This window comes from Rubinisphaera margarita (assembly GCF_022267515.1).
GTDB lineage: Bacteria > Planctomycetota > Planctomycetia > Planctomycetales > Planctomycetaceae > Rubinisphaera > Rubinisphaera margarita.
Window position 1 is genome coordinate 230686 of record NZ_JAKFGB010000014.1, and the last position, 115343, is coordinate 346028.

General features: G+C 58.3%; 89 protein-coding genes (2 of these 89 only partly in view). 48 read left to right on the plus strand and 41 right to left on the minus strand.

What is annotated here, in order from left to right:
• Together frr and L1A08_RS13840 are read left to right on the plus strand one after the other, a co-directional pair.
• On the plus strand, window positions 1–264 hold the end of the coding sequence (frr, locus tag L1A08_RS13835) for a ribosome recycling factor (RefSeq protein ID WP_238757029.1). Its footprint begins 297 nt before the window's first position; only the last 264 of its 561 coding nucleotides appear in the window; its start codon lies beyond the left edge, outside the window; the stop codon is at window positions 262–264.
• A gap of 242 nt (window positions 265–506) precedes the next feature.
• Window positions 507–1514: a hypothetical protein gene (locus tag L1A08_RS13840; RefSeq protein ID WP_238757030.1), complete on the plus strand. Its 1008-nt coding sequence runs from the start codon at window positions 507–509 to the stop codon at window positions 1512–1514.
• Between the two features lie 7 nt (window positions 1515–1521).
• On the opposite strand, the gene L1A08_RS13845 is transcribed toward L1A08_RS13840, so the two are convergent.
• A complete protein-coding gene (locus tag L1A08_RS13845) occupies window positions 1522–2715 on the minus strand; it encodes a hypothetical protein (RefSeq protein ID WP_238757031.1) in 1194 nt (397 codons plus the stop codon).
• Window positions 2716–2891: 176 nt separating this feature from the next.
• Between L1A08_RS13845 and rfaE2 the strand changes: the two genes are divergently transcribed.
• Window positions 2892–4409 (plus strand): D-glycero-beta-D-manno-heptose 1-phosphate adenylyltransferase, encoded by a 1518-nt coding sequence (rfaE2, locus tag L1A08_RS13850; RefSeq protein ID WP_238757032.1) that lies wholly within the window; start codon window positions 2892–2894, stop codon window positions 4407–4409.
• A complete protein-coding gene (gene waaF, locus L1A08_RS13855) occupies window positions 4406–5473 on the plus strand; it encodes a lipopolysaccharide heptosyltransferase II (protein ID WP_238757033.1) in 1068 nt (355 codons plus the stop codon). The genes rfaE2 and waaF overlap by 4 nt, the downstream gene beginning before the upstream one ends.
• A 160-nt stretch (window positions 5474–5633) precedes the next feature.
• On the opposite strand, the gene L1A08_RS13860 is transcribed toward waaF, so the two are convergent.
• The 4 genes from L1A08_RS13860 to L1A08_RS13875 all read right to left on the minus strand — a co-directional run bounded on the left by L1A08_RS13860 (window position 5634) and on the right by L1A08_RS13875 (window position 13318).
• Window positions 5634–5828: a hypothetical protein gene (locus L1A08_RS13860; protein WP_238757034.1), complete on the minus strand. Its 195-nt coding sequence runs from the start codon at window positions 5826–5828 to the stop codon at window positions 5634–5636.
• Window positions 5829–5949: 121 nt separating this feature from the next.
• Entirely contained in the window at window positions 5950–9561 is a 3612-nt protein-coding gene (locus tag L1A08_RS13865) for a mechanosensitive ion channel domain-containing protein (protein ID WP_238757035.1), read from the minus strand.
• A 130-nt stretch (window positions 9562–9691) separates the two neighbouring features.
• Entirely contained in the window at window positions 9692–11344 is a 1653-nt protein-coding gene (locus tag L1A08_RS13870; RefSeq protein ID WP_238757036.1) for a hypothetical protein, read from the minus strand.
• Between the two features lie 282 nt (window positions 11345–11626).
• A complete protein-coding gene (locus L1A08_RS13875) occupies window positions 11627–13318 on the minus strand; it encodes a GntP family permease (protein WP_238757037.1) in 1692 nt (563 codons plus the stop codon).
• Window positions 13319–13572: 254 nt separating this feature from the next.
• Here L1A08_RS13875 and L1A08_RS13880 point away from each other — a divergent pair, with 254 nt between their 5' ends.
• The 3 genes from L1A08_RS13880 to L1A08_RS13890 all read left to right on the plus strand — a co-directional run bounded on the left by L1A08_RS13880 (window position 13573) and on the right by L1A08_RS13890 (window position 17841).
• Entirely contained in the window at window positions 13573–15402 is a 1830-nt protein-coding gene (locus tag L1A08_RS13880) for a DUF1549 domain-containing protein (RefSeq protein WP_238757038.1), read from the plus strand.
• 147 nt (window positions 15403–15549) lie between these two features.
• The gene (locus tag L1A08_RS13885; protein WP_238757039.1) at window positions 15550–16836 is read left to right on the plus strand and encodes a DUF1501 domain-containing protein; all 1287 of its coding nucleotides are present in this window, start codon (window positions 15550–15552) and stop codon (window positions 16834–16836) included.
• A gap of 339 nt (window positions 16837–17175) precedes the next feature.
• Window positions 17176–17841, plus strand: a complete 666-nt coding sequence (locus L1A08_RS13890) for a 3-keto-disaccharide hydrolase (RefSeq protein ID WP_238757040.1) — start codon at window positions 17176–17178, stop codon at window positions 17839–17841.
• A gap of 82 nt (window positions 17842–17923) precedes the next feature.
• Here the strand turns inward: L1A08_RS13890 and L1A08_RS13895 are convergent, their stop codons facing one another.
• A complete protein-coding gene (locus L1A08_RS13895) occupies window positions 17924–18223 on the minus strand; it encodes a hypothetical protein (protein WP_238757041.1) in 300 nt (99 codons plus the stop codon).
• A gap of 622 nt (window positions 18224–18845) precedes the next feature.
• Here L1A08_RS13895 and L1A08_RS13900 point away from each other — a divergent pair.
• The 3 genes from L1A08_RS13900 (at window position 18846) to mdoH (ending at window position 22790) form a co-directional block, all read left to right on the plus strand.
• Window positions 18846–20474 carry a glucan biosynthesis protein gene (locus L1A08_RS13900; RefSeq protein WP_238757042.1) on the plus strand — a complete coding sequence of 543 codons (1629 nt, stop codon included), beginning with the start codon at window positions 18846–18848 and terminating at the stop codon, window positions 20472–20474.
• A gap of 169 nt (window positions 20475–20643) precedes the next feature.
• Window positions 20644–20775: a hypothetical protein gene (locus tag L1A08_RS22745; protein ID WP_261362879.1), complete on the plus strand. Its 132-nt coding sequence runs from the start codon at window positions 20644–20646 to the stop codon at window positions 20773–20775.
• Complete coding sequence (gene mdoH, locus L1A08_RS13905; protein ID WP_238757043.1) at window positions 20772–22790, plus strand: glucans biosynthesis glucosyltransferase MdoH; 2019 nt, start codon at window positions 20772–20774, stop codon at window positions 22788–22790. Before L1A08_RS22745 ends, mdoH begins: the two co-directional genes overlap by 4 nt.
• A 152-nt stretch (window positions 22791–22942) precedes the next feature.
• On the opposite strand, the gene L1A08_RS13910 is transcribed toward mdoH, so the two are convergent.
• Window positions 22943–23761 carry a sugar phosphate isomerase/epimerase family protein gene (locus L1A08_RS13910; RefSeq protein ID WP_238757044.1) on the minus strand — a complete coding sequence of 273 codons (819 nt, stop codon included), beginning with the start codon at window positions 23759–23761 and terminating at the stop codon, window positions 22943–22945.
• A gap of 419 nt (window positions 23762–24180) precedes the next feature.
• Between L1A08_RS13910 and L1A08_RS13915 the strand changes: the two genes are divergently transcribed.
• The 4 genes from L1A08_RS13915 (at window position 24181) to L1A08_RS13930 (ending at window position 28150) form a co-directional block, all read left to right on the plus strand.
• Window positions 24181–25557: a hypothetical protein gene (locus tag L1A08_RS13915; protein ID WP_238757045.1), complete on the plus strand. Its 1377-nt coding sequence runs from the start codon at window positions 24181–24183 to the stop codon at window positions 25555–25557.
• A 325-nt stretch (window positions 25558–25882) separates the two neighbouring features.
• Window positions 25883–26359 carry a fasciclin domain-containing protein gene (locus L1A08_RS13920; protein ID WP_238757046.1) on the plus strand — a complete coding sequence of 159 codons (477 nt, stop codon included), beginning with the start codon at window positions 25883–25885 and terminating at the stop codon, window positions 26357–26359.
• A gap of 528 nt (window positions 26360–26887) precedes the next feature.
• On the plus strand, window positions 26888–27244 hold the full coding sequence (locus L1A08_RS13925; RefSeq protein WP_238757047.1) for a hypothetical protein: 357 nt from the start codon (window positions 26888–26890) through the stop codon (window positions 27242–27244).
• A 273-nt stretch (window positions 27245–27517) separates the two neighbouring features.
• Window positions 27518–28150 (plus strand): hypothetical protein, encoded by a 633-nt coding sequence (locus L1A08_RS13930; protein WP_238757048.1) that lies wholly within the window; start codon window positions 27518–27520, stop codon window positions 28148–28150.
• On the opposite strand, the gene L1A08_RS13935 is transcribed toward L1A08_RS13930, so the two are convergent.
• Together L1A08_RS13935 and L1A08_RS13940 are read right to left on the minus strand one after the other, a co-directional pair.
• Window positions 28151–29341 carry a serine hydrolase domain-containing protein gene (locus L1A08_RS13935; RefSeq protein ID WP_238757049.1) on the minus strand — a complete coding sequence of 397 codons (1191 nt, stop codon included), beginning with the start codon at window positions 29339–29341 and terminating at the stop codon, window positions 28151–28153.
• Window positions 29338–29814, minus strand: coding sequence for a DUF1569 domain-containing protein (locus L1A08_RS13940; protein ID WP_238757050.1), 477 nt, complete (start codon window positions 29812–29814; stop codon window positions 29338–29340). Before L1A08_RS13940 ends, L1A08_RS13935 begins: the two co-directional genes overlap by 4 nt.
• A gap of 291 nt (window positions 29815–30105) precedes the next feature.
• Here L1A08_RS13940 and L1A08_RS13945 point away from each other — a divergent pair, with 291 nt between their 5' ends.
• Window positions 30106–31551, plus strand: a complete 1446-nt coding sequence (locus L1A08_RS13945) for a DUF1501 domain-containing protein (RefSeq protein ID WP_238757051.1) — start codon at window positions 30106–30108, stop codon at window positions 31549–31551.
• 263 nt (window positions 31552–31814) lie between these two features.
• On the opposite strand, the gene L1A08_RS13950 is transcribed toward L1A08_RS13945, so the two are convergent.
• The 4 genes from L1A08_RS13950 to L1A08_RS13965 all read right to left on the minus strand — a co-directional run bounded on the left by L1A08_RS13950 (window position 31815) and on the right by L1A08_RS13965 (window position 35214).
• Complete coding sequence (locus tag L1A08_RS13950; protein ID WP_238757052.1) at window positions 31815–32585, minus strand: hypothetical protein; 771 nt, start codon at window positions 32583–32585, stop codon at window positions 31815–31817.
• A 150-nt stretch (window positions 32586–32735) separates the two neighbouring features.
• Window positions 32736–33146 carry a hypothetical protein gene (locus L1A08_RS13955; RefSeq protein WP_238757053.1) on the minus strand — a complete coding sequence of 137 codons (411 nt, stop codon included), beginning with the start codon at window positions 33144–33146 and terminating at the stop codon, window positions 32736–32738.
• A 192-nt stretch (window positions 33147–33338) separates the two neighbouring features.
• Window positions 33339–33689: a hypothetical protein gene (locus L1A08_RS13960; protein WP_238757054.1), complete on the minus strand. Its 351-nt coding sequence runs from the start codon at window positions 33687–33689 to the stop codon at window positions 33339–33341.
• A gap of 136 nt (window positions 33690–33825) precedes the next feature.
• On the minus strand, window positions 33826–35214 hold the full coding sequence (locus tag L1A08_RS13965) for an RtcB family protein (RefSeq protein WP_238757055.1): 1389 nt from the start codon (window positions 35212–35214) through the stop codon (window positions 33826–33828).
• Window positions 35215–35441: 227 nt separating this feature from the next.
• Between L1A08_RS13965 and L1A08_RS13970 the strand changes: the two genes are divergently transcribed.
• The 4 genes from L1A08_RS13970 to L1A08_RS13985 all read left to right on the plus strand — a co-directional run bounded on the left by L1A08_RS13970 (window position 35442) and on the right by L1A08_RS13985 (window position 39125).
• Window positions 35442–35921, plus strand: a complete 480-nt coding sequence (locus L1A08_RS13970) for a 6-pyruvoyl trahydropterin synthase family protein (protein WP_238757056.1) — start codon at window positions 35442–35444, stop codon at window positions 35919–35921.
• A 60-nt stretch (window positions 35922–35981) separates the two neighbouring features.
• Entirely contained in the window at window positions 35982–36830 is an 849-nt protein-coding gene (gene ccsA, locus L1A08_RS13975; protein WP_238757057.1) for a cytochrome c biogenesis protein CcsA, read from the plus strand.
• A 51-nt stretch (window positions 36831–36881) separates the two neighbouring features.
• Window positions 36882–38177, plus strand: a complete 1296-nt coding sequence (gene hemA, locus L1A08_RS13980; RefSeq protein ID WP_238757058.1) for a glutamyl-tRNA reductase — start codon at window positions 36882–36884, stop codon at window positions 38175–38177.
• A gap of 141 nt (window positions 38178–38318) precedes the next feature.
• A complete protein-coding gene (locus tag L1A08_RS13985) occupies window positions 38319–39125 on the plus strand; it encodes an RluA family pseudouridine synthase (RefSeq protein WP_238757059.1) in 807 nt (268 codons plus the stop codon).
• Between the two features lie 151 nt (window positions 39126–39276).
• Here the strand turns inward: L1A08_RS13985 and L1A08_RS13990 are convergent, their stop codons facing one another.
• Window positions 39277–39906, minus strand: coding sequence for a 3-keto-disaccharide hydrolase (locus L1A08_RS13990; RefSeq protein ID WP_238757060.1), 630 nt, complete (start codon window positions 39904–39906; stop codon window positions 39277–39279).
• A gap of 195 nt (window positions 39907–40101) precedes the next feature.
• On the opposite strand from L1A08_RS13990, the gene L1A08_RS13995 reads away from it, so the two are divergent.
• The gene (locus L1A08_RS13995) at window positions 40102–41715 is read left to right on the plus strand and encodes a HEAT repeat domain-containing protein (RefSeq protein WP_238757061.1); all 1614 of its coding nucleotides are present in this window, start codon (window positions 40102–40104) and stop codon (window positions 41713–41715) included.
• Between the two features lie 10 nt (window positions 41716–41725).
• Here the strand turns inward: L1A08_RS13995 and L1A08_RS14000 are convergent, their stop codons facing one another.
• Window positions 41726–46267, minus strand: coding sequence for a DEAD/DEAH box helicase (locus L1A08_RS14000; protein WP_238757062.1), 4542 nt, complete (start codon window positions 46265–46267; stop codon window positions 41726–41728).
• A 701-nt stretch (window positions 46268–46968) separates the two neighbouring features.
• Here L1A08_RS14000 and rsfS point away from each other — a divergent pair.
• From rsfS to L1A08_RS14015, 3 genes are all read left to right on the plus strand, one after another.
• Complete coding sequence (rsfS, locus tag L1A08_RS14005) at window positions 46969–47334, plus strand: ribosome silencing factor (RefSeq protein ID WP_238757063.1); 366 nt, start codon at window positions 46969–46971, stop codon at window positions 47332–47334.
• 597 nt (window positions 47335–47931) lie between these two features.
• Window positions 47932–49893: an arginine--tRNA ligase gene (argS, locus tag L1A08_RS14010; RefSeq protein ID WP_238757064.1), complete on the plus strand. Its 1962-nt coding sequence runs from the start codon at window positions 47932–47934 to the stop codon at window positions 49891–49893.
• A 159-nt stretch (window positions 49894–50052) separates the two neighbouring features.
• Window positions 50053–51267, plus strand: coding sequence for a ribonuclease D (locus tag L1A08_RS14015; protein ID WP_238757065.1), 1215 nt, complete (start codon window positions 50053–50055; stop codon window positions 51265–51267).
• On the opposite strand, the gene L1A08_RS14020 is transcribed toward L1A08_RS14015, so the two are convergent.
• The 11 genes from L1A08_RS14020 to L1A08_RS14070 all read right to left on the minus strand — a co-directional run bounded on the left by L1A08_RS14020 (window position 51216) and on the right by L1A08_RS14070 (window position 66992).
• Entirely contained in the window at window positions 51216–51992 is a 777-nt protein-coding gene (locus tag L1A08_RS14020; protein ID WP_238757066.1) for a HisA/HisF-related TIM barrel protein, read from the minus strand. The two genes, L1A08_RS14015 and L1A08_RS14020, sit on opposite strands and share 52 nt — an antisense overlap.
• Window positions 51993–52087: 95 nt before the next feature.
• Window positions 52088–53452 (minus strand): Na+/H+ antiporter NhaA, encoded by a 1365-nt coding sequence (gene nhaA / locus L1A08_RS14025; RefSeq protein WP_238757067.1) that lies wholly within the window; start codon window positions 53450–53452, stop codon window positions 52088–52090.
• Window positions 53453–53549: 97 nt separating this feature from the next.
• Window positions 53550–54494, minus strand: a complete 945-nt coding sequence (locus L1A08_RS14030) for a hypothetical protein (RefSeq protein WP_238757068.1) — start codon at window positions 54492–54494, stop codon at window positions 53550–53552.
• Window positions 54491–55615 (minus strand): ABC transporter ATP-binding protein, encoded by a 1125-nt coding sequence (locus L1A08_RS14035; RefSeq protein WP_238757069.1) that lies wholly within the window; start codon window positions 55613–55615, stop codon window positions 54491–54493. Before L1A08_RS14035 ends, L1A08_RS14030 begins: the two co-directional genes overlap by 4 nt.
• Before the next feature lie 73 nt (window positions 55616–55688).
• Window positions 55689–57755, minus strand: a complete 2067-nt coding sequence (locus L1A08_RS14040; RefSeq protein ID WP_238757070.1) for a hypothetical protein — start codon at window positions 57753–57755, stop codon at window positions 55689–55691.
• A 42-nt stretch (window positions 57756–57797) separates the two neighbouring features.
• Window positions 57798–58832 (minus strand): AAA family ATPase, encoded by a 1035-nt coding sequence (locus tag L1A08_RS14045; protein ID WP_238757071.1) that lies wholly within the window; start codon window positions 58830–58832, stop codon window positions 57798–57800.
• A gap of 64 nt (window positions 58833–58896) precedes the next feature.
• The gene (locus L1A08_RS14050; RefSeq protein WP_238757072.1) at window positions 58897–60294 is read right to left on the minus strand and encodes a hypothetical protein; all 1398 of its coding nucleotides are present in this window, start codon (window positions 60292–60294) and stop codon (window positions 58897–58899) included.
• Window positions 60295–60432: 138 nt separating this feature from the next.
• Window positions 60433–63450 carry a PVC-type heme-binding CxxCH protein gene (locus tag L1A08_RS14055; RefSeq protein WP_238757073.1) on the minus strand — a complete coding sequence of 1006 codons (3018 nt, stop codon included), beginning with the start codon at window positions 63448–63450 and terminating at the stop codon, window positions 60433–60435.
• Window positions 63451–63893: 443 nt separating this feature from the next.
• Window positions 63894–64346 (minus strand): GNAT family N-acetyltransferase, encoded by a 453-nt coding sequence (locus L1A08_RS14060; protein ID WP_238757074.1) that lies wholly within the window; start codon window positions 64344–64346, stop codon window positions 63894–63896.
• Window positions 64343–65584 carry a rhomboid family intramembrane serine protease gene (locus L1A08_RS14065; protein WP_238757075.1) on the minus strand — a complete coding sequence of 414 codons (1242 nt, stop codon included), beginning with the start codon at window positions 65582–65584 and terminating at the stop codon, window positions 64343–64345. The genes L1A08_RS14060 and L1A08_RS14065 overlap by 4 nt, the downstream gene beginning before the upstream one ends.
• Window positions 65585–65723: 139 nt before the next feature.
• Window positions 65724–66992, minus strand: a complete 1269-nt coding sequence (locus L1A08_RS14070) for an FG-GAP repeat domain-containing protein (RefSeq protein ID WP_238757076.1) — start codon at window positions 66990–66992, stop codon at window positions 65724–65726.
• Window positions 66993–67240: 248 nt separating this feature from the next.
• On the opposite strand from L1A08_RS14070, the gene L1A08_RS14075 reads away from it, so the two are divergent.
• The 3 genes from L1A08_RS14075 (at window position 67241) to L1A08_RS14085 (ending at window position 70730) form a co-directional block, all read left to right on the plus strand.
• Window positions 67241–68545, plus strand: a complete 1305-nt coding sequence (locus tag L1A08_RS14075; protein ID WP_238757077.1) for a hypothetical protein — start codon at window positions 67241–67243, stop codon at window positions 68543–68545.
• A gap of 127 nt (window positions 68546–68672) precedes the next feature.
• Window positions 68673–69821, plus strand: coding sequence for a cysteine desulfurase family protein (locus L1A08_RS14080; protein ID WP_238757078.1), 1149 nt, complete (start codon window positions 68673–68675; stop codon window positions 69819–69821).
• A 9-nt stretch (window positions 69822–69830) separates the two neighbouring features.
• On the plus strand, window positions 69831–70730 hold the full coding sequence (locus L1A08_RS14085; RefSeq protein ID WP_238757079.1) for a histone deacetylase family protein: 900 nt from the start codon (window positions 69831–69833) through the stop codon (window positions 70728–70730).
• A gap of 60 nt (window positions 70731–70790) precedes the next feature.
• Here L1A08_RS14085 and L1A08_RS14090 read toward each other — a convergent pair whose 3' ends face one another.
• A complete protein-coding gene (locus L1A08_RS14090; RefSeq protein ID WP_238757080.1) occupies window positions 70791–73415 on the minus strand; it encodes a peroxidase family protein in 2625 nt (874 codons plus the stop codon).
• A 349-nt stretch (window positions 73416–73764) separates the two neighbouring features.
• On the opposite strand from L1A08_RS14090, the gene L1A08_RS14095 reads away from it, so the two are divergent.
• Together L1A08_RS14095 and scpB are read left to right on the plus strand one after the other, a co-directional pair.
• Window positions 73765–74787 carry a helix-turn-helix domain-containing protein gene (locus L1A08_RS14095; protein WP_238757081.1) on the plus strand — a complete coding sequence of 341 codons (1023 nt, stop codon included), beginning with the start codon at window positions 73765–73767 and terminating at the stop codon, window positions 74785–74787.
• A 97-nt stretch (window positions 74788–74884) separates the two neighbouring features.
• Window positions 74885–75640: an SMC-Scp complex subunit ScpB gene (scpB, locus tag L1A08_RS14100; RefSeq protein WP_238757082.1), complete on the plus strand. Its 756-nt coding sequence runs from the start codon at window positions 74885–74887 to the stop codon at window positions 75638–75640.
• A gap of 23 nt (window positions 75641–75663) precedes the next feature.
• Here scpB and L1A08_RS14105 read toward each other — a convergent pair whose 3' ends face one another.
• The gene (locus L1A08_RS14105; RefSeq protein WP_238757083.1) at window positions 75664–76287 is read right to left on the minus strand and encodes a carboxymuconolactone decarboxylase family protein; all 624 of its coding nucleotides are present in this window, start codon (window positions 76285–76287) and stop codon (window positions 75664–75666) included.
• A gap of 329 nt (window positions 76288–76616) precedes the next feature.
• Here L1A08_RS14105 and L1A08_RS14110 point away from each other — a divergent pair, with 329 nt between their 5' ends.
• A complete protein-coding gene (locus L1A08_RS14110; RefSeq protein WP_238757084.1) occupies window positions 76617–78554 on the plus strand; it encodes a thioredoxin-like domain-containing protein in 1938 nt (645 codons plus the stop codon).
• Between the two features lie 231 nt (window positions 78555–78785).
• Here L1A08_RS14110 and L1A08_RS14115 read toward each other — a convergent pair whose 3' ends face one another.
• Window positions 78786–80117, minus strand: coding sequence for a HEAT repeat domain-containing protein (locus tag L1A08_RS14115; RefSeq protein WP_238757085.1), 1332 nt, complete (start codon window positions 80115–80117; stop codon window positions 78786–78788).
• 370 nt (window positions 80118–80487) lie between these two features.
• Between L1A08_RS14115 and L1A08_RS14120 the strand changes: the two genes are divergently transcribed.
• Entirely contained in the window at window positions 80488–81816 is a 1329-nt protein-coding gene (locus tag L1A08_RS14120; protein WP_238757086.1) for an outer membrane protein assembly factor BamB family protein, read from the plus strand.
• Window positions 81817–81845: 29 nt separating this feature from the next.
• Here the strand turns inward: L1A08_RS14120 and L1A08_RS14125 are convergent, their stop codons facing one another.
• Entirely contained in the window at window positions 81846–82070 is a 225-nt protein-coding gene (locus tag L1A08_RS14125; protein ID WP_238757087.1) for a hypothetical protein, read from the minus strand.
• Between the two features lie 78 nt (window positions 82071–82148).
• The gene (locus tag L1A08_RS14130; RefSeq protein WP_238757088.1) at window positions 82149–82775 is read right to left on the minus strand and encodes a tetratricopeptide repeat protein; all 627 of its coding nucleotides are present in this window, start codon (window positions 82773–82775) and stop codon (window positions 82149–82151) included.
• A gap of 199 nt (window positions 82776–82974) precedes the next feature.
• On the opposite strand from L1A08_RS14130, the gene L1A08_RS14135 reads away from it, so the two are divergent.
• Together L1A08_RS14135 and L1A08_RS14140 are read left to right on the plus strand one after the other, a co-directional pair.
• The gene (locus L1A08_RS14135; RefSeq protein WP_238757089.1) at window positions 82975–84750 is read left to right on the plus strand and encodes a DUF885 domain-containing protein; all 1776 of its coding nucleotides are present in this window, start codon (window positions 82975–82977) and stop codon (window positions 84748–84750) included.
• A gap of 214 nt (window positions 84751–84964) precedes the next feature.
• Window positions 84965–87061 carry a LamG-like jellyroll fold domain-containing protein gene (locus L1A08_RS14140; RefSeq protein WP_238757090.1) on the plus strand — a complete coding sequence of 699 codons (2097 nt, stop codon included), beginning with the start codon at window positions 84965–84967 and terminating at the stop codon, window positions 87059–87061.
• Between the two features lie 9 nt (window positions 87062–87070).
• Here L1A08_RS14140 and L1A08_RS14145 read toward each other — a convergent pair whose 3' ends face one another.
• Window positions 87071–87691: a DNA-3-methyladenine glycosylase I gene (locus L1A08_RS14145; protein ID WP_315860587.1), complete on the minus strand. Its 621-nt coding sequence runs from the start codon at window positions 87689–87691 to the stop codon at window positions 87071–87073.
• Window positions 87692–87792: 101 nt separating this feature from the next.
• Window positions 87793–88818: a dihydrodipicolinate synthase family protein gene (locus L1A08_RS14150; RefSeq protein ID WP_238757091.1), complete on the minus strand. Its 1026-nt coding sequence runs from the start codon at window positions 88816–88818 to the stop codon at window positions 87793–87795.
• Window positions 88819–89325: 507 nt separating this feature from the next.
• On the opposite strand from L1A08_RS14150, the gene aroF reads away from it, so the two are divergent.
• From aroF to L1A08_RS14185, 7 genes are all read left to right on the plus strand, one after another.
• Window positions 89326–90363, plus strand: a complete 1038-nt coding sequence (gene aroF, locus L1A08_RS14155; protein WP_238757092.1) for a 3-deoxy-7-phosphoheptulonate synthase — start codon at window positions 89326–89328, stop codon at window positions 90361–90363.
• Window positions 90364–90618: 255 nt separating this feature from the next.
• Complete coding sequence (gene tpiA / locus L1A08_RS14160; RefSeq protein ID WP_238757093.1) at window positions 90619–91392, plus strand: triose-phosphate isomerase; 774 nt, start codon at window positions 90619–90621, stop codon at window positions 91390–91392.
• A 134-nt stretch (window positions 91393–91526) separates the two neighbouring features.
• Entirely contained in the window at window positions 91527–92042 is a 516-nt protein-coding gene (secG, locus tag L1A08_RS14165; RefSeq protein ID WP_238757094.1) for a preprotein translocase subunit SecG, read from the plus strand.
• Between the two features lie 97 nt (window positions 92043–92139).
• Window positions 92140–93015: a YicC/YloC family endoribonuclease gene (locus tag L1A08_RS14170; protein ID WP_238757095.1), complete on the plus strand. Its 876-nt coding sequence runs from the start codon at window positions 92140–92142 to the stop codon at window positions 93013–93015.
• A gap of 159 nt (window positions 93016–93174) precedes the next feature.
• Entirely contained in the window at window positions 93175–93774 is a 600-nt protein-coding gene (gmk, locus tag L1A08_RS14175) for a guanylate kinase (protein WP_238757096.1), read from the plus strand.
• A gap of 1 nt (window position 93775) precedes the next feature.
• Window positions 93776–94051: a DNA-directed RNA polymerase subunit omega gene (locus L1A08_RS14180; protein WP_238757097.1), complete on the plus strand. Its 276-nt coding sequence runs from the start codon at window positions 93776–93778 to the stop codon at window positions 94049–94051.
• A complete protein-coding gene (locus L1A08_RS14185) occupies window positions 94048–94605 on the plus strand; it encodes a flavoprotein (RefSeq protein ID WP_238757098.1) in 558 nt (185 codons plus the stop codon). Before L1A08_RS14180 ends, L1A08_RS14185 begins: the two co-directional genes overlap by 4 nt.
• 393 nt (window positions 94606–94998) lie before the next feature.
• Here the strand turns inward: L1A08_RS14185 and L1A08_RS14190 are convergent, their stop codons facing one another.
• The gene (locus tag L1A08_RS14190; RefSeq protein ID WP_238757099.1) at window positions 94999–95244 is read right to left on the minus strand and encodes a hypothetical protein; all 246 of its coding nucleotides are present in this window, start codon (window positions 95242–95244) and stop codon (window positions 94999–95001) included.
• Window positions 95245–95737: 493 nt separating this feature from the next.
• On the opposite strand from L1A08_RS14190, the gene L1A08_RS14195 reads away from it, so the two are divergent.
• The 4 genes from L1A08_RS14195 to miaA all read left to right on the plus strand — a co-directional run bounded on the left by L1A08_RS14195 (window position 95738) and on the right by miaA (window position 99936).
• Entirely contained in the window at window positions 95738–96172 is a 435-nt protein-coding gene (locus L1A08_RS14195; RefSeq protein WP_238757100.1) for a hypothetical protein, read from the plus strand.
• Window positions 96173–96317: 145 nt separating this feature from the next.
• Window positions 96318–97988 carry a murein biosynthesis integral membrane protein MurJ gene (gene murJ / locus L1A08_RS14200; RefSeq protein WP_238757101.1) on the plus strand — a complete coding sequence of 557 codons (1671 nt, stop codon included), beginning with the start codon at window positions 96318–96320 and terminating at the stop codon, window positions 97986–97988.
• Window positions 97989–98190: 202 nt separating this feature from the next.
• Window positions 98191–98652, plus strand: a complete 462-nt coding sequence (locus tag L1A08_RS14205) for a thioredoxin family protein (RefSeq protein ID WP_238757102.1) — start codon at window positions 98191–98193, stop codon at window positions 98650–98652.
• Between the two features lie 339 nt (window positions 98653–98991).
• Complete coding sequence (miaA, locus tag L1A08_RS14210; RefSeq protein WP_238757103.1) at window positions 98992–99936, plus strand: tRNA (adenosine(37)-N6)-dimethylallyltransferase MiaA; 945 nt, start codon at window positions 98992–98994, stop codon at window positions 99934–99936.
• Window positions 99937–99959: 23 nt separating this feature from the next.
• Here miaA and rplU read toward each other — a convergent pair whose 3' ends face one another.
• The 3 genes from rplU to L1A08_RS14225 all read right to left on the minus strand — a co-directional run bounded on the left by rplU (window position 99960) and on the right by L1A08_RS14225 (window position 103392).
• Complete coding sequence (gene rplU / locus L1A08_RS14215; RefSeq protein WP_238757104.1) at window positions 99960–100331, minus strand: 50S ribosomal protein L21; 372 nt, start codon at window positions 100329–100331, stop codon at window positions 99960–99962.
• Between the two features lie 130 nt (window positions 100332–100461).
• A complete protein-coding gene (locus L1A08_RS14220) occupies window positions 100462–102057 on the minus strand; it encodes an Rne/Rng family ribonuclease (protein WP_238757105.1) in 1596 nt (531 codons plus the stop codon).
• Between the two features lie 954 nt (window positions 102058–103011).
• Window positions 103012–103392 (minus strand): hypothetical protein, encoded by a 381-nt coding sequence (locus tag L1A08_RS14225; protein WP_238757106.1) that lies wholly within the window; start codon window positions 103390–103392, stop codon window positions 103012–103014.
• Window positions 103393–103708: 316 nt separating this feature from the next.
• Here L1A08_RS14225 and surE point away from each other — a divergent pair, with 316 nt between their 5' ends.
• Both surE and L1A08_RS14235 read left to right on the plus strand, forming a co-directional pair.
• Window positions 103709–104464, plus strand: coding sequence for a 5'/3'-nucleotidase SurE (surE, locus tag L1A08_RS14230; protein WP_238757107.1), 756 nt, complete (start codon window positions 103709–103711; stop codon window positions 104462–104464).
• Window positions 104465–104613: 149 nt separating this feature from the next.
• Window positions 104614–105876 (plus strand): hypothetical protein, encoded by a 1263-nt coding sequence (locus L1A08_RS14235; protein WP_238757108.1) that lies wholly within the window; start codon window positions 104614–104616, stop codon window positions 105874–105876.
• Window positions 105877–106009: 133 nt separating this feature from the next.
• On the opposite strand, the gene L1A08_RS14240 is transcribed toward L1A08_RS14235, so the two are convergent.
• A complete protein-coding gene (locus L1A08_RS14240) occupies window positions 106010–106573 on the minus strand; it encodes a DNA-3-methyladenine glycosylase family protein (protein WP_238757109.1) in 564 nt (187 codons plus the stop codon).
• A gap of 474 nt (window positions 106574–107047) precedes the next feature.
• Here L1A08_RS14240 and L1A08_RS14245 point away from each other — a divergent pair, with 474 nt between their 5' ends.
• Window positions 107048–108301 carry a hypothetical protein gene (locus tag L1A08_RS14245; protein WP_238757110.1) on the plus strand — a complete coding sequence of 418 codons (1254 nt, stop codon included), beginning with the start codon at window positions 107048–107050 and terminating at the stop codon, window positions 108299–108301.
• Window positions 108302–108620: 319 nt separating this feature from the next.
• On the opposite strand, the gene L1A08_RS14250 is transcribed toward L1A08_RS14245, so the two are convergent.
• Window positions 108621–110018 carry a tetratricopeptide repeat protein gene (locus tag L1A08_RS14250; RefSeq protein WP_238757111.1) on the minus strand — a complete coding sequence of 466 codons (1398 nt, stop codon included), beginning with the start codon at window positions 110016–110018 and terminating at the stop codon, window positions 108621–108623.
• Between the two features lie 268 nt (window positions 110019–110286).
• Between L1A08_RS14250 and L1A08_RS14255 the strand changes: the two genes are divergently transcribed.
• Window positions 110287–111147, plus strand: coding sequence for a sugar phosphate isomerase/epimerase family protein (locus tag L1A08_RS14255; protein WP_238757112.1), 861 nt, complete (start codon window positions 110287–110289; stop codon window positions 111145–111147).
• Between the two features lies 1 nt (window position 111148).
• Here L1A08_RS14255 and L1A08_RS14260 read toward each other — a convergent pair whose 3' ends face one another.
• Both L1A08_RS14260 and L1A08_RS14265 read right to left on the minus strand, forming a co-directional pair.
• A complete protein-coding gene (locus tag L1A08_RS14260; protein ID WP_238757113.1) occupies window positions 111149–114046 on the minus strand; it encodes a protein kinase domain-containing protein in 2898 nt (965 codons plus the stop codon).
• On the minus strand, window positions 114033–114884 hold the full coding sequence (locus L1A08_RS14265) for a GGDEF domain-containing protein (RefSeq protein ID WP_238757114.1): 852 nt from the start codon (window positions 114882–114884) through the stop codon (window positions 114033–114035). The genes L1A08_RS14260 and L1A08_RS14265 overlap by 14 nt, the downstream gene beginning before the upstream one ends.
• Window positions 114885–115202: 318 nt before the next feature.
• On the opposite strand from L1A08_RS14265, the gene L1A08_RS14270 reads away from it, so the two are divergent.
• Window positions 115203–115343, plus strand: the beginning of a protein-coding gene (locus tag L1A08_RS14270; RefSeq protein ID WP_238757115.1) for a sialidase family protein. Its footprint extends 2085 nt past the window's final position; only the first 141 of its 2226 coding nucleotides appear in the window; its start codon is at window positions 115203–115205; its stop codon lies beyond the right edge, outside the window.

Sequence of the window (115343 nt, forward strand, 5' to 3'; positions counted from 1 at the left end):
CGACTGACGATTCCGCCGCTGTCGACCGAACGCCGCAAGCAGCTCGTCAGCCGCGTGAAGGAGTTCGCCGAAGAAGCCCGCGTTTCGATTCGGAACATCCGCCGCGATGCCAACAAGCATGCCGATCAGGCCGAGAAGGACAAGACGATTTCCGAAGATGAGCGGGACAGCATCAAGGAAGAGATTCAGAAGCATACCAAGAAGTACGAAGGCCAGGTCAATGAGCTGGCCGACGCCAAGGAAAAGGACGTGATGGACGAGTAAATCGTCCTGATCCACTGCGACCAGAAAACGCTCCGTCCACGACTGTTGGGCGGAGCGTTTCTGCTTTGGTGTCCGACGAATCGATGGCCTGTGCCCCTCGCGAACTTCTCGGGAAGTTGTTGAATCGCGATGGAAGAAATTGCTGATGTGCCCTGCTGAAGATACACTGATAAAAATCCGTGCATATCTTCAGCGTGGGATCGCAGTCACGTCACTCGCCATTTTTTCTCGCAGGGTCCGCCATGCCGATTCAGGTCACATGCGAAAGCTGCTTCTACGACCACACTGTCAAAAGCGAGTACGCTGGCAAGAAGTTCAAATGCAAAGGGTGCGGCGAACCACTTGTCGTTCCCAAAGCGGCTTCGAAAGCTCGATCCAAACCGGCCGATGACGATGACTTTCTGGGAGCGCTCGAAGCGGCCGCCAGCCATCAGGGGCAGGCCCTGCCGCCGGCCCCGGCGAAGAGAAAGAAGTCCACGGGCAAGTCCTCCGGAAGAAGCGATGCGACACCGTCCGCCGCGATGGATGATTCGAACATGAAGGCGATTGTCGGAGGCATCGGCACCATCCTGCTGCTCGTGGTGGCGGTCGGATTGAAGCTGGTCAATCGAACCGACATCGTCGAACGGATCGGCTCCACGGACGTGGAGTGGACGGAGTTCGAGGTGAATGATGGAGCACTGATCGTCGCAATGCCCGAGCTTCCCACTGTCGTGGAAAAGCCGCTTCCCGAGGACTTTCTCAAGTTCGAGAACTATGCTGCGGACTCGAAAAACTTCGGCTGTGCTGTCTCATTCGCAACTTTGAACATTCCTGAAGTTGAAGACTGGCAAAAGCCCCTTTTCAATATCGATTCCATTCGCAGTGAACTCGCCGCAGCCGTCACACAAAGTCCGCTCAGCAGGATATTGATCTCGAACGAGTTCGTCGATCTGCACGGAATCCGCACGCTGCATTTCGTGACGGAAGGAATCGATGAGTCACAGGGGAATCGCCCGGTACGCAGCTACGCCTATTTTCTGCTGGCTGGGACGTCGCTTTACTCACTGGCATTTGTCGAACCGACCGAAGATCCACAGGTCGAAGAACGAACGCACTTCCTAGAAACGTTGTACATCGCCGATGAAGTGATTGCCGACTACGATGAGTGGCAAGGCAGGCAGGAACGGGCATTGGCAGATGGTGCCCCCGCAGCGGTCGAGACGTCTCCCGGGGAGTCGCCGGCCGCTCTTTCTCCATCTGTCGAATGATGCCTGTTCAAGTCGGGCGTTGCAGCGAGCTGAGTAATTCTGTCAGCAATGGCTGAGCTGACGCGACGAGCGTTCGTGTCGGCAGGGGAAGGCCATCGGCTCGAACGAGGCTGTCGGCAACGGTGATGGTCGAGGGCGCATAGGTCAATTCAATGATGTTCCCGGCCGATGAGGTGCTCGCGTCTCCGTTGTGGAGATGAATCACTCTCAAGTCCGCGGCAGGCGAACGCAGGGCCTCAGGCAGTTCACCGATGCAGACCACGAGGTCGGCTTCGTTGCGTTCGAGCAGTCGTGAGGGGGTCCATCGCTGCGGATCGTAATCGACTCCGGTTTCATTGAAGCAGATATGATCCGGGAAGCCGCACATGGCGAGCAGGGTGTCGCTGAAGGAACCGGCCGCCGGACCGCTACTTACCGGCAGAGCATGCAGGCGAGCCGACCTGCTGGCATCGGCGATCAGGGCGGCGACCTGGATCTGGAGCCTCTCGTCGAGTGAGCCATGCAGGAGAACTGGATAGGCGGCTTCAGTTACGAGCTTTGCCAGAAACTGACCGACGTCCGCAAGGTCCTCGGTCTCGGAATCGGACTGGAGGGCCTCCCGCCAGGCAAGTAGCAATGTGAGCAGATCCGCGGAATCGACTTCGTAAATCTCGGCGTATCGGTCAGCGAGTGCGAGCCGCTCCGGATCACCGACATAAATGACGCGTCTGGGAGCCCCGTCCTTCAGGAAGCGGGACTCAGGGGCCAGCAGCTTCTCTTCGAAACGCGGCCAGACGTCGAAGACATCGACGTTCAGACAGAGCAGAACATCGCATCGCTGGCGGATCTCGCCGAAGGTGCAGGTTGCTCCACCGAAGTGCACATAGGCCCGCTGGGACTCCGAACTGCTGGTCGTGGCCACAATCATTCGAGTCGCCTCCGCCAGACGGACAGCGGTGGCCTGCTCGTTAAGCGTCATTCCCCGGCAACCGGTCAGCAGAGGTTGATGGGCTTCTGTGAGCCAGTCCCGAGCCTGCTGAATGCGATTCTGGAGATCGGTCGGCGGCAGCTGGCGTGCCCGCAACACGTTGTCTTCCATCCACTTACGGCCGCACTTGCTGCCTGAGGTGACATCGAGGGAGTCGGTGCTCAGCTCGACGGACAGGTCATCACAACCCAGGCCGCAGCCGAAACAGACGACATCTTCGAGAGGAGCATTCATGGGTTCAGTGTGCTGAAGCGAACGAGCGAATCCGGCATTGACCAAATTGGTCTTCCGCGACAACATACCAGCTTCCGCCGGACATTGCGACGGGACCGTCGCTTTCCGGCCTCTCGTTGCGTCGCAACTCTTCGCAACACCACTCATTACGTCTATTCATCAGAAGTGAGACACGGATGTCTTATCACCTGATCGACCTCGTTCAGTCCCTGGGAACGCCGCGAATTCTCGTTCTGGGCGATCTGATTCTCGATCGATACGTCTGGGGCAATGCGGAACGCATCAGCCAGGAAGCTCCTGTCATCCTTCTCCGCGAAGAGAAGCAGGAGATTCGTCTCGGCGGAGCGGCGAACGTCGCCAACATGCTTCGTGGCCTCGAAGCCGATGTGACCATGGCCGGCGTGGTCGGAGATGATCGGGACGGCGAAGATGTTCGAGCCGCCCTGCGAGCGGTCGGCGTCGACTGCGCAGCCGTGCTGACCGACCGGTCTCGTCCCACAACGATGAAACAGCGTCTCATCGGCCACGCTCAGCACCGTCATCCGCACCAGATGCTGCGGGTCGATCGCGAGTGTCGCGAGCCGCTGGAACTCATTTACGCCACCCAGTTGATGGACCGCATCATCGGGCTGATCGCTGATCACGATGCCGTGCTGATTTCGGACTACGCCAAGGGTGTCTGTACGCCGGAAGTTCTCCGCCGCGTCATCGATGTCTGCCGGGATGCCGGCGTGCCGGTCGTGGTTGACCCCGCTCCGACCGACGATTACAGCAACTACGCTGGCGCAACCGCGATGACACCGAACCGGACGGAAACCGGCAAAGCAGCCGGGATGACCATCCGAAACTATGAAGATGCATACACCGCTGGCCGGAAGCTCGTTGAACAACTGAATCTCGACCGGATCTTCGTGACACTCGACAAGGACGGCGTGGCTGTCGTACGGAACGATGGCGGCCGCGAAAGCTTTCCGACCCGCCAGCGCGAAGTTTACGACATCACCGGAGCCGGAGACATGGTTCTGGCAACCATCGGTCTGGGAGCAGCAGCCGGCTGGAAAGACTCTGACATGGCCCGGATGGCGAACATCTCCGGCGGTCTTGAAGTCGAGCAGGTCGGCGTGGTTTGTCTGTCTCGTGATGAACTGGTTCAGGATCTGCTCAATGATCGCAGTAGAGGCGAGTACAAAGCCTGCGACGTGACGACCGTGTCGCGTCATCTGGAAGCCCGTCGTCAGAACGGACAGAAGATTGTCTTTACGAATGGCTGCTTCGACGTTCTCCACATCGGACATGTGAAATACCTGCAGCAGGCCGCCGAGCTGGGCGATTGCCTGGTCGTGGCTATCAACAGTGATGAGAGTGTCCGAGAACTCGGCAAGGCCCCGGACCGTCCCATCTTCCAGCAGGAACAGCGGGCCAGCATGCTGGCGGCGCTGGAATGCGTGGATTATGTCGTCGTCTTCAGCGAATCGACGCCCTGTGCGGTGCTTGAACAACTGCGGCCGCATGTTCTGGTCAAAGGGGGCACGTATTCAGTGGAGAAGATTGTCGGTCGGGAAATCGTGCAAAGCTACGGCGGCGAAGTCTTCGCGCTGGGCGAGACGCCAGGCGTTTCGACGACTCAGATTCTGGCAAAGCTCCGCGGCGACTCCGACGAACCGGGTAGCTTTACCGTAAGGAAAGCGGCATGAGACGAGCCATCTGGTTACCGAACTGGATTGGCGATGCCGTTATGGCAACGCCTGCTCTGCGTGTTCTGCGAGAAGCCGATCCCGAAGGCGAACTGGTAGGCATCTACCGTCCGCCGATCGATGCGGTCTTCGAGGGAAGTAAACTCCTGACCGGCCTGATCGCCGATGAATCGGGCTCAAAAGCGCCCTGGAACGAACGCGTGCGTTTCGTACAGAAGCTGCGTCGCGAGCGTTTTGATGAAATCATTCTGTTGACGAATTCCCTGCGAACCGCCGCGGTCGCGCGTATGGCCGGGATTCCGCAGCGAGTGGGGTTCCGCCGCGATGGGCGGACCTGGCTGCTTTCCGATTCGTTGCCGCCACACTCGCGGACCGAACCGAATCCCGTGATGGATGAATACAATCGTCTCGCCAGTCGCGTGACCGGGCACCGCTTCGCCGACTTCGAACGGAATCGACTGGAACTGGCGACCGCTCGGGAAGATGAACTGCTGTGGGAGGACTACGCGGCCCGACTCAGTCTCGATCCCGGGCACTACGTTTGTTTCAACTCCGGTGGAGCGTTCGGAGCAGCCAAGCACTGGCCGATCGAACGCTACGCCGAACTGGCGCTGCGAATCGTTAAAGAACAGGAACTTCCTGTTGTCATGCTCTGCGGACCGGCGGAGCGGGATCTCGCCATGGAGTTCACCAGACTGGCCGATCATCCGCAGATTCACTCCCTGGCCGAAGAGTCGCTCAGCATTGGCCTGTCGAAGGTCATGGTGAAATACGCCGGCTGGATGGTAACCACCGATTCCGGCCCCAGGCACTTCGCTCACGCGTTCGATGTTCCCGTGCTCTCGCTGTATGGACCGACGCACATCGCCTGGAGCGATACGCGATTCGCGAAGTCGGTCAACTGCCAATTGGAACTCGACTGCGGGCCGTGCCAGCAGCGCGAGTGTCCGTTGAAACATCATCGCTGCATGCAGGACCTGAGCGTCCGACACGTCTACGGGGCATTTCTGGATCTGCAAAAGAAGGTCTGGGAACTCCCGGCATCCGACACGCGGGCCGCCTGAATCCCACTCGGACCGCGTTCAGCGAGAACGCGAGCATGGCCAGCTGACCGGCAGCCGATCGCGACACGACTCCCCTTCGGGCTTTATCGACTCCGATCGAGGAAAACGCGGCTACGTGGCGTTTACGTGCCGTGACTGGATCAGGCTGTGGCCTGTGGCGTCAGTCGGCCTGCAGATTCGCGGCTGAAGACTCTCCCTGATCCTCGTCCGAGTGATCCTGGAACATCTCCTCCAGATCGGCGAGCAGACTCGCCTGGAGGTTGATCGACGTTCGCAGCGCGTTGATGTCCTGATCGATCCGCTGCAGTTGAGCTGACGAGAGCTGTAGCGGTCGTCTGGTGAAATGTGGTTTCATGGCATGTTCCATTACTGAAGAAGAACGGTAACGAAACATGCGTCCGGCAAAGGGCCACGTCAAAATGAAACTTCTCCTGCTTTCCCTGAAAGCCGGGAATGCAGGAGAATCACTCAGGCACTTAATCATTCTTCTGGGAACTGGCCGCAGACGTCCCGTTATCGGAATTTGAGGAACTGCTTGAGCCTTTTCCCGCAGCCGTGTCCCAGCCGGGGGGCATCGAGCGGATATGCAGATCCCGCTGCGGGAATGCGATTTCGATTCCTTCGTTGAGGAAGGTGCGGTGAATGTTCGTGTGCAGTCGGTGGATCGTTTCCAGCCGGTTCTCCATCTTTCCGAGGTAGCAACGCAGAACGAAGTTCAGCGTGCTGTCGCCGAAGCCTTCAAAGGTCACCAGTGTCGCTGGCTCGCTCAGAATCTCGGGTTCTTTCTTCGCGATCTCGAACAGAACTTCCCGCACGCGATCGGTATCGGTTCCGTAAGCGACGCCGACCGGGATCACGATCCGGTTCAAGGTATCACTCAGGGTCCAGTTCAGCAGGCGGCCCGTCACCAGTTCCTTATTGGGAACCAGGTACTCCTTGCGATCCCAGTCGGTAATGGTCGAAGCACGGATACGGATCTTGCTGACGACACCGGTAACGCCTTCGATGGTGACGATATCGCCGATGCGAACCGGTCGCTCGAATAGAATGATGAGACCGGAGACGAAGTTGGCGAAGATTTCCTGCAGTCCGAAACTCAGCCCGAACGTCAACGCGGCGGCGAGCCATTGGATCTGTTCCCAACGGAACCCGAGCACGCCAAATGCGTAGGTCAGCCCCACAAATGTTACCACGTATCCGATCACCGTGGTTGCGGCGTATCGAAGTGAAGCATCGAACCCGACGCGCTGCAGAATTGCGAAGTCGACCATACCCGGCAGGTTGCGAGTCAGGCTGACGGTCAGCACGGCCGCGAAAATCGCCAGGAACAGGTTGAGTGGGGTAATGGCCTCTCGGACGGTCTGGAGCGCCGAATCGCCGTTCGAGTCTTCCACATACCTTTGGACGGTCGTGTGCCAGAGTTCGATCTCTTCCAGGTAGGAAACGGCCGGCAGGACATCAATCCAGATATAGAAAAGCCCCACGAACAGCGGCACGAGCGTAACGAAATTGATGAGCCGCAGGGTCTGCTTTTCACGGTCCTCTTCGGCTGCTCTCGATTCAGTTTCCAGCTTGAGCCGCTGACCTTCAAGAGTCTGCGTTTCTTCGGTGTTCTGGCGTCGGCGTTCCCGCATGATGTAGATGCGGAACCATCGTTGTGCCATCCGGTACCAGCGGAGAGCCAGTCCCCAGATTACAAGTACGGCACAGATGTGGAGGAGTGTCAGGGTTAATCGCCAGGCCAGCTGGCTGGCGGTGTAGTAGTAACCGGCCCAGGCCATCGCGGCCAGAACGACCGGGAAGATGGTTGCCACGGGATACCAGACCCACCGGGTCCGGGAGATGGCAGCCGTGTTCTTCTGCAGGAAGATTTCCCGCATCAGCGGTCCATTGGGATTCAGAAACCGGTGGGCGAACAGAGCCGCGATCAGCATCTCGGCAGAGAAGAAAATTCGTTCCAGCGCGAGTCGATCCAGGTCTGTAGACAAATGATTGAGCAGCGTGACCAGGAACGAAAGAGGAAGCAGCGTCATCGTCATGATGAGCAGTTCGCTGCGTGTTCGGGTCGCCAGAATGTGCGGACCGTTGAAGTGGGCATCGGCCAGACCGTGGCGACGACAGACTTGCCGGAAAAATTCGATCCCGGCGTAGCAGAGGCCGATCAGCTTCAGCGACTCCGCCATCGCTTCGCGGAAGGGATTCTCGATGTCGATCTCCCCGAGCCTCCAGCCGAGAAACCAGACCAGCATCGGTCCAGGGGCGGCAATCACGATGGTCAACAGTGTGGCCCGCAATGTCGGCAGAATCGCAGCCGCATTGGTTTTTCGAGCGTCGTCGGCAATAACACTCAGTTCGCGGGCGGCCTGGACCCGCAACAGGATCAGCAGAACCAGAATGCTGGCCGCCAGGGCGTGGAGCAGAAAGTGAGTCTGGACATCAGCCATATACTCCGAGGGAATCCGGAGGATGTCGTCCATGCTGAAGGGATAGGATTCGCCGCTCAGAATGTGACGGATGTCAGACAGGCTGAGCATCTTGTCGCTGCGAATCCAGAAGATGCGTTTCCGGATGAAGTCCCGATATTCCTGAACGTTCTCAACGAGAGACTGCTCAGTTGCGTTGACCGTGGTCAGAGAGTCGAGCAGATCGGAATAGGCGGTCAAGAGGCTGTCGAGCGTCTCTTTTTTCCGCTGAATCAGCTCCTTGATTTTGCTCTTGAGATTCTGCTCGAAGATTCCCAGGCTCTCCGAACCGGCGTCTTCTTTAATCTCGTTAAGCTTCTCTTCAACGGCCAGATCGACGTTGATCAGTTCCTTCGCATCCGAGCGCAGCTCGATCTGCTGAAACGTGGTCTCGCTCATCAGCCGGTTCCGCGCATGGACCGCAGCGATGTGTTCGTCGAGATTAGGCAGTTCGTAGAGCTGACGGAGCAGGGACAGGGCAAAGACTTCACTGCTTCCCGCCTCGGTGGCAGCCTGCTCCTGTTTGTCGGACATGTCACTGGTGACTTCGTCCAGTTGCGTCTGAACTTCCCGCTGCCGCGTCTGAGCTTTCTCCGTCAGATCGACCAGCGTATTCATGCGGGTCGTCAGCTCTTCCAGTTCGTTAATGAAAGACTGCAGCACGGGGAGCGAGGTGTCGCTCTCTTCCTTCAGCTCCTTCAGAGCCCGCATGTTCTCTTTGAGCTTCTTGTCGGCCAGCATCTGCTGCAGCGTTTCGACCTTCTTTCGCTGCAGTCCAACCCGGAGCGTTTCCAGCTCGACCCGCGACGTCAGGAGCTTGGCGTTCTTCTGGGCATCGAACAGATTCAGCTCTTCCTTAACGGCGATCGCTTCCGACTCCATCATCGTCAGCTGCAGCTGGTAGAGCTTGGCCAGTGCTTTTTCGAGACGCGGAGTATCAGGGACCGGAGGAGCCGTCACTTTCTGCTGAATCTTCTGAAGCCGCTCTGAGTAGGTCGCCTGCAGTTCAACGTCCTGCTTCCGCTTCAGTGTCCGTTGCGACACTTCCTGCTCGGCTTTAATGAGCGCCAGTTCGAACTCGCGAAGCTGCGCTTCGGCTGAGGAGAGGGCCTGTTCGATATCTTCGAGCGCAGAGGCCTTCGAGACGCTGAGCGGAAACTGTTCCGGCAGATTCTTGAGTTCTGACGTGACCTTCTCGGCGTCTTCGGGAACCTTCTCCAGTGCGGAGCGATTCCGGGTAATCAGGGCCTTGTAGGCTTCGGTTTTCTGCAGAGCATCGATCGCGTTTCTGTAGACCTGCAGCAGCTGTTCTTTATTGGCCTGATCAAGTCCCGGATCCTGCTCGATCGCCTTCACCTCGTTCTGGAACGCTTCCAGCGAGTCCTGCAACTGAGGCTGTTCGGTGGTTCCGGTGGGAGACTGCGCCGGCGGATTCGACGGGGTATTCGCCGGTGTACTGGTCGTCTCGGGCGTGTTGCCTGGAGCCGGCGAGTCGGGCAGGGGCAGAAAGAATCCATTCGGATTCCCCGTTTGTCCCAATGCGGGAAGTGCATAGCCGGCCAGCAGAGCCAGCCACAAGCAGCAGCGCGCAATGGTTTGATTGCGTCCAGCAGAAAAGCCGATCATGACATCCATGTCCATTTGAAGCAGCGGTAATCAGGGTGCGGAGCGTCGCACAACCACGTCTTGTGTCATCGAAGGTGACAGCCGCAGCTTATCCGAGTTCGCCCGCACTTGCGGTACCATATGCCGGAACTCAGTTTACGACAAGAGGGCCCGTCAGAATTGGCTTTTCTCGCAGGAAGATCGCTCCCAGTTCGTCTTCGTATTCAAGCCGCCAGCCCTCATCGCGACGCAACAGATTGATCAATCGTTCACGATAGAGTTTGTCGACGACGACGGCATTGACGCCGTATCGATCGAGTTTGTCGTCCCAGCCGTCGGTGCCTCGGGCGATGACGAAATAATCGAGCCAGACGTCTCGCGGCACCAGATGAGCGTGCGAATTCAGGAACAGCTGGCGGTCTTCCGGCCCCGTCCAGAGCAGATAATCGCCCCATTCATAGGAATTGAAGATCAGCCCCCGGGGTTCATGTTCGGTCAAATACTGGGCTAGTAACACCGGAGTGTCTCGGGAAAGATTCGATCGGTAGAACTCGAAGGCTTTGTCGGGATCGGTGGGATATCCGTGCAGCAGGGTGGCTGCAAACGGTGTGTAGGCAAAGAAGATCCAGGTCATCCCGACCGCGACGACCGTATTCAGCCCTGCCTTCTTCTGAAGTGAGGTCTCGACCGATACATCTCGACGATGACGCGCGAAATGATTCAGAACGGCACTGCCATGCAGAACGGCATACCAGGCGGCGAGAGGCGTCCACCAGACGAGGAACCGAACCGACCACATGGAGGCCAGTCCGAAGACGATCAACAGCAGCGGCTCGGCGAGGGAGATTCGCCGGGGCGTGAGGCGATAGAGCACGAGCAACAGAATGGCGGTTACGGCCATCGCTTTTCCATGGAAGATCCGCAGTGTCAGCGGGTCCCATTCCACGAGATAGGCAAAGTTCGGATTGCCGGCGATTTCCTGCACAGCCGGGAAGATGCCGATCCCGTAAGGATTGATCAGCACAGCCATCAACGAAAGTTCGAGCACGAGCAGATAACGTATGGAACCCGCGATCGAGAGCCGGCGCTTGCGCAGAAGCTCATCGGCGGTTTTTCCAAGCCAGTAGAGTCCGAGCAGTGCCAGTCCCATTGGGAAGGAGCCATGGAGATTCACCCAGGCCATAAACGTCAGCGGGATTCCGACCCATTGCAGAGCCGTCCATCGGCGACATGTCAGTAGCGTCCAGATCACAACGAAACACGCCAACCCCGCCAGTTGTGGCCGGACGATGCTTAGCGACTTCATGGCGACCACGCCAAAGATCGCCAGTCCGATCAGACTGATTCCGAACGAATCGGTCCGGCTGCGAAATCGAGCGATGAGTGCGATCACACAGACCGTTAACGAGAACGCGAACAGGAACCGCAACGCAGTCACGCCCAGTTCCTGGTAGCCGAAGTAAGCGATAACCTGCGATAGCCAGGCGGTGTCGACAAACGGCATGCCCTGGCAGAGTGGCAGCAGTGGTTCGGTGGTTGGGATCTCTCCCTGCTGGACGATGTATCGGCCGTAGGAGAGATGTCCCCACAAATCGGTATGCCACAACGGGTGATAACTGAGCACCGCGTAGATCAGCCCGACAATACAGACCCAGATCGTTGTCGACCGGCTGAGTCGAGCCCATTCCGGGAATCGATCTTCGAGCTGAGACGCATCGGGAATGTGCTGTTCCGACTCCGTGCCCGTTTCGGCCTCCGGCGAGGAGTTCTGGCGAATTTGGTCGTCCGTTTCCTGAGCGCTCATTGCTGTTCCGGAACTGTTCATGGGCAGGTGCGCAGTTGTTCGAGCCAATCGGGACCGGCTGCGCAGGGCGGCCGGACGGATGTTGCGTTTTCACAACGCTAGGTTGGATCGAAAGCAGTCGCAAACAGTCGTTCGCCCGGTTCGCCAAAGTTCCTCCGACCGGAACCGGTCGTACGACCTGGAGCGTGTCGAATCAGCAATCGCGGCTTGCGGCCGGTCCGATTGTAACACCTGTCGCGAACGCAACGAAGTGGCGGGAAACCGCCCATATGCCCGAGCGGCTTAAACGAAGGGCATTGTGTTCGCGGCAATGATGGTGATGATGAGCCCGACGATTCCCATCATCGAAGTCATCGGTGTCACGTACTTCAGCGTTTCCCACTCGGTCATACCGCTCATTTTGCCGATGACCCAGAAGCCGGAGTCATTCATCCACATGAACATCTTGCTGCCACAGCCGATCGCCAGAGCGAGATAGACCGGATGGAAACCGAGATCCGCGCCGGCCGCGAAGCTCGCCATCACGCCGACGCCGGTAATCATCGACACGGTCGCCGATCCTTGCGCCAATCGAACCAGAGCCGTAACGAGGAAGGCGATTCCCAGAATCGCGGTCGTTGAAGCTCCGTCGACATCGCCGAAGATCCCGGCGACGCCGGTCTGCTGCAGAGCTTTCCCAAACGCTCCCCCGGCTGCGGTAATGAGAATGATGACGCCCCCGCTGGCCAGAGCCGACTGCATTGAATTGGCCAGTTCTCCCAAGCTCGATTTCTTCTGCTGATAGAGCATGATAATCGCCAGCGTCGCCGAGATCGCCATGGCGATATTCTTGTTCCCGAACATCACGAAGAAGTCGTTCAGTGAAGCCAGCATCGGCGAGACCGATTCACTGGGGACATTCTTCAGATAGGTGCTCATCACTGTCTGCCCGGTGATCAGCAGGACGGGCAACAGAATCGGCAGCATCGACATGAAGACCGACGGCAGTTCGCTGTCGTCCCGGTCGGCGATCTGCTGCAGTTCATCCAGCGAGACATCCGCGCTCTCGCGAAGCGGGACATCGACGTAATGGCAGAGAATCATGGCGTAAATGAAACTGAAAATGCAGCAGCCGATCCCCACCAGTCCGCCGGCGAGAATCATCACTCCAACATCGACCGCGAGAGCCTCGGCGACGAACAGCGGGCCGGGAGTCGGAGGCACCAGACAGTGAGCCATCGAGCCCCCCATCACAATGGAGAGCACATACAGCAAATAGTTCTTCCCGGTCCGCAGACGCATGGCCTTGCCGACGGGAATCATTAAGTAGAAGACGGTGTCGAAGAAGACCGGTGTCGAGAGGACGAAACTGCTGCCGACAAAGGAGAGGGCGGCGTTCTTCTCTCCGACAAGCCGCAGCACCCAGCGAACGATCTTTTCGGCTGCTCCACTGTCTAGCAGACACTTGCCGATGATGGCCGCCATGGCAATCAGGATACCGATGCCGGTACAGGTCGCTCCGAAGCCGCTGGCGACGAGGTCGCCGACCGTCTGCCGGGAAAAGCTGACAGCATCGGCCCGCTGTTGAGGCGTGACAGCGATCGTTTGTTCCCAGTTAATCGGGGCAGCGGTGGCCGGTTGCAGACTGGCAACCGCATCGCCGTTCTCGTTGAACCGTTCGATGCTGGCCGTGGCGATAGTTTCAATGGACCCGGTCGCCTGGTCCTGTTGCAGCAGAAGATATTGGCCGCCGACCCGGGTGGTCGAAGATTCACTCTTGTTCAACGTGAGAGAATCGTCGCTGGTCTCGACAATCTCGGCTTTGCTCTTGCTCAGCTCATACCATTCCACCGTGGCATCCGGAGTCATCAGGGAGACGACGATGGCCGCCAGGATGAGTGCGAGAAAAGCGTGCAGCCGAAAACCAAGGATGCCACCGACAACGATGACCAGCCCGACTCCGATGATGAACAGTGTTGCACTCGTACTCAGCATAGCGTTTCCAGTCCCGGTTCGGACGATGGAGAAACACGTTCAACTCATCGGCCCATCGACACATCAATCATTGTGGATTCCTCGGAAGTGCTCGCATTCTGACGCAGCCCCTGAGGATTTGCAAGGAATCGATTTCCGCTGATTTCAACGCTCTTTCGCGAGGAGAACGAAACTTTCCCGTCGTCGTACGGGTTTAATTCTGCACTGCTTGCCTCTATCACAACCGCTTGTCCTTGTCGCCGGGGAGACGATCAATGTCTCAACAAGTCCGTCTGTCTCTGCTGTCACTCGCGTCACTGACGCTCGGTTTCAGTACGTTCTGTTCACCGGTTCTGGCCGCGAACCCGAGCGATCCGCTGGCGGTTGCCGCCAGCGTCGACCGAATCGTCACGGAGAACCTGGCCGAGGAAGGCGTCGCACCGGCCGATCGCACATCGGACGAGGATTTTCTCCGCCGCGTCTCCATCGATCTGACCGGTCGAATTCCAACGCCGGCCGAGATGACCCGCTTCGGTCTCGATCCCGATCCCCGGAAACGCGAGAAGAAAATCGATGAGCTGATGAGCTCACCGGATTTCGCTCACAACTGGTCGGCTTACTGGCGGGACGTCATCTTCATGCGGGCCACCGAACAGCGGGCCCAACCGCTTCAGGGTGTGTTCCAGTTGTGGCTCCGCGAGAAGCTGGAGAACAACGCGCCCTGGGACGAGATCGTCACCGAGATGCTCACTTCAACCGGCGATGTGCGGGAGAATGGGGCCACCGGTCTGTTCCTCGCCCATGCCGGCGATGCAACCGAACTGGCTTCGGAAACCTCCCGGCTGTTCCTGGGCATTCAGATTCAGTGTGCGAACTGTCACGACCATCCAACCGATACCTGGACCCGTCAGCAGTTCCACGAACTGGCCGCGTACTTCCCCCGGGTGCGAGTTCAGCAGCGCCCCCAGGAGACTCCCCCGACATTTATCGTGAGCTCGTTCGATGTCAACCAGTCGCGCGGACGCGAAGTTTTGAACAACCCGGAGCGACTCTTCCGTGGGCTCGATCAGAATCGCGACGGGAAACTGACAGACGAAGAAGCGAAGAGAGCACAGCGGTTTGCTGCCGTTTTCGAACGTCTGCTCGGAGTTGGCGATACTGATAAAGACGGCATGCTGTCTCTGGAAGAGTTCAAGAACCTTCCGACCCAGCCGCAGGGACGACGACAAACGACTGAGTACTTCATGCCGAACCTGGAGGATCCCGCCGCCGAAGGCACTCGACTCGATCCCGTCTTCTTTGTCGATGGCGATTCGGCCCCACGAGAATTGCGTGATGTGGAACGCCGAACCGAACTGGCTCGAAAGGTCACTGATCCCGGCAACGAATGGTTCGCCAAGTCGTATGTAAACCGCATCTGGACCGAACTGCTCGGCGTCGGGTTCTACCCTCTCGTCGATGATATGGGCCCGCTCCGCGAAGTGCGGTACGAGAAGGCTCTGGAAACGCTCAGCGAGGGTTTCATCGCCAGCGGATTTGACACTCGCTGGGTTTTTCGCACGATTCTGAATTCCGAGGCTTACCAGCGTTCGCTCGACACTCCCAGCGGACTGCCGAGCAATGAATCATGTGAACTGGCCTGTGCCACGCCGGTCCGCCTGCGAGCCGAGCAGATCCTCGCCTCGCTCATGATGTTGTCCGGTCAGACGGAAACCAATCGCGAAATTACCGTCGGACGCGGTCCCGGGAGTCGACGCAATTCCCCGGAAGCTCAGTTCGTCGCTCTGTTCGGTTTCGATCCATCGACGCCGCAGGAGGAAGTCTCTGGAGACATTCCGCAGTCGCTGTTCATGATGAATTCGCCGCTGATCAGCCAGCTGGTCTCGAGCCGGGGGAATGGGCCGCTGGCCCGTTTGCTGCGTCGATACGACAACGATGAAGACGCGTTGCGGGAACTGTATGTCCTCGTGCTGTCCCGCGAGCCCTCCGAATACGAACTCACTGAGTGCAAAGAATTCATCTACGAAGTTCAGAATCGAAACGAAGCCTTTGAGGATGTCATGTGGTGCCTGGTCAACTCCAGTGAGTTCATTACCAGACGCTGACAGTCCTCCGCTCAAGCCGAACCGTAGCGAGGGCCGGGCGCCATTTGTCCGCCTTCTGAACAGCATCCCCGTTTCCGGGGATCACGCACGCTCACGAACCATCGGGTGGAATCGCTCGATTCACAGCTTTCAGTCAGGAACATTCTCATGTCAACCAGCATTCACGAACTGATTCAATGGGGACGACGCGGCTTCTCCCGTCGTCGCTTTCTTCACACGGTGTCCGCCAGCGGTCTGGCAGCCGGTACGCTCGGGTTTCGCGATCTGATGAGCCTGCAGGCGGCCGAACTTCGCAAGCGACACAAAGCTGTCATCATGCTCTGGATGAACGGCGGCCCCAGTCAGCTCGAAACGTTCGATCCCAAACCAACGCACGAGAACGGCGGCGAGACTTCAGTGATCTCGACCGCGATCCCCGGTGTTCAGATTGCCGAGCCCTGGACCGGGATCGCCAGCGTGCTCGATCGCTGCGCGGTGATTCGCTCGTTCACGAACAAAGAGGGCAACCATCGTCGAGCAACCTATCAGCTGCACACCGGGTATGTACCATCGGGATCGGTGAAGCATCCTTCGCTCGGCTCGAATGTCGCTCAGCAGATTGGCGATGAGAACCTCGACATCCCATCCGTGGTTTCAATCGGTCGCGCTGATGGAGCCGGGGCGGGCTTTCTTGGTGTCGAGTTCGATCCGTTCTTTATCAACAACCCCGGCCAGCGGCCAGACAACACTCAGATGCCGGTGGCGGGAGACCGGTATCAACGACGGTTGAATCTGTTCGATTCCCTTCAGCAGGGATTCTCTCAACGCGGAGCCGAGCAGGTCGTCGAGAACCACAACGCTATTTACGGCAAGGCCGCTGATCTCATCCGCAGCCCACGACTGTCCGCCTTTGAACTGAGCGGAGAACCGGATTCCTTGAAGAAGAAATACGGCGAGACCCAGTTTGGTCGCGGGTGTCTGCTGGCCCGTCGGCTTGTGGAAGAAGGGGTCAGCTATGTCGAAGTGGTCTCCAACGGCTGGGATACGCACGACGACAACTTCGACCGCATTGCCAACCTGGCCGGCCAGGTTGATCCGGCGACGGCAGCGCTCATTCTGGACCTCGAAGAACGAGGCATGCTGGACGATACACTCGTCGTCTGGATGGGCGAGTTCGGACGCACGCCGCGAGTCAACGGTCGTGGAGGTCGGGACCACTTCCCGCGGGTCTTCAACGGATTGATGGCGGGCGGCGGTGTCCGCGGCGGGCAGGTGATCGGAGCTTCGACCGCCGACGGCAACGACGTGCTCGACCGACCGGTCAGCGTGCCCGATCTGTTCCACAGCATCTGCCATGCAATCGGAGTCGATCCGGAGTTCGAGAACATGAGCCCGCTGGGCCGCCCGATGAAAATCGTCGAAGGCGGAAGCGTGGTTCACGAACTGTTTTCCTGAAATCAATGAACGGTTCGGAAGCCTCTTGTGGAGGATGGTCCGGCCGGGATGCGGCAGAGCGGCCACGACGATGAAGCAGCGACATCAACGTGGCCTCGACGGGGAACGATCGGGCGACCTCCCGATCCGTTCCAATCGCAGACCCTCAATTTCTGCGTCCGACTGCCAACTCCCGGCCGGTCCATCGATTTTCTTCGCATTGAGAATCAGCGGAAGGAACGGGCGATCTGCGGACTTCACACAGGTCATCGCGGGGCTGGCGACTCTTGGTAGTCACCAGCCCTTCTTGCTGTATGATGGAGTTTCCATGAACCGCGCACCTGTTCCGGAGATTCCCCGATGAAACTTCATCTGCACCTGTCGACGCTGTTGCTTCTCACCCTGCCGTTTTCCCTCGCCGCTGCCGACGATCAACCCGCCGAAGGCAAGAAGAACGCGAAAGCCATTTCGCTGATCAAAGGAGACAAGCTGGACGGCTGGCAGAAAACCCAGTTTGGAGGGCCCGGCGAGGTCAGCGTGAAAGAAGGTGTGCTGACGATCGAAATGGGATCGCCGCTGAATGGGGTGACGATCACCGAAGAGGCGTTCAAGAAGCTGCCGAAGGTGAACTACGAGATGCGGCTCGAAGCGAAACGCGAACTCGGCGGCGACTTCTTCGTCGGGCTGACATTTCCGGTCAAGGATCAGCACTGCTCGCTGATCATGGGCGGCTGGGGCGGCGGCGTCATCGGCATCTCGAGCATCGATGGTTACGATGCTTCCGAGAATGAATCGACAACCTATGCGACCTTCGAGAACGGCAAGTGGTACAACATCCGGCTGCAGGTGACTGACAATCGCATCACGGTCTGGCTGGACGATGAAGAGATGGTCGATGTCGACATTGAAGAGCGGCGGCTCGATACACGGATCGAAGTTGATTTATCCAAGCCGCTTGGTCTGTCGAGCTTCGAAACGACGGCCAAAATTCGGGACTTCAAAATTCGCCCGTTGAGCGAGAAATAATTCTCAACTTACGGTAGAATACGCAAACAGGCGATCGCTCCCGGGCGATCGCCTGTTTCCATGGCTTCAGACATCAAGCGGCTTAGAACACGTCCAGGTGGAAGTGGTACCCTTTGTGGTACGGCCGTTCGGTCGGATAGAAGTTGTGCCAGTCCTTATTGTAGACCGGAATCTGCATTTCCGGGGCGTACCGGTAATACATGTGATCGTAGCTGCCGTACTGCTGGAAGTTTTGCGGATAGTACATGTACGGGTAGTAGTAGAACCGATTCCAGTCGGTTGGCTGTCCCTGTCCTGCAGCACCTGCTTCTGGGATCGCCGTGTTGACAACCATGATCAATGCGGTTGCCATCAAGCCAGCCTGGGCCAAACGTCGAAACATCCTTGTTTCTCCTCGGGGAAAGATGACATCGGCCTGGAGCCGTGCAATTTCGTAGAGTGATGTCGTTCCCGAAAAAGGACGACTTCCTTTAACTCATCGACCGGAGAACCCCCGTTACATCAGTGAAGTTTCGCACAATCGCCACATTGCGCGCAGGCCCGGCTCGGGGATCGAGGGTTTGTAAAATTTATTTGAAGCTGTTCACAGAGACCGTCGATTCTCCGTGATCGCGCGGAACCGCTTTCCGCATCCCCAGCTTCCGACGACGCAACGTGTTGTCATATTGACACATGAAGTTGTCTTCGCTTCGTAAGAATTTCACACCAATCCGAGAAGACCTTCTCGACCGCTGGTGAAAATTCCCGCGCTGACAAAGTCGCAGACGACGTCGCTGCTCGAAACTGGAGCAGAGTGCTGCGCTGGGAATGACCATCGTGATTCAAATTCGATCACAACAAGAGGTCAGTACCTCTCCATGTGATCGAATCCGGCTCGTTTTCCGTCCGCAGGGTCGAGCAAGTCCCCCTGAACCGACAGAACGATTCAACCCTTTTTTATGGTTCGACCTTTGCTGGTTCAGAACCATTGTTGCATTCCTTTTTCAGTGGGCTGGAGTGAGTTGATGAAAAGCTGGCGAACAATCTGTCCAACGCTGATCGCCATCGCGACGAGTCTCGCCTCTTCGGGCGTCTTTCTGCCCGAGGCCGCCTTGTCTCAGGAAAGGTCGACACCCGTGGTTGCGAATCCTCTGGGCGACTCCTCTTTTTCTCGCGCCTTCGCTGTCACTTCCTTCGAGGATCTGACGGCTTACGCCCGGCTCAAAGCCGCGCATCCGTACCAACCCGCACCCAAGGCCCATGAGATTCTCTCGACGCTGACCTACGACGAATATCAACAGATTCAATTCAATCACAAAAAGGCGATCTGGCGGGGCTCGGATCAGTTCTGGATCGAAATGTTTCATCCCGGCTTCGTCCAGCGCGATCAGATCGGTCTGAACGTGATTGAACAGGGCCGCGAGAAAACCGTCGCTTTCAATCGCGACTATTTTCAATATCCCGAGTCGATGTCGAGCTTTGATATCCCGGCCGAGACGACCTTTTCCGGGATCCGCATCGCCGGCCGATTTCCCGGCAACGATGATCCGCAGGAGATTCTGACGTTCCTGGGTTCCAGCTACTTCCGCTGTCGGAGTTCAGACTGCGTCTACGGTTCCTCCACTCGAGGGCTGGCGGTGAATATTGGAACGCCGGGTGAAGAAGAGTTTCCGGTCTTCCGCGAGTTCTGGATTGTCGAGCCGGAAGAGGGAGTCAACGAGCTGATCGTTCTGGCATTTATGGATAGTCCTTCGCTGACGGGAGCCTACGAATTTCGTTTGCATCCCCAGGAAAAGACCGCCGAGATCGATGTCCGTTCCATGATTTACTTCCGCAGTCGACCGGAGAAGCTCGGCATCGCCCCGGTCACAAGCATGTGGATGTGGGGTGATGGATTGATCCCTCCGCCGCTCGATCTGCGACCATCGGTGCACGACGCCGACGGTCTGCTCGTTGAAACAACCGAGGGATGGACGTGGCGGAGTCTGTGCCGCCAGAGCTATCCGTCAGTCAGCCGGCTGAACGCGAATGAAATTCGCGGATTCGGACTTCTGCAACGGGATACCCGTTTCGAACATTTCCAGGATTCATTCGCTCAATACGACCGTCGACCGAGTGTCTGGATTGAACCGCAAAATCAGTGGCCCAAAGGGCATATGGAACTGCTCGAGCTCCCGGGATCGCATGAGGGAATTGACAATATCGGCGCCTACTGGGTGCCCGAACTTCCTAAAAACCTCGAACAGGGTCTGCCGATTGCATATCGAATCCATTACTTCCACGGGGATCTGAAAACAAAGTGCAGGGATTACCTGGCAGCCATTCAAAACGTTCAGATTCACCGGGACCCCGATTCGAAAGTTCGACTTTCGATCGAATTCAAGGGCCAATCACTTGCCGATCTGGCAGCGGAAACTGCGGTTCATACCCAGCTACAGACCATCCGCGGCGAAGTACTCCATCAAGAAATCGTTCGGCGCCCCAATGGCCGCTGGACGCTCGAACTCGTGATCAGACCTGAGTCCGATGCTCCTTTTGAGATTCAAGTCTGTCTGAAAGACGCCAATCGGAAACTGACCGAAACGTGGGCTTACCTTTGTCCAATCAAGCCCCCGCCCTATCAGTATCCGCAGGTTTACACACGAGTTGAATAAGTTTCACACGCACACAACAGATAACAGTTCAGGATCACCCCCCATGAAGTCAACAATCAGCACACTCGCCCCTACCGTGAGGATGAACGGAATCCATCGTCCTCTAACGGTCGCCGTACCGCGGCGGTCACGGTCCGTACGCGTCGTTCCTCGTGAGAACTTCGAACCTATGCGACCTCCCATGACGCTGCGGCGGGTCTGGTGGCTGCGGTTCGACGGCTGGACCGAAGCCGCTCAGGTTCCCGTTCTGCGACTTCGTGGTCTCATTGACCGTGGTCGCCTCGCAGGAGAGAAGATGTGATCGGCAACTCGTATTATGCGGCGTATCAGGCACGTCAGACCCGTCTGGCGCTGTTGGCTGCATCGACCTATTCGACAGTCATTCTGTCAGCCGGCTTCCTGTTCGTGATCTCCGGCAACGGAATCTCGACGCTCGATGCTGTCTCGACTTCTCTGTTCGTGATCCTCTCCTTCTGGATCTCCATCGGCTTCTGGAACGCGGTTCTGGGATTCCGGTGTGCGGTGACGGAGAGCCGAACGGCTCGACACAAGCTGAAACCCAGCTCGGCTGCGGCTATTGCCGAAAAGAGCCGGACGGCCATCCTTATGCCGGTTTACAATGAAGACCCCGAAGCGGTCTTTTCCCGAATTCACGCGATGATTCAGTCCCTGCACGAGACGGGCGGGGAAGATGGGTTCGAATTCTTTGTCCTGAGCGACACCACGAATCCGGATATCGCGCTGCGTGAAGAACTGATCTGGACTCAATACGTCGAACACTATCATCCACCGATCAACGTCTATTATCGACGACGGGCAAAGAACCTGCGACGCAAGGCCGGCAACATTGCCGACTTCTGCGAACGCTGGGGGCGTAACTATGACTTCATGCTCATCCTCGATGCCGACAGCGTGATGTCTGGCCGGACAATCCTCGAACTGGTGCGACGGATGCTGCTGGATCCGCGACTGGGCATCCTTCAGGCTCCGCCGCGTCCCGTGAATCGCCAGTCTCTGTTCGCCCGGCTGCAGCAGTTCGCCGCCGCCGTCTACGGACCGCTCTGCGTTCGTGGCTTCTGTTCCTGGACGGCTACCGACGGCAACTACTGGGGCCACAATGCGATCCTCCGCGTTCGTCCCTTTGTGGATCATTGTGAACTGCCAGTACTGTCAGGATCGCGCCCGCTGGGCGGAGACATTCTCAGTCACGACTTCGTGGAAGCAGCTCTGATGCTGCGAGCCGGCTTCAAGGTCCAGATCGCCGATGACCTGGAAGGCAGTTACGAAGAATGCCCAACGACTCTGGCCGATTACGCACAGCGCGATCAGCGGTGGTGTCAGGGCAATATGCAACATGCCCGACTCGTCATGTGTGAAGGGTTCCGCCCGCTCAGCCGAATTCACTTCGCCATGGGGGTGATGTCCTACGTCGCATCGCCAATCTGGCTGGCCTTCATCGGATCGTTACTGGCGACCCGTTGGATCGAAGGTCCGGCGATGGACGGTGGTGCGATCGATGGCTATCTGATGTTGACCGTCTTCAGCATCTCGATGGTTATGCTCCTCGTGCCAAAGTTTCTCAGCCTGTATCTGATGTCGCGAAACCGCGAACAGTCTCGGCGGCATGGCGGTCGACTGGCGTTGTTCGGAAGCACGATTCTGGAGACGGCCATCTCTATTATCTTCGCCCCGGTAATGGCTTACTACCACAGCCGGTTCGTCCTTTCGACATTGATGGGAAAGACCGTGGCCTGGAACTGCCAGCAGCGGGATGAGACGAATGTCAGCCTTAAAGACGCGTGGTCGATGCACTGGGATGTAATGCTGTTCTACGCGATTCTGGGAGGTCTGGTTGCCTGGAGCGCTCCTGCTCTGCTGCCTTGGTTTGTGCCCATGCTGATCGGTCCGATGCTGATCGTCCCCCTGGCATCAGCATTCGGCAGCCGCGGTATTGGCCACTGGCTGCAGAAGCGAAATCTGCTGCTCATTCCCGAAGAAGAAACCCGGCCGCAGGTGCTGCGAACACTCGACGAAGCCGCTGCCTTCTTCCGGGAGAATCCGCTGGTCGAACCAGGTCGCGACATCCTGCAGACCGTGCTCGCCAACCGTGGACATTCGCTGATGCACATGAAGATCGCCCGCGATATGCTCCCGGCTCACGAACCCGCCGAGCCGTTCGTCACCAAGAACTTTGAAGAGGTCGAATCGTATGTCCGAAGCGGCGAATTCAGTCGTCTGCCGATCGATGTTCGTCGGTCTCTGATTCTCGACAACGAAGCCTTCAAGCGTCTGGCAATGATCTGTCAGAATGTGTAAGCGTTGGCTGTGATTCCACGAAAAAGCCTCTTCGTCAAACCGACGGAGAGGCTTTTTTTATGGGCGAATTCAACTACCGACGTTTGCAGAAGCAAACTCAGCATGGCAGGGGATAGGCGCCCATGCGACTGCTGGTGAAGCATGAAAATGCTCTAACAGTTCGCCCAGACTCCCTTCATGTACTCAAGCGAATCGACGGCGATCTTCTCGGCTCCCGGCGAATAATCGAAGACTTCAACCGACACCCAGCCGTCGTAGCCAGTCTCCTTCAGCGCGGCAAAGATCGGCTGGAAATCGACTTCACCCATTCCGGGTCCACGCAGGTTGACATCGTTGGCATGGAAGTGAGCGGTCACGTCGCGGAATTCACGGATCAGATCCGGGATCGACGTCGACTCATCCGACATCGCCTTTACGTCCTGATGCAGCTGGATAGCCGGGCTGCGGAAGTGATCAATCAACTCGCGGGCCTGCTGGCAGGTGATCATGTAATCGGTTTCCTGTCGCGAAAGCGGTTCCAGGCAGAGCGTCACGCCGGCTGCTTCCAGGTGAGGAACGACCTCGGCCAGAACCTGAATCGCGTGATCGTTCGCTTCAGCCATTGAAACGCCTGGCAACAGACTTCGTTGTTTCGGGGACCCAAGGACCATCAGTTCCCCGCCGAGGTCCTGACAGAGCCGCGTCAGCTCGATGAGGTACTCCGAGGTGCGTTTACGGACATCGGCGTCCGCAGTCGTCAGGTAGAACCCTTCGGTCTTCGCGAGCAACCAGTGGAGCCCGATGATCTCCAGTCCGGCCTGTTCGGCTGTCTTACGGTAATGCTCACGCTCGGCCTGAGTCACCTTGTCCGCGGACGCCGCCAGAGTGAAGGGGGCCACCTCGACGCCGGTGTATCCCGTCTCGGCAATGAACTCGCACTGCCGCTCCCAGGACCACCCTTCGAACAGTTCCTGACAAATCGCAAATCGCATCAACGCTCTCCCGCCTGTATGTCGCTGCAAGTCTCTATTTCATAGCCACTTGCGAATACCAAAAACTGGCCGCGGCCAGATTCCCACTTCATCCTAGCGGATCGCCCCGAGCGGCGAAACCGGCTCGGTTCCGTTCTTCGTTCTTCGCTCTGGATACCGGATTTACCGGTTGAGGTGATTGCGCGACAGAGGCCCTCACGAGAGGCTCGGCAATCTGTCCAAAGTGGTGAATGCGGGAAAGTTGAGTCGATCTTGTTGACGAAACAAGAAGTGGCGCCCGTCTCCCGGGCGTGCCGTGAGTCAGTTGGAGCATGCCGGATCGGTGCGTGCGCTCCGGTTTCATTACGAACACAAGCCTCGGTACTCCATCAACGAGGCGAAAAAGAGGGACAAGAACCATGAAGTCAGCAGCCAGGATTATGCTTGCTGCATTCGCGCTGATGATTGGCGCGATGGGCGGCACAGCACAGGCCGCGTATTGCGGCGCAGACAGCTTCGATTGCTGTCCGACAGACACATGTGGACGCTGGGGCCACTTTGGCATCGCCAAGCAGCAGTGCTGCGGTCCCAAGTATCAGACGGTGAAGAAGGTTGTCTGGGATACACAGGAATACTGCTGTCCGGTCACGGTTTACGATACATGTTGCGAACGGGTTCCCGTCCCCTGCACTCGCACTGTGTTCAAGACTTGCTACCGCAAGGAAAAGTACGAAGTCTGTCGCCCGGTCTACAAAACCTGCTACCGCACGGTTTGCGAAACCGTTCGTCGGCCGGTTTACAAGACCTGCTATCGCAAGGTGACAGAGACCGTTCGCAAGCCTGTGTACAAGACCTGCTACCGTGAGCACTGCTACACGGTCAGCCGCCCGGTCACCCGAACGTGCTACCGCAACGTCTGCTACACAACCTGCCGCCCGGTCTACAAGACCTGCTACAAAGAAGTCTGCTCCACTCAGTACCGCACGAAAACCCGCACCTGCTATCGCGACGTCTGCTACACCGTCTGCAAGCCGGTTCGGGAAACGCACTGGGTCGACGTCTGCTGTGGCGAATGGAAAACGGTTCGTGAACGGGTCCCTTGCCCGTGTCCCACGACTTGCCATTCCGAATCGTGCTGCATCAATCACTACGGCGGCTGTGTTGACGGTTGCGTCGACGGCTGTGGCGACGGTTGCGGCAACGACTGCCCGGACTGCCGCGTGATGAACAAGTGCCACGGCGGCTACACCATCTGCCGTCAGGTCTGGTGCCCGAAAGTGGTCAAGAAGAAGGTCTGCTCGGTTCGCTACGAAACCTGCGTCAAAACTCGCCGAGTGCCCTACACGGTCTGCGAACAGGTTCCATACACCGTAACCCGCAAGGTTCCTTACACGACCTGTCACATGGTCAAGGAATGCCGCACCCGCAAGGTTCCCTACACGACCTGCCACATGGTCCAGGAAACGAAGCGTTGCCGCGTCCCTTATACGACCTGTCACTTCGTCGAACGCTGCATCACCCGCCGCGTGCCTTACACGACCTGCACCTGGAAGTGTGATACGGTCAAACGGAAGATTCCGTACACGACTTGTCACATGGTCAAGGAATGCCGCACCCGCTGCGTCCCTTACACGACCTGCCAGACGGTCCGCGACGTCCGCTACGTCACCCAGACGAAATGCGTGCCTCGCACGATCATGGTCAAGAAAACCCGCTGCGTGCCTCGCGTCGTCTGCGAACGGGTTCCAGTCTGCAACGACTGCTGCCCGCAGACCTGTGACGAATGCGTGGACGGATGCCAGCCTTGCATCCAGTAACGTGCCGGACACTCGCTGGGGAATGAAGCTCACTTCGTCCCCGGTTGAGCTGTCGACCGAACAACGCTGACTCGAAGTCCGACCCTTCCGTCAGCGCGACAGTCAGGATGGGAGCCAGATCCGGCTGTCGTTCTTGAGAATACGATGTCTCTCTCGTCTCCTTGAAGGGCCGCACTACACCACGTGCGGCCCTTTCCGTTTTTCTACACTCAAAGAACAGAAACCGCCAATATCCGGTGAATTCCTGGAATACATCCTTGTGATCGAGATCTCACTTCTAGAATCCTTTCAAACCTCCCCTACTCCTTTGAAAGGAACTGAAGTCATGATTAGAACTACTTGCTTTGCTGTCGCTACTGTTATTGGACTCGCATTCTCGGCTCAGGCTGCTGAGAAAACGATCGTCGAAACCGCCGTCGGAGCCGGTGATTTCAACACACTCGTCGCCGCCGTCAAAGCCGCCGGGCTGGTTGATACCCTGCAGGGTGAAGGCCCTTACACCGTGTTCGCTCCGACTGACGAAGCCTTCAATAAGCTGCCGAAGGGAACCGTGGAATCGCTTCTGAAGCCCGAAAACAAGGACAAGCTGACGTCTATCCTGCTCTACCACGTGGTCCCCGGCAAAGTCATGGCCGCCGACGTGGTGAAACTGCACGAAGCCGAAACGGCCCAGGGAACTAAAGTCTCGATTAAGACCAAGGGCAAGAAGGTCATGGTCGACAACGCCAAAGTGGTGAAGACCGACATCAAGTGCTCAAACGGTGTGATTCACGTGATCGACACCGTCATCATGCCAGAATAATCGCTGGGTGACTGCTTAAGTAAACTAGACGATCCTCAATAAATTTGTTGAGGATCGTTTTTGTGTATTTAGGGCTAAGAAGTGGCCGTGTTTCGCGAATAGAAACCGGTTCATCGATGGGCGTCGAGTTCGGGAAATGGCCGTTGGTCGGCCATGCTCAAAGAGATTGTAGACCCGAGACGCACCTTTCCAACTTGTGCGGTCGAATTTCAGCCCACAGAAGCAAAGCGCGGCAGTCACGACATCGGAGACGTGAGGGAGGAACATAGACGGCTGTGCGCAGTGGCGAATCTTCACATCCGGTCGATGCAAAATTTCCGATCGCCCCGAGTATGGTCCTGTTCGCAAGAGCGAGCCGCGATCCAGAGGCGGCTGCGACTGTACGAGAATGCTCAGCCATTCGTGGATCCTCCGCCGACGAGCTCCCAATAAAGTTCATCCGGGGCCCGGCCCGTGTCCCCTTCGCGGCGTTCTTTTCGTTTCCAAGTGTGAACACACAACGCTTCACACCGAACTTTGGAGATGATCATGAAAACGCTCATTCACGCCGCTCTGATCACCGTCGCCTTCTTCGCCACATTCGCTGTTCAGCCCGCCGACTGCCTGGCGAAATCGCCGGCCGACAAGATGATGACCTTCGACGAAGCCGCCATCCTCGTTCTCGAATGGCAGCTGAACGAAGACGAAATCTTCGACATGTACCTGGCCGGTCTGATCGACGAACCGACCGCCATGATCCTGATGGACCTCGATGACTTCGAGCAGACCTCGAAAGTCTCCGGCATGGACCTCGGCAGCGGACGCATCAAAGGTGTCTCCGGCCTCGACCTTGGCAGCGGACGTTTTCAGGAACTCTCGGGAACCGATCTTGGCAGCGGACGATAGATCGAACTGATATTGACGATCAGCTGCCCCACGGAGACGATTCACCAGAAGTTCTTGTCTCTGAAACTGGAAGGTTCGATGGGAATACTTTTCATAACAATCGGTGTCCTATCCGCCATCATTGGCCATTCCGTTCATCACGATTCTGAAAATGTCGGGAGCGTCATCGAACGATGGAAGAAGAGGACCGAGATCACCGACAGCGTCCTCGTACACTTCACGTTCTACCGGTATGATCATGTTTTCAATACATGGTCGACAGGGACAGGCGAAATGCACTGGCGATCCCCGACCGAGGCACGATTGCTCGAAGTCGGCGACGTGAGCAGAGTCGGTGACACGATTACTCGCGTCGGGCAAGAATACGGGATGGAGCTTTCCGCTAATAATGAGTGGATCTGGAAGAACGGGAAGTTGACCGTTCTCGACTGTGAAAGAAAAGAATTCCAGACGTGTATCGTAGCGGAACTCAATATCCTGGCTCAGTTCCTGCCATCGTCGCCTGCTGAGTGGATGCCATTCCTGCCCGGCATGCCCGAAAGAAGCAGTTTCGACGAATGGCGTTTTGAGCTTCAGGAAGAACGAAACGACTCCTATCTGGTGGAAGCGTGGCCACTTTCGGAAGAACTGAAGAAGAAATTTCAAAGCTGTGAATTACTTATTCGGCGAGCCGATTTTCAGCTGATGGCCGTGAAAAACAGAATACGGGGCGGACACAGAGAGATCGTTTACGTCTTCCATCAAGTCGACTTCACTCGCGAACCGCTCATAACTCCGCAATTAGACTGCTACCGGAATCAGGTTCAACGGAACCCGATTAAGCCTGAGGACGGAACCAGGCTCACCGAAAAGTTTCTCGTTTCTCTTGGTCTACGAGCACTCTTCACGCTGGTTTCGATGCCGTGATTACACCTCCGGCCAACGTTTCACGGCCCGCCGAATCTTCCACCCGAGTCGATCGAGATCAGAGGTAAACTCTGGTTCGTGGCTGCGGGTGTTGACGAGGATTGCCCAGCAGAAGCGATCAGACGTGCGGACGAGGATGCCTGCTCCGCCGTTGAAGCTGCCGATGTGCCACCAGTTGCCGGCTTCATTGACGTTCCAGCCTTTTGCATAGCTCGGCTCCACTTCGGAAGGAGTCGTCATTGTCGCGATGGAGTTCGCGGTGAGCAGGTCCTTCGGCTCGTCGAAACCGTCGACATGCAGCATGAGTCGCACCAGCTGACTCGGCGAAGCAATCCAGCCGCCATGGGCATCCATGCGAGTCACGTGCATCAGCCGGGCATATGGGCTTTCTTTCTGCCCTTTCTGCCCGTAGTAGCAAACTTCCTCCGGTTTGCGTTCTGCCTTTCTCCGGCCGCCGAGTGTCATCTGCTCCACGCCGGCCGGCTGCAGCAGATGCTTGCGGACGGCTTGTTCGTAAGAAATCGTCGTGACCGCCTCGATCACGCGGCCGAGTACGCAGTAGCCGAAGTTCGAATAGCGAAACGTGGTGCCCGGTTCATCGAGCAGCGGAAACGTCTCGAGCGTGTAGCGAATCAATTCGCGATGATCGAGATGCAGCGCCTCCCAGGTAAACATCGGATCGTGCACCTTGTTTCCCCAACCGCCCGAGGTGTGCTCCAGCAGATGCTGAATCTGTATCGCTTGAATCTGCGTCCGCTTCTCGTCCGGCAACTCCAGTTCGTCCAGCAGCGAGGCGAGCAGCCGCTCTTCGGCAAACGGACGGTCGGTCAACTGCAGTTGTCCGTCTTCGATTAGTCGAAAGATCATCATCGACGTGATCGGCTTCGAGACACTGGCAATCCGAAACTGATGCCGCGGCTCCACCGGAATCTCCGCATCACGATCCGCCCACCCAAACCCGGCCGCCAATTGAAGCCTGCCGTACCGAGCCATCGCCACCGACACCCCCGGCACTTCGTAAGCGTCCATGAACTCGGCGACGTGCTTCTCGATAGCGGCCCGTTCGGCTTCACGGAAACGTTCCAGAGACAGACGGTCTTCCGCGTTCGCGACCTGCACCAGTGTCGCTGCCTGCCCCAGCCCCATTCCAAGAAGCTGAAGAAATGACCGCCGCCCGATCCCATTACTCATGAAGCCTCCCTGGGAATCAGTAACCGCAGGTGATGAGCGAAGTGCACGAACTGCAATCGTTCCGCCGTCTCGTAGTCCATCTTGCCGAACAACGGCGACGGACAAATTTCTCCCGAGTAGTTCCGAAAGCGGGTGATGGTCCCGAGCAGTTGCTCAACCGCCGCGGCATCCTCCGCTTCGTCGGCGCGATGGACCGAACCGGGAAACGTCGGCGTGCCGGGGCGAAAGCCTTCCTTCAACGAACGGCGGAGCATCGACTTCCCCATCGTCGCCCGCACCATGCCCATCATCGCTCCGACAGGCCACGGATTTTTCGGGAATCCATCCATCGGATACGTGAGCCAGTCGTTCAGATGCAGAGCCACCTGCGACAGGTTCCATTTGCCGAGCTGTTCATAGCCAGCCGTCAACTCCCGTAAATCGGCTTCGATGCTGTCCCAGTCGTTGAAATTCAATGTCCGTGGCGCTGACATAACGATCTCCACTGCAGATGGTCCGGGTGTCGTTCGAGGAATGCTTGTCGAGGCGGCGATGCCTGTCGAATCTGCATGATAACGGCTGCAAATTGGGGTTGGGAATGTGGATGTCAATCCCTGCCTGCCGATACAAGACTTGGAGGAGAACTCTGGACGTGGCTCCTGGCATTTGGTTACACTCAAATCTGCCGGACGCCGACCGCGTTCTGCTCCCACCCTTTCAACATCTGTTGATCGCTGAGCCTCGCCGCGGTCTCCTCCGGAATCGAACCTCCTGGAGACCCTACCATGCCCGCCTCCAATCGTCGAAATGCAGCCGCATTTTCCGCTCAGGCCTCGCCCCGGCCGTCTACCATCAGCCAGCTGTTTACGCCGCAGCCCGCTCCCATTGAAGTCGGTTCCGGTCGCCGCTGGTTTCTGCAGATGGGGATGAGTGCCCTCGCCGGCCTCGGCTCCCTCTCGAACCCGCTGCTCGCTGCCCCGCCTGTCAGCCGCACGCCGAAAGCGAAGTCGGTCATTCTGATCTGGCTGTCCGGCGGCCCGAGTCAACTCGAAACCTGGGACCCGAAGCCGATGGCTCCGGCCGAAATTCGCGGTCCGCTCGGAACCATTTCGACCGCAGTGCCCGGCATCGAGATTTGCGATCAACTTCCATTGCAGGCGGCGATGATGAACGAGTTCGCGATCATCCGTTCGATGGATGCCACCGCGAGCAATCACACGCCGACCACCTTTCAGGCGGCGAATCCGAAGTCGCGGCGGGTCGGTGAGATCAGTGAGAAGAATGGGGGCGGCTATCCGTCGATGGGCTCCGTCGCGGCGAAATTCCGCGGTCCCAATCACCCCGGCGTCCCCGCCTTCGTCGCCCTGGCCGACAGTCTGAAGGCCGACGTCTACGGAGCCGGTCAGCTCGGTCACAACTACGAACCGCTGGATGGCATGTCGGCTGCCGGCAAGTTCGAGCCGCTCCCGGGATTCGCCGGAGCTCGCCTGAAAGATCGCAACGACCTGCGTACCGAACTCGACCGCTTCCGTCAGCACGTTGATGTGAATCCGTCGCTGGCCCTGCAGGATCGCTACACCCGCGAAGCCTACGAAATGGTCTCCTCCGGCCGCGTCGCTCAGGCTTTCGATCTCAACAATGAGCCGCAGGACGTTCGCGATCGCTACGGCAACCATTCGTTCGGCCGCAAAGCCCTGCTGGCCCGTCGGCTGGTCGAAGCCGGGGTGACGTTCATCACCCTCAGCGATGCCTGGGGCCACTGGGATCATCACGGCGACAACGTCCGCTGGGGCGGCATTGAGAAAGGCTTGAAGCCGATGCTCCCCGGCTTCGACTTCGGCGTGACCAATCTCGTGCAGGACCTGAAAGATCGTGGCCTGCTCGACTCGACGCTGGTGCTCGTCCTCGGCGAATTCGGCCGCGGCCCGGTCATCAACAAAGAAGCCGGCCGCGACCACTGGACCCCAGTCATGTCGATGCTCCTCGCTGGAGCCGGCATCCCGGGCGGACAGGTCATTGGCGCCACCGACAGCCGAGCCGGCGGCATCGTCTCCGGCAGACTCGGCCCCGGCGAATTCGGCCGCTACTGTGTTCCACAAACTCGGCATCGATCCCAACAGCCACTGGATCAACCCCAGTGGACGCCCCATCCCCCTGGTCGAAGGCGAAGCCAAACCAATCCCGGAACTCTGCTGACAAATGGGATGGCCCGGATGTTCACTTCCGGGTGACGAAGTCACAAGCAGCCGGGCGTTGGCAATGAAATGACAGTGATCGCAGCCGGTCTCACTCAGTATTGCCCGGGCCAGAGACTTGAACGGCCCATGGGCTGCTGCTTATTGCTGCGCAGCCGGGAGATCAACCTCCCGGCTCTCCTGCGAGTATGCAGAACAAGTGGGGCTACTTCAGTCGGATAACGCCTACCATCAGCCGGTTGTGGCCGTTGATGATCCATGTGATTGTGTGCCGAACACAACGCGGCTGCATGGTTTGGTTATACGAATGGTCGACCGGTTGCAATGTCAAGAAGATCATGGGCATATGCCAACGCTTGGGTCGCGTCTGGCATACGATTCGTTGCGTGTGCCGAATCGTTCCGTCTGCGGAGCAATTGACGCAATTCGTCTCGCAATCGCTCTCCGAAAATATTCGCGTGGTAGCAGGTATCGATCACAGTACGCTCTGAAGGCTTACCAGTCAGAAAATCATCGTAGTCCTGAATTGGGGCATAGACTGGGGTGCCGTTTCGGCGAACATATTCAGTAGTCAACGAACCGTTGAAGGCACTCAACTGGGTGTCGAAAACCCATTGACGAATGTAGTCGTATATTCCATTCCATGTCATGACCATGCAAGCACGAAATGCGGATGCGCGGAACGCGGACACGGCCTCTTCAATCAATGTAGATTGTGTTGCGTTGAGTGGTAATCGGCTGGCGAGGTCGGCAAACTCATCTGCAACTTGCACATTTGTGGTTCGGACAATGGAGAGGCCAGTGACCTCGTCGTACGCCGTGGCGCTGATTGCGCCTAAGTATGCTTGAATTTGTGCAACCGCTGTTCCGTTTGGGCGATTATTGAGCGTGGGAATCGAGGCGATTGCAGCGAGTGGGCCGGACGCAATATGGGTTCGTGAAAGTCCGAGAGACTCCGTCAATCTTCGCAGCTCGCGGATGTTTCGGAAGATCGTGTCAGGGGCGGTGACTTGCGGGTTACTAAGTACACACAAAGCCTGCCCGAGGTCAACTAAGTCTGTGGCGGGCACAACTCGCTCCTTTTCGCATAACGCCTAGAATCACCCGGCGACGACGAGAGATTGTCCATCTGAAAACGCCCGGCTTCGCCGCTCGGGTGCATTTTTTGTTCTATCGCTTTGTGATGCGTGCTGGCATTCGCATCCATTTGGCCGCGGTACTCAACCAGCGGCGTCACGCGCATTGTCCACGAAGGCCCGAAGTGCTTTTTCAGACGATTGCACATTCGTTGGGTTCGCATTCAGTGGTAGGTGCGCGCCATCGACCGCCTGCTGACCGAAAAGTAAGGCCGGGTCACTATGATCAACGTAAGCTGTTCCAGAAGCGTCAACGGTGAAGAATTTTAAAGTGATATTATTCTTTTGGATGTAAGAACGGAAGAACATCAATGCCGGAACGACATGGTTGAGCCAGTCTTCATGGAGTTCTGTTGTAGCCGGGTCCGGAACGCCATCATAATGGAACACGCTGCCGCCAAATCGACGCCAATGAAAACGTTCGAGCATGCTGCGGATGTAGGTGCGCTGGTTGTTTTCTATGTCGGTGACATCGTAGCTGATCGTTACTGGCATGTGTCTTCCTTAAGAAAACTTGGGATTTCACTTGAAGTCGCGTCGGATAGCACTTGAACGGCCCATCGCCGATACCCTATTGCTTGGCAACCGGCCATTCTGCGACCTGTCCCACATCTACGGATTCCCTATCGGAGCCTCCGATTGATCCACGGACGCGGAGCCAGTGGCACTCCTCGAAAACGGGTGAGTCTACTCGAGTTGCACCTGATCGCGGAGTTGTTGCCATTCGGTCCAGCAGCGGCGGGGGTTGATCTGGTGAAGATCATTGAACATGCCGAGGGCGGCTCCGAAGGCGCGGGCTTTTTCAGCCGGCATCACGAGGCAGTTTGCTGAATCGCGGACGGCGAAGACTTCCCGTTTCGTGAGGGGGCTCCCTTTCTGCTTCTCCGCTCCGGCAAGCAGCATGAGCAGTGGATTCAGAAAGACAATCTTGAGATTGTCGTCCTGAGCCGCCACGTCGACAGCCTTTGCATACGGCATCGCATTCATGCCGCCAGTGGACTTCCTGCGGGAGAATAATCGCTTGAGAAGTTGAATCATCGAGAGAGCCTTGAATGCATGTCCGCAAATCTTCTACGACCCGGCGTCGTGTGTACACAACGGCAGGCAATGGTTACCTGTAGTATGTACAGTAGGTCGTGCGGAATTGCAATCAATTCTCCCTCCACCTCGCGGCCTAGTCTTCGGCCCGGCTGCCGTCGCCGCACATTTTCACGATCTTCGGATCGAACCGTGCGACGATGTCGACCAGGTCCTGCTGTTCGGCCATCACGCTGTCGATGTTCTTGTAGACGCCGGGGACTTCATCGGAACCGGCGGAAAGGACGTGGATTCCCTTCTTCAGCAGGTCGTTGCGAACCGCTTTGAAGTTGTATTTGCTCTTGGCCTGAGTCCGCGACATCCGTCGGCCGGCGCCGTGGGACGCCGAATCGAGACTGGCTGCGTTTCCCTTGCCGCGAACAATGTAAGCCGGATCGGCCATTGACCCCGGAATCACGCCGAGCACACCCGTTCCGGCTGGCGTCGCCCCTTTGCGATGTACGATCACTTCCTTACCGCCGTGGGTTTCCTTCCACGCGAAGTTGTGGTGATTCTCCACCCCGGTAATGATCCGTCCGCCGAGCAGGTTCGAGACGTTGCGGTGAATCACGGCGTGATTGGCGGCCGCGTATTCGCCCATCAGATTCATCGCCTCCCAGTATTCCTGGCCTTCCTGCGAATTCATATCGAGCCACGCGAGCCGCCCGAATTCCTTCTGCGATTGCGGCAGCTGCCGCTGAGCAATACTCGAGTAGACGTTGCAGACGCTCGCGCCGGTCCCGCGGGAACCGCTGTGGCTCAGCAGGGCGACGTACGTTCCCGGATCAAGGTCGAGTTCGTCGTCCCGTTCGTTAAGAGTCACCACGCCGAATTCGACGAAGTGATTCCCCGACCCGGACGTTCCGAGCTGCTTGCGAGCTTTGTCCTTGTTCTCCCGGGTGACTCGCGAAACGGTCCAGTCGCGGTCGAGCACCTCGTGATCCTGCGACTTCTTCCATTCGCAGCCGACTCCGAAACGGGTCCCGTTTTCGAGGGCGTTTTTGTAATGCTCAAAGTTCTTCTTCATCGTCTCGACCGGCATATCGAGAATCGACAACTTCATACGGCAGGCGATATCGACCCCCACGGCGTACGGCACGACCTTGCCTTCCATCGCGAGCACGCCGCCAATCGGCAGACCGTACCCGACATGGGCATCCGGCATCAGCGCAGCCCCGTATGCTCCCGGCAGGCGGCAGGCGTCGCGCATCTGAACATGACTGGCCGGATCGATCTCGTTTCCCCACGTCTGGTACTCGATCGGTTCATGGACCGGCGGCACCGGCTCTTCGATCAGCAACTGAGCGAGCGGCTGAAAAACGGGATTGTCGACATAGTCTTCCGGCGACTGGGCCACAGCCTGAAGCGAGGACTTCAATTCCTTTCCGCGCATGCCTTCTTCGGCCACGGCTCGCTGAACCGTTTGGAGGGCGGCCGCGAGAGCGTATTCCGGAATTCCGATGGCGAGCAGCTGTCGTTTATTCATGATGACCTGAGTTTTCCGAGAAAAAGAGTCTGTCTCAGCGGATGCTCCAAGGGCCGGAAAGGTTCGGGAGAAAGTGTCCAGCACGTGAAAAGAGGTCCACAGCGGTCCAGGACCGCCTACGTTTGGTCATTGAAAATGCACCGTTATAATTCATAATGACTTTTTGAAGCGATTCCATACGAAGTCTGCTGCCAGCCGGTATCAGGCTGTAATTCGAGGATAAGCCCATGGGGCTCACCATCATGAAGCGCATTCCGTTCTGTGCCGGCCACCGACTGGTGGGGCACGAAGGGAAGTGCGCCTCCTTCCATGGTCACAATTATGTCGCCGAAATCTACGTCTCGGGGGAAGAAACCGATGACGTCGGGCGGCTGATTGATTTTTCGTACCTGAAAAAGACCTTCAAGGGCTGGATCGACGACAACTGGGACCACGCGTTCCTGCTTAACGAGATCGACGAGAACGGGATCGACGCGATCAAACGGGTGGAGCCGACCAAGTACTATATCCTCCCGTACAATCCGACAGCCGAGAACATGGCGAAGTACCTGCTCGATGTCGTCGCTCCGAAGATGATGCAGGATCTCCCGGTCGAGGTCAGTCGCGTCATCATCTGGGAAACGGAAGAGTCGTTTGCCGAAGCCAGCACGACATCCCACCGTCCGACGGAAGCGGAGTATTCCTCGTCTCACAGCGTCGGCTCCTGAATTTCATCGCCTCCCTGCCTCAGGTTTTCTGACTGACAAGCTGTCACAGATCGCGGATCCATGCATCAGGTTCATCTGTTCTGCTTTCTGGCCAGCTACGCCGCCGCTTTCTTCCTGGAACTCGGCCGCTACTGGAAACCGCTGCCTCCTCTCCGCTGGCTGTCGCTGATTGCGACGGTCGCCGGCCTGATCGCTCATACCTGGTATCTGATCTCCCGCTCGATTCAATCGCAGCTGCCGCCGCTCGTCGCTTCCAATCACGACTGGCTCCTTGTCGCCGCCTGGCTGCTTGTCGCCGGCTATCTGGGGTTCGTCGTCTGGAATCTGCAGAGGCGAGGAGCGGACGCCATGGGGCTGTTCGTGCTTCCGCTGGCTCTATTGATGGTCGGGGCGTCCAGTCTGGTCAGCAACGATCCGGATGTTCTGTTCGGCAGCCAGCGGGTCCTGAAGATGCTGCACGCCAGTTCGCTCGTCATCGGGATCACCGGCGTCCTGGCCGGATTTCTGATCAGCGTGATGTATCTTCTGCAGCATCGGCGCCTCAAGAAGAAGCAGAACCTCCGGGGCGGCTTTACGTTGCCGGCTCTGGCTTCGCTGGCTCGCTACAATCTCTGGTCGGTGTCGATTTCCATGCCGATGCTCACGCTGGGTCTGCTCACCGGCTTTCTGTTGATCGGCGGTTCCGAAAAAGCGCTCCGGCCGGTTTCCTGGCAGGATCCAATCGTCATCGGCTTCACCATCGTCTGGCTCGGAATGGTGCTCTCGTTTGGGGGTCTGTTCAAGAAGCGTTCGATGCAGGGCCGGCAGATTGCGCTGATGAATGCCTGGGCCTTTGGCTTTCTTATCGTTACGTTGCTCGGTCTGCAGATTCTGGTCAATCTGACGGGACTCCCCTCCCAGCATGGCTGATGCAGCCGGAAGACAGGCGGAACATTGATGACGCTGGAAACTTGAAACGCCGTGAATTTACGCGTTGTGTACTGCAATCACGAAACGGCTGGACTGGAGATTCGCGAGAGACTCGCATTCTCCAGTGAGGAGCGATTGCGCGCCGCATACGTACACCTCAACGCCCGGTTTCCGAAGACGGAAATCGTCATTGTTTCGACCTGCAACCGCGTCGAACTCTACTTTGGAGCCGAGGACCGGGGCGTGCTCCCCAGCCAGGAGCAGATCGCCGGGTTTCTGGCGGAGTTTCACCAGATTCCGCTCGATGATTTCATTAACGAACTGCGAACCGAAACCGAAATTGAAGCCGTGCGGCATCTGTTTCGTGTCGCCAGCAGTCTCGACAGCATGGTGCTCGGCGAAGCTCAGATTGTCGCTCAGATCAAGGATGCCTATCAGCGGGGAGCCGATTGTGATGCGGTCGGCCCGCTGACCCATCAGCTGTTTCAGGCCGCGATGAACTTCGCCGGCAAGGTTCGCACGGAAACCAAACTTTCTGAAGGGCGGATCTCGATTGCTTCGGTCGCTGTCGGCGAGTTTGGCAAGAGTATCTTCGAACGTTTCGACGACAAAACCGTGCTCATCCTCGGAGCCGGAGAGATGGCCGAGGAGACGCTGCGTTACCTTAAAGACGAAGGCGTCAGCCAAATTATCATCGCCAATCGCAACCAGGAACGTGGGCAGCAGCTGGCCGACAACTGGGGGGGAAGATGGATTCCCTTCAGCGAGTGGGAATCCCGACTGAGTGACGTTCAGGTCATCGTGAGTGCCACGGGTGCGACCGAACCGATCATCACCAAACAACGCTTTGCCGAGCTGCGCAGGGCGAAGTCTTCCCAGCAAACGCTGTTCATTCTCGACCTGGGAGCCCCTCGAGACTTTGCCCCCGAGATCGCCCGCTGCGACGACAACGTGTTCCTCTACGATATCGACGATCTCGAGCAGACCTGTCAGCAGAACCGAAAAGCCCGGGCACGCGAAATCGACAAAGCCGAGAAGATGCTCGAAGCGGCGACCAGCCAGTTCATGCACGACTTTTACCATCGGAAAACCGGTCCAGTCGTGCAGCAGCTGCGGGAAACATGGCACGAGATTGGACGTCAGGAACTCGATCGTCTGTTCCGCAAGATGGAGCACGTCGACGACAACGACCGCCAGCTGATCGAGCAGACGATCAACCGCATCGTCAACAAACTGCTGCATCCACCGCTCGAAAACATCAAGCAGCATTCCAAAGAAGGAACGCCCCATACGCTGCTTGAAACCATGAAGCAATTGTTCGGGTTGGGCGACGGACTCAACCATTAAACCGCACGGGCGGCCTGTCTCTGAGCTTCATGCGAGGTCTCCCAATGCTGGCTTGTCCAGCAGGACGACCGTTCGCGTGTGACGCGACACAGAAGACAGTTCCGCCCCCTCTTCATTGCTCGACCAGAAACTGAATTCAGAATGTCAAAGAAATCCCGTCGCCGGACCGAATCGGGCGAGACTGTCATCGAATCCCTGCCCACGCCGGACGAAGTTCGCGATCTTGAAATCCTCTGCGAAGACAATCCGGTCGTCGCCGTGAACAAACCGGTCGGCATGCTCAGTCAGGGTTCGCCCCAAGGCGTCTTCTGTCTGCCCGACTACGTGAAGGCTTATCTGAAGCAGAAGTACGAGAAGCCGGGCAACGTCTACCTCGGCGTCGTCCATCGCCTCGATCGTCCCGTGACTGGCGTGGTGCTCTTCTCAAAGAACTCCAAGGGAGCCGCCCGACTGGCCGAGCAGTTCCGCGAACGCGAAGTGAAGAAGACGTACCTCGCGTTGCTGGAGAACGCTCCGCCGGCTACCGAAGGCGAACTCCACGACTTCATTCGCAAAGTCCCCGATCAGGCCCGAGCCGTGATCGAACCGGGCGAAACAGCAGATGCGAAGAAGGCCGTTCTGAGTTACCGTGTGATCGGCTCCCATCCCCAGGGCACACTCGTAGAAGTGAATCCTCTCACGGGACGAATGCATCAGATCCGGCTTCAGTTCGCCTCGCGAGGCTGTTCCATCATGGGAGACCAGCTCTACGGCGCGAAAACACAGACGAACCTGCAGCCGCTGACCAGCGACTACACCACGCACATCGCCCTGCACGCCTGGAAGCTCACCTTCAAACACCCGGTCCGCTACGACGAGATGACCATCACCGCCCCGCTGCCAAACAGCTGGCCCGCGTTCGCGCGAACGTTACTGGAGAACGATCAGCCGTCTGTTGAAAACGAGTGACTTTCGTTGCCGGAGGGACTTTCTCAACGACCGAGATTGATCACAACGGATGGACAAAACCTCCTGCCGACTCCGTCGGCCCCGGTAGCGGAGCAACCGGGGCTACCCTTGCGGAGTCAATGCAGTACCGTCTCGTTCAACTCCACCACATTCAGTCAGCCAGCGGCATCACTTCGACTTTGCGGATCTGGACGATGCTGCCCGGATCGTGCTGCTGGAAGGCGAAGTGGCCTGCTCCGAAGGTTTTGTCGAAGTCGAGGTACTCGTAGAGTTCGTTGCCGTCGACGGTGATCTTGATGCGGGTCATCTCGCGGCCGCGCCAGACATCGTCTCGCACTTCGATTTCGTAATCGAACCACGTATCCGGCTTCACGTGCTGCTCGTAGACGTGACACATGCCGTAAATCGAACCGGTACGAATCGGATCTTTGTGCGTGCTGTCGATCTGAGCCTCATAGCCATCCGTGAACCCCGGCTCGGGCTTCGTGCGGAAATACATGCCCGAGTTGCCGCCATCGTTGATTTTGATCTCTGCCCGGTAGCGGAAGTTCTTGTACGTCTGGCCGGTCGTCACGAGCATCGACTGATCGCCCGATCCGACAATCACGCCATCCTTCACATTCCAGTGACTGGTTTCCTTGCCGACCTTCTTCCAGCCGTCGAGCGACTTGCCGTCGAAAAGAGAAATCCATTTGCCGTCTTCGGCATGGAGGGAACTCGCTCCGAAGATCGAACAGACCACAACTGCAGTAAGCAACGAACGAAGAGCACGGATCGTCATATTCATAATCTCCTCAGACTGGGAACTCTATGCGGTAACTGAAAACGGACACAGCATTTCACATCCTAGTCCGCTGATCGAAGTGTATCCTGAAATCCGATCTGAACTCAAATCACTGCCGGATGTTCGTCTCATTCACAAGAACCCGTGAACCTGGTACCGAAGATCCTGTCTTCGAAAACAGGAAATCAAATTATGTGGAAACCAACTAAAAACCTGTGGGCGAGACTTGTAAAGCTCTTCTACCCGATCCGGGATTCGGAGTCAGATCAGGAGACCGCTCAAAGGAAACGGTATATCCTGACAGCTCTTGAACGCGCACGCAATGTGGCGGATTTGCCTGGTGTTTCGCTTTATCTCGACGATGCTGATTCTGGCGTACGCTCGAAGGCCCGTAGTGCTGCCCATCGCGTTATTCGTGGGGCGACTTGGCAAGACCTGATTGCTCTGGAAAATTCCATATCCTCCATTGGAGGCTGGGGGAGCGAACGTGTTCAAGACGACTACGTCTTAACCAGGGTTGTTGGTCGGGAGAATTCCCCGAGCTACCTTTCACTCCTTGCCGTCTTCAGCTTTCATCGGAACGGCTACGTCCGCCACGGTGCGGTCCGTCGACTCGCGCTCTCGACGGATGGCTTCGTGCTGCCCTTCCTGATGCTGCGCAGCAACGACTGGGTTCAGCCGATTGCGGACGACGCTCGAGAATCCCTTGAGAAGCGATTTGACGCATTGACGCCGGAACAAAGGCAAGTCGTTCTTCCACTACTCGGTTACTTGAATCGCTGCGAACGCCGCCAGTTCGCAGCATTGATCGAATCCGTGCTTCGCAATTTCCTCGTGCCGTCCCGACATGACGACGCGGTGGCGACGCTCAATATGAATGCACGGGGTATCGGAAGAACTTTCGCTGACATTGTCTTCATCGTGTCGGGGGAGCATCAAGCGAGATTGCTTCCTGCAGGAATTTCTTCCCGTGTTGCGACGGTCCGAATTATCTTCACGAAGCGAATGCCGGGTCTTCTCGATCAGCAAGAGATCGCGTCGAACTGTCGCCGACTGCAGCGGGATCCCGTGATGGCTGTTCGACGAGAGGCGTATCGCGTGGAAGCACAAAGTCGCCCTGCAGATGCGGCTGAAATCTGGAAACGGGCGATGTTTGACGTGAGCTACGCCCTGCGTGACCTTGCTCGTTTCGAGCGGGCACGGTTAGGAATTAGCGAGCACGCAGCCTGTTACAGTGAGGCGATTCAAGAGCATCCTGATGATTACGAAGCGCTTCTCGGATTGGCTGATACTGCGCGGGAAGAAGATGCGGAACTGCTACGGCGTTACCTGACTCACGACTTCCCTTCTCGTCGCGTTCATGCAGTTCGGGGAATTGGTAGAGCGTTGGGGGAAGGTGCGGCAAGAGACCTTCTTCCTCGACTGAACGATGACAATCGCAAAGTGTTAAGACGAGTGACCGCCTTTCTCCTGCTCTATCCTTATTTGATTGACGGAGAGGCTCTTCTCGATCTTGCTCGCTCTGCAGTCTCCCTGAACGCGCGATTGAACACGATTTCGGTGGCAGCGACGTGCTTTGCCAAATGGGATTCAATTGTGTGGCTCATCAGATGCGCTGAAATCGACGATCCGATCGTGAGTCGAAGGGCTGATCAATCCATCGTCTCCAGGCTTACGTGTAACCGAAATTTTACCAAGCCGAGCCGAGAAAATATTGAGACGATCGAGCGTATTGTTCCAGATGCTCAGTTTCTTACTCCCGAAACGAAGTCCCTGCTCTTGTCGACGCTGCGGCTCGTGACGTGAGCCACCAAGACTATTTAATTGCGAGAAGCGCTTTCGCTTCCTCGAGTGCCGGCGATTGCTCAACTTCTACTTCCGTCTTGCCGACCAGTTCTCTACGGGCAGCCGACATTTCTCCGGGTGACATGTTGAGGAGTTTCGCGAGGATCAGGCAGTTCTCGGTGGTGAGGACTTTCAGCAGGCGGAACGACTTCTTCTGCCACGCCCCGACCGCGTCTCCACGCCAGTAGACGATGCTGTTGCCGGTCATCGCGGGGATGCGGGCTTCGGGGGTAATGACTCCGACGAGGTTGAGGGGATCGGTCGCTTTGAGGATGACGAGTTCTTCGCCGGCGGGGGCATCGTCGCGCAGTTTGCGGAGCTCGGCGACCGAGTCGGGCAGGGCGTACTGTTCGCCAGCGACGCCGCGAATGAAACGGCCGCCGCGGATTTCACCTCGGGCTTCAAGTCGTCGGTAGCACTGCAGCAGTTCGTACCAGCGGGGGGCTCCCTGTTCCCGGTCGAGCAAATCGCGGAAGACAACGCCCCAGCGATTCAGCAGCTGCCAGGCCCATTGTTCGACCCGTTCCCGCATCTGATCGGGATGTTCGAGAGCCTCTTCCCGCCGCCAGATCGACCAGCGTCCCGCTCGCCCCGCCAGAGTTCGCGGGCGTTTGACCCGAAGGCTGCCGCGATAGCTGACGTTGTTCGACTTCGCAGCCGGGCCGATCAACCCGCGTAGACCGGCATAGCCATCGGACGTAATCCAGCCGCGAGCGATCAGTTCGCCCAGAGCATCAGTCAACTGAGCCGGCAACAGTTGAGCGACGTATTCGATATCGTTCGCGAACATCGCCCCCTGATGCTGCAACACGGTGAGGACATCCTGAGCGGTGCCGCTGAGTTGATCGGTCAGCAGGCCAGCCCGTTCGGGCAACAGCCAGCGAGCCGAGTCCCGCAGGAACAGTGCGATCGGCGAGTTCCGCGACAGCGTCGTCATCGGCCGTGATTTGGCTTCTTTGGGACGCGGATTCGGATAGAGCCGCCCCCAGGCGACTTCGCCCGTCATGCAGAGTTCATCCAGCCAGGCCGAGGAGTAGTCCTTCACCCGATACGGCAGAATGTCCCGTTCCCAGTTTCCGGCCGGCAGATCGAAGCCCTGCAGCTGCGAGATCGTCTCGAACAACCCCTGCATCCCCTCGCGGCGGTGTCCGGGATGAAGCCCCTGATGCCGAAAGAGGAACCGCATGAAGGTTCGCACATCGACCGGTTCGATCTGTTTGCGGAGTCCTTCGAGCGTGAGGCGATGAATTCGGGCCAGCAGCCGGCGATGACACCATTCGGTCTGCTCGACGTCGAGCTTCTGGTCAGTCTGATTACGGAACTTGCCCCGCAGTACGAGCCCTTCGCCTTCGAGAGCTTCGAACGTGGCATCGACCTGCGAGACGGTCCACCCGAGTTGGCCGGCAATCTCGCCGGTCGTCATCGGACCGAGATACTCCATCCAGCCGCGGAGGATCTCGATGCGAACTTCGGTGGTCACTTCCGGACGCCGAATATTCTCGGGCGGCGTCAACTCGGGTTCAGTGATCGATTCCGGCCAGAGGCACTGCACGACCGGGAACTTCTCGGCTGAAACGTAGAACGCCCGGCCCTCATCCAGCACAACCCGTCCCCCCCGACGCTGTTCCTGCAGTTGACTCAACAGCTTTGGCCACCGCTCGGCTTCCGCAGCGGGGATGAGGACGCGAGTCAGCAGATAGTCGTGCAGTTCATCGGCATCCCGCACCAGCGGGGCGGCTTCTTCAATCACCCGATCAATCGCCAGCGGATCGAGTCGACTCAGATCGCTGACCGATTCCACCGTAACCGAACGCCGCGTGCTGACCGCTCTCGCACGACGATCGATTGCTTCTCCGCCATCGAGAAACGCGTATGGATTCGCGTTCAGCAGTTCATAACAGAAGGGGGACGGCTCGCGGGTTTCTTTCGCGACGAACGTGATCTCCCCTTTCTCGACCTGTTCGAGGACCTTCGTCAGCCCAGCGAAGTTGAGAGCTTCGTTGAAGCAGTCGTCCATCGTCTGTTTGACGAGGGGATGATCGGGGATCTCGTGGTCGCCCGTGTGCTCTTCCTGGCAACCGGTCAGCTTCGGAAAGACCGCCGTGAGCAGGTCATCAGAACGGAACCGCTGCAAAGCAGGGGGAACCCGCTTGCCGGCTCGACGGCGTTCGACCATCAGAGCCGTGGTCACGTTCCATCTCCACCGGAGTTGAAACGTCGGCACGTAGATCAGCGCCTGTTCGAGCAGTTTGTATGCATTGGCAGCGGTAAGCATCGGGAAGAGCGACTCAATCGGAAAGCTGTGTTGCGGGCCGAGCGTGAGGATGAAGCCATCGTCATCGGCGGTCGCCTGCAGCTCGAAGTCGAACGACCGGCAGAACCGCTTCCGCATGGCGAAGCCCCACGCCCGTGTAATTCGGCTGCCAAACGGCGCATGGACCACGAGCTGCATTCCGCCTGTTTCGTCGAAGAAGCGCTCGAAGACGACCCGTTTCTGTGTCGGCACCAGTCCGAGAGCCGCCTTCTGAGCAGCGACGTATTCGACAATCTGCTCGGCTGCCGATGCACAACAACAGGTCTCTTTCTGCAGCCACGTGATGATCTCGGGACGGGCGACACCATCGATCAGCTTCTGCTCCAGATCTTCCCGCAACCGGGAGACTTCTTCGGAAAGCTCCAATGTTCGCCCCGGCGATTCTCCCCGCCAGAACGGAACCGACGGCGGAGCCCCCTGGGCGTCGATCACAACAACATCGTTGCCACGCAGGTGCTTCAACCGCCACGACGTATTGCCGAGCAGAAAGATATCCCCGGCCTGGCTTTCAACCGCGAAGTCTTCATCAACCGAACCAACGACGACATTGTCCGGCTCGGCAACAACTCGGAAGGAGCCAATGTCGGGGATCGAACCGGCGTTGTTCACGGCGACAATGCGGGCACTGCGACGCGGCCGTAATCGCTTCTGAATCTGATCGTGATGCAGATACGTTCGGCCCCGACCCGCATCCGGCGTCACGCCCTGGCTCAGGTATTTAATGACCTCGTCGAAATCTTTCCGTTCGAGATTGCGGTACGGAAAAGCCCTGCGAATCAGGTCGAACAGCTTGTCGGTTTCCCATTCGCTGGCGGCGATCTCGGCGACAATCTGCTGAGCGAGGACATCGAGCGGAGCATCGCGGCAGGTGATCGCATCGAGCCGCCCGCCTTTCACGGCTCGGATTAATCCCATGCACTCAACTACTTCATCGCGGGTGAGTGCAAACAGCCGTCCCTTTGGCACCAGCTTGAGGGAGTGCCCCGAACGTCCGATCCGCTGCAGAAACTTGGCGATGCCGTCGGGGGAACCGAGCTGAATCACCAGATCGATGTAGCCAACGTCGATCCCGAGTTCGAGCGATGCGGTCGCGACGACCGCTTTCAGCGTTCCCTCTTTGAGTCGCTGTTCGGTCGAAAGGCGGATATCGGCGGACAGCGAACCGTGATGGCTGCTGATCTGGTCTTCACCCAGCAGTTCGGTCAACTGATGCGACACCCGTTCGGCCATGCGGCGGGTGTTTACGAAAATCAGCGTGCTGCGGTGCGAGTTGATCAACTCGACAACCCGGGCGTTGATCTCCGCCCATTGCTCGTGGGAACAGACCGCCTGCAGTGGACTCGGCGGAATCTCGATTCCAAGATCGAGATCTCGAGTGTGACCGACGTTCACGATCTCGACCTGCTGGCCGGAAACTGTGAGCTCAGCAGTCGATGCCTTCAGCGTGGCAGACTCCTCCTGAAAGAGCCGCCGCTGCGGATCGTGGCGGGAGACGCTTCCGGGGGGTTCCCAGTCGACGGGATGCAGGCGGGTTTCGCGATCGGTCGAGCCCGACAGAAAATCGGCCACGAGTTCGATCGGCTTCTGGGTCGCCGAAAGGCCAATTCGCTGCAACGGTTCACTGCAGAGGGCTTCGAGGCGTTCCAGAGTAATCGACATATGAGCCCCGCGCTTGTCGGGAGCGAGGGCGTGAATTTCGTCGATGATGACCGTCTTCGCCGTCGCCAGAATCTCCCGGCTCTTCTGGGCGGTGACCATCAGATACAGCGATTCCGGCGTCGTCACCAGAATTTGCGGCGGTTTCTTCAGCATCGCCGTGCGGTCTTTTGCCGGAGTGTCCCCCGTACGGAGTCCGACACGGAGTTCGGGAACGCGGTAGCCCCGCTCAGCGGCCAGCTCCTGGATTTCCCGCAGTGGCTCGGTCAGGTTTTTGTGCATGTCGTTCGAGAGAGCCCGCAGTGGCGAGACGTAGACACAATGGATCTCGTCGCGCAGTTCCCCCTCCACGGCCATCCGAAACAGGCGGTCGATAATGGCCAGAAAGGCGGTGAGCGTTTTCCCCGAGCCGGTCGGAGCCGCGATCAGCGCGTGCTTGCCCGCTGCAATAACGGGCCACCCCTGCGTTTGCGGCTCGGACGGCTGCGAAAAGCGGCTCGCGAACCACTCGGCAATCACCGGGTGAAAGTGATCAGACAGCATGAGCTCAGTCTCTCCCTCGTGCTTTTCAAAGCAAGGAATCAGGGTCGCTGCTTCCCTGACCCGCCCCCTTGTCGCCTGGCTCAACTTCCTGAAGCCGAAAATCGAGCTGCGACGCGGCCCTGTGTGAGCGATTTCGGCATGGTGTCAAACAGGACGCCATCCGTCAATCTGTACAGCTTTCGTTTTCGAGCCGGAAAACGCAGAACCTATTGCGGAAAGCCGCTGTCCTAATCCAGGCCCGGGCTGGCCGTGAGAGCTTGCCTGTCAGGGAGGCGAAGCCGTAGGAGAACGGGATTTGACGGTCGGAAGCACTTTGTGCCGCCACTTGCCCGATCTATTTTGATATTCCAGGTCTCCGACCTGATTCACCCAAGAGGACTTCGCCCACCGCCGCGCCGCCCCGAAAGGAGCGTTCGGGGCCACTCCTGCGGTCATTCCCCGGGCCAGATGCCCCTTTTGGGGAAGTTGATCAAGCAGGATTTGCCCTGAATTTTGGAAAGCTCGAATTCGGATGGGGGACCGGTTGATTCGGCCGTTCGCGAGGTTAGGATTATGACAGGACGGAACGCAGTGATTTTCAGCATGGTTCCGTCCAGACCTTCACACAGGAGATACGAACGATTTCTGATCTGACCCACAACGCCGATGTTGCGACCGAGACATCTGAGAAGACGCAGCTGTTCGAGCGCAATCCTGATCAGTTGGCCCGTTCCCTCGACCTGGCATGCCGATGTGCTCAACTCGCTGACGAACTCAAGGCGAAAGACATCATCGTGCTCGATCTGACACGGGTCACGCCCGAGTTCGACTACTTCATTATCGCGACCGGTAACAGCCGCCGGCAGCTTCACGCCATCGCGGAAGAGGCCGACACGCTGATGGAAAAATCCGGTTCGGCTCGAATCGGTATCGAAGGCTACGACAGCAACGCCTGGATCCTGCAGGATTACGGCGATGTCGTGCTGCATGCCTTCGATCCGGCCAGCCGTGAGATGTACGATCTGGAACGCCTCTGGGCCGACGCCACCCGCGTTGACTGGCAGGCTTACCTGGCCGAACACGCCTGATCGTCCTTTTGACAGCAATCTCCCGGGTTGCGACCGGAGGCAAGCCCTTCGACTCGTGACCGGGGAGACTTTTCATACGAATCACTCGTCGCTTCTCCCAGGGCGGCGAGTGAATTTCGTTTTACGACAACCGTGCTGCGAAGGGTGCCACTGGCGTCTCGTCAGTGCCCGTGCTTGAAAATCCCCCTGCTCACCACCAGACCCCGCGGATGATTCAGACGTGCACGTCTGAGTCGCGGTAGCGACAAGAGGCCGCTGACCGGGATGAACTGATTCAACAGAACTCCCGGCTTTATTCCGCGGCTCGTGACCTTGCCACGTAAATACACCCCTCGGAGTCACGCTTACACTGGCGAAGCCAGTGGCACACGGCGAGAGGAACGCATCCGGAAGTTTGCCCAGCCATTCCGACCTCTCTGAGTCTCGCCGAGCACAATCGGCGGCAGGATGCCGCCGTTACGACTGGGTGGCGCACGTCGAAAATCGCAGTTGGGCCGGGCAGAAGGTAGAACAAAGCCGGAAGCAGTCGCTACGATACGCCTTTCCCGTCGGACTTGTGCCGGCTTTTCTCGCTGACGAACCTGATTCAACCTCTCCATGAACATCCTGCAAGAACTCCGTGGCCGTCTGCATTCTGTCCTCGCTTCCAAAGTCGAGGATGCGGACCGCTTTGCCGCGATGCTGACTCCGTCCCAGAATCCTGAATTCGGGGATTATCAGGCCAACTGTGCCATGCCTCTGTCGAAGCAACTCGGGAAACCGCCGAAAGATGTGGCTGCCGAGCTAATTGCCGAGCTCAACATCAGCGACCTGTGTGAGCAGCCGGAGATTGCCGGGCCGGGGTTCATCAACTTCCGCGTCAAAACCGACTTCCTGCAGGAGCAGATCGATACCGTCAGCCAGAGCGAACGCCTCGGCGTCGAGCCGGTCTCGGAGAAGCAGCGGATCGTCATCGATTATTCCGCTCCCAACGTCGCCAAGCCGATGCACGTCGGGCATCTGCGCAGCACGGTCATCGGGAACGCCCTGTATCGCATCCTGAGTTTCCTCGGACACGACGTCACCAGCGACAACCACATTGGCGACTGGGGCACGCAGTTCGGGATGATCCTGTACGGCTACCGCAACTTCGTCGATCAGGCGGCTTATGAAAAAGACGCCGTGGCGGAGCTGTCGCGGCTGTACCGACTGGTCAACCGACTTGGCGAGTACCATCAGACCGTGGAAGAACTTCCAGGCCTCGAATGGAAGCTGAGTGAAGCCGAGCAGGCCGTGAACGATGCCGAAGCAACCGTCGAGCAGGACGACAAACGGGGCAAAAAGCAGCTGAAGAAACTCCGCGGCGAGCTCGAATCGATCCGGGCTTCCGTCAAGAAAGCCGAGGCACTGGTCGCCGACGTCGAGCAGGATGCCGAGCTGAAAAAGCTGGCCGATGCTCACCCGGAAATCCACACGGACGCCCGCAAGGAAACCGCCAAGCTGCACGCCGGCGATCCCGAGAATCGCCAGCTCTGGGACGAGTTTCTACCGGCCTGTCTGGAAGCGATGAATGTCGTCTACCGCCGGCTCGACATCAATTTCGATCTCACACTCGGCGAAAGCTATTACCAGCCTCAGCTGGCGTCGGTCGTCGAAGAACTCAAATCGAAGGGACTGGCCGAGGAAAGCCAGGGGGCCATCTGTGTCTTCCTGCCGGAAGAACGGGCTCCGTTTATCGTTCAGAAGCAGGATGGCGCGTTCACCTACGCCACGACCGATCTGGCGACGATTCGGTACCGCGTCGAGGAACTAAAAGCCGACACGATTCTGTACGTGGTCGACGCCCGTCAGGGGGATCACTTCCAGATGCTGTTCAAGACGGCTCGCAAGTGGGGGTACGACGATGTCGCCCTGCAGCATGTCTCGTTCGGCACCGTGATGGGCAAAGACGGCAAGCCGTTCAAGACCCGAGCCGGGGATATCGTCGGCCTCGGGGACCTGCTCGATGAAGCGATCTCGCGGGCTCTCGGGATCGTGGCCGCCAACGATGATTCCAAGCCAAACGGAGCGGAACTCGACGAGGCGGCTCGCGCCCGGATTGCCGAGATCGTAGGCCTCGGCGGCATCAAATACGCCGATTTGCACCATAATCGGGAGAGCGACTACATCTTCGACTGGGACAAGATGCTCGCCATGAACGGCGACACGGCGACGTACATGCAGTACGCCTATGCCCGAGTCTGTGGGATCTTCCGGAAGGCCGGGGTCGAGCGGAAAACGATCCGTAGCAGCGATCAGGCAATCGTGCTGAACCACGACGCCGAACGGGCACTGGCGTTTCAACTGCTGCGATTCGACGAAGCCCTGACAGCGACCGCGCAGGAGTATCGTCCGAACTTCCTGACGAATTATCTGTTCGAGACAGCGAATACCTTCAGCACATTCTACGACAAATGTCCGGTCGCTTCCGAAGAGAATGAGGCCACCCGACTGAGTCGGCTGAAGCTCTGCGAAACGACGGCTCGCATTTTAGAACAGGGCTTGAGCTTGTTGGGAATCAAAACTTCTGAAAGAATGTAGGAGGCACTTCGTTTTCGCCGTCGCGGATCATCTCACCTCTTCTGTGAGTTCGGCAGCCACGACGGACGGGTCTGGTCTTGCGTCCCGAAGAATCTGCTCACATCCGCTCGCTCGATTGATCAACATTCGAATTCACATCCGGATCTGCCTTCACCACTCATGTCACAACTTCTGATCACGCGTCAGCCCGAATTCGACGAACTCTGCGAGCACCTCAAGTCCAGTGGTGAAGTCGCATTCGATACCGAATTCGTTTCCGAACATACCTATCGGCCTCAGCTGTGCCTGCTGCAGTTCGCGACGAAAGAACGGCAGGTCGCCGTCGACCCGCTGGCCGGTCTCGATCTGACTCCCTGGTGGGAGATCATGACCGACAAGGAAACGCGGGTCATTGTCCACGGCGGCCGGGAAGAGATCCTCTTCTGCTGGTTCGCCGCGGAGAAGCCCCCGCAGAACCTGGTCGACGTGCAGATCGTGCAGGGCCTCCTGAGCCGGGGCTATCCACTGTCACATTCCGCTCTCGTGCAGAAGGTGATGCAGAAGCGGATTCACGGCAAGGAAACGCGAACAGACTGGGCCAAACGCCCGCTCACTGACAAGCAGATTGAATACGCCGTGGAGGATGTCCGGCATCTGATCGAGATCGCTGCCAAGCAGCGCCGCCGGCTCAAATCGCTGAAGCGGACGGCCTGGGCGAATCAGGAATGCGAGGCCTTCATCGACGGACTCGTCGAAGCACAGCGAACCCGCCCGGATGCCTGGGTTCGGCTCCCGAAGATCGGCCGGCTCTCGCGACAGGACCTTGGCGTGGCTCGCGAACTGTTCCGCTGGAGGGAGCAGACAGCTGAGAATCTGAATCGACCACTGCGAACGATTCTTCGCGATGACCTGCTTGTCGACCTGGCGCATCGGCAGCCGAAATCGGAGGCGGAAGTCCTCTCGACCCGCGACATGCAACGAGGCAATTATCGACGGTATGCCTCTGAGTTGCTCGAAGTGATTCAGAACGCCACCAAACTCTCTCCGTCCGAGTTGCCCGAAAAGCTCGCGCAGAACAGCGACGATCACTCCAAGCAGGAAGAGCATGTGCTCGGCAAGCTGCTCGCCATCGCGCTGGCCAACTGCTGTGCGGAAGCGGATGTCTCGCCGGCCATCGTGGCGACGGCGACCGATCTGCGGGAATTCGTTCGCTGGCATCTGGGGGGGCAGAAATCGGATGAGCCGAAGCTTGCCACCGGCTGGCGATACGACCTCTGCGGAGAAATGCTTGAGAATCTGCTCGACGGCCGCATCTCACTGCGAGTCGCCGATCCCAATTCCGATCACCCGCTCGTGTTCGAATCGCTTTCCGAATCGACCGGGCAGGAACAGTAACGTTCGATGACGGCTTCGGTCAGCAAGCCGTGATGCAGAGCCGTCCCGACGAGCACGGCATCCACTCCCGACCGCTCCACCGCATCCAGATGTTCCAGAGTGCGGACACCGCCCCCGGTCAGAATCTTCAACTGCGGATACTCTCGCCGAATGGCCGAGCAGAGTTCCAGCGTGCCCGGCCCGCGATCCCGTCCGACATAAGCCAGGTCAATCACGATCACTTCCTGCACGCCCCGGTCGGCGACATAGCCGACAATCTCCAGAGCATCCTGACTTCCCCACGCCTGATCGGGCGAGTTGAGCAGGCTGTCGACCAGATCGAGACTGAAGACGAGCGAAGCGGGATCACACATGCAGACCAGCGCATCGAATACCGATTGATCGGCCAGCGATTCGGTCGAAACGATGCACCGTGACTGACAGAGCAGGGGGCCGAGTTCGAAGCAGTCTTCGATCTGCTGAATGCCAGCGTCAATTCGGAATGTGCCCAGCGACGGTTCAAGCCGGGTGAGCAGCGGGACATTCCAGCGTCGATGGACGATGCCGTCCAGATCGGCGATGTACCAGTCCTGAAATCCGAAGTGACCGTTCAGAACGCGAGTCAACTCCAGAGGACACGAGGACTGGCAGTACTTCGTCTTCAGTGGCTGGTAGGTGCTCCGCAGTCCGCCCACGGCGTGAACGGTCTGACCATTGAGAACATCGAGAACGGGAATGATTTTCATTCAGCTGACAATCATCTCTCGGAAGGGCGTTGAATCAATTCATTTGATCCCAGGACTCTGCGGCAATCAAGCATGGCCACTCCGCCTTTTCGGCATCAGACGTTCGCCGACTCCATTCCGGTTGACAGTTTCTCCTCGTTGTTCACGGGAGCCGTGGCGAGAATGACCATGCCAACGACTGCGCTGATCAACGAACCGACGAGTACACCTACTTTGGTCGCCCGCAGCAGATCGGCGTCGGCGAAAGCCAGGCTCGTGATGAACAAAGCCATGGTGAAGCCGATTCCCGCCAGAAACCCGCCTCCGGCGAGATGCCGCCATGTGATATCGGCTGGAAGACGGGCAATTCCGAGCTTCACCGCCACCCAACTGCACAGCAGAATGCCGACCGGTTTGCCGATTACCAGACCGGCGATGACAGCGACCGAAACCGACGAGGCGATATCAGCCAGACTCAGAACGACACCGGCGTTCGCCAGCGCGAACAGCGGCATGATGACGAAGGCGACCCAGGGGTGCAGCACGTAAATGAGGTACTCCAGCGGCGAGATCGTTTCCCGCGACAGCCAGCGGTACTTCGAAACCGTTTTCGCCCGATGACTGTCCGCTTCCCAATCCTCACCGTGAACCACATCGCTTGCCATATGCATCAGCGTCCCGCCGATTCCCCGTTCCAGATACGCCCGGGCAGGAGTGAGCAGGCCGAGAGCGACGCCGGCGATCGTGGCGTGAATTCCCGACTCATGGAATCCGAGCCAGATCAGCACCCCGACCAGCGTATACATGCCGATGCTGCGGACCCCTAATCGTTGCAACAGAACGACGACGCCGATTCCGATCAGTCCGAGAATAAGCCACGACCAGTGAATCGTCTCGGTGTAGCCGAAAGCAATCACGAAAATCGCACCGATATCATCGACGATCGCCAGCGAAAGCAGAATGATCCGCAGCGCTGCCGGCACCCGCCGACCGAGCACCGCCATGCAACCGACGACAAACGCGATGTCGGTCGCCATCGGCACCCCCCAGCCCCGTTGACCGGGTGAACCGGCCTGCATCGCGATGAAAATCCCGGCCGGAACGACCATGCCGCCCAGCGCTGCGACCAGCGGGAGTGCCGCCCGTCGGAAGTCCTGGAGTTCCCCCATCACGATCTCGCGTTTCACCTCGAGACCAATCACAAAAAAGAAGATCGCCATCAGGCCATCGTTGATCCAGTGCTTGAGCGAATGATCGAGCGTAAAGTCCCCAATCGTCAGCCCGACGTGCATTTTCCAGAAGCCGAGATACTGATCGGCCACCCCGGAATTTGCCGCAACCAGAGCGATCACGGCACACAGCAGCAGGACGATCCCGCTGGAGGCTTCGACATGTAAAAATCGGCTGAGCGGTTTCAGAAACCTGTGAACTGGTTCCTTCGGCAGAGAGGGCTCGGCTTGAGGGTCCAGTGATCGCTCCATAATTGTCGGCTCGCTGAAGATGTCTGTTTCGGGTCAGTTCATTTCATTGTAACGGCTTGTGTCGGCATAAAACCGCAATCGTAAGCAAAGGCCGCAATCAGGACGGAGCTCGCGATCCCGCAGTGGGCGGAGGCGGATCGGGGAGATATTCCCGTCTCAACGACTGTTCCAGCTCAACCTGTATCCCTCCAAAACGGAAATCGAAACGTTTGACGTTCCCGTTCTCGTCGAGCCGCACGTTGTACGGGGAAACCAGCGGATCGAAAAGCCGAAACTGCTGGACACCGAAACCGGTAATGAACAGCAGGATGGTCACGAGGATCGAGCCGGTACACACCAGAGAGGGCAGGGCGAAGCCCAGCATATCCGGAAAGCTGGTCATTGAGATAAGTACCGTCACCATCGTGCTCGAAACGCTGAAGGCAATCGCTCCCATGCCGACGAGGAGCAACACGCAGAACGTTCTCCGGATCGGACCGGACGAACACGCTCCCAGCATCATGCCACAGGCCATCATGTAGGTGGTGAAGAGAAGCGACACGACCAACGCGACCAGGATATTCGGCAGGGCAACACCTCTCAGCAGATAGCTGAAGCAAATAAAGGGAACCACAGCGGCATAGTAAATGCCAGCATGAAGGGCTCCACACCAGAAGAAGCCAGAGAAGATCTGTCCGATCCGCAGCGTGGAAAGCGTCAGGACTTCCAGCGTTTGTTCGCTGTGTTCCTCGGCGGCCAGCGCGAATAGGGAGAGCGGAACGACGAAGCAGTTCGGAAGCAGGAGGATGACGAAAAAGTAGCTACAGAACTGACGCCCGGCTCCGACCAGATCGAGGGAGAGATCGGCGGTCATCACGAGAAAGAAACTCGTCGCCCAGCAACTCAGAAGCAGCAGGAGAAACGTGATCGCGAAGGCCCGGCCTTTGAGCATCCGGCGGATCTCGCGGATCAGCATCGGGTTCCAGGAATCGGGGAAATCAGTCCACGCTCGCGACCGCAAATTGAACCATTCCCCGGCTGACTCAGCCGGGAACGGGGTCATTGCACGATTCCCTCGGTGATTGACATAAAGGCATCTTCCAGCGTTTCCGATTTCCCGGCGTACTCGGTTACAGCAAAACCCTTCTCAATCATTCGCTTCAGCAGATTCGCCCGCTCAGTGTTGTCGCCTGCAAACTCAAAGACGATCCGATGAGCGGCCGGGGCGACATGCGACACGAACGGCTGTTCCAGGAGCCAGTTCCGCAAATCCGTGGACCGCGACGTCACCGCCACTGCGAGGGGAGTGCCGCCGCTTTCGCTGGACTTCCGGCTGCGGTGCCGTTTCAGATCTTCAATCGTGCCGTGCGTCAGAATCTGGCCGGCTTCGATAATCGCCGCCGAGTCGCAGATCTCTCCCAGCTCCGTCAGAATGTGCGAACTGATGAGCACGGTCTTGTGCATTTCGGTTGCGAGCAGATGAATCAGTTCCCGCAGTTCGACACGAGCCCGCGGATCGAGACCGGCCGCCGGCTCATCGAGAATGAGCACCTGAGGATCGTGAATCAGCGTCCGCCCCAACCCGAGCCGCTGCGACATCCCTTTGGAGAGCGTGCGAATTGGTTTGTCAGCCAGCTTACGAAGCTCCGTGAAGACGAGTACGCGATCGATCGCATCGCGGCGTTGATCTCCCCTGAAACCATAAGCCCGAGCGAAGAAGTCGAGATACTCGACGACATCCATGTTCGAATACTTCCCGAAACTGTCGGGCATGAAACCAAGACAGCGTCGGACCTTCTCAGGATCGTCGACCACAGAATGCCCGCAGACAAACGCGTCGCCGGCGGTCGGCAGATCGAGCGTGGCGATGATCCGCATCGTCGTTGTCTTGCCGGCTCCGTTCGGACCGATGAACCCCATCACCTGCCCGGCGTACGTGTGAAAACTGACGTTGTTGACTGCCTTCAGCTTTCCGAAGAATCGATGGAGATTGCGGATCTCCAGCGTCGGCTTCTCCCCGGCTCGATCACGAGCGATCTCTTCGGCGGCCAACTGCTCGCCTTCGCCCTGCAACTGTCCGTTGATTTCTTCGCTCACGACGACCGGATAATCCGCCGTACTGTCTGTGGCGGAAGACGGGACTTCGTCCGTGATCTTCTCCTGGTCCGGGGTTGCGTCGGTCATAATCCACTCGTCAGTTGTCTGCAGTTCATTGATTCATCCGCCATCACCGCGGCAGGACATCCACTCCCGTTGATTACATGTAGCCGACCATCGTGTACAGAGACATCCGCTCGCGGGTGTTCTGGAGTCCGATATCAAGATCGTCATGAGCGCGGAGGATCACGAAGTATGAATTCGGCCGGAGGACACTCCGGTAGGCTTCAGGCTGCCGAAACTTCGAAAGCGTCGACTCCTGAAAACTTCGGGAATAGACATCTCCGCCAAGATCATCGTACGGACTGTATCCGTGGCTGTAGCGGTAACGGTGCGGGTCCACCGCGGCGGGCATGTCCTGTAACGTCATGCCGTCCGGCAGAGCCAGATCCTTGTCCATCACCGTGGTTCGAAGTTGCGTCAGGTCGTCCGGACTGGCTGGCGTCAGATCGGCCACGCCTCCGGCGCGAACCGGCCCGCCAATCCAAGCCTTTCCCTGCTGGTCAACCAGGAGGATCATCTCGATCTCCCATTCCAGCCCGTTGGAAACTTCGAGAGCCTCCGCTCCTTTCGCTTTGTAATCGACGCGCCCGCGCTGCTCCTGATTGGAGACTGTCAAAAACTGCGTGCGTGTTCGCGGCCGCAGCCAGCCGCTCGTTAAGTGCTGCCGATCGCTCCAGTCGACTCGCCCGGACTCATATCCTTCGTAAGTCGCCCAGACCGGGTACACAGCGGTGGACTGCCCGAACTGCAGCCCCTGTGACGGAGCCACGCCGGCATAGTAGGCGACCCGATTGATGCTGATGGACGTCCCCTGTTTCTGGTCGAGAAAAGTCACGCTTCTCACTCGCGACTTGATCGAAAACCCATGAGCGACCGTCGAATAACCGACCAGCAAAAGGCTGCTTCCCAAGGAAAGCAATGGGACGGTAAGCAGCAGCATCGACAGCCGTTTCTTCCGCATGAAGTACGCGTAGTTCACCGGCCCGATGACAATCGTAAAGACGGTAATCAGCAGCAGGAACGCCGTGACCGGAACGCCACCGACGCCGGGAATCAGGAACTGCATGAAGCTGGGCGCGAGCTGCCGGGCGCTCAGCCCGTTGCGATTTCGCCAGGAGATTCGAGATTCTCCCAGTGTGTTCATGAGCCAGGCCCAATGCGAGATCGTTCCGGGAAAGGGATTCTCGCGAAACGCCACAACCATCCCGAGGCCGAGTGAACGAACCGAGAACGTGGAATCGCTGACCGGCCACCGTTCGCCGGTGGACAAGTCTTCGGGAATTGTTCGTGAATTGTCGGCCGGATCGATCAAAGAAACGTGCCGAAACGCGCCACGATTGGCCGGGCTCCAGACTTCGTCTCGAAAGGCACGGCGATTCCAGTCGAGCATCTGATTCAACTCGGTCGACGCCGCTGGATCTTCCCCGATCTCATAGATGAGCAGGTTCCCGCCTGTTTCCACCCAGTTGAGAATGGCGTTGCGGGCTTCCGGTGTGATTCGCTTCGTCAGCGTTTCGAGCCTCATCGCCACAATGTCGACACTCGTGTAGGCCAGCCAGTTCTCGGGCAGTCCTTCCGGGTTGACGGTTTGAAAGAACTCGCCGCTCGGCGAATAGTAGGCCGAACCGTGACTCGGATGTGCTGATCCCGCCCGCGAGAACTGATTCAAAGCCGCCTGATTGTACTTCTCACCGTCGACAACGCCGTTCTGCACGATCAGCAGCGAGCCGCCGTGATTGTAAACGTAATTCACATCGGGCAGCGAAATCGAACCGGTGAGGTTCTTGAGAATCCGACCGTTTTCCACGACACGCAGCTGGGCGGACGAACCGGAATCGACCATTGGCACCAGAAGGGTGGTGTTGAGCGTCTGATTCTGCTCAATCACAATCCGTTGCGACACCTCGGCAACCGGATTCGAAGGATGATCGCTGCGAAGGACGAACGTCAGCTGACGAGCCGGTCCGATGTTGCGAACGCGGATTCGAACCGGATAGTACCCGCCATTGTGGCCGCCGATCCATTTCGTATTCACATCGACGACGAGATCGGAACCACTGAGCGTGAACTCAGTCCCTATTGCCCACGCGGGCTTCCCAGGCAGCAAGCAGGCGAACCCGACGGCGAGAACGATCAGTCCCTGTTTCAGAAACGATTTCAACATCGGGAGCTTTCCGCAGGAAGCAGACATGACTTGAAGAAGGTTCTAAACGCGAACATCCGCGGGGATTTCGCGTCCCACCTGAGGAACGGTCTGCACGAGTTCCCGGATCAGGGAAATATTGTCCCAGCCATCCATTCGGGCGGCATAATCGAGAATCACGCGATGCGACAGCACGCTCGAGGCGACGAACTTAACCTCATCGAAACCGACATTCGGCTTGCCGGCAATTAAAGCGGCTGCCCGGGACGTATTGGCCAGAGCGATCGCCGCGCGAGGCGAAGCCCCGAAGCGGACAAACTGCTTAACGAACTCCGGCGAGTCCTCATACCGCGAATGGGTCGCGGAAACGAGCCGGGCGATGTAGTTGGCGACCGCTTCCGGCAGATGCACCCGGTCAACCTGTTCAAACAGATGCGCCAGATCATCACCCGAGACAACCGGCTCGAGCTGAGGCGGTTCGCCATGGCGGCGCTTCGTGATAATTTGCTGCAGCGTTTCCGCGCCGATTCCTTCGACGCTGATCTTGAACGTGAATCGATCCAGCTGCGCTTCCGGCAGTGGATAGGTTCCTTCCAGCTCGATCGGGTTCTGCGTCGCCAGAACGAAGAACGGCTGCGGCAACTGGTGCGTTTCGCCCATCACCGTGACGCGGCGTTCCTGCATCGCTTCGAGCAGAGCCGACTGGGTCTTCGGCGTGGCGCGGTTGATTTCATCGGCCAGCAGCAGATTTGCGAAAATCGGTCCCTTGTGAAAGACGAGCCGGCGGGTGCCGTCCCGTTCTTCGAGAATCGGGGAACCGACGATGTCACCAGGCAGTAGATCGGGAGTGAACTGCACACGGCGAAACGAGAGATGCATCAGCGTTGAGAGCGATTTGACGAGCTCAGTTTTTCCAAGTCCCGGCAAGCCTTCCAGCAGCAGATGCCCCCGGGCCAGAATGCAGGTGACGGCAAGTCGGAGCAGTTGTTCCTGTCCCAGAATGGCCCGTCCCAGACCGTCGAGCAGACGATCAATCACTTCACGGGCGGCCGTAACTTCTTCCGGCGTCAACAGTCCACCTGGGCGTGTCTCGTTCATACAGAGCAACTCCGTCTCAGTCAGTTAGTCACGTCAAACGTTGCAGGTCAATTCAGCAGATCCGTCAGAGCGCTCCGTCGTCGTGGACTTCAGAGGGGCGGTTCTCGGAATTGAAGAACTTCCGGACCACGTCGCGATGCCGAGGACTCAGCTTGCGATTCCAGGTCGCTTTCCCGGCGGAGGGATCGGCTTCACGAACCGGATTGCGAGCCGCGGAATCGGCCGGCTTGACCTCGGGCTCGTGATAGGTGATGCCCTGCACGTCGTCGCTGGGATCATCCAGTGTACCGGGCGGAAGCACCACTTCTTTGAACTTCGTGTTGGACAGATCCGACTCTTCTCCCCAGACCATGGAGGCATCGCCGCGACCGCGCGTGATTCCCCCCTTGCCCGGTTTGTTGCTTTCTCCCTGTCCATTGCCCGGGCCCTCGCAGTCGCCCTCACCCTGGCAAAGTCCCTGGCACTCGCTGCGCTGCTTGGCGAGTCGTTCTGATTCATTCTTCAGATGCTCTTTCAGTTCATTCAGCATCTTCTCGCGAGCAGCCGCGTCTTCCGGCAGACCGAGCTTGCCCGATTGGGCCGCGTTCTCCAGAGCCTTCTTCAACGACTCCGACATGCCGGGACATTGACCATTGCAGGCCTTCGCGGCCAGCGAAGAGAGATTCTCGCCCAATGCCGATTCGAGCTGTTCCAGTTGCTCGGCGGAAAGCTCCCCCTGATTCGCCATTGAAGAAAGCAACTGCTCGATCGCTGAAGACGCGGACTCAAGACTCCGTTCGTTCTTTTGCCAGCTGAGCTGCATCTGTTGCCGAAGTGAGTCAGCCGTTTCCCACTGCTCGTGAGTCAGCGGCTGGTCTTTGGTTTCCTGAATGAACTGCTCCAACTCCTGCTTCAGCTCTTCCTTTTCCTTCTCGTCAAGCACTTCGGCTTCGTCGAGCGTTTCGAGCATCGATTCGAGTTCTTCAGTCGTTTCGCGGGAAACTTCACGTGGCGTCGCCATGACTTCCGAAAACTCGCGGATCGGAACCAGACAGGTGAGCAGTGCGAAGATGCAAGGGACGGCTGTCATGGAGGCAAAGCGTTTAGGACGAATTCGAGGCAGGGAATTGCGCCACAGTTGTTCGACCTGAGGCAGCCGTCGAGACCATTCCTCGTCGGGAGCTTCCGAAAGGGTCATGAGGAGTCCGCCCGCTCCCAGTTTCTGGTCGAGCAGTGCGGTCGCCTCCTCGTGAGAGAACCGACGCTTCTGAATCGTGAACCACGACCAGACTGGCACCGCGGCCAGCAACAGCAACAGAGACGGGGCGTACGGCCAGACCGCGGGGAGGAACAACTTGATCAGCAGAATCGCGCAGCCGATTCCGATGAAAGTCGCGGCCAGACGATCGGCACAAATGCCCAGAAACTGGCCCCATTGCAGGCGTTGCCAGTGTCGGTGAATCCATTGCTGAGAGTTCGGCATCAGAACCTCCCGAAATATGCAGTCGCAGAATGCGCATGTGAACAGACTTACGGGAATTGTAACCAATTCGCCGTCTGATGTCTGAAAGAAACAGGCGAATTTGCCGTTTTCAGGCTCCGTCGCAAATTCGATTGCCGCCTATTGACCAGCCGGTTCGACCTGCCCGTCTCCCTGCAGATAGGCGATTAGATCGCGAATCTGGTCGCTCGACATCCGATCGAGCAGACCTTCCGGCATCAATGACAGATTCGACGGCTTCACCAGATCGATCTCATCCCGCGGGACCGCGATTTCGTCCTTCTCAGTCTGAACGACCACCGTCTGCCCGGTCTCACTCCTGATGACACCATTAATGACCCGACCGGAATTCAGCACGAACGTCGACATCCGATATTGATTCGGTACGATCGCAGAAGGTGTGACGATGTTCTCCAGCAGGTAATCGAGGTTCTTGCGGTTCCCTCCCGTCAGATCCGGAGCCAGTGGTTTGCCTTCTCCGAAGAACTTGTGACACGTTGAGCAGGTCTTGTCGAACAGTGCCCGACCGTGACTCAGATCGGCCTCGGCCAGAGACTCTTCGGTCAGAGCCTCACGAAACGACGCGATCTTCTCCTGCTTTTCGGCCGAAGACTGATTCAACGTGCCCCAGACTTCCGTCAGCAGCTCTGTCAGTTCCGGTACCTCGAACTGGGCGATCTGTCGGGCCTGCGAAGCACTCAGTTGCGCGTCTCCCAGTCGACCGTTCTTGAATCCCTTGAGAAGCGCTTCCGCATAAGCCGGGCGTGAACAGAGCGTCTCAATCGCCGCCGTCCGGGCCTCATGCCGGAACCGTCCATATCGACTCAGAATCAGTTCAGGAATCTCCGCGTCGTCGAAGCGAGCCAGTGCTGTCAGCGCGGCGGCATCGAGCACACGGTCGTTGACCCATTTCTTCAGGGCCGGGAGAAGTCCTTCAGGCTGCCGATCCGCCAGAACATTTAACGCACTGATCCGATCGATCGGAGTCGCCTCGTCGTTCGTCACAATCTTGAAGAGTTCTTCAATTGCCCGACCATCACCAAAGACCAGCGACAGCTCCCGCAATGAGGCCTGAATCTCCGCATCAGGCACATCTCCGTACTTCGCGGCGACAGTCGACCAGCCGGGCGGCGCAGGAAGTTGCCTTACGCCGCGCGTGGCAGCTGTCATCCCCTGCAGCAGATCGGAAAGCTGTTCCTGATGTTTCGTTTTCAGCAGCGTGGAGACCAGCAGCGGTCCGACTTCCGGCTGTGTCGCATACTCGTGAAGCAATCGGCGGGCGATAAATGTTCGGAGTTTTCGAGCGGTGTCGAACCGCGTCAGATCGAGCGCCTGCCCGGGATACTTCTCCACAGCCGGTTCGATGCCATACCAGAGAATCAACCGCAGATCATGATCGTCGGTATCTTCGTCGTGCTGCAACAGGGCCTCCGCCATCCGCAGGCGGAAATCGATCGGCATGGAATGCACTGTCGAGGACAGCGTCAGCCGCACATAGGGCGACTGTTCTGTCCTGGCGTGGTCAATCAGTTTCTTCCAGATCTCAATATCCGTCGTCTGATCCTCGGCGATCAGACGAATGGCCCACGAGCGAACGTATTCATCCTCTTCTTCAAGAAAATCAAGCGTTGCGTCGGAATACAACCAATCCATCGCCGCACATGTCCAGAGCAGACGCAGATCTTTGACCGTATCTCCAGTGAGCTTCTCCGGCAGAAGCTGGGTGAGGTCCAGTGAGTCGTTCAGATTAGGATATCGATCACTCAGAAGGCGGCGGGCGTGTCGGCAGAACCAGTCGTTGTCGTGCGTCTGCAGGTTGAACAGCTCTTCATCGCTCATCGCCGCGAGGTCCGGAACTTTCTTCAAGGCGGGGCGACCGTAAGTCACCTTGTAGATGCGGCCCGATGTCCGGTGCACGCCGTCGCTGTCGTGACATTCGCCGAGATCGGTCCAGTCACTCACGTAGACTCCGCCGTCCGGTCCATACATCACCCCCACACCTCGAAACCACGGCTGGTTGGCGAACAGAAAGTCGGGCCGATGCTCGATCCTGTAGCCGGCTCCATGCCTCACTATCGCATCGCAGTTCACGCGGCGCCCATGGGTATTGCACATGAAAAGCTGACCCCGATACTGCGGCGGCCAGTTGTCGCCGAGGTAGATCATCCCGCCGCAATGCGAATGCCCGCCTCCGAGTTCGCCGTGAACACCCGAGGCATCCCGACTGTCGGACCACTTCGACGAAGTCGCATCCCAGTGGTAATGGTCGGCGTGCTGGTCGATGAGCTCATAGAAGTGCGGATTCGAATCGGCTCCATACATCCGCTTGAAGTGAGCCCCGGGGATCGCATGCCACGCATGCCCGATGACGTTGTTGGTGAAGAAGAAATCGCCGTACTCGTTGTAATCGAGTCCCCACGGGTTGGTCGTTCCTTCGGTGACCAGTTCAAAGCGATGGTCTCGCGGATGAAATCGCCAGATCGAACAGTTGAGACTCGTCTTCTCTTCCAACGTCGCACCGGGACGCCCCACCACGGAGGTCGCCTGAATGCCGTGCCGGCCGTAGATCCAGCCGGTTGGACCATACATCAGCCCGTTGACGATGTTGTGTCCCACCTCGTTCTTATCGAAGCCTTCCAGAAACACCTGCGGCTCGCCGTCTGCGCGATCATCGCCATTTTTATCGGAAAGCCAGGACAACGTGCCGTCGTTGAGAATCCAGCAGCCGTTCGTGCCGGGAAGAACACTGGTGAGGCGGTTCCCCTGATCCCAGAAGACCTGCCGCTTGTCGTGCTCGCCGTCGCCATCGACATCTTCCAGAATAACAATGCGGTCCCGCAGGCTGTTGTCGTAAGAGCGTCCGCCATACGTGTAGCACTCAGCTACCCAGACGCGGCCGCGATCATCCATCTCCATCGAGATCGGCTGCGAAACATCCGGCTCGCCGGCAAACAGCGTCACGCGGAAACCGTCGGGAACAGAGATCGCAGCCGCCGCCTGTTGAGGCGTTGTCGGCTCTTCGCCATTCGGTTGCGTATTGATGACCTCAGGAAAGCTCGGCTCGGCTGCGGTGGCGGTCGCAGTCAGAAGACCAAGAACCAGTGCAGACGTCCGCCAGAAAATGCCTCGACAGTTCACAATATCCCTCGGTTCTGAATCACGACGGCAAAGCGGCCCGCAAGCACTCCGGCAGACCATAGATCAATCACTGCTGATGGTACCGTGCGACCACACGGGACATCAATTGATGCGAGGAAGCGGGCGAAGGATGTCCTTTAGACTTCAAGCGTCCGCGAGGAAGCACGACGCAATGCCCTCACTGACGTTTCGGGTTGAGATACGATTGCCGGCTTCAACCCACGTTGACCGCGCCATCGTCGGGTGGCCCCGAAATATTCTTTCGGGGCGGCGCAGCCGTGGGAGAACGGGATTTGACGCTGCGAATCATTGAACCGAGAAGACAGTGGAGCGCTACGGTACTCAGTCACGATTCCCCGCCAAACGGCATTCTCCCACGGCTTCGCCGCCCTGATAGCCGAGCGATCAGGGCCACCCCGTGTCTCAGGCGACCGTATCTAACATTATTGGCGTTCCATGATCCAGTTCTCGAGCTGGACGCCGTTTCGTTCGACCACGTTAGGGCGGACGACTTCGAAGCCGTGCTTCAGGTACAGTCCTTTGGCCAGATGACTCGCTTCGACATACAGGCGCGGCAGTGGACGCTCTCGGCTGATCGTGAGCACTCGTTCCAGCAATGCTCCGCCGATGCCTTGCCGGGCGTACTCGGTGCGGACGTAGTGGCAGTCGATGTGACCGTCGCTGTCGAGTTCGATGAAGCCAACGACCACCTCGTCGATGAGATACACGAACGGCCGCTTCAGTTCACAACGCCATTTCCAGCGTTCGTAGTCGATCGGCAACGGAGCCCAGGCGGCGATCTGTTCCGGCGAGTAACAGGCGGAAGCCGCGCCGTGAATCGCGTCGTAGAAGATCTCGGCGATCTGCCGGTGCTGGCCCCTGTAGTAATCGATCACCCGTTTGGTCTTTCGAATTCGAGGACGCCCTCTTCGATTAATTGATTGGCCTGCCGTTCCAGCGCTATTCGTTTCTTCTGCTTCTCGGGCGACAGAGCGTCGGGTTCAATGCCACTCAACATGCGGAGTCCCGCACGGGGGCGTTCCTGTTCGGTGATATAAATGAAAGCGAGCTTCAGCCGGACATCCTCCGAGATATCGGGAAACCGTTGCACGAACTGTTCGAAATAGGGAATCGCCTGCACCATCTGATTCTGCCGCGCCAGACCATTGGCCAGCTTCAGCAGATCGGGGGCGGCCAGCGTGAACTCACCATAGCGGCGCTGGGCACTTTCGTACTCGGTGGCCGCCGCACTCGGCTTGTCCTCGGCCAGAAGTTGACGAATCCGCTCGATCCGCTTCGACTTCCGGCTGACGACGCCCTGTCCATCGATCGGCTCCAGTTCTTCGAGGGGAGCTTTCTTCCGCGACTTCTTTTTCTTCTTCTTCGGACGCTGTTCCTTCAACTGATAGTCGACCGTTGGCAGCATACTGACGGGCTGTTCCCATCGGCTCTTGCCGTGCTCGTTCCTGATGTACGAGATCAGGTCCCAGCCTTCACAGTCGACCCACTTCAGTTTCAGGTAGAGGAGGCCGATCACCAGACCGACCCAGGCGCCGGCCAGATGGAGCATCTCGCTGCCGAGGCGAAAGCCCCAGAGCCAGGCCAGCGTGAACTGAAAGCCAATGTAGATGACACCGAACGTCAGGATGTAGCAGTCGAACACCCTGGCAATAATGCGGATCAGAAAGATAAACAGAAAAACGGTGAGCTCATTCTTCGGCGCCCAGACCAGAGCCATCGCGAGCAGTCCGTAAATCGCGTTCGAGGCTCCCAGCGAGGCATCGCCCGGTTCGGAGAGACCAAGGAGCGGCATCAAAAGTTGCAGCAGCGAATTCTGCAGAAAGCCAATCACGTTATACACGGTGAGAAACTGCAGCCAGCCGATCTTCCCTTCGACGATAATGCCGAAGCCCCAGAGGAAAATCATGTTCCCGACGAGGTGGAAGATATCGCCGTGCATGTAGCTGGCGGTCACCCATTCAATCGGGTTGACTCCACCTCCGTAGTGCATCGCGAAGATCGATGGATCGGGAACCAGAAAGAAAAGCAGCGTGTTGATGACGATCAGCGCCACCGTCCCGTAGGGCCAGTGGTAGATCGGGGCGTCGGTTCCAATCGGGATGAGGAAGAACATAGGGCGCGACTGTGAACTGGCTGGTTGCGATCAGCGTTCCGAGCCGCGCTGGTCCATGGCGCGACGTTGACAGTTTCAACGCAGGTTCAGCACGAACACTGAACCTGCGGCTCGTTCCGGACCAGCGATATTTTCACGGTTACCGATTCGCGGAAACCTGTGACTTCGCTGGCCCCTTGTTGATCAACACGTGAGTTCCCGACTTTCCAGCCACGGCGATATCGAGCTTTCCGTCGCCGTTGAGATCGGCGGTGCGAATCTGCAGGCCGATGCCGACGTTTCCGCTGACATCGATATCGTGACGGGTGAACTTCTTCGCGATGGGATCCCAGTTGTAGTAGTAGACGCCCGAAGGTTCCGTGCCGCCGGGATCGCGTCCGTTGTGAGCACGGACCCGCTTCCCGGTGATCAGTTCATCGGCTCCGTCGCCATCGATATCCGCGAAGTGCAGGGCATGGGCCTGGGAGAAACTGCGATCGATTTCGTGTTCCTTCCACTCCAGCGACCCATCCGCGTTCTGTCCGGTGATCTCCCACCAGAACAGCCCGTAATCGTGGCCTTTGGCCCAGATGATATCGTTCTTGCCGTCGCCGTTCAGGTCGCGAATCAGGCACGGCACCGCGGCATGCAGTCCGGCCCAGTCGGAGTGATAGGTCCACTGTTCAGTGTCCGCGTTCTGAGCAGGCTGCTCGTACCAGCCTTCCCCGACAATGATGTCGAGCTTGCCGTTGTTCGTCAGGTCGCCGACGGCCATGCCGTGTCCGTTGGCCCGGTCGCCGATCAGCCATTTTTCCATCGCCGGAACTTTGACGGTCTTCGCGTTCCCGGCCTGATCGTTCTTGCCTTTTCCTTTGCCCTCTGCAGGAGCGGGAACTTCTTTCTCGGTCAGCTTCCAGGCGACCATCGGGTTCTTGGCGTTCCAGCTGTTCACCAGAAACTCGGGAACGTCGTCACCGTTCAGGTCGACGAACATGTTGCCTTCGTTCTGGCTCAGCTGAGTATCGACGAGGACATGCTTCTTCCACATCTGCCCGAGCCGCAGTCCTTCTTCTTTAGGATTCTCGTACCAGCTGATTTCAGTATCGAGGAAACCGCCGGAGATGACATCGACCCAGCCGTCTTTGTTCACGTCGTACGCGAAATCGCCATTGCTGACGACGTAGCCGTTCCAGTCTTCAATCGTTCGCAGCGGATGCGGCACGTACTCGGGAGCACGGAACCAGTTACGGCCGGAAATGATGTCGAGCTTGCCGTCGTTGTCGACATCGGCGATATCGATCCCTTCGTTGGCGTCGACCGTCAGCCGGCGGGCTTCGAAGGTGACGGGGTCTTCGGCGAATGTGGCCGGTAACGAGGCGAAAACGGGGAGTCCCAGGGCGAGGCCCAGGAAAATTCGTGAGGAGACCATGGTCTATTCCTTAACGATGGAGATCGAGGGGAGGTCGGACAGGATTTCAGATTCCAGCTTCGGCCATGGTAAACATCAACGACTCTTGAAACAATCAAGCTTCCAGATCGCTCTTGCCGTTCTCCCCCGGTTTCGAGTATGACACGCTCCATTCTGGTCGACGGATCAGGACCAGTTACAGGGACGACAGGAGATCAGGCGGCGATTTCGCAGCCGATCTCGTGATTTCAGCTTCTCAGGGAGGGGATATGTGGTGCGATCAATGCCGCGCCGAGGTCAGCACGAGTCATAGTCCGGTTACCGGCCTGGAACAGTGCACCGAATGCGGCCAGGAACTCGGCTCCAGCGAGCCAGTCACGAATCAGACCATCGCACAGACGGCTCAGGCGCTGCTGAAACGCTGGGAAGAGTCGCGTCTCGATGAGCCGGCAGAGACGGTTGATGCAGCCGACGACGATCTGACCGATCAGTTCGAGCGTGCCTACGATTCCTCGGAAAGTCTGCTCAAAGAGCAGCCCGAAGAACCTGCTCGCCCCGAGCCAAAGCGGACCTCTCCGGTCATGAAAATGCCCTCGCGTCCGACACCCGCCCCGCCGACGCCGGCTCCGAAAGCAGAGAACGTCGAACGGCCATCCGTTCCGACTCCGCAGAGTCGACCGGCCCGGCTGGAGCTCCCAAACGTCGAACAACCTCGTGCGGAACGGCCCGCTCCGTCGATGCCACAGGCTGCTCCGAAGATGGAGCGTCGGCCTGAGCAACCCGCGCCGCGGCCTCAGCAACAGGAGCCGGCCCGTCCGGCTCGCAGCGAAGCCTCCGAACCGCCCCGACGCAGTTTCAGCAAGCCGGAGCCGCAGAAGAATCCCCCTGCGCCGACGGCTCCCGCTCCTCGGGCGGCCCGCAATGATGCCGCCGCTCTGATGAATCGGGAACCGATGAACCGCGAAACACAAAACCGTGAACCGCAGAAGCCGGTCGCTTCGATCCCGGTGGGCGATGCCCTTCGCGACGAAGCTCCCGCATCCCGAGCCACATCGCCGGTGTCGTCGACGCCGGAACGCCCCACAACCGAACCACGCCGCGAAGGACAGGTGAAGATGTCAGCCCCCGCTTACGAGGCGCCCAGCTTCGCCCTTCCGGAAAAATCAACGCGTCCCGGCCGCAACTGGTCGGCCATTTTCGGGCAGACACTTGTGCTGCTCGGTGGTCTCGGCATGACGGCTGGTGTCGGCATCGTCATCGCCTGCAAGTTCGGGAACGTGGCCCAGCTGACCGAATCGACTGGCTGGCTCACCTTCGCCGGCTGCCAGCTGATGTTCGTCTTCGGCATCTACACCAACCTGAGCAGCCGCATGGAGCAGGTGCTCGTTGAAATGCATCGTCGCTGCGACGATCTGAGCACCATCATCGCTCAACAGCAGACGGTGATCCGCGCAGCCAGCCCTCGCCCGGAAACGCCGCGACCGGAGAGCGAACACCGCTTCTCGGCTTCAAAGCGAGCCGGCAGCTTCGACCGCTCCTCGACCGATGAACTGGTGCAGTCGCTGCCCCGGTAATCCCCGGATCACCGCCACTGGTTGACAACACCGCGAGCCGTTCTATCGTGACATCGATGGAACGGCTCGTTTCCGTTGATGCTCCCGAACGGAGCGGCAGCCGTCCGATTTTCTGCAGCAATCTCCCATGGCCTCCCCGATCATTTATCTCGATGCCAACTCGACCACGCCGCCCGACCCCGCGGTCTGGGACCGTGTGCGAGATGTCTCGCTGAGCTGCTACGGCAACCCCGGCAGTACGCATCAGATCGGCCGTCTGGCTCGCAAGAGCCTGAAAGAATCGCGGGCGACCATCGCGAGAGTGCTCGGGGCAGATCATCGGGAACTCGTGCTGACCAGCGGGGGGACGGAATCGACCAATCTGGCTCTGCACGGGCTGGCCGCCGCGGTCGCGCCGGAGAAGCGGACAATTGCCCTGACCGGCGGCGAACATCCTGCCACGCGGGAAACCGCCGAGCGGCTCGTTCAACTCGGCTGGAAAGCGGTGCTCATTCCGCTCAACAACCACGGACAGATCTCGGCGGACGGGCTGCAATCCCTCCCCTGGGATCAGATCGGACTGGTCTCCGTCATCTACGCTCACAATGAAATCGGCGTGCTGCAGGATCTCGCTGCTCTTCGTAAGATTTGCGAGAGTCACCAGATTGCCTGGCATCTCGACATCGTTCAGGCAGTCGGACGCGTGCCGTTTTCCTTTCAGGAGACGGGGGCTTCGGCGGCCAGCTTTGGCGTTCATAAGTGCCACGGCCCGCGCGGAATTGGCGGGCTGCTGCTGAAGGAAGATGTGCCGTTCGTTCCGTTGACGGTCGGCGGCTTTCAGGAAGCGAGCCGGCGTCCGGGGACCGAATCGGTGGGACTGGCCGGCGGGATGGCGTGGCTGCTGCAGGATTACGAGCAGAACCGCGAAGAGTATCATACCGCATTGTTGAACCTGAGAGACCGCTTCGAACAGGGGCTCATGGCTCGGCTCGAAGGAATTACCATTCACGGCTACGAAGCTCCCCGTCTGCCGAATACGAGCAACGTGGCCTTCGCGGGCCTCGACGCCGAGGCTTTGCTCGTCGCTCTCGATCTGGCCGGGATTTGCTGTTCGCTCGGCAGTGCCTGCGCCAGCGGCTCCGCCGAACCTTCTCCCGTACTGCTGGCGATGGGAATCGATCGCGAACAGGCAAAGTCGGCTCTCCGATTCAGCGTGCACCGCTTCCTGACGCTCGACGACATTGATGACGCCGTGAACCGAATTGTCGACGTGGTTTCCCGGTTGCGGAGTCTATAATCCCGCACCATGCGAGCGTTCTACAGCGACCACCACAAACTGCCTCTGCCATCGAAGCATCGCTTCCCGGTCGACAAGTACCGGCTGCTTCGCGAGAGAATCATCAGCGAAGGCATTCTTCGCGAAGAGGATGTCGTCGCCTCACCAGCTGCGACGGATGAGCAGATCCTTCGGGTCCACTCCCGAGACTATCTGCAAAGCCTGATCGAGGGGACGATCGATTCCAAAGAGATGGGACGGATTGGCTTTCCATGGTCGCCGGAGCTTGTGGTTCGTTCGCGACATTCCACCGGCGCGACCATTGCCGCTGCTGAGGTGGCTCGCACGGAACGGCTCGGCATCAATCTGGCCGGCGGAACGCATCACTCGTTTGCCGATCGCGGAGAAGGGTACTGCGTCTTCAACGATGTCGCCTGTGCGATTCGCGATCAGCAGTCGCGTTTCGGCCACGGTTCCTATCTGATCATCGATTGCGATGTGCATCAGGGGAACGGGTCAGCGGTCATCTTCGCCGACGATCCGCATGTCTTCACCTTCTCCATTCATGGGGCCAAGAACTTCCCCCTTCGCAAAGAAGAAAGCGATCTCGATATCGCCCTGCCGGACGGAACAACCGACGGGGATTATCTGGAACATCTCAGCGAAGGACTGTTGCGGGCTTTCACGGCATCGCGGCCCGATTTCATTTTTTATCTCGCCGGAGCCGATCCGTTCATGAACGATCGCTTCGGCAAGATGAAACTGACAAAGCCCGGCCTGCGCCAGCGTGACGAACTCGTGCTGACCGAATGTGCCCGCCGCGAACTGCCGGTCGTCATCGCCATGTCGGGGGGCTATTCGCCCGATCTGAATGACATTGTCGATATTCAGTCGACGACGATTCAGACGGCGGTTGAGTTGCTGACATGAAAAAGACGGCTCCTTTCCAATTCTGAAAAGAAGCCGCCACTTGATCTCGGTTCCGGTTGTCTAAGCTCGATGATCGCGCCCGAACTCGAAGAGGGATTCGAGAGCCGCGACTCCAAGATCTTCGATCTCCGGAGAGGGTTCCGGGACTCGACTCGCGAAGTCAGACGGCTTGTCCGAATTCGACTGCTGAGATCCGCTCGAATCCTGATCATCCGGCGTGTTCAGCACCCGCCGTGCCAGATCCATCATCGTCGGTTCATCGCGTCGAGACCGCTGAGTCATCATATCGGGAGCCGCCTGAAGATCGGCATCGACGATCGTATCCTGACCGGGGCCGCCGATGAGGCTGTCTCGGCCCGGTCCACCCACGAGCATGTCATTGCCGTGTTCTCCACGCAGCGAATCGTTCCCCTCTTCGCCGAAGAGGAAGTCGTCGTCAGCGCCGCCGTAGATCTGATCGTGACCTTCGCCGCCACGAATGAAGTCGATGCCGCTGGCACCGAACAGACGATCGTTGCCTTCATTCCCTTCGATGACGTCGTTCCCGCGAGAGCCGTTGATCACATCGTTCCCGGCTCCTCCAATCAGCAGATCATTGCCGATGCAACCGACGATCAGGTCATCGCCCATGTTGCCGTAGACCACCATGGACGCTTCAAGATCCTGGCCGGTCGCACGAATATCGTCGTTCCCGCTGCCACCGGCGATCGAGATGATTTCGAATCCGCCATTCTCGACCCGGTGACCGTTGACGTAGACCATGCCGGGTTCGATGTCGATGTTGTCCGCCTTCGGCGTCCCGGCGACATGGACGACATCATCTCCATCATGACCGCCCCAGAGGACAATGCCTCCCTCAATCGCGTCGAGATGCATCCCGCCTTCGATCACCACCCGATCGTTGACGTTGTCACGCCCGATGATCCGAACCTGATCGACTTCGCCGACCGGGCGGGACATCATCACAACGCCGGTCAACTGATCGACAATCTGGACGTTGCCGTCACGAATCTGCACGCGGGTCACCTGATCGGGACGATCCCCGGGGACCCGGTACTCCATCACCGACTCGGCGAAGAAGATATTGTCCTGCGGAATGATTACGTTCGAGTTGCGTTCGATCACATCGGCCAGGGAAGTCTGTTTCACCTTGAACAGCGCCTCGCCTCCGAGCACATTTTCGTACCAGAAGCGATCGCCATCGCGGAGACGGGTGAACTGATCGACCAAAACGGCCCGCACGAGTTCGCCCACGCTCGATCCCTGCACATGATCTTCCGCCAGCATGCCGACCCACAGATCGATCTCATCGACGGAGTCGTAAACCGATTCGAGCCGAGCGACAACATCGGGATTCGATGAAATCTGGTCGAACGAAGTCACGCGGGCCAGCCCCATGTCTTCGCGAGTCTGGTTGTAATCGGCCAGACCATGATCGCGGCCGCGTTGAATATTCAGCGAGGCCAGGTCGAACCCGCCCGAACCTGGAGGGCCGAACAGGAAGTTGCGAACGTCATCGATAATCTGGTTGTCGAACTCCTGGGCCAGCTGAGAAGCCGCTCCCTGAAGCAGAGAATCGATCCCGGTCGTCGCGACTTCACTCGGGTTGAAGAAGGCATCCCGCAAAGAGATGTGACCTTCGTCTGCGACGGTGCCGTCAGAGTTCAACCGCTGCAGTTCCGACGAAAGGAACGTGTGCCCCAACCGATAGGCGGCTGTGGAGAACTCGTTCGCAATGTTCGGATTCACGCTCGAATCGTAGCCTTCGTAGGCGCCGATCGCTCCGTTGCCGAGCAGAGCGGGGAGGAACTCGTTGAACGTGATGTGCTGGAGTTCGGCTCGAACGATGCTGCGGGCCTGCTGGTAGATCTCCTCGTCAGTCAGACTCGGATTGCGATTGCAGATCTGCTCAGCCAGTCGATTGTGCTCCCGTACCCAGATAGTATGCATCGAAGTCAGCGCGAGGTTCTCGTTGGCCCGGATATCCCCGGCCAGGAACAGGGCGGCGCTCGTGCCGCCGGCGTTCGGCAATCCCGCCTCATTGTAAGGAAGAAGGTCTCCCTCACTGGTTTTGAGCCTGCCGTTGGAGAACGTCCGCAATGCCGCGGCTCGAACGTCATCCGATCCGTAGATTACAGAGCCATCGATGAACGCCGTGATGACGTTGACCTGCTGACGCGGATTATCAACATCGGTGCCGGTCTCATGATCGTATTCCGAGCGCGAGAGCGAAATCACCTGAGTGCCGGTGCCGTACGGATCGAACCAGGGATCACCGATTGGAACCCCGATGTCGGCTGCTTCCGTCTCGGGATTGGGATCGGTCAGATCGATATCGTGATCGAGGAACTGTCCCCACATCCAGAGGTAGTCGGTGAGATAGCGGTCGTTGGCCACCGAGTCAGACTGACTCGCAACGGCGTTACTGATCTCACGGGCACTGGCACGCAGCTCTCCGCCCATCGAAGAGATGCCGTCGCCATACTCAACGGCAGAGAGTCGTTCGAGCTGCTCGCCAACGCTGCCCCAGTCGACGTTGGTCAGGTTGTTTCCTGTCCCGTCGATGCTGGCGTACTCAACCGACGAGCCGCTGAGCAGCATTCGTTGTTCGCAAGTTTCGATCTGAATCGGCTGGGTGCCGCTGACTGCGCGCAGGGATTTCCGCAGGTTTTTTCGGGGTGTCATCGCAAACTCCGTGGGCCCGAAGTCGAGAAAGAGGCAGGAAGGATTCCCGCTTCTCAGAAAGGCAAAGCATCTAGGTGGTTAAACGAGCGGATTCTCAAGATTCCACACCGGGATCGAGAATTCAAAGTGCCCGCCGGCAGCGATGCGACGCCAGCTGCTCAACTTCGGATAAGACTTACTATTTGAATTTATCGAATTTTCGTCGACGGCTTATCCAAGCGTTTATTCTGGAACTTAGGGGACACCGTAAACAATGAAGTTTTCGGAAAACTTGCGGGATAGCCCCCTAATGGACTCTAATGCCCTCTCCCAAATGGAATGTCATGCTGCACATCCGGTCCAAGGTCCCATGTCCGCCGAATTCCAGCATTCACTGCTAAATCTGCCCGAGAACGAGTTCGCGCGAGCGGCCCTGGAGCGGTTGCTCTCCGCCGATCCCGATTTCGCTCCGCCTCTGGTTTTGATTCACGGCCCCTCCGGAACCGGCAAGTCGCATCTCATCATGCATGCTGCGAACCGGTTCCTGACGCAATTTCAGGACGTCAACTTCCGCATTCTGCCGATTTACGAGTTCGCCTCGCTGAATCTCGAAGCCGCCTCGACCGGCAAACCGATTCCCCAACTCGACGACCTCGGCGATCTCGATCTGCTCGTCTGCGAAGAACTTCACCACATCGAACGGCAAAGCTGGCTTCAGAAAAAACTGCTTGTTCTGATCGACGAGATTCTTTCCTTCGGCGGCCGCGTCATCCTCTCTTCACAAATTCCGATTGGAGAGTTCCAACAGTCGCTTCCCAAGTTGATCAGTCGCGGTCATGCCGGAATTACAGCTCATATCCCTTATCCGGAACGACATAGCCGCATCAGCCTGCTGCATCACTACTCCCAGCATCGGGAGCTCTATCTTCCGACACAGAGCTGTGAAATTCTGGCGGACCGGTTGCCAGTTTCCCCGCGCGAGTTGTACGGCGTGATTGCCCAGCTCGAAGCCGTCGCTCAGATCGAGAATCAGGAATTGACGCCGGACGTGATCCGCAACTTTCTCGAACTGCAGCACGATGGGCAGAAGCCCTCGCTGGCGGAGATTGCCAAAGCCGTTGCCCGCGAGTTCGGCGTCACCCTCAAAGCGATCCGCTCCGCCACTCGAGAGCGAAGCCTGTTGATCCCCCGACAAACGGCGATGTGGCTGTCACGCGACCTGATTCAGGCCAACTACGCCGAGATCGGCCGTTATTACGGCAACCGCAGTCACAGCACGGTGATGCATGCCTGCCAGGCCGTGCAGCGAAAGATCATCGAGAACCCCGAACTCGACTTTCGCCTCGCCCAGCTCCGCCGCCTTCTGCAGGGCCTCCCGGCCAAACCTCGCTAAGCACGAGTCAGGTGTCCGTAAAGATATTGACGCCTTCCCCGGTTTTCGGCACGATTCCCCGGTTTTCGTTCTGTAGTCCACCCGGAAAAGGAATCCGATGTCGGAATCTGAGCTCAGCCCCTCAGCCGAGGATCCTGACGTTTTCAGCGAATCCGCAATCGAAGAAGCGTACATACTGGCTCTTCGCGCCTCCGAAGAAGCGGGGATGGTTCCGCCTCAGGTCGAGCTGGAACCGGCCGACTGGGAACAGGTCGAGCACGCCACTCCGCAAGATTCCGAACCCCCCGCACCTGTCGCCGAGGTTCCAGACGAGGATGTTCTCACCTTCAAACGGCCCCGACATACGCCCGAGCAGATTATTGAAGCCCTGCTGTTCGTCGGTGGCGAAAAACTGACGGCTCGCAAGCTCGCCGGTTTCATTGGGCATCAATGCCAGGATGAAACGATCCGCGAGTACGTGGAGACCATCAATCAGAAGTATCGGGATCAGCTGCGGCCCTACGAGATCATTCTCGGCGAGGAGGGCTACCAGATGACGCTCAATGCCGAGTATCAGCGGCAACGGAACTCCGTCTTCGGACTTGGTCCCCGCGAAGTTCGATTGTCCCAGGACGTTCTGGAAGTCCTGTCGTTCGTCGCCTTTCAGCAGCCGGTGACCAAAAGCGACCTGGAACAGCTCGACCGCTCCGGAACGATGTCCTCGTTGAGGCAGCTCATCCGCCGGGAGCTCGTTGAAACGAGCCGCCGGGAGGATGGAGACGTGGAATACCGGACGACGGACCGATTTCTGACGCTGTTCGGCTTGAGCAGCCTGCAGGATCTGCCAAGGACCCGGGATCTGAAACTGAAGTAGCCTCGTCCGTCACCGGAAAGCTGCTACGCCACTGCGCTGGTGAACTGACAACCGGCGTAGACAGTCGAGGCACACTGAACGGCTTCGAGCATCATTTCGTGCGATACGCCAACCTCATTCGCTTTGGAGATGTGGCCCTGCACGCACGGTTCGCAGGCATTCAGATCACTGATCGCAATGTTAACCAGTTCAATCAGCGGGACTTCCAGACTCGTGGAAGAGAAAGTGTGGGCCCGCAGTCCGACCGGCATGCCATCGAAGCGATCGGTGCCGGAGATCTTACGGAACTTGAAAAACGTGTTGTACATGTAGTTTGTCGTCGAAATGGCGACCAGTTCCGCCAGTTGCTGCTCACCCCAGCCCAGGTCCCTGCAGCGTTGGGTGTAGAATTCGACCCAGTATTTGCTGTGGGCATGAACGGCGACGGCCAGGGCAATCGCGGCCTTGGAGTTCTCGTCGATTTTTCCCGGTGACCAGACGAACTTCTTGAAGTTCATGTAGAAGTCGCCGAGAAAGGGCTCGACATTCCCCATCAGCAGGAAACCTTCAGGCAGTGGCTCCGGGCCCAGCAAATCGTGCAGGCGACCGTACACTTGAGCCACTTTTCCTTCCGCATTCTCTTCCGCAACCGGCTTCAGCCCAAGCATTCTATCCTCACAGTCCACTCGTAGTTCACAATGCGGTCAATCCATGTCCCCGAACATGGCCACTCATCGAGCGTATCGAGGACGTGAAGCAATTCTAGTGCCGGGCGACGATCCGTCAAAACACCCGGTGTCCGAGGGCTATCGGCAGAGCGAATCCTCCCTCCGCAATGTCGCAGTTCCCATCGATTTCCTGAGATCGGCAGCCGGCCGGAAAATTGCTCGTGACCTGAATTGCCGGTTTTGTTTAGGATACGTCTCTACTGAGGACCGCGGTCGACGTGGTCGACACTGAAACTCGCGGGAGTCCCTGTACAAGAAGGATCTGAGGGATGAGTTCGATGACTGGCTGGAAATTTGCGTCTCTACTTCTCTTCGCTGGTTACCAGCTTTACTCACCAGCATTGCTCCCCGCTGCAGACACGCCGGGAGCTGACCTGGCCCTCTCCTTCCGCCCGATGCAGAAGGATGTGGTCTACGAGGAAATCGACAAGGCGGACTACGCCAGCTGCAAAGTCGAAATTGATCGGCAGGACAAGGTGTCCGGCTGGGTCGTTTTCGGACCCGACGGGCAGGTTCTCCGCCGGTTCTGGGATACCAACGGCGACAACGTGGTCGACCAGTGGCGATACTATGATCGCGGTTACGAGGTCTACCGCGACATGGACACCAACTTCAACAACAAAGTCGATCAGTCCCGCTGGTTGAACATCGCCGGCACCCGCTGGGGCATCGATACCAACGAAGACGGCCGACTCGACCAGTGGAAAGTCATTTCCGCCGAAGAAGCCTCTCGTGAAGCCATTCTGGCCATGGCCAAGGGGGACGCTCAGCGGCTCTCTCTGGTCCTCGTCAACGGCGACGATATCAAGAAGCTCGGGCTGGCTGCGGATCTGGCCGAAAAGATGAACAAGGACCTCGCGAACCCCGCCGAAACGATGCGGACTCGGGTCTCCTCCTCGAAAGTCGTCAACGCGGCCACGCAATGGATACGGTTCGACAGCTCCATGCTGATGCCTTACGTGGTTCCCGTCGACGAAGGCAAAGCCAATCAGGATCTCATTGTCTATGAGAACGTGATGGCCATCGTCGAAACGGCCGGCGAGACGGGCTTCGTGCAGATCGGCGAAATGATGCAAATCGGCAATGTCTGGAAGCTCACGCAGATTCCGGCTCCGATTGAAGGCGAGACGCTCGAAATGACCGACGGAGGCACGCTGATGCAGCCCTCCATGGCCGCCGCCACACCCGGCATGGCCGCTCAATCCGAGATCTCGCCCGAAATGCGAAAACTGCTGACCGACCTGCAGGAACTCGACAGCAATGCTCCGACGCCGCAGTCAACCGCAGCAGACCTGGCTCGCTACAACAGCCGCCGCGTCGAAATCCTGCGCGGTCTACTCGCGATCTCCTCGACCGAGGAAGAACGCGAACAGTGGCTGACGCAGCTGATCGACGGACTCGCCGCGGCTGTCCAGACCGGAAAATATTCGGAAGGGGTCCGCCAGCTGGCCGCCGTCGAAGCCGATCTGGTCAAGCAGCGACCAAATTCGCCACTCGTTTCCTACACGGCTTATCGCCGGTTGCTCGCGGAATACACAATGAAGCTGCAGGCTGCTCCGGCAGATAACGCCGAACGGGAAGCCCTGCAGACCTGGTGGCTGACTCAGCTCAAAACGTTCGTTGATACCTATCCGAAATCGGACGACGCCGCCGACGCCCTGCTGCAACTGGCCATCACCGAAGAGTTCAGTGGCAACATGGATGAGGCGAAGAAGTGGTATACCTCCCTCTCGACCAACCATGCGAAAACCGACGCGGGCGAACGGGCTATCGGAGCATTGCGACGAATCGGGCTGGAAGGCAAACCGCTGCAGCTCAAGGGATCGGGCATCGATGGCAAGCCGGTCGATCTGGCCTCCTATCGCGGCAAGGCCGTCCTGGTCATCTTCTGGGCGACCTGGTGTCAGCCCTGCACCGAAGACCTGCCCCAGCTGAAAGCTCTGTACGATCAGTATCGGGCGAAGGGCTTCGAGATCGTCGGGATCAATCTCGATACGCAGCGTGAAGCGGTCGTGCCCTACATCAATCAGCACGGCAACCGCTGGGCGCACATCGCCGAACCGCAGGGACTCGAAGGCCGTCTCGCCATCGACTTCGGCATCATCTCCGTGCCGACCATGTTCCTCCTCAACCAGCAGGGCGTCGTCGTCAGCAACTCCACTTCCGTGGAAGACCTCAAAGAGGAACTGCCGACTCTACTGCCGTAGTCACTCTTGAGACGAACGCACAAAGTGACATGCCCACGCTTGCGTGGGCATGTTTCGTTTGATGACAACCTTCCGACGCCGAATAGTCAGACGAAGGGGGCCTCTGCCGGCTTGCCCGGCAGGGCGATCACAACCCTGCGGGATCCTCAACTGACGCTCGAACGTCACTGTTGTCCCTCGCTGACGTTTCGGGTTGAGAGGCGTATTGCGACAGCCGGCGGCGGGAGACGCTTACGAGCTCTGGGACATCCACCAGAGTTTCCACGTGCGTTCGTCAAAGCCGAAGTCGGCGTCGGTCAGCGTCTGCAGAGCGTCGAGCACTTCCGGGTTCTGCTGCTGGACCCGAACGGTTTCCCAGCGGAAGGAGTTGGCTCCCGGGAAATGGATGTTGGCCGGATCGATCGCGCCGGTCAGCAGACCGGCTTCAATGTCCGGCGGTAGCGCGACCCGCGTGCCGGGAGCGACGGCTCCGCCCGGTCCCATGGAAACGCCCACGGTCGGATTGGGCACCTTGATTCGATAGGAGTGGGTCGTCACCAGTGCTTCAATCAGACGAGGCACGGCGACTTCGCTGCCCATCTGCTTGAGTCCTGAGGCCGCTCGGCGGACGACGACATTCTGCTCATCCTGCAGGTGCTGAATGAATTCCGCCACGGCGAGTTGTCGCTGTTCCGGGGCGATCTTCTCGACCGACCGCATCCGCAGCCCCTGATCGCCGTCAAAGACGGACATCCGCACCAGAGCTGATGTCGCCTGCGGACCGGGAATCTGCTCCAGAACTTCAATATACAGCAGACGCAGGTCCCGCGATTCCTGTTCGCCAAGATACCGCTGCAGACTGGGAATCGCCGATCCGTCGGTGATCTCACGGAAGTTCTGCAACGCCAGTTCCCGCTGAGTATCGCGGCGGCCGGTCAACCAGTCCGACCACATCGCGACCTTGCTGTACCATTCCTTCTGACGCTCCCGCTCTTCGCGACTGTGCTCAAGCAGAAGTTTCTCTTCCGGCGTAATATACCGCCCCCGGAACTTCACATAGCCCTGATCGATCATGTGCTCTTCGAGCGTGGTCCACTTCCCATTGCGTTCGACGTGGCCGAGTGCCCGATGAGCCACCTCGTTCTCGGGATCGAGCTCGATCACTTTTTCGAGATGCAGATCGCGCTGACGCGACAGATGCTGCTCCCGACACCATTCCGACATGTCCCAGTGGGCTTCGACCGTTTCGGGAAGCAGCCGCGACTTGAGCTCATACTCTTCGTAGGAGAGCGGGCGACGGGTTTCGAATTCGACGTCGCGAGCGAAGACCGTCACCACTGATCCAGTCACCGTTCTGACGGCAACATACAGTCCCAGGTCCTGAGGACCAGTGATGATCTTCCCCCGAATTTCTCCGCCCGACTTGAGGCGCACCAGATCCGCCCGCGCGCACAGCGGGCTCAGTATTAACACGGCCAGAGCAGCCGCGACCGGAATTCGGATTGGAAGCAGGGCGTAACGCATGATGTTGGACGGAGTAGAATGCTGTGTCTCGAGTGATTCGCGGCTTGGAAATCCGTTCACAACCAGCTGACGGTTTATTATGCCGGGAAACCCGGGAGTGACAAGGAAATTCTCTCGGCAGGCTCATGCTGGGCGAGGGGAGTCCTTCCGTGTCCGACGGTCCTCGAAGCAACAAAACCAGAAGCATTCGGCAGCGCCCGCTCCAGTCCATTCCGAATGCACTTATTATGTCGGCAAAATTATCGCTGGACTCGCATTTCAAGCAGACAGATACTGGATTCGCGGGATTTCTTAGCGTTAGACTCGAATTGCGACGATGTTGAGGGAGGAGCCGCTCCGACTGCGGAGTGCCTGCGCGTGGCCATTACGGGGCCTACTCAGCCGTCCGGCCCGGTTGCGTCTCATGATGTGGAACAGGTGGAGTTTGCCGATGATTCGGAATATTCAGGTTTTGAGTGCACTACTCGTCCTCGTGGCAGCGACGGAGGTGTCCGCTCAAGTCAATCGACTCAGTGCGAACCCCATTCCCACAGCGCGCAACCTGAACCGCTACGGGCTGGAAGTGACCTGGGCCAGTCAGGCGACGCTGGAAGTCGGGCTCGACAAAATCGCCCATGTCGCCATCGATGAACGCTCCGTCGTCGCGCTGAGTCAGGCCGGAATGGTCTCGATGTTCGACGCCGAGACCGGGCAGAAGATGTGGGTCGCCCGAGTCGGCCGCGGCGTGCAGGCAACGTTTATGCCGGTCATGAACGACACGCAGGTGCTCATCGTATCCGGAATGACGCTGTACGCTCTCGATCGGGCTCGTGGCGGAATCGAATGGCAGATCAAACTGCCGCAGATGCCGTCGACCGGCCCCTCCGCCGATGACGACCAGATTTATATCGGGGCTCTCGATGGCAGTGTGTACGCATTCGATCTGCGTCGGATTGCTGAGCTGTATCAGGAACGAATGCTGCCGGAGTACTCACTCTCGACGCGCGTCTGGCGTTATAAAGCGGGCAAGAAGATCACGTCTCCGCCGGTCCGTTACGGCCGGTCCGTCAGCTTTGCCAGCCTCGACAACTCGTTGTATACCGTCAGCGCGAATTCGCGGAATCTGCTGTTTCAGTTTGAAACCGATGCCCCGATTTCCGCTCCGCTGGTCATCTACAAAGATTACGTGTTCCTGGCTTCCGAAGATTTTAACTTCTACTGCCTGCAGGCCTCCAATGGGCAGGTCCGCTGGTCGTTCCTGTCCGGCCTTCCAATCCGCAAGGCCCCGCATGTCATTGAAGGAATGGTTCGCGGAGTTCGGTCAGAAGTCGTCTACGTGCTGCCAGAAACCGGGGGCATGTCGGCGATCGATGCTTTCAACGGGAATCTCATCTGGAGCCAGCCGCAGCGGCGGGCTGTCGACTTTCGCGGCGCCACGGACAACTATCTGTTCGTGACGGACGAGATTGGCAACATTCTCATTCTTGAACGGGACTTCGGCCGTGTCATCGGCAATATCGCCGCCAACACTTACACGATCAACACCGCCAACGATCTGTCGGACCGCCTCTTCATGGCCCGGCCCGATGGACTGATTGTGATGATCCGCGAACACGACAGTACATTCCCGAAGTACTACAAGTTCCCGGAACGCCGCCCGATCATGCCGGAACTCTTCGATCCGGAACTCCACACCGAAGAAGCTGAAAACGCGGAGAACATCGACAACGTTCTGCCGGGCAACGGAGATGACTCGACCACGCTGCCGGGGCAGGAGTAAGAGACGGAGAACTCACGCTCTCTGAGTGACTACAGCAGATTGTCGCGGTATCCGTCCGGCGATCGATACAGGGCTGCATCGACGCACGATGCGATGTGGATGATCCATCCCAACCAGACGCACCAGAGCAGGCTGGCAACAACGAAGTGCACCAGGGCCGAGAAAATCCGTCCCTGGACCAGCTGGCCCAGCCCGGGATAAAGGAAACTGGCCAGCGCGGCGATAACGTTTGCTGTGGATCCGGGTCCTGTCATATTCCTGACCTGTTCGGTGAAAACTCGATGGGGTTTTGAGGTGGGCGTTCGGGTCTAACCAGCAATATCGATGCCGATCTACTCCAGCGACAGCTCATTAAGCAGCCGACCGCGATGATCGATCGCATCCGGGTATTTTTCTTCCAGCTCGGTGAGTAACCGTTCGGCCTCGGCGTCCTGGCCCGCCTGCTTCAAATGATACGCGAGCAGGAACCGGCCGTATGCCCCGACCTGAACTCCGTTCCCATAATAGCAGTCGCTAAAGTCGTCGATCGCCTGCTTCAGGTACCGGATCTGCTGATCCCCCTTCGTCATCTGTCCCAGATACAAAATCGCACAACCAGTTCGGTTAGCCTTCTTGTACTTCTCAACAAGCGTTTTCAGACTCTCGACCGCTTCCGGCGACTGCCAGTTATCGTTCGCGACCTGATACAACCGCTCGATCGACTGCAGATCCTCCCGCGTATAGGTCTCGACATCCTGGCGCATCCGTTCGCGGGCCGCCGTGCGCTGTCGAACCACCAGATCTTCCCGGTTCTGCTCTTTCAGCATCGGCTCCAGCTTTTTCTCCAGCGATTCGAGCCGCTCTTCCAATTGCCTGACGCGAGCCGCAAGGTCAGCATCCTCGTCAGCCTGAGCCGGGACACCGGAAAACGAAAGAGCCGTCAGCAGAGTAGCCAGCACAAACAACTGAGTCCGCAACATGATTCACTCCCGGCGCATTGGATAACCGAATCGATCCTTCGGGGAAAACGCACGGCTGGGTGCGCAGGTTCATCATATCGTGTGAAATCCGTTTTTCGAGATGAACTCGCGAAACCTGCGTGAATGCCTGCGCTGGCAATTCCGGCTCGTCAGTCGATACGATGGCGTCGTTCGCATGTCACCCTGAAGGATCTTATCGATGCATCGACACTCGCTGCTCCCGCTCCAGTTCGTCGGCCTGTTTCTCCTCCTCATCGCCATGCATGTCTCGGCTGCTCCGGCCTTCGCCGATGACGCGGCGGAATTTCATGAGCTTCTCGATGAACACTGGGAGTGGAAGCTCGAGTCGAATCCGCTTGAGGCGACCTACCTGGGCGATAAACGCTTCAATGATCGGTGGCCCGACCTGCGTCCCGCGACATTTCAGGAAGAACAGAAACAGCTGCAGAACTTCCTGAAGCAGCTTCGCACCATCGATGCGAGCCAGCTGCAGGGCGAAGACGCGGTCAGTTATCAGCTCTTTGAACGTCAGCTCAGGATGCAGATCGAGGGATTTCGATACGGCTGGCATTTCGTGCCCTTCAATCAGCGGGGCGGGGTTCAGACTGCCAATGAGATCGCCGATCAGCTCTCGTTCAAAACCGTGAAAGACTACGAAGACTGGCTCACTCGCCTGGAGTCGTTCGGCACCTACATGGATCAGAACATCGGCTTGATGCAGCAGGGAGTCGATCGGGGTATCGTGCATGCTAAGGTTGTCATGCAGCGGATTCCGAATCAGATCCGCAGGCAGATCGTCGACGATCCCCGCGCCAGTCTCTTCTGGCAAGCCTTCCGCAGTTTTCCAAACGACTTTGACGAAGCAACCCGAAATCGTCTCGAACAGCGAGCCGAAGCGGCTATCAGCGAAGTGATTGTTCCCGCGTTCCGGAAGTTCGATACGTTTTTCACGGAAACCTACTTCCCGGCCTGCTTCGATGAAGTCGGCGTCCGCCAGATTCCCAACGGACAGGAGTTCTACGCCCATCGAGCCCGACTCTACACCACGACCGACCTGACGCCGCAGGAGATTCACGACATCGGACTGGCCGAAGTCGATCGCATCCGCAAGGAGATGGAGACCATCATTCGCGAGGTCGAATTCGAAGGCTCGTTCGGCGAGTTTCTGGAGTTCCTGCGAACCGACGATCAGTTCTACTACGAGGATCCCAACGAACTGTTCGAGGCTGTGCAGGCCGTCTGTAAGAAGATCGATCCTGAGCTGATCAAACTCTTCCGCAAACTGCCGCGCATGCCTTACGGCGTGAGGCCCATTCCGGAATCGATTGCGCCCGACACCACCGCCGCCTACTATATGGAACCCGCCGCGGACGGTTCGCGAGCCGGCAACTACTACTTCAATCTATACAAACCCGACCAGCGGCCGATCTACACGATTGAAGCGCTGTCGTTGCATGAAGCCGTGCCGGGGCATCACCTGCAGATCGCGCTGGCCATGGAGCTGGATAACCTGCCGGCCTTCCGTCGCTACGGCGGCTACACGGCATTTGTCGAAGGCTGGGGATTGTACAGCGAGAGTCTCGGGTACGACCTGGGACTTTATAAGGACCCGTATTCCCGCTTCGGCCGACTGACATACGAAATGTGGAGGGCCATTCGGCTCGTGGTCGACACCGGCATGCATTCGCTCGGCTGGTCACGTCAGGATGCCATCGATCTGTTCGTGAAACACACGGCCAAGTCTCGCCTCGACATCGAGAACGAAGTCGACCGATACATCTCCTGGCCGGGGCAGGCACTCGCCTACAAGATTGGCGAACTCAAGATCCAGGAACTTCGCAGAAAAGCCGAAACCGAACTCGGTGATGAATTCGATATCCGCGACTTCCACGATGCCCTCCTCTCCCACGGAGCGGTCACTCTCGACGTCCTCGAACAACTGATCGATGACTGGATCGCCGAACAGAAACGGTGAGACGGATCCGACCACCAGGCCGGTCAACTCCCGCAGGCCGTTCTAATTTCGCCGGGCACCGAAGCGAGACGCGATGCTCGGGTGTCACCTGTCTGGGGGTGTACGGTCGATGAAAAGCTGATGAAGCCGGCGTGCCTCTCGGCGGGGAAGTTGACTTTCTCTGGCGGTCGGGCGATAAACAGGTTGCTCTGTTTCGCTGTTTTAAGGACCTGCCATGCAATTCTCCCCTGCCCTCCGGTGTGTACTTCTTGCAGGCATTGCCTGCTCGACATTGACCGCGACTGCGGAAGAACCGAAGCCCGCTGACACCACTGAGGCGACTGCTCCCGAAGCAAATCCTCTCACGCCGAATCTGATTCACGGACGGCATCTGCATCCGCGGAATGCGAAGCACCCGACTGTGCCGCCGCATCAGGATCGCTTTTATTCAACGCGATCGAGTCAAATCACGCTGCCCCTGCCGGGCGAAGAGGATGCCTTTAGTTTTGTGGTCTTCGGCGATCGCACCGGGGGACCGCCGGAAGGCGTGAATGTTCTGGCTGATGCGGTCCGCGACGCCAATCTGCTGGAGCCGGATCTGGTGATGACAGTTGGCGACCTCATCAACGGCTACAACCAGACCGATGAGTGGATCGTCGAGATGAAGGAATACAAGGAGATCATGAGCAACCTGCTCTGTCCCTGGTTTCCCGTCGCCGGCAACCACGACGTCTACTGGCGTCCGCTCACCGACCCCAACATCCCGGCCAAACAGCACGAAGAGCACTACGAGATGCACTTCGGTCCGCTGTGGTATTCATTCAAGCACAAGAACTGCAACTTCGTCGTGCTGTACTCGGACGAAGGGAATCCCGAAACCGGTGAGAAGAGTTTCAATCGACCCGAGAACCAGACCGTGAGCGAGGAGCAGTTCGAGTTTCTGCAGGAAGCTCTGGAACGGGGCAAGGATTGCGACCACCAGTTCCTGTTCCTGCATCATCCCCGCTGGCTTGGTCGGGGCTATGGCGACGATTGGAAAGTCCGTGTGCACCCGCTGCTGAAAGAGCAGGGCAATGTGACGGCTGTGTTCGCTGGCCACATTCATTACATGCGTTCCGATCCTGCTGACGGCATCGAGTATCTCTCGCTCGCTACCGTCGGAGGCAACCAGACCAGCAAAGTGCCGCAGGCAGGGTTCCTGCATCAGTATCATGTCATCACCGTCCGCCCGAAACAGGTGGCGATGGCATCGTTCCCCGTGGGCGAAGCGATGGACGTGCGGGAGATTACCGGCGAACTCCAGGCCGAAACACTCGCACTGGCGGCTCAGCGTCCGGAAATCGAGGGCGTGTTGACCGTTGCTCCGGAAGGGATCGAGGCTTCCACGATCAAGGTCAAGGTGAGCAATCCGTCGAGTCGTCCGGTGGACTACACGCTCACGCCCGGCAGTGAAGATCTTCGCTGGGAAGCGGCTCCCGATCACCTGCACAACAAGCTGCTGCCGGGAGAGTCCCACACCGTTGAGTTCAAGATTCAGTATCGCGGCTCAGGAATCGATCAGTTCTTCCGCCCGATCGAGATTCTCCACTCGCAGGATTACCTGGCCGAGACGACTCGCTATTCCCTGCCTCAGACCTCTACCGCAGTGGATATGAAGGTCGTAGTGCCGCAACTGGCTTCGCCGAAGGAATTGCCCAACCGGGCCCTCTATCTGGATGGCGAGAATGATGCGGTCATGGTCGCTTCCGAGGCACTCAAGTTGCCGCAGGGGCCGTTCACAATGGAAGCCTGGTTCAAAGCCGAGAGCTACGGCGATCGCGTCGGTTTTCTCGCCAAGACCGAAGGGAGTGAGACCTCGATCTTCCTGAATAATGGACAGCCTCACGCGAGCATTCATCTCGGCGGTTCTTATCGCACGGTCAATGGCCCCACGAAGATTCCAACCAGCGAATGGCATCACATCGCTACGGTGTTCGACGGCGAACGCTGGTCGATGTTCGTCGATGGCAAACTCGTCGGCCGCACCGAAGTGGAGCCAACCTGGTCACGAAAGCGGAATGATCTTCCGTTGTACGTCGGAGCCGATCCCGGTCGCGACGGCAGCCCCGGTTCATTCTTCCACGGCTGGGTCGATGAAGTCCGGATTTCAACCACCGCGAAGTACAACGGCACCTTCGAGCCGAAACGACGTCTCACTTCGGAAGACGATACGCTGCTGCTCTACAATTTCGATTACGAGCTGGGCGTGATTGCCTACGACAGTGGACCCCGCGGTCTGCACATGCCGATGCTCGGCGGAGCTCGCCTTTCCGAACCGGTTTCGGACAAATAAGCCGTACGCCTACGGACGCTGAAACTCAGCACGCAGCCGCTCGACTTCGGTCCGGCGGCTGCAGTCTTTGAGATGGTCGTTGACCATACCCATGGCCTGCATGAATGCGTAGCAGGTCGTGGGACCAACGAACGACCAGCCGCGTCGCTTGAGGTCTTTGCTGAGAGCCGTCGACTCGGGTGTTTTCCCCGCCACATCACTGAGTGTTCGCGGCGGCTTTCGCACTTCCGGCTCGTACTGCCAGAAGAATGCCGCCAGGGAACCATATTCATCGACCAGCTCGCGAGCACGCTGAGCATTGTTGATCGTCGATTCGATCTTCTTGCGATGCCGGACAATTGCGGCGTTCTGCACGAGCCGCTCGATATCATCAGGGCCAAACTTCGCGACCTTGTCGAACTCGAAGTTCTTGAACGCTTTGCGAAACCCTTCGCGTTTGCGGAGGATGGTGAGCCAGCTGAGCCCGGACTGAAAGCCTTCGAGGCAAATCTTCTCGAAGAGCGTGCGATCATCGTCAACGGGGCATCCCCATTCCCGATCGTGATACTGCATGTAGAGCGGATCGGCTCCGCACCACCAGCAGCGGACCACACCGTCTTCACCACGAATCACACTCGGAACATTGCTCATCGGCGGCTCTCGCTGAGGGTTACACTTCGATCCTCAGCAAGTGTTATCAGCCGCCGTCACAATGATCAATGATCAGCCGGTCAACGAGAAGCCCCCGTGCGTCAGTCGACCATGCCGCGACGTTTCAGCTCGGCGACGACGGTACTCACGATGCGGGTCACTTCACTGCTGTCGACATCGTTACCGGAATCGTTCAGGGAGCATCCCCCGACAGGTTCATCGGTGTAGCCATGCGTGGAGAGCATGCACTGAAGTTCGCGGCTCAGGGTCTGCAGGTCGGTTCGCTGGTTGTCCGAAAGCGGCTGGCGGCCGGTGCCCATGCTGAAGCCACGAAGTTCGACGGCTGCGCGGAAGCCTTCCGGGAATTCGGCGGAGTAGATCATCACGTCGAACAGTTTGACCAGGTCGTACTGCAGCTGACGGGCTTCTTCGATGCGATGGGAGGTCGTCAGTTCATAGAGTCGTCGCATCAGTTCCGGAACCACGCCGGAGGTCGCGTTCGTTCCGCCGTCGCAGCCGCTCAGCAGCATCGGCATCAGAGCGGCATCCCAGCCGGTGAGGAAGCTGAAGTCGGGACGGTTCGGCCGGACGGCCTGAATCATGCGAATCATATGCGGCAGATCCCCGGAGGAATCTTTGATGGCCACGATCTTTTCGCATTCCTCGCTCAGCCGCTGCACGGTCGGGACGTCGATCGGGCTGGCGAACATCGGAATGTTGTAGAGGGTGACGTCGACCGGAGTGTTGTCGCCGATTTCCTTGAAGTAGGCGTACACCGAAGCCGGGCTGAGCTTGTAGTAGAACGGAGCGACAATGGCGACGGCCCGCACGCCGAGTTCGTGGTAGTACTCGCAGGCTTTAATGGTCTCGCGGACGTTGGCTTCGGCGGCTCCCGCCAGAATCGGCACCCGGCCGGCGGTTTGCTCGGCAATAATCTTGGCAATCCGACGACGTTCTTCCGGCGTGAAGCGGGTGAACTCGCCAGTCGAGCCGTTCGGGTAGAGGCCGTGGACGCCCTTTTCGATCAGCCAGTCGATGTAGCGACGCAGTTCGGCTTCGTTGATTTCGCCCTGGCTGGTCATCGGCACGAGGTTGGGCGTGAAGATTCCTTGAAGTCGCTTCGTCATCGGGGCATCTACCTTGGTCAACGCGAGGAGAGTCGTAATTCAGTTGGTATCTGGAGTGGCCCTGACCCTGTCAGAGCTTCAGGTACCGTTCCACTGGCACACAAGAGAGGTGATGTTCAGACCTCTGAGGTGCCGGAAACAGGACGTGGGCGTCGTGTTTATGCAGCAAGAATAGCTTGCGAATCGGCCGATGTTGAGCAGGAAGCCGGCGAGAGCTGCGCGTTCTGTGAGATTTTCTGCATCGGGAGGCCCGCTGAGACGGGTCGTGCGAGCTGAGAACGGCGAATTTCGCTCTTTCAACCCCAATGCCGGCCAAATCGATTGTTCGCCTGCTGGCCTCTGGGTTAAAGTCCGCGTATGATGCGGGATATCCGGTCGCTCCCGGTACGCGCAATTTGTAGGTTTCCTGCCATGTTCGCCGGAGGACTCTGTCCGAAGCTTTCTGGCAACATCTGTCGGCTACCGCCGAGAGAATACAGTTTCACCCTTCGCAGCAGCTGACGTCCCATGATTATCGTATTGAAGCCGAATTCGACTGACGAACAGATCCAGCACATCCTCGAAAAACTCGAGGAGATGGGCTTTTCCCACGATCTCAGCAAGGGCGAAAAGCGGACGCTTATCGGCGTGATCGGCGAAGAAGATCAGCTCCGCGAAGCTCCGCTGCGAGCCATTCCGGGCGTCGAGGATGTCATGCCAGTGCTCAAACCTTACAACCTGGCCAGCCGTGAGTTCCAGGAAGACGATTCGGTCATCGACCTTGGCTACGGTGTCAAAGTCGGCGGCGGCCATCTGATGATGATCGCGGGACCCTGTGCGATCGAAGGCAAGGAAATCCTCAGCGAGATCGCTCATGCGGTTAAGTCTGCTGGTGCCAACGTGTTGCGTGGCGGTGCCTTTAAACCGCGAACCAGCCCGTACAGCTTTCAGGGCATGGGGGAAGAAGGCCTCCGCATCCTGCAGGAAGTCGGACACGAACTGCAGATGCCGGTGGTGACGGAAGTCATGGATCCGCGGCAGGTCGAACTGGTCGACAAGTACACCGACATTTTCCAGATCGGTGCCCGCAACATGCAGAACTTCAACCTGCTGAAGGAAGTCGGCTCGACCAATAAGCCGGTTCTCCTGAAGCGAGGCATGAGCGCGACGGTGGTCGACCTGCTGATGTCGGCCGAATATGTGCTCGCTCACGGCAATAAAAAGGTGATTCTCTGCGAACGCGGCATCCGCAGTTTCGATTCGTCGACGCGGAACCTGCTCGATCTGGCCGCCGTGCCGAACGTGAAGGGGCTGACCCATCTGCCGATCATTGTCGATCCTTCGCACGCAACGGGCCGTCCGGACCTGATTCCGCCAATGTCGCTGGCCTCAATCGCTGCCGGAGCCGATGGCGTTCACATCGAAGTGCACTGCAATCCGGAAATCGCCAAGAGCGACGGACCGCAGGCTCTGCTGCCCCAGCAGTACGAAGACGTGATGAACAAAATGCGGGAAATGGCACAGTTGATGGGCAAAACCATCGGCGACCCTGTCGCTGCCGTTTAGGGTTCGACCGGAGCCCGCGTGCCGTCATAGCGTAGCGGCGGCTTCCTGCCGCCGACTCGATTTCGCTGAACATCACCGCTCCGTTGGTTCAGCGACGTACGGACATCTCGAATGCGAAGTCTCGAGCTCACAACGCGTTCTGTTTCGCAGGACGCACTCGGCGGCACGATGCCGCCGCTACGGATCCAGCAGACCAACCAGAAGATACGAACTGTCACAACAACTATCACGTAGGACCAGATACGAGGATTTCTCATGCGACGTCAGATGATTGCCGGCAACTGGAAAATGAACACGAACCTGGAGTCAGGAAAGGCCCTGGCTGAAGGGCTCGCCAAACATGTTTCCGGCAAAGATCTGAATGCAGATGTGCTGGTTTGCCCGCCGTTCCCTTATCTTCAGGCTGTGAAAGCCGCTGTCGGTAACTCGGGGATTTCTGTCGGAGCTCAGAACTGCTACTTCGAAGAACCGGGCGCTTTTACCGGCGAAGTGGCTGTCGACATGCTGCTCGACATCGGCTGCGACTGGGTCATTCTGGGGCATAGCGAACGTCGTCATGTGCTCGGCGAGACTGACGAAGTGATCAACAAGAAGACCAAAGCAGCTCTGGCCAAGGGGCTGGGCGTCGTTCTCTGTGTTGGTGAACTGCTGGAAGATCGTGAAGCTGGCAAAACGAACGCTGTTCTCGACGAACAGATGAAGGGCGGACTGGCCGATGTAGCCGCTGGCGATCTGAGCAAGATCGTGATCGCTTACGAACCGGTCTGGGCAATCGGCACCGGCAAAACCGCGACTCCCGAAATGGCGGACGAAGCTCACGCGCACATTCGCGGCTGGCTGACCTCGAACTACGATCAGTCGGCAGCCGACGCCATGCGGATTCTGTACGGCGGCAGCGTGAAGCCGAACAACGCCGCGGAACTGCTCGGTCAGCCGAATGTCGACGGGGCACTGGTCGGCGGAGCGAGCCTGACGGTCGACAACTTTGGTCCGATCATCGATGCCGGACTGGCTCAGTCGGGCAAGTAGTCACTGTCTCTCCCCACGTCCACTGGTCCCGTTCACCGTTGAAATGCCGCTTCTGACTCGACAGAGCCAGTTCAGATAACTATTGTGCGGCATTCACAGGCAACCACGAACATGGTTTCAAGGAGTTTGTCCGCGTGCTCGGATATCTGATGTTATTCCTGCTGTCGTTCCTCAGCTTCCTGCTGATTGTCATCATCCTGCTTCAGCGGGGTCGTGGCGGCGGGCTGGCCGGGGCACTGGGCGGCGCCGGTGGCCAGAGTGCTTTCGGAACGAAGGCCGGCGATGTTTTCACGAAGATTACGGTCATTCTGGCTATTATCTGGGTCATTTTCGCAGGTGTGAGCATTATCGTGCTCACCTCGACGCGTCCCCAGAGCTATCGAGGCGGAGCCGACGCCAATCCCGATCTGATTTCCGGTGACGAAGATCCGGCCGCATCGGATCGACCGGCTCTCGGCGGCGATGAGCCGCTCATGATTCCTGAGGGGACCACGACTCCGGCTGGCACATCGAGTGTCCCGAGTCTGACACCTCCTGCTGGAACATCGACCACGCCGGCACTGACGCCACCTGCCGCGACTTCCTCTTCAGCAGCTCCAGCGGTCCCAGCCGGAACATCGACGCCGGCGGGAACTTCTGACGCAAACTGATTGAACGGAAGCTTCTGATCTTCCCGGGCGGCGACCGCAGCCGCCCGTTTTCCGTGTTTCTGGAACCGAGACGAGGGACAGCGACGTGATCCTGAGCATGACCGGTATTGGACGGGCGCGGCATCAGGACGACCAGATTCAGGCCACCGTCGAAGTTCGAGCCGTCAACAACAAGTTCCTTAAGCTCAATCTGCGTCTTCCGGACGCACTCAACGGCTGCGAATCGAAGATCGACCGCGTCGTCCGCGAGTACCTCGGGCGGGGAACCATCTCGATTCACGGTCAGTTGACCTGGGTGAAGCAGGTCAGCCCGTATGTCATCGACGAAGCGACGCTGAGTCAATACATCGAGCAGTCCCGGCACGCGGCCAAGGTCTTTCATCTGCAGCCGCCGGATCGACTGGCGGAATTTCTCGCCATGCCCGGTGTCATTGCCGATCAATCCGCTTCACTGGACGATGAGGGCGATGCCGAATGGGCAGTCTTTTCTGTGGCACTCTCAACGGCTCTGGAGCAGCTGCAGGAGTTCCGCAGGACTGAAGGGCAGGCGATGTCCGATGCTCTCTCGGGCTACTGCAATGAGATCGAAGTCGATGTGAAGGCGGTCCAGGGACGCTCGCCGCTGGTTGTCGAATCGTACCGCAACCGCCTGAAAGACCGGGTCAATGAGTGGCTGTCCTCTCAGGGGGTTCAGATCGAAACCAACGACATCCTCCGGGAGATCTGCATCTTTTCCGACCGGTGCGACATCACCGAGGAGATTACCCGCCTTGGCAGCCACATCGGGCAGTTCCGGGAGTTTCTCAAGGAGAAGAATCCCGCTGGACGGAAGCTCGATTTTCTCTGCCAGGAGATGTTCCGCGAAACGAACACCATCGGCTCCAAGGCCAACGACATTGAGATTTCGCACCGGGTGGTCGACATGAAGGCCACGATTGAGAAAATCCGCGAGATCGTGCAGAACATTGAGTAGGCCGCCATTGAGGGCTGATTTTGCCCCGCACCGATCCCGCCGAACTGCCCGGCTGGCGAGAAACCGCGTCGACAGCCCTGTTTGATCGCTTTTTGGTCGGAACCACTGTAGAATTTGCGGTTTGCGGAGTTTTCAGAGTTTTTTGTGAGGAATGGCCGAGTGAACGAGCCGGGTGCGACCAGGATCGGATTTCTGATTGTCGTGATCTCCGGTCCCAGCGGGAGCGGAAAAACGACGATTGTCTCACGGCTGGAACGGGAATCACCGGTCCCCCTGATCAAGTCAATTTCGGCGACGACCCGTCCGAGACGCGAGAACGAAGTCGACGGTCAGGACTATTACTTTCTCGCCCCGGATGAGTTTGAGCGACGACGGAACAGCGGCGAATTTCTTGAGTACGCCGAAGTTCACAGGACGGGATACTGGTACGGAACTCTGAAGTCGGAAGTCGATCGTGCCCGGGGAGCGGGCGGCTGGGCGTTGCTCGAGATCGACGTTGAAGGCGCACTCAACGTCATGAACGAATACAGCGATGCCCTCACGATTTTCGTGACGACTCCTTCGGAAAAAGAATTCGAACAACGCCTGCGGGACCGGGGAACGGAAGACGAACAGGTCATCCAGCGACGCCTGGAAACGGCTCGCAGTGAATTGAAATTTGCCGATCGCTACCGGCACACAGTCATCAACGACCAGTTGGACCGAGCGGTGGGCGAGATTATTGATATTATTAGCCAGGAAGCTGGGGAGTGCTGCTAGCATGCTCGAAGAACTGAAAGAAGAAGAGATCGTCAACAAAGTGGGTGGACGCTTCAAGCTGTCGACCATGATTCAGAAGCGGATGGTCGCTTTGAATCGTGGCGCTCGACCGCTCGTTGAGATCCCGACCAAGAACCTGATGCGGATCGTGATCCAGGAAATCCTCGAAGACAAGATTTACCTCGATCGTACCGGCAACGTCGCCATCAAGGGCGATGTGACCCCGTCGATCGATGGTTACTTCGAAGGCGGCCCGGGCGGTGATGATCTGGGATGAGCCACGCCGCGCGACCTGAGATTCTACTCGGTATCACCGGCGGAATTGCCGCTTACAAGACCGCCGACCTGGCCAGTCGGCTTGTGAAGCGGAACTACGCGGTTACGGTCATTATGACCGCCGCCGCTCAGAAGTTCATCGGACGGGCCACGTTTGAGGCGCTCACCAATCGCCCCGTCTACACCGATCTGTTCTCGCCGCAGGAGCATTTCCTCGGCGAGCACATTGGCCTGCCCCGGCGGGCGGATTTGCTGGTCATCGCTCCGACCTCCGCCGATTTTCTGGCGAAGATGGCTCATGGCTTCGCGGATGATTTGCTCAGCACGACCGTGTTGGCGGCGACATGCCCCCTGCTGCTCGCTCCGTCCATGAACGTCGAAATGTGGGAGAAGCCCGCTGTTCAGCGAAATCTCCGGCAGGTGATCGACGATGGAGCCGAAATGATTGCTCCGGGAGAAGGATGGCTCAGCTGCCGCGTGACCGGCAAAGGGCGGATGGCGGAACCTTCGGAGATCGAAGCCGAGATCGTCAAGCGACTGGCACCGACGGCTTGAAGCCGACGAGCGTGCAATGACCGCTTGTGCGGCGGCAATGCCTGAACCGGACGGTATTGCACGTCCGCGCATAAAAACAGTCTCGACGCTCGGCCGATCGGTCACAAGGGACGGATCATGCCGAGCGTGAGACTACTCCCCCCTCACACTGCAGCCGCGGCCGGCTGTCAGTGCTCGCGCCACAATAAATTTCCAGAGCATCCACCAGTAAGACTGGCGTGGGGAGATACAAGAAGCGCACGTGACATCGCGTCGGTGGCAACGACTTCAGCTGCTTGCTGAAGTCGAGACGGACCGCGAGCCCGGATGAATGAATGGGTCAGCTCCACCGGAGTAGATCCGGGGGCAACAGAGAATGGCGAGAATTTCGCCCGTATTCAGCAGGGGCGAAACCTAGCGGGCGTCGACTCGCGTCCGCAGAGCTTCCTGTTCAGCACGATATTCGGCCAGAGCACGTTCCTGATTGGGGAGAAGTTCTTCAGGTCCAGCCGGGAAGTACTGCACATCGTCGCGAAGATAGAACGCGGACGGCAGCGTCTGACCGCCCATATTTGTCTGGCAGCCGGTCAGTGCGGCCGAGGCGATCACGCCCAGCATACCCGCACAGAAACTTCGGTTGACTCGTGCATTCCAATTCATCGTCGACTCGCTTGTGTGAAGCCAAATGTGCGAAACAGAGAGTCCACTTCCTGGAGGGAAGCAGTACACAGGGCTTGTGTCTTGTCGTTGAGAGATGTTGTAAGAACACCTTAATGATCGACCGGAAAAATCGATTTCTTTGGTAAAACTGGTCCATTTTGACATCGCCCCGGAAAAACCCGTCGAGAGACTGATTCCCTTTACCGGGATTCACACAGCGTCGCGGGTCAGTCGGTCTTCGTGGTCCTGATTCTGGCCAGGACGCGACCGTTCGCCTACAATTCCCGTCAGAGAACGGTACCGAACGTCCGTGAAGCACTCGGAGATTCCACGATGAAGTTCGAGATAGCTGCGGAATTCACTGAGGCCGAACACTTTACATCTTGCTGGAAAATGCGTAATTAATATAAGCTGTTGTGATTCTGCTGGACCGGTCCAGTGCCATGGATGCGCTCTGCATTGATGTCAGTCCGAAGAAAATCGAGTGCTCGAGATGCCAGTGACTTCTGACAACGAAGTGCAGGCTGCCCACAGCCTGTTCGAGGAAGGAATCCGGGAAGCCGATCGCTACAAATGGATTGTGAGCGAGAAGCTGGGCCGGGACATGGGAGAAGAGGCGTTCTCCGACTGGTTCCGCAAATACTGGCTGCCCTACTGTCGCTATCAGCGACTCGAGCATGTCACGGGGCGGAAACGGTGGGCCGAATTCCCCGACTGTCCCTCTCTATTTATTCTCCAACTCCTGGAGCGGCACGATCTGCTGCTGGATCTCATTCTCGACCGCCTGCTGGAAGGCTGGGAGAATCTCGATCTCATCACCTGGGGGGTCATCTGGGGACTGCCGACGGATCGGATTGTACGCATCCTGGAAGAGTTGAATATCAACTCGGCTCGCCTGGATCCCATGTACGAAGTCAACTGCTACTGAACGTGCAAATTGCTCTCGCACGCGATCCGCTTTTCGGCTACACGAATCACTGAGGAACGGGCACGTTCCGCCGGTAGCCGTTCTCTCGGCTCACCCGCTTTCAGCTATGCGCAGAACTTCTCTGCCGTGTGACCAGGGCCAGCGGATGTCATCCACCGAACAGAGTTCCATGGAATCGAACGGGTCTCCCGCAGCCCTGCCGAAGTCCTCTCCGCATTGGATGCGGCACGTTCGCCACGTGGGGCTGCTCACGCTAGTCAGTCGCATCTTGGGACTGCTGCGGGACATCGGCATGGCGGCCCTGTTTGGCAACGGCCCTCTGCTGGATGCCTTCACGCTTGCCTTTCGCCTTCCTAACCTCAGCCGGCGGCTCTTTGGAGAGGGGGCCCTCACGACGGCCTTTCTGCCGAAGTACGTCGCGGCACTGGAAGAGGATCGTACTGAAGCCGAGGAACTGGCAACGGCTGTGCTCGGATTGCTGGTCGGTCTTCTGAGTCTCCTTACGCTCTTCGCTTCGCTGATTCTGTACGTCCTGCTGGTAACTGACGTTCTGGGAGCGTCGAGCCGCACAATGCTGATCCTGACCGCTCAGATGCTGCCATACGTGGTTCTGATCTGCCTGACCGCTCAGATGTGCGCCATGCTCAATGCGGAGGGGATTTTCGCGACCCCGGCTGCGGTGCCGATTGTGTTGAATGCCGTCTGGATTGTCGCCGTGTTCTGTCTCGCCCCGCGTTTTTCAGGAACCGACCGGCAGATGGAAATCATTGTGCTGGCAATTCTCATCGGCGGCGTGCTGCAGGTAGGACTGCCGGCAGCGGCTCTCTGGATGAAAGGATTTCGACTGCGGTGGCGGTCCTGGCAACGACTCCGGGCCGCTTGGCGGATCTTCGTGAGCATGATGCCCATCGTTTTCGGTCTCTCCATCACGCAGATCAACGCCATCTGCGATGGTGCTCTGGCCTGGTGGTTCGCACAGCCCGAGCAGGGAGAATGGATTGCACCGGGCTCGGCTTCGGCCCTCTACTTTGGGCAGCGGATGTATCAATTCCCTCTCGGCATCTTCGGCGTCGCGATGGGAACAGTCCTCTTCGCCCGACTCGCGATGCATGTGAAGAGCCATCGAAGGGATCTGGTTGCTCACGATGTGCACGAGGGACTGCGATTCACAGCCGTGATCGGGCTGCCAGCTTCGGCCGGAATGATGATCCTGGCTCATCCGATCGCCTCTGCTCTTCTGGAACGCGGACAGTTTGATGCCTTCGACACTCTGCAGACCGCACAGACGATCGTCGCGTATGGAAGCGGTGTCTGGGCCTATCTCGGGATTACAGTGCTCCAGCGAGTCTTCTACGCGATGAACGACGCCCGAACACCGGTTCGGATCGGCCTGACGGCTGTGGGGCTGAATCTGGTGCTCAACTTTCCACTGATGCTTCTGCTTGGTGGAGCGGGACTCGCATGGGCCACGGCGATTGCCGCAGCCCTGCAGGTTGTTCTGCTCCAGCGGGCCCTGCGCACCACACTCGAGACTCCGGTCGGGCATCCTGGTCTCCCATGGACGGGCAAGGTGTTGCTGGCAACGTTCCTGATGTCGGCTGCCGTTCTGGGAGGCGACGCCCTCTGGCCAGAATCCGAATCGAAGATGATGGAGTTGCTGGCACTGGCCGTTTCAATGGTGCTCGCCGTGTTCGTGTATGCCGCGAGTTTGCAGATTTTACAAGTCGATGAGCTGGCTCGGATCCTTGGATTCAGGGGGAAGCGGGAGGCTCAGGAGACGGCAAGCGATCTCGACTCAAATCGTCACGAGAAGTAAAATCCGCAAATTCAATACAAGTTCTCTCCTCTGATTTCCGATATCGATACTGGACCGCGTCACGCGGGCGCCAATGTTGTGACCGACAAGCAGTTCGAGCGATCCCCGAATCGTTCCGTTCGGTTTCGCAATTCGCCTATTACCCCACCGACTGCCTCGTCTCCGCACGAGATGTCCAGGTCGAACCGCAACGAGGATTCCCATGTTCAACCGATTCGCCACACTGGCCATCGCCGTCCTGCTTACCTGCTCAACCGCCTTCGCCGGCGACTTTACTCTCGATGAGAAAGTCTGGCACAAGGAACTGCAGAAGGCCCATGTTGTCGCCAAGAGTGAGAACAAGCCGATGCTGATCGTCTTCGGCGCCTCGTGGTGCAAGTTCTGTAAGAAGCTGGAAGACGAAACGCTCAACAAGCCGGAAATGCAGGCTTACATTCAGCAGAACTTCGTTCCCGTTCATCTCGATCTCGATGAAGAAAAAGCCATCGGAAAGATCCTCGAAGTCAAATCGCTTCCCTGCACCGTGGTGCTGAGCCCCAATGCCGATCTGCTTGGCAAAGTCGTAGGCTATAAGACCGAGCCCCAGCTGAAAGAACAGCTCGACAAGGCTCTGCAGACCCAGAGCGTGCTCCGTCAGGCGGCTCAGGATAAGACCGTCAAATAAGCAGGCGACATCGACGAAACAACACGAAGGAAGCAGAAGGATTCTTCTGCTTCCTTTTTCTGTTACAGTGGCCCCATGAGGACGGCACAGAGTTTACTTTCTGTGTTGCGAAGTAACAGAAGGCCTGTCTTCAGAGTTCCTGCGCAGGAAGCTCTGCCTCGAAGTCGTTCACCCGCGAAGTGGTGACTGAACATTTTCTGCGTCAGGATTGAAGCACGTGTTTACGCAGCCGCCTGTCACTTCGCGACTCAGAGTTGAATCTCAGAGCCATCGGTGCCTCGGGATTGTCGATCAATTTCCTCACTTCATTTCGACCGGTAAAAACCACGCCTGCGGGTTATGGAACCAGACTCAACACTGCTGAAACGATGCTGGTTCCTCGCCGGGCCGACTGCAGTCGGAAAGACCGAGTCGTCGCTGCTGCTGGCAGAGCGGCTCGATGCGGAGGTCCTCTCGCTCGATTCCATGGCGATTTATCGCGAGATGGACATCGGTACGGCCAAGCCGGGTGTCGATGAGCAGCAGCGAGTGCCGCATCATCTGATCGACCTCATCGATCCCCACGAGGAGTTCAGTACGGCCGAGTACGTGAGGGTTGCCTGGGAAACCGCGGCCAACGTCGCCAGTCGGGGCAAGGTGCCGTTGTTCGTCGGCGGGACGGGACTATATTTGAGGTCGCTGCTGCGAGGCGTTTTCGAAGGGCCCGACGCCGACTGGGATTACCGTCGCCAGCTCGAAGCCCGGGAGACGGAAGAGCCGGGAATTCTGTACCGCTTGCTCCGCGAAGTGGATCCAGTTCTCGCGGCGAGGCTGCATCCGAATGATCAGCGCCGAATCATCCGCGGGCTGGAAGTGCATCACCTTACCGGAGAGCCGTTGTCCTCCCTCCAGCAGCAGGCCGCCCGTTTGCCCGAAGACCGGTCTTCTAACGTCTTCTGGCTGCATCCCGAGCGTGAATGGCTGTATGAGCGGATTGACCGCCGTGTCGATCAGATGATTGAGCAGGGACTTGTGGAGGAGGTTCAAAATCTGTTGCGTCGAACGCCGCCCGCATCCCGCACCGCCATGCAGGGGCTCGGCTACAAGGAGATGGTCGATCATCTCGAGGGAAAAGCAGCGCTCGAGGAAGCCATTGAGCAGATCAAGACTCGGACCCGGCAGTTCGCCAAGCGGCAGCACACCTGGTTCCGCAATCTCGAAGAGTGCCAAGAAATAAAGGTGACCGCAAAACGGTCACCTTCAGATCTGGTCGATGAGTTGTTGCAGCGTGGCGATCGGTCCTGAAATCTGGCCGACGCCCAGGCAGACTATTCGGCGGCCTGTTCCTGCGGTTCTTCTTTTTTCTCCACAATTTGGAGACCCGGCACATCGAAGTCGCCGATTTTCACGATGGCGTACTTCTGGCGATGACCCGTGTGACGACGGGAGTTCTTGCGGCGACGGAACTTCTGGACTTCCAGCTTCGGTCCCTTGTGCAGCGGGCTGACGACGGTTGCGGCAATGCTGGCCCCTTCGATGGCCGGTTTGCCGATCACGCTGTCTCCACCCCCGTTGGCGAGCAGAACTCGCTCGAACTTCAACGAGCCGCCTTCTTCCAGACCTTCGCGGAGGTCAACGGTGATTTCTGCACCGGGAGCCACTTTGAACTGGCGTCCACTATCTTCAATAATTGCAAACATAACGTTCAGTACCTTGTTCCCAGATCCAAAGCCCGTTTCAGGGCGTAGCGACAAGTAGATCTTCAGCGTGCTCCGCGGGACCTGTCACCATTCCACCGTGGAAGGGGAAGATTCTAGCGGTTTCCTGCTGCTATTTCGAGTTCATGCTGTGAGAAAATGGCACATCGACTCCAAATTCGTCCTGACAGCGGATTTCCATGTGGTTGGGCGTCACGTCATAACGGGCTTCAAAGTTGATGACCACTCTGTTCTTGTCCTCAAGAACGAGCAATTCCTTGCGTTTCTTGTTCGACAGATACGAGGCGACGCGGTGATTCAATTCGACGTAAATCCTGCGGATATTCTCCTGGCTGGAGGCCCGCATCATTTCCCGCATCACTTCGATGGCGACACTTTCGGCCGTCTTGACGTAGCCTGTTCCGTTGCAGCAGGGACAGTCTTCGTAAATGCTCCGCTTGAGTGACGGGCGAATTCGCTGGCGGGTCATTTCGATCAGTCCGAACGGGCTGATTCGCAGCACTTTCGTGCGGGCCCGGTCGCGTTTCACCGCTTCCCGCAGTTCCCGTTCGACGCCGCGGCGATGTTTTTCCTGCCGCATGTCGATGAAGTCGTTCACGATCACCCCGCCGAGATCGCGGAGTCGCAGCTGGCGGGAGATTTCCCGAGCCGCCTTGAGGTTCACCTGATAGGCCGTCTCTTCGGCATTGTCATCGACACGATGCGTTCCGCTGTTCACGTCGATGGCGACGAGGGCTTCGGTCTGGTCGATCACGATCGATCCGCCACCCTTGAGGGGGACGGTCCGAGCCTGAATGTTGCTGATTTCCTGTTCGATCTTGTACTTGTGGAACAGCGGCTCTGCTCCGTCGTAGTACTGAACCCGGTCGACCTGTTTGGGCAGGACGACCTTCATGAAGTCGCGGGCCCGCTCGAACTGGGTTTGATCGTCGATGAGGACACAATCGATCTCACTGGTGTAGATATCGCGGATCGTCCGCGTGATCATGTCGCTTTCCTGGTAGATATCGACCGGCGCGGGATGCTTCTCGATGCGGCGGACGATGGTCTTCCAGAGCCGCAGCAGATAGTTCATGTCCCGGCGGAGATCTTTCTCCGTGCGGTCAATCCCGGCGGTGCGGACGATGAAGCCCAGCCCTTCCGGAGGCGCGAGCTGCTTGATGATATCGCGCAGCTTCTTGCGATCATCAATACTCTCGATTTTGCGGCTGATACCGACCCGCTGCAGGGCCGGCATGAGGACGAGATAGCGGCCGGGGATGCTGATGTAGGTCGAAAGCGTCGGGCCTTTGTTGCCGATGCCGTCTTTGATCACCTGAACGAGGACTTCATCACCCCGCTTGAAGATCTGCTGAATCGAAGGCTTGCCGGCGACGGAGCGTTCGCTGCCCGGACGTTTGCGGCCGTTACCGGGGCGGGATTTGTCGCCACCGCGGGGGCTGCGGGTGTTTTCGACCGGCGGAAGGTGCTTGAAGTACTCGGCTTCGACATCACTGACATGCAGGAAGCCGTTGGTGCCGACGCCGAAGTCAACGAATGCGGCCTGAATGCTCGGCTCGATGTTGACGACCCGGCCTTTATAGATGTTGCCGACGAAGCTTTCGCGGCTGTTTCGCTCCACATAGAGCTCTTCGAGGACGCCGTCTTCGACGATCGCGATACGACTTTCCTCGGGCTGGTAAACATTGACCAGCATTTCGGTTTTCATGGTGGACCTTTCTCGAACTATTGAGAAAGGCTTTAACAGGCTCCATTCAGCTTCATGACGCGCATCTCAGGAAGAGTCGTGCCGGTTGGCATGCCGGGGGTCGTGCGGAACTTTTCGGGCACGTTCGGGGCGAAAACCGGAAGGAAATCTCTACTTCGAACTCGAATGTGAATACTGAACTTCGACGTCTTTGAACAGAGGCCGCGTCGTTCACAGCTGGCGTCGAAGGGGGATTGCCCCCGACGCTCGCGCAGTGTGACCTGTGGGCGACGTGCGAATGACTCGGCATTCGGCTCGTCCCTGTCCCGGGGGTATTTTGGTTGTCACTGTCGGCGTGCTGATCGAACGGGTACGGCATGAAAGCTGAACTGAGTCGGCGTCTGTCTGGTCCGGCATTGATTGTCGTATGCGATTTGATGGTTTCGCGTTACGACAGTCGATTTCCTGTTGCCGTCGATGACAGGGCACCCTCACCAGGTCTCTGCATTCGCCCGTTTGTCCTCCGGTCCTGCTTCCTCACCTCAGTCGCCACAAAATGTATGCCTGAAAGTGTATGATTCTCTGCGAAGTCGGCCGGCGTCGGAACGCTGCAGCCGCGAATTCAGCGATGAGAATGAGGAAGGAACGCTTCGGGTTTCAATCTCCACTGCCTGGCGGTAGCGGAATTGCTGACAGTTCGAATCCCCCTGGTTCTGTTAAAACCTTTCCCTGGGGTGAAATCTGTGACGGATCGGCGAAAGACCGATTCCGTCGGTGAACTCTTTAATGTCTGTATGGTGGAAGCCGGCAATCGCTCTGGATGGATCTCCGCGCCGGCGCCCGCTTCCGTGAGCGGGCTGCTGTCTGTTCAAAAGAACACGTGCAGCCGATGAGCTTTGCTGCATAATGACATATGTTGCCCATTTAGGCAATAGAGCCAGCTCACTGCGGCCGCTGAATTTCCGCACGAACACGTCACGCAAGCACGTCGAGACGGGTCCCGGTCGGCTCAACCACGCGGTATTCATCGACGTTGCGATCGCGGTTCTGAATGGGCGGCACGCCGTAATAGAACAGGGTGCTGGAAATGTTTCCCGGCAGATAGCTGAGGCCGGTTGTATCGAGCAGGTAGTGGCTGGAATGCGGACTCTGCAGTGCCGCCATCCACTCTCGATTCTGTTCCACTCGCGGAGCCGGAGCGGGCTGGGATGACGGTTCGCAGGCGGCCGGTTGAGGCGACGTCCGACAGCTGTCGTTGTAGCAGGGGATCGTCTGCCGAGCCGAAGCGTACGCCGGAATCTTGCAGGGACAGGCCCAGTACGGCAGATAGACGTAACAGCGGGAAATTGGAGTCATTGGACGAACCAGACGCAGCATTCAAAGTGTCAATCAGGTGGATTGGCACTTCCATGCAACTGGCGGTCCAGTGGACGAACTCCTTGAAAACTGGCGGATCTGCAACGCAAAACGCTACGGATCAGGGAGGCCGGGGACGGTCGCGACAATTCGACCGGGTTCCCGTCCGCGACCCGTGATGCGTAGACTCAACGGTCCGTTGTCTTTCTGCTACATTGCGGAAGTCGAGTCAGGCGGACTGGACGATTCCGCGACAGCGACCGGTGAATCGTTCTGAAACAGGTCGCACGACAGAAGTCGAGGATAGGAAAGTTCGATGCAGATTCTGCTCGCCAACGATGATGGAATTCACGCCCCCGGTCTGATTGCGATGGCCGAACGCCTGAAGTCGCTCGGAGATCTGACCGTCGTCGCTCCCGCGTACGAACAGAGCGGTGTTGGTCACAGCGTGACTTACCGCAGCCCGCTGCAGGTCGAGGAGATTTATCGCGACGGGAGTCTGTTCGGCTGGTCTGTGCATGGGAGTCCGGCCGACTGCGTGAAGCTCGGCATTCTGGAACTTTGCCCGCGGCGCCCCGATCTGGTGATCTCGGGAATCAATGCCGGCTCGAACTACGGCATCAACGTCCTCTACTCCGGTACTGTCGCCGCAGCGATTGAAGGGGCTTTCTTCGGAATCACGTCGATTGCTCTCTCGCTGAACTGCTCGGTCCCGCCCGACTTTGACCGCGCCGCCGATCGTTCGATGAAAATCATCCGCCGGCTCATCCAGGACTTTCCGGAACCCGGGCTGCTCTGGAGTGTCAACTTCCCGCCCAGCGATGTCGAGATGAAGGGGGTTCGGTTCGCCGCGATGGGCGTGCGGCGGCATACCGAGTCGATCGAACGTCGGATCGATCCGCGTGGCAAGCCCTACTACTGGAGTGGAACCGATCCGCTGGAGAACCACGAGAGCGATGAAGGGACCGACATCGCGGCTCTTTCCGAGCACTTCGCGACGGTGACGCCGCTCCACTTTGACCTGACCAAAGTTTCTTTGCTGGAGAAGGCCCGCTCGCTGGGCTGGGACTGACGGCCCGTCTGCCGCCGTTGCAGTTTGCGGATTCGCTACGACCGCTCCGCCCGGGTACAATCGAGGTTCGGGAGTCGGTCCACTGTTCGCAACTCCCCGTCCGGGACTCTAGAGTTGAAAAAGCTCTGACCCAATCTGGAACGGTTGCCATGAATAAATTGATTTTCTGGGGAGTGCAGGTCGCCCTGTTGGCCAGCTTCACCTTCGCCTACTCACTGGCCAGCTCCCGGGCGAAGCAGGAACTGACTGCTGATCTCGTTGGGACGCCTGTTGTTCCCGAAGTGGAGATTCCACGGACCGAGCCGCTCCGCGTCTCGTCGTTGTACGATCGACCGGAAATGGTCTCCGACGAAGATCTCGCAGCTGTGCTCTGGCAGGTCCGACCGAAATTCGAACAGAAAGGGCTGCGTCCTAACCTCGTCGAACATGCGATTCGTGCCTGGGGGATCGAAGCTGAGTTCCGCGATCCGGACGTTCTTTCCGGCAAACAGATGGAGCAGTTTCTCCTCGATCATGGCACCTTCGTTCTGTCGTGGGGCAAAGAAGCCAGCCCGCTGCTGGAAGATCGCCGCACGGGCGTCGGAGTGAACTGGGGAGAAGCTCGCAGTCAGTCCGTGCATCACGACCACATGCTGGCCTGCGTGACGGAAGCCGGAGCGCGTCTCAACGAACCGGTCATGCTGCCGACTCAACGCAAGATGACTCTCGAGAATGTCGTCCGTGAAGCACTCCGGGACTTCCGTCTCGATGAACGGGAAACCGAGTGGACGGCCATGGCTTTCGGTCTTTGGCTGGCACCGACGAGAACCTGGCAGGCGGTCGACGGACGCGAAATGTCGTTCGATCTGCTCGCTCAGCGGCTGATGCGGGGGTATCTCGAAAAGGGAGTCTGCAGTGGCACGCATCGTGTTTATTCACTGATGCTGCTCTGGCGGCTCGATCAGGATCACGACATTCTTTCTGATGAGATCGCGGACGAGGTCCATGCCCATCTGTCTCTCATCCGGGATCTGATTACCGTTTCCCAGTTCGAAGATGGCCACTGGCCGTCCAACTGGAACGAAGGTCAGAACGCGGTCGATAATCCCCGCGACGACGAGATGCGTTCAAAGATCATCGCGACGGGACATCATCTGGAATGGCTGGCGATCGCACCGCAGGAGCTTCATCCGCCACAGCACCAGATCGACAAGGCAGCCGGCTGGATTATCGATGTCGTCCAGCGCCAGTCCCGCGAACAGGTCCTGCAGCGGTACACCTTCCTCAGTCATGTCGGCAACGCGCTGGCCCTCTGGCGAGGCACGACGCCCGCGACGTTCTGGAAAGACTGGCAGCAGGAGCATCCGGAGTACACATTCACACCCCTCCCCTCGAACGAGGCCGACGAACCGGAATCAAGCGACGACCACTGAGCGTCGAACGGTTCAGAACGCTCGCCACGCTTTCGTCTCGCTGAACGGATTGCGCGAAGCCCTCACGCCGAGGCGTGAGCAAGCGAACGACCCGTCGCAATAAGAGGTGAAGAATTGCTTGAAGCGACCGCCGCTACGGTTTCAGATCCAGGCTGCGCCAGCAGTACCAGCTACCGATGCTGGCGTACGGGGTCCACTGCAGCGACAGCTCCTGCATTTTCCTGATCAACGCGTCTTTCTCCCCGTCGATGCCGTAGAGATTGCGTACAGCGTTCTGCACGCCGAGGTCGCCGGTGGGAAGCACATCGAGTCGGCCCAGGCTGAAGATGAGGAACATCTGCGCTGTCCAGACGCCGATCCCCTTAATTGCGATCAGTTCGGCGATGATCTTCTCGTCCGTCAGCCGGTCGAGTCGTGACAGGTCGGGTTCGCGGCGACCGCAATGTTCAATCAGATCGCGAATGTATTTCAGCTTCTGTCGCGATAAACCGGCGGCGAGGAACTGCTCGTCACTGACCTGTTGCATTCCGATCAGAGAAATCCGTCCAGTTGAACTGCAGCCTTTAACTCGCTTGAAGATGGTTCGAGCGGCCGCTGTGGAGATTTGCTGAGACACGATCGCCCGCAGCAGCATTTCGAATCGGCGACGATTCGGCTTGAGTGTGCATGGACCGACCTGGCCGATCAGGCGGCTCATCACTGGGTCAGTTCGTCTCAGATGACGGAGGGCCGCCTCGTAGCGAGATGTGGACATCAGGGGCTCCGCAGGGGAAATCGGGACGGCTCCAGGCCGAACGCCATTGTGGAACAACCGCTATAAACCGCAACGCTGCTACCGTCGCTATGCTGCATATGATGCGTTGATTGCATGAAAACTGGGGAATGTGGGTCAAGCTGGCCGCATAAAGCTTCGCAGAATGGCGATATTAGGAAGCAGGGAAAGGATGAGTTGCCGTTGCCGGTTGGATAAGGCGGGGGGACTCGTCATTTGGGCAACTTCACGCCTGACCTGCAGCAGCTCATGCTCGCGACGTCGAACAGCGATGTCTCGTCGCGCTCCTGAGACCGCGGATCATCGGAAATTGCTCTGGCGAAACACAATCTCAACTCTGTCGATTCGTCTGATGTCGGCTGTGGCACTCGGCCGCCAGTGCGAAGGGAGGACCATACCATGGCACACAATAAGTTTCAGTTCACACATTCTGCGCACATCAAACCGAAGCCGCGACCGAACCTGCTGGCTTCGCGGACGTGGTCGGTGTTGACGGCCGGTCTCGTGTTCGGTTTTCTCGGAATGTACTTCACCGTGACCCGTCCGATGTCGGAACGGATGCGGATGCTGGAATCCGACATTGCGATGATGCAGTCGGATATGCATCAGCTCGTCGGCACCCGCGATGACCTCTGGAAAACAAACGATCTGCTGACAGGTCTGCGGCAGCAGAAGCGTCAGATCGCGGAAGCCGAACTCTCGCTGGCTTCGATCCGCAAGCTCCGCAGTGATGTGCTGGCTCTGACGGCTGGGCAGGAAACGGCTTCCCAGACGCTCGCCAATCTGGCGGATATGCAGAGGACCCTCACCCAGCAGGCTCCGATCGTGGCTCAGTCCCGTGAAGCTCTGGGAGCCATGATGACCCTGACCGAACATGTCGTTCGCATTGGGGATTCGGCCGCCAAAGCCCGTCCCAATCTGGTCGCCGTCAACGCCGCCATTGATGATTTCCAGGCTCAGACCAGTCTGATGAGCAATCAGATGGCCGAAGCTTCGGAAACGATCAACGCGGCTGGCGAAGTTCTCAACAGCGTGAACACGCTGACGACGAACATGCTCGAACAACAGGAGCAGATTGACGCCAGCGAAGCGGTCGTGGCTCGTATCAGCGAACTGCACGGCACGATCGCCAAACAGGAAGAAGCGACCGACGCCGCCAGCCAGACCATCGCCCGCATGGTCTCCCTGGAAGAAGAACTTGCTGAGCAGGATCCGGTCAAGTTCGAGAAAGCCTCGGCGAATCTGCGAGGCATGGTTGCGATTCAGAACGAACTCTCGACCGACAATAAGCGGATCTCGAACGCTGTGGAAACCGTCGAGCTGCTCGAAGACTTCCAACAGGAAATTCAGCATCAGGCAGCCATGCTGACCGAAATGCGACGGGATCTGCAGGAAGTGACCGTGCTCAAGATGACCGTCGAACAGACGCTGTCAGTCCTCAAGCCGCTGATTCAGCTTTCGGACCTGCGTCGACTCAGCGATGCCGAAGTTCGCGACGCCGCCCGAGTCATTCTCGATCGACGAATTGCCGACGGTCGCTCGCTGACTGCACCGAGCCGTATCGCCGAACACGAAATTCATTCGCCGACGATCACTCCCTCAGAAAAATCGACCGACGGCCCGATGGTGCCGACGCCGACCGATCTTGAATAATCTGTGACCGGGTTTATCCCCAGCAGGCCGTGCACAAGACGTGCGCGGCCTGTTTTCGTGTCGCAGCCGCGAGTCTCTCAACCCGAAACGTGAGTGAGGGCCACATCCACTTCGCCCTCGCTGACTGCTTCGGGTTAAGAAGTTTCCAGACGGGGAAAGTTTCAGCCTTATCACGGGCGGGTGACGAAGTCAGGAGAGACCCGCCATGAATGAGATCTCTTTGAGACCGGAGGATCTCACTCTGTAAGGCGCCGATGGCGCTGCCTCTTGTCGCTGCCGCGACCTGCCCGCTGGGGCGGACGGGCCACCCGGCTGGTTGCTACGTTTCGGCGAGACCGTTCAGGCGATCGCGGACGTCGCGGTAGTCGTAGTCGACGGCGAGGATTTCGCCGTAATGATCCTCGGCTGCTTTCAGGTCGCCTTCTTTCTCGAGGATCCGACCGATCCAGTAATGCACTTCCTTGAAGCGGTCCGGGTAGTCTTCGAACGAAATCAGCGGGACAACCTTGAGGAACTGCTTCTTGGCCAGCGTCGGCTTGTTGTCTTTCAGGAAGCAGTTGCCGAGCGAGACGAGGGAATCGACTTCGAGTCGAGGGTCCTGACTGGCCTGCTGATACAGCGGGATCGCATCGGACCATCGTTTAAGAACCTTGTAGCGGCGGGCGAGCTGGTATTTGTGTTGCTTGTTCTGTGGATATCGCTGGACGAGCACTTCATAAATCTCGATCTCGCGGTCAAGCAGCTTCCGGGCGAAACGCGAGGCCTTCTTCTGCGCCTCTTCATCATCCGGCGCGTTCGAAGCCGCCAGTTTAAGTCGGTCCAGCTGGAATGACATCTGTTTCAGTTCGAGCTCGTCGATCAGTTCCTGAATGTTGCGATCGCCCTTGGAAAGCTCGAGTGCTTTCTGCAGCGCTTCCTGAGCTTCCTTAAGCTGTCCCTTGGACTCGTAAAACTGGGCCAGCTTCTGGTGCAGTTCAACACTATTGGGATCTTTGCGGATCTGATGCATCAGATCCTTTTCCGGATCCTGACCTGGAGCATCCGCGTCACCAGGCCGTTTGCCTTTGAGACCTAGCTTTTCAGCGACCTTGGCGTCTGTCATCTTGACGTCTTCCATCGATTCGGCGTCATCGAACCCGCCGGTTTTGATGGTCGCTTCGAAATGACAGGCCGTTTTGTTCTGCCGAGCGATCGAATCCTGTGGATCGAGCTTCATCACCCTGTTCCACACGTTGGCGGCTTCGGTGAACTTGCGATCGTCCTGCAGCAGCTGGGCAAACTCCCGCTGCAGCTTGATATTGTCCGGCTCTCCGGTCGGCCCGACTGCAGTTTGATACGCAAAGATGGCGACGTGGTTGTAGCCTCGCGCTTTACAGGCTTCTCCCACGGCTGCGTTGAAACCGGCGTCCCAGGGGCTGAGCTTGAGAGCTTCTTCGGCGATCTTGTCAACTTCGTCCCACTCGCCCTTCGACCTGGCGCGAGAGAGTTTCGAGCGAAGTCCCATGAGCCGGGGCTTCGACATGGCACCCGCTCCCTTGCCGTTGTTGCCATATTTCTTGAATTCGGCTCCCCGGAGTGACTGCCGATACGCGAGATTATCGGGAACCAGGACGGCCGCTTTGTGGAACATCTCGACTGCGTAATCGTAGTCTTCGTTACTGACAGCCTTGGAACCACGCTGCCAGCATTGCCTGGCGATATCTTCAACTCCGCTCATCGTTGTCTGCTTTCCAGGAGATCCAGGTTGAGAACGGGAGTTCAGCAAACCCGGTAAACCGCTTCAGATGGTGACACTTCCAAGTATACGGTCTAATCGAATCTCTCAGCAACAGGCATTGATGTTCCCGACATTGGTCTTGCCGGGTTCCTGCTCATACGACCGAAAAAGGCGTGAAGATCCGGCTCTGGTTGTCAGCTGCGGAACAGACGGGTAGATTCGATCCGGTTGTGGATCCGTACACAGTTCCTTTTCGAGAGAACCTCCCATGCCCGGACCGATCGATCGTCGCCAGTTCCTTCAGTTCCTCGCTGCCGGTTCGGCTCTGGCCGCCCTGCCCGCCTCCGCCAGTGCCGCTCCTTCGAAGATGCGGCTTGGTCTGGTGACCTACCAGTGGGGCAAAGACTGGGATCTCGCCACGATCATCAAACATTGCGAAGCGGCGGACTTCTCCGGCGTCGAATTGCGGTCGACTCACAAACATGGCGTCGAGATCACTCTCGATGCCGCCGAGCGACGGGAAGTCCAGGCCCAGTTTGCCGACAGTCCGGTCGAATGTGTCGGTCCCGGAAGCGCCTGTGAGTATCACTCGGCTGATCCCGAGGTTGTGAGAAAGAATATCGAAGAGACCAAAGAGTTCATCAAACTCTCGCACGACATTGGTGGAACGGGCGTCAAAGTGCGGCCCAACGGATTCCCCAAAGAAGTCTCGAAAGAGAAGACGCTGGAGCAGATCGGCAAATCGCTCCGCGAAGTCGGGCAGTTCGCGGAAGATCATGGTCAGATCATTCGGCTCGAAGTTCACGGCCGGGGGACCAGCGAGCTCCCCTACATCCGCACCATGCTGGATGTCGCCGATCATCCGGCGGTCACCGTCTGCTGGAACTGCAACGGAACCGATCTCGCGGGCGAAGGGCTGGAGCACAACTTCAAGCTGGTTCAGGACAGCATCAGCACGGTGCATATCCACGACCTGCGGCACGACAATTACCCGTGGCAGCAGCTGTTTGCCTTGCTGAAGGGGATCAACTTCAGCGGCTGGACGCTGATTGAAGACGGCAAGGTGCCTGAAGACATTCCGGCGGCGATGAAAGAGAATCGCAAGCTCTGGGAACGACTCGCGAGCTGATTTACGAATTCGCTGGCTGGAGCGGATCGAGGTACTCACGGACGGCGTCGTAGTCGGGACGCAGTTCGAGAGCGGCTTCATATTCGCGGATGGCTTCGGGAATCAACCCGAGATAATGGCAGGCCATGCCGAGATAGAACCGCGTGGCGGCATCGGCTGGATCTCGAATCGCTGTCTCGAACAGCACTTCGCGAGACTCCGCGTATTTCCCCTGCGTGAGCAGCACGAGCCCGCGGGTTCTCGCAATGCGAGGATCTCCGGGCGTCGAGTTCTCGGCTTCCTCCAGGACCCGGTAAGCGTCTTCGAACTGCCCCCGCCCCGCCAGATCGCGAGCCTGTTGCTCGAAAGGAGGAATGTCGAGATACGACTCGCTCTGAGGGGAGTCAACTGGAGTGAGTTTCTGGCTGATCCCGTTGCCTGCTCGTTCGGTTCTCGCAGCCGTCTCGCGTTCGAGTTTCGCGACCTGTTCAGCGGCGAGTGCGTAATCTGGATTGAGGATCGCCGCCATCCGAAAGCATTCCAACGCGGCTTCCGTCTCGCCTGCTTTCTCCAGCACATAACCCAGGTTGTAGTGCGGCACGGCCGAGTCGGGACGCAACGCAACCGCGGCTGTGAGATAACGAATCGATTCGGCGTTTGAACCGAACGGATCGAGATTGTGCAGGGCAATTCCGAGATAGTGATTGATCCAGAAGTTCTCCGGCCGGGCTCGTTGAACGGTCCGCAGGCGATCGATCGCCGCGTCCCGTTCTCCCAGTGAAAACAATGTCCCGCTTAACAGGATCGTGCCGGAAACGGTGCGGTTATGACTGTCCGCTGATGTCGCCAGTTCGAGCAAACGGGCGGCATCATAATTCAGAACCGCATCGCGCAGTTCTTCGGCCTGCGGATCGGGATCGATCTCGTGAAGTGTGCGGCGAATCCAGCGGGCCGTCTCTCCGGCGCTTCTTAATGAAACCACCTGCTCACTCTCGTTGAGCGGACGAATCCGCAGGCGAACTGTCGTGCCCGGCTCGGGGTTCAAACGTCGGCAGACCTCCGTCAGGTTCAGCCCGCGAAGTTCATGCCATGCTCCGGAAGAATCTTCGATGGCAACGAGGTGATCCCCCTTCTGAAGGAGCCCCGAGGTTGCAGCCGATCCGCCCGAGACCAGATTTGCGACCGAACACTCGGCCGGGCTGTGGCGGAGATGCACGCCGAGACCGACTGGAGTTTCACTCAGCCAGAATTCCAGAGCGTCGACAATCTCCCGGCGAAGACAGACGGGCATTCCCTGCAATCGTGCGGCGACATCGACGGGACTCGATTCGAGAGGGACCAGTCCAGCCTCCGCGAATACCGCTTCGAGCTCGTGCAGTGAAGCCGCGGTCAGGCCGCTTCCCGCAGTCGCGGCTTCTTCAGCAATCGGACGGTTGCGAGCCTGTTCCAGTCGGTGCACGAATTCGAGCGAACGCAGATCCTGTGCGAGCCGTCTGGTCAGCTTTTCAAGTTGAGTCCGGGGGGCGGTCAACTCGGGAAACTCTTTGAGCAATCCGGTCGCCTGTTCGAGCTCGAACCCCACTTCCTGAAGCTGACTTTCGAGATGGGTTCGATCCCGTTCCGCGAGGTCGAGCCGGGAGGTGGCCGACTTCAGAATGGAATCGACATCGTAATTGACCTGGGCCAGACGGGCGGTTTCACGACGATGTTCCTGCCAGTGATCGTGCCCGATAATGCCGGCGGAGACGAGAACGGTGGCTGTCACCAATGCGGTTGCAATGACAGCCGTCCGGTTCCGCTGCACGAACTTTCTGAGTCGATACGTCCAGGCCGGACGGACCGCATGAACGGGCTGACTGGTCAGAAACCGATTGAGATCGTCGGCGAGATCGTGCGGAGTCGCATAGCGCTGCCGGCGGTCCGGCTCAATGGCTTTCAGTGTGATCCAGTCGAGATCGGCCGGCAGCTTTTGCAGATGACGCGGGCCTGTTCCCCGCCCGTCGGCAATCTTCTTCAAGTGATCGCGGGACAAACGTCTCAACCGCTGGCGGGGGCGTTCCGGCTCAAGCTCGGCTGCACAGCGGATGGCGTCCATTAACGTGTCGGGCTGCAGTGTCTCGAAGTCGACAGGAGTTGAGCCAGTCAACAGCTGAAACAGAAGGGCTCCGATTGAGAAGACATCGGTCCGGCCGTCGATCGACTTGCCGCGTGCCTGTTCCGGACTCATGTACGCTGGCGTCCCGATCGCTTCACCGACACACGTTTGCGAGGGCGAATCGAGTGATGCATCGTCGAGCACCTTGGCGATCCCGAAGTCAACGATCTTGAGAATCGGCTGCGGGTCCCCGTCGGCGACCAAAATATTCTCCGGCTTCAGATCGCGATGAATGATTCCGCGACGGTGGGCGTATTGCACCGCATGGCAGATCCGGGTGACAAGCTGGAGCCGGTCCGCAAGCGAAAGCTCACGTTCATCGCAGAACTGATCGATCGGCTGCCCCGAGCAGAGCTCCATCGCGAAATAGGGTTCCCCGGTGGGTGATGTCCCCGCATCGAAGATGTGCGCAATCTCAGCATGATCGAGCTGAGCCAGCGTTTGCGGTTCCCGTTCGAAGCGTTCGAGCAGCCGCGAGTCCCCTGCCCCATCGATGACAATCTTCAGAGCGACATCGCGTCGAACGGGGGCGATCTGTCGAGCCCGATAGACGGCTCCCATCGCACCGCAGCCGATTGACGATTCAACCACGAAGTTGCCGAGACGTGCCCCTGGCAGCAGCTGCCGCGATGAGCTCGAGGGTGCGAGAACTGACCGTCCGCCGGCAACGGTTGCCGCGTCATTCGGCAGGACGGCGGACTTCTTCTCGGGAAGGCGGCTCGCATCGAGCGTCTGGCTGGCTTCGAGCGAACTAGCTGCAGACACGATTTCGGCCCTCGTGTTTGGCCTGATAGAGTTTTGCGTCCGCATAGGAAATCAGATCGGTATCGGGCTGCAGGGTATCCGGGCTGAGCGACTGCAGATCGGCGACTCCGAGACTGATCGAAACGGGAATCAGATGGCCACTCCCTTCGATCTCCGTCGTCGCGATGGCCCGGCGGCAACGCTCGGCGATCACGGCTGCATCTGTTGCGTTCACTTCCGGAACGAGCAGGACGAATTCTTCGCCGCCGTAGCGGGCGAACGTCACGTGGGATTCGACGACATCGCGAATTCGCTGAGCGACGACCCGAAGAACCTGATCGCCCACCAGATGTCCGTAGGTGTCGTTAATCGATTTGAAGTGATCGATGTCGAGCATGATCAGCGAGAGCGGTCGGTTCGTATTCAACGACCGTTGAGTCTCCCGTTTCAGGATGTCGAGGAACGCCCGCTTGTTCGTGATGCGGGTCAGTCCATCCTGAGTCATCATGTCGTAGATTGATTCGTAGTACTGCGCTTCGGTCTCGTCGCCGGAAAGCAGCTTGAAGATGTGCGAGCCGATCGAAATGCGATCACCCGGGCGGAGTTCGGTAAACTCGATCCGCTCCCCATTATGAAACGTCCCGTTCGTACTGCCGAGATCTTCCAGATAGTGACGTCCGTCCTGGTAGCCAATCCGGGCATGCTCGCGAGAGACGGCTTCTTCGTTGAGCACGAGGTCCGCTCCGTCACCTCGTCCGACCTTCAGACCGTTCTCCGGAATGGAGATCAATCCGGAGTTGATTTCAACCGGGTGAATCTGCAGCAGTTTTCCGATTCCCGATGTCTTCGAAGCAGGCATGGTGTTCTTGCTCGAAACGGTGGCTTGCCAGACGCTTGTCATGTGTGCGGCCCGAATGAATGTGTGTGGAGTAAAGCCTCGTCTGGTTCAACCCTATGTTACCGGCTGCGGGGGATCTGCGTCTTCGCCTCAAAACTATTTCCGCAGAAGGCAAGAAACTCCGGCTGTTCGGATTATGCGACTCGCCGCCCAGGACAAACGCTCCTCGGTCTATTGAAGTCTGCCCCGGATTCCATTGAACTGGACATCCGCAGCACGCCGCTCCTCCCGTGACCTGAGAGAAAGACTGCAATGACGTTTCCGAAAAGAACAAGGCTGATGCCACGTGTGACAGCCGCGATCGCAATCCTGCTCACCATTGCGCAATCGACCTTCGCTGAAGAACTCGGAGAGCTGCCGCATCGAGAATGGCAGGGAATTCCGGGACTGGAACGCACTGCAGAAGGACGCGTGTTTGTC

Excerpts from the sequence above, each read along its gene's own strand:
- L1A08_RS13840 (WP_238757030.1), top strand. The coding sequence starts at position 507 with ATGCCGATTCAGGTCACATGCGAAAGCTGCTTCTACGACCACACTGTC.
- L1A08_RS13860 (WP_238757034.1), bottom strand. The coding sequence starts at position 5,828 with ATGAAACCACATTTCACCAGACGACCGCTACAGCTCTCGTCAGCTCAA.
- L1A08_RS14080 (WP_238757078.1), top strand. The coding sequence starts at position 68,673 with ATGGCCTCCCCGATCATTTATCTCGATGCCAACTCGACCACGCCGCCC.
- L1A08_RS22745 (WP_261362879.1), top strand. The coding sequence starts at position 20,644 with ATGCGACCTCCCATGACGCTGCGGCGGGTCTGGTGGCTGCGGTTCGAC.
- L1A08_RS14205 (WP_238757102.1), top strand. The coding sequence starts at position 98,191 with ATGTTCAACCGATTCGCCACACTGGCCATCGCCGTCCTGCTTACCTGC.
- L1A08_RS14070 (WP_238757076.1), bottom strand. The coding sequence starts at position 66,992 with ATGGTCTCCTCACGAATTTTCCTGGGCCTCGCCCTGGGACTCCCCGTT.
- L1A08_RS14110 (WP_238757084.1), top strand. The coding sequence starts at position 76,617 with ATGAGTTCGATGACTGGCTGGAAATTTGCGTCTCTACTTCTCTTCGCT.
- L1A08_RS13920 (WP_238757046.1), top strand. The coding sequence starts at position 25,883 with ATGATTAGAACTACTTGCTTTGCTGTCGCTACTGTTATTGGACTCGCA.
- L1A08_RS14150 (WP_238757091.1), bottom strand. The coding sequence starts at position 88,818 with ATGACGAAGCGACTTCAAGGAATCTTCACGCCCAACCTCGTGCCGATG.
- L1A08_RS14185 (WP_238757098.1), top strand. The coding sequence starts at position 94,048 with ATGAGCCACGCCGCGCGACCTGAGATTCTACTCGGTATCACCGGCGGA.
- L1A08_RS14265 (WP_238757114.1), bottom strand. The coding sequence starts at position 114,884 with ATGCCTGCTTCGAAGACATCGGGAATCGGAAAACTGCTGCAGATTCAC.
- L1A08_RS14090 (WP_238757080.1), bottom strand. The coding sequence starts at position 73,415 with ATGACACCCCGAAAAAACCTGCGGAAATCCCTGCGCGCAGTCAGCGGC.
- rplU (WP_238757104.1), bottom strand. The coding sequence starts at position 100,331 with ATGTTTGCAATTATTGAAGATAGTGGACGCCAGTTCAAAGTGGCTCCC.
- L1A08_RS13940 (WP_238757050.1), bottom strand. The coding sequence starts at position 29,814 with ATGTCAGCGCCACGGACATTGAATTTCAACGACTGGGACAGCATCGAA.
- L1A08_RS14225 (WP_238757106.1), bottom strand. The coding sequence starts at position 103,392 with ATGACTCCAATTTCCCGCTGTTACGTCTATCTGCCGTACTGGGCCTGT.
- L1A08_RS14120 (WP_238757086.1), top strand. The coding sequence starts at position 80,488 with ATGATTCGGAATATTCAGGTTTTGAGTGCACTACTCGTCCTCGTGGCA.
- surE (WP_238757107.1), top strand. The coding sequence starts at position 103,709 with ATGCAGATTCTGCTCGCCAACGATGATGGAATTCACGCCCCCGGTCTG.
- scpB (WP_238757082.1), top strand. The coding sequence starts at position 74,885 with ATGTCGGAATCTGAGCTCAGCCCCTCAGCCGAGGATCCTGACGTTTTC.
- L1A08_RS14020 (WP_238757066.1), bottom strand. The coding sequence starts at position 51,992 with ATGAAAATCATTCCCGTTCTCGATGTTCTCAATGGTCAGACCGTTCAC.
- L1A08_RS13910 (WP_238757044.1), bottom strand. The coding sequence starts at position 23,761 with ATGCGATTTGCGATTTGTCAGGAACTGTTCGAAGGGTGGTCCTGGGAG.
- L1A08_RS13885 (WP_238757039.1), top strand. The coding sequence starts at position 15,550 with ATGTCAACCAGCATTCACGAACTGATTCAATGGGGACGACGCGGCTTC.
- L1A08_RS14255 (WP_238757112.1), top strand. The coding sequence starts at position 110,287 with ATGCCCGGACCGATCGATCGTCGCCAGTTCCTTCAGTTCCTCGCTGCC.
- L1A08_RS13965 (WP_238757055.1), bottom strand. The coding sequence starts at position 35,214 with ATGAATAAACGACAGCTGCTCGCCATCGGAATTCCGGAATACGCTCTC.
- L1A08_RS13915 (WP_238757045.1), top strand. The coding sequence starts at position 24,181 with ATGCTTGCTGCATTCGCGCTGATGATTGGCGCGATGGGCGGCACAGCA.
- L1A08_RS14180 (WP_238757097.1), top strand. The coding sequence starts at position 93,776 with ATGCTCGAAGAACTGAAAGAAGAAGAGATCGTCAACAAAGTGGGTGGA.
- rfaE2 (WP_238757032.1), top strand. The coding sequence starts at position 2,892 with ATGTCTTATCACCTGATCGACCTCGTTCAGTCCCTGGGAACGCCGCGA.
- L1A08_RS14145 (WP_315860587.1), bottom strand. The coding sequence starts at position 87,691 with ATGAGCAATGTTCCGAGTGTGATTCGTGGTGAAGACGGTGTGGTCCGC.
- L1A08_RS13925 (WP_238757047.1), top strand. The coding sequence starts at position 26,888 with ATGAAAACGCTCATTCACGCCGCTCTGATCACCGTCGCCTTCTTCGCC.
- L1A08_RS14085 (WP_238757079.1), top strand. The coding sequence starts at position 69,831 with ATGCGAGCGTTCTACAGCGACCACCACAAACTGCCTCTGCCATCGAAG.
- L1A08_RS14015 (WP_238757065.1), top strand. The coding sequence starts at position 50,053 with ATGTCACAACTTCTGATCACGCGTCAGCCCGAATTCGACGAACTCTGC.
- L1A08_RS13960 (WP_238757054.1), bottom strand. The coding sequence starts at position 33,689 with ATGATTCAACTTCTCAAGCGATTATTCTCCCGCAGGAAGTCCACTGGC.
- L1A08_RS14075 (WP_238757077.1), top strand. The coding sequence starts at position 67,241 with ATGTGGTGCGATCAATGCCGCGCCGAGGTCAGCACGAGTCATAGTCCG.
- L1A08_RS14035 (WP_238757069.1), bottom strand. The coding sequence starts at position 55,615 with ATGACCGACGCAACCCCGGACCAGGAGAAGATCACGGACGAAGTCCCG.
- L1A08_RS14235 (WP_238757108.1), top strand. The coding sequence starts at position 104,614 with ATGAATAAATTGATTTTCTGGGGAGTGCAGGTCGCCCTGTTGGCCAGC.
- L1A08_RS14190 (WP_238757099.1), bottom strand. The coding sequence starts at position 95,244 with ATGAATTGGAATGCACGAGTCAACCGAAGTTTCTGTGCGGGTATGCTG.
- L1A08_RS13935 (WP_238757049.1), bottom strand. The coding sequence starts at position 29,341 with ATGAGTAATGGGATCGGGCGGCGGTCATTTCTTCAGCTTCTTGGAATG.
- tpiA (WP_238757093.1), top strand. The coding sequence starts at position 90,619 with ATGCGACGTCAGATGATTGCCGGCAACTGGAAAATGAACACGAACCTG.
- L1A08_RS14170 (WP_238757095.1), top strand. The coding sequence starts at position 92,140 with ATGACCGGTATTGGACGGGCGCGGCATCAGGACGACCAGATTCAGGCC.
- aroF (WP_238757092.1), top strand. The coding sequence starts at position 89,326 with ATGATTATCGTATTGAAGCCGAATTCGACTGACGAACAGATCCAGCAC.
- L1A08_RS13955 (WP_238757053.1), bottom strand. The coding sequence starts at position 33,146 with ATGCCAGTAACGATCAGCTACGATGTCACCGACATAGAAAACAACCAG.
- L1A08_RS14045 (WP_238757071.1), bottom strand. The coding sequence starts at position 58,832 with ATGAACGAGACACGCCCAGGTGGACTGTTGACGCCGGAAGAAGTTACG.
- L1A08_RS13900 (WP_238757042.1), top strand. The coding sequence starts at position 18,846 with ATGAAAAGCTGGCGAACAATCTGTCCAACGCTGATCGCCATCGCGACG.
- L1A08_RS13990 (WP_238757060.1), bottom strand. The coding sequence starts at position 39,906 with ATGACGATCCGTGCTCTTCGTTCGTTGCTTACTGCAGTTGTGGTCTGT.
- L1A08_RS14245 (WP_238757110.1), top strand. The coding sequence starts at position 107,048 with ATGGCACACAATAAGTTTCAGTTCACACATTCTGCGCACATCAAACCG.
- ccsA (WP_238757057.1), top strand. The coding sequence starts at position 35,982 with ATGCATCAGGTTCATCTGTTCTGCTTTCTGGCCAGCTACGCCGCCGCT.
- L1A08_RS13890 (WP_238757040.1), top strand. The coding sequence starts at position 17,176 with ATGAAACTTCATCTGCACCTGTCGACGCTGTTGCTTCTCACCCTGCCG.
- L1A08_RS14125 (WP_238757087.1), bottom strand. The coding sequence starts at position 82,070 with ATGACAGGACCCGGATCCACAGCAAACGTTATCGCCGCGCTGGCCAGT.
- L1A08_RS13845 (WP_238757031.1), bottom strand. The coding sequence starts at position 2,715 with ATGAATGCTCCTCTCGAAGATGTCGTCTGTTTCGGCTGCGGCCTGGGT.
- L1A08_RS14000 (WP_238757062.1), bottom strand. The coding sequence starts at position 46,267 with ATGCTGTCTGATCACTTTCACCCGGTGATTGCCGAGTGGTTCGCGAGC.
- L1A08_RS14250 (WP_238757111.1), bottom strand. The coding sequence starts at position 110,018 with ATGAGCGGAGTTGAAGATATCGCCAGGCAATGCTGGCAGCGTGGTTCC.
- L1A08_RS13895 (WP_238757041.1), bottom strand. The coding sequence starts at position 18,223 with ATGTTTCGACGTTTGGCCCAGGCTGGCTTGATGGCAACCGCATTGATC.
- L1A08_RS14135 (WP_238757089.1), top strand. The coding sequence starts at position 82,975 with ATGCATCGACACTCGCTGCTCCCGCTCCAGTTCGTCGGCCTGTTTCTC.
- L1A08_RS13985 (WP_238757059.1), top strand. The coding sequence starts at position 38,319 with ATGTCAAAGAAATCCCGTCGCCGGACCGAATCGGGCGAGACTGTCATC.
- L1A08_RS13875 (WP_238757037.1), bottom strand. The coding sequence starts at position 13,318 with ATGCTGAGTACGAGTGCAACACTGTTCATCATCGGAGTCGGGCTGGTC.
- nhaA (WP_238757067.1), bottom strand. The coding sequence starts at position 53,452 with ATGGAGCGATCACTGGACCCTCAAGCCGAGCCCTCTCTGCCGAAGGAA.
- L1A08_RS13870 (WP_238757036.1), bottom strand. The coding sequence starts at position 11,344 with ATGAGCGCTCAGGAAACGGACGACCAAATTCGCCAGAACTCCTCGCCG.
- murJ (WP_238757101.1), top strand. The coding sequence starts at position 96,318 with ATGTCATCCACCGAACAGAGTTCCATGGAATCGAACGGGTCTCCCGCA.
- waaF (WP_238757033.1), top strand. The coding sequence starts at position 4,406 with ATGAGACGAGCCATCTGGTTACCGAACTGGATTGGCGATGCCGTTATG.
- L1A08_RS14040 (WP_238757070.1), bottom strand. The coding sequence starts at position 57,755 with ATGTTGAAATCGTTTCTGAAACAGGGACTGATCGTTCTCGCCGTCGGG.
- L1A08_RS14220 (WP_238757105.1), bottom strand. The coding sequence starts at position 102,057 with ATGAAAACCGAAATGCTGGTCAATGTTTACCAGCCCGAGGAAAGTCGT.
- L1A08_RS14105 (WP_238757083.1), bottom strand. The coding sequence starts at position 76,287 with ATGCTTGGGCTGAAGCCGGTTGCGGAAGAGAATGCGGAAGGAAAAGTG.
- L1A08_RS13880 (WP_238757038.1), top strand. The coding sequence starts at position 13,573 with ATGTCTCAACAAGTCCGTCTGTCTCTGCTGTCACTCGCGTCACTGACG.
- L1A08_RS14195 (WP_238757100.1), top strand. The coding sequence starts at position 95,738 with ATGCCAGTGACTTCTGACAACGAAGTGCAGGCTGCCCACAGCCTGTTC.
- L1A08_RS13945 (WP_238757051.1), top strand. The coding sequence starts at position 30,106 with ATGCCCGCCTCCAATCGTCGAAATGCAGCCGCATTTTCCGCTCAGGCC.
- L1A08_RS14130 (WP_238757088.1), bottom strand. The coding sequence starts at position 82,775 with ATGTTGCGGACTCAGTTGTTTGTGCTGGCTACTCTGCTGACGGCTCTT.
- miaA (WP_238757103.1), top strand. The coding sequence starts at position 98,992 with ATGGAACCAGACTCAACACTGCTGAAACGATGCTGGTTCCTCGCCGGG.
- L1A08_RS13865 (WP_238757035.1), bottom strand. The coding sequence starts at position 9,561 with ATGATCGGCTTTTCTGCTGGACGCAATCAAACCATTGCGCGCTGCTGC.
- L1A08_RS14140 (WP_238757090.1), top strand. The coding sequence starts at position 84,965 with ATGCAATTCTCCCCTGCCCTCCGGTGTGTACTTCTTGCAGGCATTGCC.
- L1A08_RS13930 (WP_238757048.1), top strand. The coding sequence starts at position 27,518 with ATGCACTGGCGATCCCCGACCGAGGCACGATTGCTCGAAGTCGGCGAC.
- argS (WP_238757064.1), top strand. The coding sequence starts at position 47,932 with ATGAACATCCTGCAAGAACTCCGTGGCCGTCTGCATTCTGTCCTCGCT.
- L1A08_RS14065 (WP_238757075.1), bottom strand. The coding sequence starts at position 65,584 with ATGTTCTTCCTCATCCCGATTGGAACCGACGCCCCGATCTACCACTGG.
- L1A08_RS14030 (WP_238757068.1), bottom strand. The coding sequence starts at position 54,494 with ATGACCCCGTTCCCGGCTGAGTCAGCCGGGGAATGGTTCAATTTGCGG.
- L1A08_RS14095 (WP_238757081.1), top strand. The coding sequence starts at position 73,765 with ATGTCCGCCGAATTCCAGCATTCACTGCTAAATCTGCCCGAGAACGAG.
- L1A08_RS13970 (WP_238757056.1), top strand. The coding sequence starts at position 35,442 with ATGGGGCTCACCATCATGAAGCGCATTCCGTTCTGTGCCGGCCACCGA.
- L1A08_RS14050 (WP_238757072.1), bottom strand. The coding sequence starts at position 60,294 with ATGCCGAACTCTCAGCAATGGATTCACCGACACTGGCAACGCCTGCAA.
- L1A08_RS14240 (WP_238757109.1), bottom strand. The coding sequence starts at position 106,573 with ATGAGCCGCCTGATCGGCCAGGTCGGTCCATGCACACTCAAGCCGAAT.
- L1A08_RS13995 (WP_238757061.1), top strand. The coding sequence starts at position 40,102 with ATGTGGAAACCAACTAAAAACCTGTGGGCGAGACTTGTAAAGCTCTTC.